The organism is Flavobacterium sp. P1_E4, from assembly GCF_056405915.1.
In genome coordinates, this window is the sequence record NZ_JBFUBE010000001.1 from 57,672 (window position 1) to 173,014 (window position 115,343).

The 115,343-nt window shown below is 33.1% G+C and carries 103 protein-coding genes (1 of these 103 only partly in view); 57 read left to right on the top strand and 46 right to left on the bottom strand.

Translation table 11 applies throughout. The features are described 5' to 3' along the window. The 3 genes in view from AC1DY0_RS00295 to AC1DY0_RS00305 are tightly spaced (at most 39 nt apart) and all read left to right on the top strand, a layout consistent with a single transcriptional unit that may run on beyond the window. Positions 1 to 551: the 3' portion of an aldo/keto reductase gene (locus AC1DY0_RS00295; RefSeq protein ID WP_477186695.1), read on the top strand. It extends 436 nt beyond the left edge of the window; the window shows 551 of its 987 coding nt (coding positions 437-987); its start codon lies beyond the left edge, outside the window; its stop codon occupies positions 549 to 551. 16 nt (positions 552 to 567) lie between these two features. After that, positions 568 to 1,122 carry a hypothetical protein gene (locus AC1DY0_RS00300; protein ID WP_477186696.1) on the top strand — a complete coding sequence of 185 codons (555 nt, stop codon included), beginning with the start codon at positions 568 to 570 and terminating at the stop codon, positions 1,120 to 1,122. A 39-nt stretch (positions 1,123 to 1,161) separates the two neighbouring features. Next, the gene (locus tag AC1DY0_RS00305) at positions 1,162 to 1,605 is read left to right on the top strand and encodes a hypothetical protein (protein WP_477186697.1); all 444 of its coding nucleotides are present in this window, start codon (positions 1,162 to 1,164) and stop codon (positions 1,603 to 1,605) included. Positions 1,606 to 1,690: 85 nt separating this feature from the next. Here AC1DY0_RS00305 and AC1DY0_RS00310 read toward each other — a convergent pair whose 3' ends face one another. Beyond that, positions 1,691 to 2,101 carry an OsmC family peroxiredoxin gene (locus AC1DY0_RS00310; protein WP_477186698.1) on the bottom strand — a complete coding sequence of 137 codons (411 nt, stop codon included), beginning with the start codon at positions 2,099 to 2,101 and terminating at the stop codon, positions 1,691 to 1,693. A gap of 213 nt (positions 2,102 to 2,314) precedes the next feature. On the opposite strand from AC1DY0_RS00310, the gene AC1DY0_RS00315 reads away from it, so the two are divergent. The 6 genes from AC1DY0_RS00315 (at position 2,315) to AC1DY0_RS00340 (ending at position 7,477) form a co-directional block, all read left to right on the top strand. Next, a complete protein-coding gene (locus AC1DY0_RS00315) occupies positions 2,315 to 3,379 on the top strand; it encodes an AI-2E family transporter (protein ID WP_477186699.1) in 1,065 nt (354 codons plus the stop codon). Positions 3,380 to 3,451: 72 nt separating this feature from the next. Continuing rightward, positions 3,452 to 3,856 (top strand): hypothetical protein, encoded by a 405-nt coding sequence (locus AC1DY0_RS00320; protein ID WP_477186700.1) that lies wholly within the window; start codon positions 3,452 to 3,454, stop codon positions 3,854 to 3,856. A 283-nt stretch (positions 3,857 to 4,139) separates the two neighbouring features. Beyond that, positions 4,140 to 4,604, top strand: coding sequence for a hypothetical protein (locus AC1DY0_RS00325; RefSeq protein WP_477186701.1), 465 nt, complete (start codon positions 4,140 to 4,142; stop codon positions 4,602 to 4,604). A gap of 79 nt (positions 4,605 to 4,683) precedes the next feature. Further along, positions 4,684 to 6,096 (top strand): 23S rRNA (uracil(1939)-C(5))-methyltransferase RlmD, encoded by a 1,413-nt coding sequence (gene rlmD / locus AC1DY0_RS00330; RefSeq protein ID WP_477186702.1) that lies wholly within the window; start codon positions 4,684 to 4,686, stop codon positions 6,094 to 6,096. 39 nt (positions 6,097 to 6,135) lie between these two features. After that, positions 6,136 to 6,675, top strand: coding sequence for a DUF6452 family protein (locus AC1DY0_RS00335; RefSeq protein ID WP_477186703.1), 540 nt, complete (start codon positions 6,136 to 6,138; stop codon positions 6,673 to 6,675). After that, positions 6,647 to 7,477: a DUF6048 family protein gene (locus AC1DY0_RS00340; protein ID WP_477186704.1), complete on the top strand. Its 831-nt coding sequence runs from the start codon at positions 6,647 to 6,649 to the stop codon at positions 7,475 to 7,477. Before AC1DY0_RS00335 ends, AC1DY0_RS00340 begins: the two co-directional genes overlap by 29 nt. An 84-nt stretch (positions 7,478 to 7,561) precedes the next feature. Here the strand turns inward: AC1DY0_RS00340 and AC1DY0_RS00345 are convergent, their stop codons facing one another. Further along, complete coding sequence (locus AC1DY0_RS00345) at positions 7,562 to 7,798, bottom strand: hypothetical protein (protein WP_477186705.1); 237 nt, start codon at positions 7,796 to 7,798, stop codon at positions 7,562 to 7,564. Between the two features lie 416 nt (positions 7,799 to 8,214). Here AC1DY0_RS00345 and AC1DY0_RS00350 point away from each other — a divergent pair, with 416 nt between their 5' ends. Then, positions 8,215 to 8,652, top strand: a complete 438-nt coding sequence (locus tag AC1DY0_RS00350; RefSeq protein ID WP_477186706.1) for a hypothetical protein — start codon at positions 8,215 to 8,217, stop codon at positions 8,650 to 8,652. 5 nt (positions 8,653 to 8,657) lie between these two features. Further along, the gene (locus tag AC1DY0_RS00355; protein WP_477186707.1) at positions 8,658 to 8,978 is read left to right on the top strand and encodes a hypothetical protein; all 321 of its coding nucleotides are present in this window, start codon (positions 8,658 to 8,660) and stop codon (positions 8,976 to 8,978) included. A 78-nt stretch (positions 8,979 to 9,056) separates the two neighbouring features. On the opposite strand, the gene AC1DY0_RS00360 is transcribed toward AC1DY0_RS00355, so the two are convergent. After that, positions 9,057 to 10,226: a THUMP domain-containing class I SAM-dependent RNA methyltransferase gene (locus AC1DY0_RS00360; RefSeq protein ID WP_477186708.1), complete on the bottom strand. Its 1,170-nt coding sequence runs from the start codon at positions 10,224 to 10,226 to the stop codon at positions 9,057 to 9,059. Between the two features lie 122 nt (positions 10,227 to 10,348). Here AC1DY0_RS00360 and AC1DY0_RS00365 point away from each other — a divergent pair, with 122 nt between their 5' ends. The 14 genes from AC1DY0_RS00365 (at position 10,349) to AC1DY0_RS00430 (ending at position 19,959) form a co-directional block, all read left to right on the top strand. After that, on the top strand, positions 10,349 to 11,113 hold the full coding sequence (locus AC1DY0_RS00365) for a class I SAM-dependent methyltransferase (RefSeq protein ID WP_173503978.1): 765 nt from the start codon (positions 10,349 to 10,351) through the stop codon (positions 11,111 to 11,113). A 151-nt stretch (positions 11,114 to 11,264) separates the two neighbouring features. Further along, complete coding sequence (locus AC1DY0_RS00370) at positions 11,265 to 11,933, top strand: ZIP family metal transporter (protein ID WP_477186709.1); 669 nt, start codon at positions 11,265 to 11,267, stop codon at positions 11,931 to 11,933. Between the two features lie 341 nt (positions 11,934 to 12,274). Continuing rightward, on the top strand, positions 12,275 to 12,703 hold the full coding sequence (locus AC1DY0_RS00375) for a hypothetical protein (RefSeq protein ID WP_477186710.1): 429 nt from the start codon (positions 12,275 to 12,277) through the stop codon (positions 12,701 to 12,703). A gap of 189 nt (positions 12,704 to 12,892) precedes the next feature. After that, a complete protein-coding gene (gene murQ / locus AC1DY0_RS00380; RefSeq protein ID WP_477186711.1) occupies positions 12,893 to 13,708 on the top strand; it encodes an N-acetylmuramic acid 6-phosphate etherase in 816 nt (271 codons plus the stop codon). 57 nt (positions 13,709 to 13,765) lie between these two features. Beyond that, complete coding sequence (locus AC1DY0_RS00385; RefSeq protein ID WP_477186712.1) at positions 13,766 to 13,984, top strand: DUF6095 family protein; 219 nt, start codon at positions 13,766 to 13,768, stop codon at positions 13,982 to 13,984. 26 nt (positions 13,985 to 14,010) lie between these two features. Next, entirely contained in the window at positions 14,011 to 14,241 is a 231-nt protein-coding gene (locus AC1DY0_RS00390) for a hypothetical protein (RefSeq protein WP_477186713.1), read from the top strand. Continuing rightward, positions 14,226 to 14,540 carry a type II toxin-antitoxin system RelE/ParE family toxin gene (locus AC1DY0_RS00395; protein ID WP_477186714.1) on the top strand — a complete coding sequence of 105 codons (315 nt, stop codon included), beginning with the start codon at positions 14,226 to 14,228 and terminating at the stop codon, positions 14,538 to 14,540. Before AC1DY0_RS00390 ends, AC1DY0_RS00395 begins: the two co-directional genes overlap by 16 nt. After that, entirely contained in the window at positions 14,528 to 15,100 is a 573-nt protein-coding gene (locus AC1DY0_RS00400; RefSeq protein WP_477186715.1) for a pentapeptide repeat-containing protein, read from the top strand. The genes AC1DY0_RS00395 and AC1DY0_RS00400 overlap by 13 nt, the downstream gene beginning before the upstream one ends. 2 nt (positions 15,101 to 15,102) lie before the next feature. Next, positions 15,103 to 15,678 (top strand): DUF1572 domain-containing protein, encoded by a 576-nt coding sequence (locus tag AC1DY0_RS00405; protein ID WP_477186716.1) that lies wholly within the window; start codon positions 15,103 to 15,105, stop codon positions 15,676 to 15,678. Positions 15,679 to 15,906: 228 nt separating this feature from the next. Further along, positions 15,907 to 16,281 carry a DNA topoisomerase IV gene (locus AC1DY0_RS00410; protein ID WP_477186717.1) on the top strand — a complete coding sequence of 125 codons (375 nt, stop codon included), beginning with the start codon at positions 15,907 to 15,909 and terminating at the stop codon, positions 16,279 to 16,281. Between the two features lie 45 nt (positions 16,282 to 16,326). Continuing rightward, positions 16,327 to 17,097 (top strand): TerC family protein, encoded by a 771-nt coding sequence (locus tag AC1DY0_RS00415; protein WP_477186718.1) that lies wholly within the window; start codon positions 16,327 to 16,329, stop codon positions 17,095 to 17,097. Position 17,098: 1 nt separating this feature from the next. After that, a complete protein-coding gene (nrtS, locus tag AC1DY0_RS00420; RefSeq protein WP_477186719.1) occupies positions 17,099 to 17,329 on the top strand; it encodes a nitrate/nitrite transporter NrtS in 231 nt (76 codons plus the stop codon). Between the two features lie 42 nt (positions 17,330 to 17,371). After that, positions 17,372 to 19,291 carry a DUF294 nucleotidyltransferase-like domain-containing protein gene (locus AC1DY0_RS00425; protein ID WP_477186720.1) on the top strand — a complete coding sequence of 640 codons (1,920 nt, stop codon included), beginning with the start codon at positions 17,372 to 17,374 and terminating at the stop codon, positions 19,289 to 19,291. Next, positions 19,291 to 19,959 (top strand): 3'-5' exonuclease, encoded by a 669-nt coding sequence (locus AC1DY0_RS00430; RefSeq protein WP_477186721.1) that lies wholly within the window; start codon positions 19,291 to 19,293, stop codon positions 19,957 to 19,959. Before AC1DY0_RS00425 ends, AC1DY0_RS00430 begins: the two co-directional genes overlap by 1 nt. Positions 19,960 to 19,989: 30 nt before the next feature. On the opposite strand, the gene AC1DY0_RS00435 is transcribed toward AC1DY0_RS00430, so the two are convergent. From AC1DY0_RS00435 to AC1DY0_RS00480, 10 genes are all read right to left on the bottom strand, one after another. Then, entirely contained in the window at positions 19,990 to 22,713 is a 2,724-nt protein-coding gene (locus tag AC1DY0_RS00435) for a DNA gyrase/topoisomerase IV subunit A (RefSeq protein WP_477186722.1), read from the bottom strand. After that, positions 22,714 to 23,820, bottom strand: coding sequence for a PDDEXK nuclease domain-containing protein (locus tag AC1DY0_RS00440; RefSeq protein ID WP_477186723.1), 1,107 nt, complete (start codon positions 23,818 to 23,820; stop codon positions 22,714 to 22,716). Positions 23,821 to 23,832: 12 nt separating this feature from the next. Beyond that, a complete protein-coding gene (locus AC1DY0_RS00445) occupies positions 23,833 to 25,704 on the bottom strand; it encodes a DNA topoisomerase IV subunit B (protein ID WP_310003069.1) in 1,872 nt (623 codons plus the stop codon). Between the two features lie 173 nt (positions 25,705 to 25,877). Continuing rightward, positions 25,878 to 26,180, bottom strand: a complete 303-nt coding sequence (locus AC1DY0_RS00450; protein WP_477186724.1) for a DUF6787 family protein — start codon at positions 26,178 to 26,180, stop codon at positions 25,878 to 25,880. 107 nt (positions 26,181 to 26,287) lie between these two features. Next, complete coding sequence (locus AC1DY0_RS00455; protein WP_477186725.1) at positions 26,288 to 28,381, bottom strand: ATP-binding protein; 2,094 nt, start codon at positions 28,379 to 28,381, stop codon at positions 26,288 to 26,290. Positions 28,382 to 28,754: 373 nt separating this feature from the next. Then, the gene (locus tag AC1DY0_RS00460; RefSeq protein WP_477186726.1) at positions 28,755 to 29,186 is read right to left on the bottom strand and encodes a DUF6146 family protein; all 432 of its coding nucleotides are present in this window, start codon (positions 29,184 to 29,186) and stop codon (positions 28,755 to 28,757) included. 225 nt (positions 29,187 to 29,411) lie between these two features. Beyond that, on the bottom strand, positions 29,412 to 29,969 hold the full coding sequence (locus tag AC1DY0_RS00465; protein WP_477186727.1) for a DUF937 domain-containing protein: 558 nt from the start codon (positions 29,967 to 29,969) through the stop codon (positions 29,412 to 29,414). Between the two features lie 107 nt (positions 29,970 to 30,076). Next, positions 30,077 to 31,042: a D-2-hydroxyacid dehydrogenase gene (locus tag AC1DY0_RS00470; RefSeq protein ID WP_477186728.1), complete on the bottom strand. Its 966-nt coding sequence runs from the start codon at positions 31,040 to 31,042 to the stop codon at positions 30,077 to 30,079. A gap of 114 nt (positions 31,043 to 31,156) precedes the next feature. Next, on the bottom strand, positions 31,157 to 32,227 hold the full coding sequence (serC, locus tag AC1DY0_RS00475; RefSeq protein ID WP_477186729.1) for a 3-phosphoserine/phosphohydroxythreonine transaminase: 1,071 nt from the start codon (positions 32,225 to 32,227) through the stop codon (positions 31,157 to 31,159). A gap of 191 nt (positions 32,228 to 32,418) precedes the next feature. Next, positions 32,419 to 33,477 (bottom strand): acyl-CoA reductase, encoded by a 1,059-nt coding sequence (locus AC1DY0_RS00480; RefSeq protein WP_477186730.1) that lies wholly within the window; start codon positions 33,475 to 33,477, stop codon positions 32,419 to 32,421. A gap of 146 nt (positions 33,478 to 33,623) precedes the next feature. Between AC1DY0_RS00480 and AC1DY0_RS00485 the strand changes: the two genes are divergently transcribed. After that, entirely contained in the window at positions 33,624 to 33,974 is a 351-nt protein-coding gene (locus AC1DY0_RS00485) for a 4Fe-4S dicluster domain-containing protein (RefSeq protein ID WP_173503964.1), read from the top strand. Between the two features lie 159 nt (positions 33,975 to 34,133). Next, the gene (locus AC1DY0_RS00490; protein ID WP_477186731.1) at positions 34,134 to 35,297 is read left to right on the top strand and encodes a hypothetical protein; all 1,164 of its coding nucleotides are present in this window, start codon (positions 34,134 to 34,136) and stop codon (positions 35,295 to 35,297) included. On the opposite strand, the gene AC1DY0_RS00495 is transcribed toward AC1DY0_RS00490, so the two are convergent. Further along, positions 35,281 to 36,024 (bottom strand): class I SAM-dependent DNA methyltransferase, encoded by a 744-nt coding sequence (locus tag AC1DY0_RS00495; RefSeq protein WP_477186732.1) that lies wholly within the window; start codon positions 36,022 to 36,024, stop codon positions 35,281 to 35,283. The two genes, AC1DY0_RS00490 and AC1DY0_RS00495, sit on opposite strands and share 17 nt — an antisense overlap. Positions 36,025 to 36,118: 94 nt before the next feature. Beyond that, positions 36,119 to 38,986 (bottom strand): TonB-dependent receptor, encoded by a 2,868-nt coding sequence (locus AC1DY0_RS00500; protein WP_477186733.1) that lies wholly within the window; start codon positions 38,984 to 38,986, stop codon positions 36,119 to 36,121. A gap of 501 nt (positions 38,987 to 39,487) precedes the next feature. Here AC1DY0_RS00500 and ychF point away from each other — a divergent pair. Together ychF and AC1DY0_RS00510 are read left to right on the top strand one after the other, a co-directional pair. Continuing rightward, positions 39,488 to 40,582, top strand: a complete 1,095-nt coding sequence (ychF, locus tag AC1DY0_RS00505) for a redox-regulated ATPase YchF (RefSeq protein WP_477186734.1) — start codon at positions 39,488 to 39,490, stop codon at positions 40,580 to 40,582. Between the two features lie 113 nt (positions 40,583 to 40,695). Next, positions 40,696 to 41,217 (top strand): NADPH-dependent FMN reductase, encoded by a 522-nt coding sequence (locus AC1DY0_RS00510; RefSeq protein ID WP_477186735.1) that lies wholly within the window; start codon positions 40,696 to 40,698, stop codon positions 41,215 to 41,217. A gap of 226 nt (positions 41,218 to 41,443) precedes the next feature. Here AC1DY0_RS00510 and AC1DY0_RS00515 read toward each other — a convergent pair whose 3' ends face one another. After that, positions 41,444 to 41,758 (bottom strand): hypothetical protein, encoded by a 315-nt coding sequence (locus tag AC1DY0_RS00515; RefSeq protein ID WP_477186736.1) that lies wholly within the window; start codon positions 41,756 to 41,758, stop codon positions 41,444 to 41,446. A gap of 129 nt (positions 41,759 to 41,887) precedes the next feature. Between AC1DY0_RS00515 and AC1DY0_RS00520 the strand changes: the two genes are divergently transcribed. The 9 genes from AC1DY0_RS00520 to AC1DY0_RS00560 all read left to right on the top strand — a co-directional run bounded on the left by AC1DY0_RS00520 (position 41,888) and on the right by AC1DY0_RS00560 (position 53,942). After that, positions 41,888 to 42,580, top strand: coding sequence for an ABC transporter ATP-binding protein (locus AC1DY0_RS00520; RefSeq protein ID WP_477186737.1), 693 nt, complete (start codon positions 41,888 to 41,890; stop codon positions 42,578 to 42,580). 1 nt (position 42,581) lies between these two features. Continuing rightward, on the top strand, positions 42,582 to 44,279 hold the full coding sequence (locus AC1DY0_RS00525) for a DUF8201 family protein (protein ID WP_477186738.1): 1,698 nt from the start codon (positions 42,582 to 42,584) through the stop codon (positions 44,277 to 44,279). A gap of 4 nt (positions 44,280 to 44,283) precedes the next feature. Next, on the top strand, positions 44,284 to 45,048 hold the full coding sequence (locus tag AC1DY0_RS00530) for a TIGR02757 family protein (protein WP_477186739.1): 765 nt from the start codon (positions 44,284 to 44,286) through the stop codon (positions 45,046 to 45,048). Positions 45,049 to 45,292: 244 nt separating this feature from the next. Beyond that, a complete protein-coding gene (locus tag AC1DY0_RS00535) occupies positions 45,293 to 46,354 on the top strand; it encodes a HEAT repeat domain-containing protein (protein WP_477186740.1) in 1,062 nt (353 codons plus the stop codon). Next, entirely contained in the window at positions 46,354 to 47,778 is a 1,425-nt protein-coding gene (locus tag AC1DY0_RS00540; RefSeq protein ID WP_477186741.1) for a glycosyltransferase family 2 protein, read from the top strand. The genes AC1DY0_RS00535 and AC1DY0_RS00540 overlap by 1 nt, the downstream gene beginning before the upstream one ends. A gap of 28 nt (positions 47,779 to 47,806) precedes the next feature. Continuing rightward, positions 47,807 to 49,078, top strand: a complete 1,272-nt coding sequence (locus AC1DY0_RS00545; protein WP_477186742.1) for a YaiO family outer membrane beta-barrel protein — start codon at positions 47,807 to 47,809, stop codon at positions 49,076 to 49,078. Between the two features lie 286 nt (positions 49,079 to 49,364). Next, the gene (locus AC1DY0_RS00550; protein ID WP_477186743.1) at positions 49,365 to 51,527 is read left to right on the top strand and encodes a DUF4838 domain-containing protein; all 2,163 of its coding nucleotides are present in this window, start codon (positions 49,365 to 49,367) and stop codon (positions 51,525 to 51,527) included. Positions 51,528 to 51,977: 450 nt separating this feature from the next. Further along, complete coding sequence (locus AC1DY0_RS00555) at positions 51,978 to 52,400, top strand: response regulator transcription factor (RefSeq protein WP_477186744.1); 423 nt, start codon at positions 51,978 to 51,980, stop codon at positions 52,398 to 52,400. Between the two features lie 192 nt (positions 52,401 to 52,592). Then, the gene (locus tag AC1DY0_RS00560; protein WP_477186745.1) at positions 52,593 to 53,942 is read left to right on the top strand and encodes a DEAD/DEAH box helicase; all 1,350 of its coding nucleotides are present in this window, start codon (positions 52,593 to 52,595) and stop codon (positions 53,940 to 53,942) included. Positions 53,943 to 54,050: 108 nt separating this feature from the next. On the opposite strand, the gene AC1DY0_RS00565 is transcribed toward AC1DY0_RS00560, so the two are convergent. Then, positions 54,051 to 55,160 (bottom strand): lactonase family protein, encoded by a 1,110-nt coding sequence (locus AC1DY0_RS00565; RefSeq protein ID WP_477186746.1) that lies wholly within the window; start codon positions 55,158 to 55,160, stop codon positions 54,051 to 54,053. A gap of 179 nt (positions 55,161 to 55,339) precedes the next feature. Here AC1DY0_RS00565 and AC1DY0_RS00570 point away from each other — a divergent pair, with 179 nt between their 5' ends. From AC1DY0_RS00570 to AC1DY0_RS00585, 4 genes are read left to right on the top strand one after another with little or no spacing between them, the layout of a single operon-like run. Then, positions 55,340 to 57,268, top strand: coding sequence for a BatA domain-containing protein (locus tag AC1DY0_RS00570; protein ID WP_477186747.1), 1,929 nt, complete (start codon positions 55,340 to 55,342; stop codon positions 57,266 to 57,268). Between the two features lie 31 nt (positions 57,269 to 57,299). After that, entirely contained in the window at positions 57,300 to 58,553 is a 1,254-nt protein-coding gene (locus tag AC1DY0_RS00575; protein WP_477186748.1) for a dihydroorotase, read from the top strand. A 9-nt stretch (positions 58,554 to 58,562) separates the two neighbouring features. Next, positions 58,563 to 58,892: a hypothetical protein gene (locus AC1DY0_RS00580; RefSeq protein WP_116795682.1), complete on the top strand. Its 330-nt coding sequence runs from the start codon at positions 58,563 to 58,565 to the stop codon at positions 58,890 to 58,892. 29 nt (positions 58,893 to 58,921) lie between these two features. Beyond that, positions 58,922 to 59,569: an alpha/beta hydrolase gene (locus tag AC1DY0_RS00585; RefSeq protein WP_477186749.1), complete on the top strand. Its 648-nt coding sequence runs from the start codon at positions 58,922 to 58,924 to the stop codon at positions 59,567 to 59,569. 102 nt (positions 59,570 to 59,671) lie between these two features. Here the strand turns inward: AC1DY0_RS00585 and AC1DY0_RS00590 are convergent, their stop codons facing one another. Together AC1DY0_RS00590 and AC1DY0_RS00595 are read right to left on the bottom strand one after the other, a co-directional pair. Then, complete coding sequence (locus AC1DY0_RS00590) at positions 59,672 to 60,172, bottom strand: hypothetical protein (RefSeq protein WP_477186750.1); 501 nt, start codon at positions 60,170 to 60,172, stop codon at positions 59,672 to 59,674. Between the two features lie 7 nt (positions 60,173 to 60,179). Then, positions 60,180 to 60,944, bottom strand: coding sequence for an MBL fold metallo-hydrolase (locus AC1DY0_RS00595; protein ID WP_477186751.1), 765 nt, complete (start codon positions 60,942 to 60,944; stop codon positions 60,180 to 60,182). A gap of 99 nt (positions 60,945 to 61,043) precedes the next feature. On the opposite strand from AC1DY0_RS00595, the gene AC1DY0_RS00600 reads away from it, so the two are divergent. Further along, a complete protein-coding gene (locus AC1DY0_RS00600) occupies positions 61,044 to 62,504 on the top strand; it encodes a TonB-dependent receptor (RefSeq protein ID WP_477186752.1) in 1,461 nt (486 codons plus the stop codon). A 286-nt stretch (positions 62,505 to 62,790) separates the two neighbouring features. On the opposite strand, the gene bcp is transcribed toward AC1DY0_RS00600, so the two are convergent. Beyond that, entirely contained in the window at positions 62,791 to 63,243 is a 453-nt protein-coding gene (gene bcp, locus AC1DY0_RS00605; RefSeq protein ID WP_477186753.1) for a thioredoxin-dependent thiol peroxidase, read from the bottom strand. 150 nt (positions 63,244 to 63,393) lie between these two features. On the opposite strand from bcp, the gene AC1DY0_RS00610 reads away from it, so the two are divergent. Further along, positions 63,394 to 64,044: an endonuclease III domain-containing protein gene (locus tag AC1DY0_RS00610; protein WP_477186754.1), complete on the top strand. Its 651-nt coding sequence runs from the start codon at positions 63,394 to 63,396 to the stop codon at positions 64,042 to 64,044. Positions 64,045 to 64,150: 106 nt separating this feature from the next. On the opposite strand, the gene AC1DY0_RS00615 is transcribed toward AC1DY0_RS00610, so the two are convergent. The 9 genes from AC1DY0_RS00615 to AC1DY0_RS00655 all read right to left on the bottom strand — a co-directional run bounded on the left by AC1DY0_RS00615 (position 64,151) and on the right by AC1DY0_RS00655 (position 79,229). Further along, complete coding sequence (locus AC1DY0_RS00615) at positions 64,151 to 64,294, bottom strand: hypothetical protein (RefSeq protein WP_477186755.1); 144 nt, start codon at positions 64,292 to 64,294, stop codon at positions 64,151 to 64,153. Positions 64,295 to 64,346: 52 nt separating this feature from the next. Continuing rightward, complete coding sequence (locus AC1DY0_RS00620) at positions 64,347 to 64,931, bottom strand: RNA polymerase sigma factor (RefSeq protein ID WP_477186756.1); 585 nt, start codon at positions 64,929 to 64,931, stop codon at positions 64,347 to 64,349. Positions 64,932 to 65,323: 392 nt separating this feature from the next. Continuing rightward, positions 65,324 to 66,079, bottom strand: coding sequence for a glycoside hydrolase family 16 protein (locus tag AC1DY0_RS00625; protein WP_477186757.1), 756 nt, complete (start codon positions 66,077 to 66,079; stop codon positions 65,324 to 65,326). 6 nt (positions 66,080 to 66,085) lie between these two features. After that, complete coding sequence (bglX, locus tag AC1DY0_RS00630) at positions 66,086 to 68,320, bottom strand: beta-glucosidase BglX (protein ID WP_477186977.1); 2,235 nt, start codon at positions 68,318 to 68,320, stop codon at positions 66,086 to 66,088. Positions 68,321 to 68,447: 127 nt separating this feature from the next. Next, positions 68,448 to 70,094, bottom strand: a complete 1,647-nt coding sequence (locus tag AC1DY0_RS00635; protein ID WP_477186758.1) for a glycoside hydrolase family 16 protein — start codon at positions 70,092 to 70,094, stop codon at positions 68,448 to 68,450. A gap of 12 nt (positions 70,095 to 70,106) precedes the next feature. Beyond that, positions 70,107 to 71,726, bottom strand: coding sequence for a carbohydrate binding domain-containing protein (locus tag AC1DY0_RS00640; protein ID WP_477186759.1), 1,620 nt, complete (start codon positions 71,724 to 71,726; stop codon positions 70,107 to 70,109). A 12-nt stretch (positions 71,727 to 71,738) separates the two neighbouring features. Continuing rightward, a complete protein-coding gene (locus AC1DY0_RS00645) occupies positions 71,739 to 73,217 on the bottom strand; it encodes a RagB/SusD family nutrient uptake outer membrane protein (protein ID WP_477186760.1) in 1,479 nt (492 codons plus the stop codon). A gap of 11 nt (positions 73,218 to 73,228) precedes the next feature. Further along, on the bottom strand, positions 73,229 to 76,300 hold the full coding sequence (locus tag AC1DY0_RS00650) for a SusC/RagA family TonB-linked outer membrane protein (RefSeq protein ID WP_477186761.1): 3,072 nt from the start codon (positions 76,298 to 76,300) through the stop codon (positions 73,229 to 73,231). Between the two features lie 244 nt (positions 76,301 to 76,544). Continuing rightward, entirely contained in the window at positions 76,545 to 79,229 is a 2,685-nt protein-coding gene (locus AC1DY0_RS00655) for a triple tyrosine motif-containing protein (RefSeq protein WP_477186762.1), read from the bottom strand. A 312-nt stretch (positions 79,230 to 79,541) separates the two neighbouring features. Between AC1DY0_RS00655 and uvrA the strand changes: the two genes are divergently transcribed. After that, positions 79,542 to 82,337: an excinuclease ABC subunit UvrA gene (uvrA, locus tag AC1DY0_RS00660; protein ID WP_477186763.1), complete on the top strand. Its 2,796-nt coding sequence runs from the start codon at positions 79,542 to 79,544 to the stop codon at positions 82,335 to 82,337. A 228-nt stretch (positions 82,338 to 82,565) separates the two neighbouring features. Here uvrA and AC1DY0_RS00665 read toward each other — a convergent pair whose 3' ends face one another. The 6 genes from AC1DY0_RS00665 to AC1DY0_RS00690 all read right to left on the bottom strand — a co-directional run bounded on the left by AC1DY0_RS00665 (position 82,566) and on the right by AC1DY0_RS00690 (position 90,716). After that, positions 82,566 to 82,862, bottom strand: a complete 297-nt coding sequence (locus AC1DY0_RS00665; RefSeq protein WP_326399375.1) for a hypothetical protein — start codon at positions 82,860 to 82,862, stop codon at positions 82,566 to 82,568. Positions 82,863 to 83,133: 271 nt separating this feature from the next. Next, positions 83,134 to 84,816, bottom strand: a complete 1,683-nt coding sequence (locus AC1DY0_RS00670; RefSeq protein ID WP_477186764.1) for a mechanosensitive ion channel family protein — start codon at positions 84,814 to 84,816, stop codon at positions 83,134 to 83,136. A gap of 146 nt (positions 84,817 to 84,962) precedes the next feature. Continuing rightward, on the bottom strand, positions 84,963 to 86,432 hold the full coding sequence (locus AC1DY0_RS00675; RefSeq protein WP_477186765.1) for an oligosaccharide flippase family protein: 1,470 nt from the start codon (positions 86,430 to 86,432) through the stop codon (positions 84,963 to 84,965). Between the two features lie 63 nt (positions 86,433 to 86,495). After that, a complete protein-coding gene (locus tag AC1DY0_RS00680) occupies positions 86,496 to 87,788 on the bottom strand; it encodes a glycosyltransferase family 4 protein (RefSeq protein WP_477186766.1) in 1,293 nt (430 codons plus the stop codon). Between the two features lie 60 nt (positions 87,789 to 87,848). Further along, positions 87,849 to 90,269 carry a YfhO family protein gene (locus tag AC1DY0_RS00685; protein WP_477186767.1) on the bottom strand — a complete coding sequence of 807 codons (2,421 nt, stop codon included), beginning with the start codon at positions 90,267 to 90,269 and terminating at the stop codon, positions 87,849 to 87,851. A 165-nt stretch (positions 90,270 to 90,434) separates the two neighbouring features. Then, entirely contained in the window at positions 90,435 to 90,716 is a 282-nt protein-coding gene (locus AC1DY0_RS00690; protein WP_477186768.1) for a DUF4834 family protein, read from the bottom strand. A gap of 376 nt (positions 90,717 to 91,092) precedes the next feature. On the opposite strand from AC1DY0_RS00690, the gene AC1DY0_RS00695 reads away from it, so the two are divergent. Next, positions 91,093 to 93,021: a DEAD/DEAH box helicase gene (locus tag AC1DY0_RS00695; RefSeq protein ID WP_477186769.1), complete on the top strand. Its 1,929-nt coding sequence runs from the start codon at positions 91,093 to 91,095 to the stop codon at positions 93,019 to 93,021. Positions 93,022 to 93,221: 200 nt separating this feature from the next. Then, a complete protein-coding gene (locus tag AC1DY0_RS00700; RefSeq protein WP_477186770.1) occupies positions 93,222 to 93,989 on the top strand; it encodes a carboxypeptidase-like regulatory domain-containing protein in 768 nt (255 codons plus the stop codon). Positions 93,990 to 94,272: 283 nt separating this feature from the next. On the opposite strand, the gene AC1DY0_RS00705 is transcribed toward AC1DY0_RS00700, so the two are convergent. Together AC1DY0_RS00705 and AC1DY0_RS00710 are read right to left on the bottom strand one after the other, a co-directional pair. After that, the gene (locus tag AC1DY0_RS00705; RefSeq protein ID WP_477186771.1) at positions 94,273 to 94,455 is read right to left on the bottom strand and encodes a hypothetical protein; all 183 of its coding nucleotides are present in this window, start codon (positions 94,453 to 94,455) and stop codon (positions 94,273 to 94,275) included. Between the two features lie 623 nt (positions 94,456 to 95,078). After that, positions 95,079 to 95,744 (bottom strand): TrmH family RNA methyltransferase, encoded by a 666-nt coding sequence (locus tag AC1DY0_RS00710; RefSeq protein WP_477186772.1) that lies wholly within the window; start codon positions 95,742 to 95,744, stop codon positions 95,079 to 95,081. Between the two features lie 63 nt (positions 95,745 to 95,807). On the opposite strand from AC1DY0_RS00710, the gene AC1DY0_RS00715 reads away from it, so the two are divergent. Further along, the gene (locus AC1DY0_RS00715) at positions 95,808 to 96,500 is read left to right on the top strand and encodes an SIR2 family NAD-dependent protein deacylase (protein WP_477186773.1); all 693 of its coding nucleotides are present in this window, start codon (positions 95,808 to 95,810) and stop codon (positions 96,498 to 96,500) included. Here AC1DY0_RS00715 and AC1DY0_RS00720 read toward each other — a convergent pair. Further along, positions 96,490 to 97,452, bottom strand: a complete 963-nt coding sequence (locus tag AC1DY0_RS00720; protein WP_477186774.1) for an ion channel — start codon at positions 97,450 to 97,452, stop codon at positions 96,490 to 96,492. The genes AC1DY0_RS00715 and AC1DY0_RS00720 overlap by 11 nt on opposite strands. A gap of 194 nt (positions 97,453 to 97,646) precedes the next feature. Between AC1DY0_RS00720 and AC1DY0_RS00725 the strand changes: the two genes are divergently transcribed. The 5 genes from AC1DY0_RS00725 (at position 97,647) to AC1DY0_RS00745 (ending at position 103,425) form a co-directional block, all read left to right on the top strand. Continuing rightward, on the top strand, positions 97,647 to 99,560 hold the full coding sequence (locus AC1DY0_RS00725) for an SPFH domain-containing protein (protein WP_477186775.1): 1,914 nt from the start codon (positions 97,647 to 97,649) through the stop codon (positions 99,558 to 99,560). 386 nt (positions 99,561 to 99,946) lie between these two features. Then, a complete protein-coding gene (locus AC1DY0_RS00730) occupies positions 99,947 to 100,552 on the top strand; it encodes a hypothetical protein (protein WP_477186776.1) in 606 nt (201 codons plus the stop codon). A gap of 168 nt (positions 100,553 to 100,720) precedes the next feature. Next, positions 100,721 to 101,974, top strand: a complete 1,254-nt coding sequence (gene pepT, locus AC1DY0_RS00735; RefSeq protein ID WP_477186777.1) for a peptidase T — start codon at positions 100,721 to 100,723, stop codon at positions 101,972 to 101,974. Positions 101,975 to 102,011: 37 nt separating this feature from the next. After that, positions 102,012 to 102,575, top strand: coding sequence for a YdeI/OmpD-associated family protein (locus tag AC1DY0_RS00740; RefSeq protein WP_477186778.1), 564 nt, complete (start codon positions 102,012 to 102,014; stop codon positions 102,573 to 102,575). A 271-nt stretch (positions 102,576 to 102,846) separates the two neighbouring features. Beyond that, positions 102,847 to 103,425 (top strand): hypothetical protein, encoded by a 579-nt coding sequence (locus AC1DY0_RS00745; RefSeq protein ID WP_477186779.1) that lies wholly within the window; start codon positions 102,847 to 102,849, stop codon positions 103,423 to 103,425. 79 nt (positions 103,426 to 103,504) lie between these two features. Here the strand turns inward: AC1DY0_RS00745 and yajC are convergent, their stop codons facing one another. The 3 genes from yajC to AC1DY0_RS00760 all read right to left on the bottom strand — a co-directional run bounded on the left by yajC (position 103,505) and on the right by AC1DY0_RS00760 (position 106,088). Then, positions 103,505 to 103,780, bottom strand: a complete 276-nt coding sequence (yajC, locus tag AC1DY0_RS00750) for a preprotein translocase subunit YajC (RefSeq protein ID WP_111409251.1) — start codon at positions 103,778 to 103,780, stop codon at positions 103,505 to 103,507. A gap of 67 nt (positions 103,781 to 103,847) precedes the next feature. Continuing rightward, the gene (nusB, locus tag AC1DY0_RS00755; RefSeq protein WP_477186978.1) at positions 103,848 to 104,759 is read right to left on the bottom strand and encodes a transcription antitermination factor NusB; all 912 of its coding nucleotides are present in this window, start codon (positions 104,757 to 104,759) and stop codon (positions 103,848 to 103,850) included. Between the two features lie 222 nt (positions 104,760 to 104,981). After that, a complete protein-coding gene (locus AC1DY0_RS00760) occupies positions 104,982 to 106,088 on the bottom strand; it encodes a Glu/Leu/Phe/Val family dehydrogenase (protein ID WP_477186780.1) in 1,107 nt (368 codons plus the stop codon). Between the two features lie 200 nt (positions 106,089 to 106,288). Between AC1DY0_RS00760 and AC1DY0_RS00765 the strand changes: the two genes are divergently transcribed. The 3 genes from AC1DY0_RS00765 to AC1DY0_RS00775 all read left to right on the top strand — a co-directional run bounded on the left by AC1DY0_RS00765 (position 106,289) and on the right by AC1DY0_RS00775 (position 109,002). Further along, on the top strand, positions 106,289 to 108,049 hold the full coding sequence (locus AC1DY0_RS00765; RefSeq protein WP_477186781.1) for an ABC transporter ATP-binding protein: 1,761 nt from the start codon (positions 106,289 to 106,291) through the stop codon (positions 108,047 to 108,049). A gap of 67 nt (positions 108,050 to 108,116) precedes the next feature. Further along, positions 108,117 to 108,497, top strand: a complete 381-nt coding sequence (locus tag AC1DY0_RS00770; protein ID WP_111409254.1) for a PUR family DNA/RNA-binding protein — start codon at positions 108,117 to 108,119, stop codon at positions 108,495 to 108,497. A gap of 184 nt (positions 108,498 to 108,681) precedes the next feature. Continuing rightward, complete coding sequence (locus tag AC1DY0_RS00775) at positions 108,682 to 109,002, top strand: panthothenate synthetase (protein WP_477186782.1); 321 nt, start codon at positions 108,682 to 108,684, stop codon at positions 109,000 to 109,002. Positions 109,003 to 109,108: 106 nt separating this feature from the next. Here the strand turns inward: AC1DY0_RS00775 and AC1DY0_RS00780 are convergent, their stop codons facing one another. The 3 genes from AC1DY0_RS00780 to AC1DY0_RS00790 all read right to left on the bottom strand — a co-directional run bounded on the left by AC1DY0_RS00780 (position 109,109) and on the right by AC1DY0_RS00790 (position 111,915). Next, the gene (locus tag AC1DY0_RS00780; RefSeq protein WP_477186783.1) at positions 109,109 to 110,227 is read right to left on the bottom strand and encodes a GTP cyclohydrolase; all 1,119 of its coding nucleotides are present in this window, start codon (positions 110,225 to 110,227) and stop codon (positions 109,109 to 109,111) included. Positions 110,228 to 110,251: 24 nt separating this feature from the next. Beyond that, entirely contained in the window at positions 110,252 to 111,202 is a 951-nt protein-coding gene (locus tag AC1DY0_RS00785) for a transporter (RefSeq protein ID WP_477186784.1), read from the bottom strand. 131 nt (positions 111,203 to 111,333) lie between these two features. Then, positions 111,334 to 111,915, bottom strand: coding sequence for a non-canonical purine NTP diphosphatase (locus AC1DY0_RS00790; RefSeq protein WP_477186785.1), 582 nt, complete (start codon positions 111,913 to 111,915; stop codon positions 111,334 to 111,336). A gap of 262 nt (positions 111,916 to 112,177) precedes the next feature. Here AC1DY0_RS00790 and AC1DY0_RS00795 point away from each other — a divergent pair, with 262 nt between their 5' ends. After that, on the top strand, positions 112,178 to 112,612 hold the full coding sequence (locus tag AC1DY0_RS00795; protein ID WP_477186786.1) for a lipocalin family protein: 435 nt from the start codon (positions 112,178 to 112,180) through the stop codon (positions 112,610 to 112,612). A gap of 371 nt (positions 112,613 to 112,983) precedes the next feature. On the opposite strand, the gene AC1DY0_RS00800 is transcribed toward AC1DY0_RS00795, so the two are convergent. Together AC1DY0_RS00800 and AC1DY0_RS00805 are read right to left on the bottom strand one after the other, a co-directional pair. Next, a complete protein-coding gene (locus AC1DY0_RS00800; RefSeq protein ID WP_477186787.1) occupies positions 112,984 to 114,492 on the bottom strand; it encodes an FMN-binding glutamate synthase family protein in 1,509 nt (502 codons plus the stop codon). A 55-nt stretch (positions 114,493 to 114,547) separates the two neighbouring features. Further along, positions 114,548 to 115,336: an NYN domain-containing protein gene (locus AC1DY0_RS00805; RefSeq protein ID WP_477186788.1), complete on the bottom strand. Its 789-nt coding sequence runs from the start codon at positions 115,334 to 115,336 to the stop codon at positions 114,548 to 114,550. Between the last annotated feature and the right edge of the window lie 7 nt (positions 115,337 to 115,343).

Genomic DNA, 115,343 nt, shown 5'->3' on the forward strand with positions numbered 1-115,343 from the left:
AGATTTTGAATTTGGGTGTTAGTGTAGAAAAAGTTGAAGAAGCCCTAAAAGCTATTGAATACTCTAACGTAACCACAATTCAGATTATATTTAATCTTTTCCGTCAACGCCCTTCAGAATTATTTTTCAAAGAAGCTCAGAAAAAAGACATTGGGATTATTGCAAGAGTACCACTGGCGAGTGGATTATTGACTGGTTTATTTGATTCTAAAACGACTTTTGGAGAACAGGACCACAGGAATTTCAATCGTGAGGGTGCCGCTTTTGACAAAGGAGAAACGTTCTCTGGAATTAATTATGAGTTGGGTTTAAAAGCCGTAGACGCCTTAAAAGCACTTTTTCCTGAAGCTACTAATTTGGCTCCTATTGCCCTGCAATGGATTTTGAGTTTTAACGAAATCAGCTGTATAATACCGGGAGCATCAAAGGAAAGCCATGTTTTGTCTAATCTGTCACTGTATGATTTACCGAAACTGTCTCAAGAGAAAATTTCTGCAATGAATGCCATTTACGAGCAATATATCAAACCACAAGTTCATCAACTTTGGTAATCTAAACAAATAGTCTATGAGAGAATGTATCAAACGAAATATAAATGGTAAAACTGTATTATCGTTGTTTATACTTTGTAACATAGTTTATGCTATTATGCTTATTGATACCATTCCCGAAGTAATGCAATTCTCAGGAGGAATGAAAATATTTGATATGATGCCAACCGGTTATGATTCTCAGTATGTAAACAAACTTTTTACTGCTTTGGGAACTGCTGGTCGAGATACATATTTATATCATCAACTTCCATTAGACTTGATTTATCCCGCTCTTTTTGGACTTAGCTCCTGTTTGGTACTCGCTTATTTTCTAAACAAATTAGGAAAGCTCGACGGTTCATTATTTTATTTGTGCTTACTGCCATTATTTTCTGGTTCCTTTGATTATGCCGAAAACATTGGAATTATATGTATGTTGAAAAGCTATCCAAATATTAATGAATTGCAAATCCAAATCACAAGCATCTTTACGGTTTTAAAGAGTGTATTAACTTCTCTTTATTTCATTATTCTTATCATTACTTTATTGGCACTAGCCAAGAACAATTTATTTATTAGAAAGGTTTAAAACCTAGAACATTAATTCTAATTTTCTAAAAAAAATAAAATGTTCAATAAAGCAAATTTCAAAGAGTGGTTTGATCGCTATAAATATTCTGAATTGGCAGCTTCAAGCGCCGCGTTGCTAGCTTCCCAATTCAGTAGAATTTTTAGTGGATTAATCACGGCTTATATAATTACGTTTGCCGAATATTTTGCTTTTTATGGTGTCATGGCTTACAGATCCTATAAAGCATTAGCTACCAAGAAAAAACTAAACAACCAAAACGTTACTTTAAAAGAAATCGCTTTCTTAATTCGGAATTTCTTTCTCGAATTTGGTTATCCTGCAGTTTTGGATTTCTTTTTTATTCGTCCGTTTTGCATGTATTGGATGCCAATACTGACTGGAAATTATTTCATTGGAATTATTCTCGGAAAAATTACTGCAGATAGTCTTTTCTACTTTTTATCCATTGTTAATTATGAATGGATAAAAAAGAAAGAATAGCTCATACATAAAATCATGTAATTACCTTAAACAAAAAAGGTTCGATTTAATAATAAACCGAACCTTTTTTTATTTTATAAAAACACTAAACCAAAGCGGCAGTAGTCGAAATTTCAGTATTGAATAGTTTTGAAATCGGGCAATTCTTTTCCGCTTTTGTAACTAATTCTTGAAACGTTTCATTTGAAATACCGCTTATTTTAGCATTAACCGTTAAGTGAGAACTGATAATAGTTCCGTCTACTAAATTGATGTCACATCTCGTTTCTATACTTTCAATTACTGCACTTGTTTCACTAATAAAAGCTGTAAGTTGCATCGTAAAACAACCCGCATGCGCCGCCGCAACAAGTTCTTCTGGATTAGTGCCTACACCTTCGGCAAATCTAGATTTGAATGAATATTGGGTATTTTGTAAAGTTGTACTTTGTGTTGTTAATTTTCCAGCTCCTTCCATTAAGGAACCATTCCAAACTGCGGTTGCATTTCTTTTCATAATAATAGTCGTTTTTTAGTTTACTCAAATTTAGTTTTTAAATGAAAAACTGATTTTAGAAACAGATATATTTAACGAAAATTTAATAATGATTAACAACTAACAATCCTGTCTCCAAAATATTTTGTATCTTGTAAGTCAGTTGATTATGTGATTTTTGGTTATATAAATTTAACGGAAGAAGAAACGGTAACAGTTAAAACACAGTCTGATATGATACCTATTCCATCTGATTTTTCTAAAAAAACTACTGCTCTCGAAGTTTTTCAGTATCTGTTCATTGGATTGGTAATATTGTATTTTGGGAGATCTCTATTCATTCCGTTAAGTTTTGCCCTGCTTATCAGTTTTATACTTTATCCCGTTTGCAGATGGATGGAAAAAAAAGGAGTGCATCGAAACATAGCGATTGGACTTTCCTTAATATCTGTAGTGCTTGTATTTGCTGTTATCTTATATCTACTTTTCGCTCAAATAGTTGAATTTTCTAATGAATGGGAAAACTTAGAAAAAAAGTTAGAGGAAACCTTGAATCAATGGAGTGCATTTTTAACGAATCAGTTTGGGATAAATGAAGAAAAACAGTTGAGCTATATCAAAAATACTTTAAACAACTCCAGTTCCCAGTTTTTTTTACTGCTCAAAAATACTCTCTATTCTTTCTCTGAATCATTATTTAATCTTTTAATAATTCCCATCTTCTCGGCGTTGATATTATTTTACCGTCAATTATTGGTTCAGGCATTGTACCATATTTTCCCTAAGGATAAAAAAGAAATGATTCATGAGATTATTGTTGAAACCATTAATGAGTATTACAAATTCATAAAAGGAATGCTCGTGGTTTATTTAATTGTTGGTCTTTTGAATAGTATTGGTCTCGCCCTTATTGGTATTCCCTACCCATTCCTTTTTGGGTTTACAGCTTCCATACTTACCTTCATACCTTATGTTGGTATCATGGTTTCGTCGCTCTTACCCATTACGGTGGCTTGGATTACGTTTAATTCCATTTGGTATCCTATTGGAGTCATCACAGTCTTTTCGGTGGTTCAAGTACTGGAAGCTTACATCATATTTCCATATGCTGTAGGAAGCCGTTTGAAAATCAATGCACTCGCAATTCTTGTCATGGTTCTTGCTGGTGGCATATTATGGGGAGCTTCCGGAATGATTTTATTTATTCCGTTTATAAGTATTCTAAAACTTTTGGCTGACCGAACAAAAAGTCTGAAATCTTTATCACTTTTATTGAGTGATGGGAAATCAAAAAAATAGCAAATTAAAATCTATCTTTTTAATTGACGCAACCTTTCATTTATATAATCATCTAGTTATTAAACAACCTTTATGAAAAATATAAAATTTTTATTTATTGCACTTGCTATTTCCTTCTTCAGTTGCAATAACGATGATGATTCTTCGCAAGAAAACGAAAATCAAAATCTTTCAAAAATGTATACTGAAATTATTTCGGCTTCCATGGTCAATAGTACTCCATGCACTAACCCTTCAGAATGGTCTTTTAAAGCCATTGGTTCAAAATCATGTGGCGGTTCTGCTGGTTTTATTGCCTACTCGTTGAAAATTAATGTTACTGAATTTCTTAAAAAAGTAGAGGATTACACCAAAGCAGAAGATGCTTATAATAAAAAATGGGGAATCGTTTCAACCTGCGATATAATATTGCCTCCAACAAGAGTAGACTGCGTTAATGGAAAGCCTACATTGATGTACTCTGATCTAGAAAATTAAGAATTAGCGAGAAACTAATTTATTTTTCAGAATTAAACCTCTTGATAATTTTCAATCCCAAATCTCTCTATACCTCCCCTGCCCCCGATTATAGTGAAAAACCCGGAGTTCTGGAAGCATTTAACACTTGCCAGGAAAGAGCGACCAACGGAAGCTCCTTTCCTGGCTTAGTGTTATTGCATCCAGAACGAGGATTTGAAGTGGAAAGCGGGATTAGGCCTTAATAATAAATGAATTACACTTTATTTCGCTAACTTACGTTCTTATTGAAACTTATATTATTATGAAAAAAGTAATTATAATATGCTGTCTATTATCGTTTATTGGCTGCAAAACTAAAAACGTAAATGGAAAAAAAATGGGTAAAAGTGTTGAACCGACGGAAATGAACACAGTCGATGGATCTCAAAAAAACAAAGCTTACGAGTTAGGAAAAAGGGTTTTAATGACCTGTAACGACATTAAATTCAAGCCTTTTACGCAAAGTGAAGCCACTGATAAGGTTATTGCCAAATCTACACCCGAGAACATCAAACAAATCTGTGTGAAATACAGCCTAAAATATGGTCTTTTCAAAGATCTTGAATTTGTGGAAATGATTCCAAACAAGACCGATAATACAAATGTATTCCGATTTAAGGCACTTTTTGAGTATGCAAAAGCAAACAAGGAAATGCGAGTAACGATGAACTCAGAAAATAAAGCTTCTGCAATATCGACTAAAGACTGGAAGGATGAATTTGAGTAAATGCTACCTTGATTGAGTATTTATTAAAAAAAAATAGAATTAAAATCCAAAAATAAATCCAAAGCCTTATTTTTGCGCTATGGCAAAGAAAAATACAGACAAAGTTGTCTTTCATCAAATAAAAGTCCTTGATGCTGGTGCAAAAGGCGTTTCGGTGGCAAAAGCTCCCGATGGAAAAGTAGTTTTTATCCCAAATGTTGTTCCTGGGGATGTCGTTGATGTGCAAACTTTCAAGAAGCGTAAGGCTTACTATGAAGGAAAAGCGATTCATTTTCATGAATTATCGGAGCATCGTGTAGACCCAATTTGCGAACACTTCGGTGTTTGTGGTGGCTGCAAATGGCAAAATATGAACTACAACCAACAGTTGTTCTTCAAACAAAATGAAGTAAAAAATCATTTGCAACGCATTGGCAAAATTGAACTTCCTGAATTCGAACCGATTTTAGGTTCTGAAAAAAAGTTTTTCTATAGAAATAAAATGGAATTTTCGTTTTCGAACAGCCGTTGGTTGACCGAAGAAGAAATTGGAAGCGAAGAAGATTTGGGTAACCGAAATGCGCTTGGTTTCCATATTCCAAAAATGTGGGACAAAATCCTGGACATCAACAAATGTCATTTGCAGGAAGATCCTTCGAATGCAATTCGTAATGAAGTACGCGCCTTTGCTAATGAGCATGGTTTGACTTTCTTTAATCCTAGAGCCCATGAAGGTTTGCTAAGAACTTTGATGCTGAGAACGGCTTCCACTGGAGAAATCATGGTTTTGATTCAGTTTTTTGAAAATGACAAAACCAACCGAGAATTGATCCTTGATCATCTTTACGAAAAATTCCCTCAGATTACTTCCTTACAATATGTGGTTAATAATAAAGCGAACGACACTTTATACGATACCGACATAAAATTATACAAAGGAAGAGATTACATCCTTGAAGAAATGGAAGGATTAAAATTTAGTATTAATGCTAAATCTTTTTATCAAACCAACTCGGATCAAGCTTACGAATTATATAAAATAACCCGCGATTTTGCAGGACTTACTGGCAATGAAATCGTTTATGATTTATATACCGGAACTGGAACTATTGCGCAATTTGTATCCAAAAAAGCTAAAAAAGTTATTGGTGTAGAAAGTGTTCCAGATGCTATTAAAGATGCAAAAGCTAATGCTGTACGCAATGAAATCACTAATTGTGAGTTCTTTGTGGGAGACATGAAAGTTGTTTTTAATGATGCTTTCATCGCTCAGCACGGTCATCCCGAAGTTATTATCACAGACCCCCCAAGAGATGGTATGCACAAAGATGTAATTGAACAAATCATGAAAATTGCTCCTGAAAAAGTGGTTTATGTAAGTTGTAACTCTGCTACACAAGCTAGAGATTTGGCTTTAATGGACGAAAAATACAAAGTAACAAGAGTTCGTCCAGTGGATATGTTTCCACAAACGCATCATGTTGAAAATGTTGTACTTTTGGAAAGACGATAAGCCTCAACCCCTAACCCCTAAAGGGGAAGAAGAAAAAATATGAAAAAAATAATTGCGTTTTTAATGATTCTTGGTTTCGCTTCTTCCAGTTGCGAACCAGATGATATTTGCGACCCAACTACGCCTACGACCCCAAGAATGCTTATTCAGTTTTACGACATTTCGAATCCTTCTGTTTTAAAAAACGTGACGAATTTGAAAGTGATTGGCGAAGGAATGACAGAAGGAGTTGTTTTGAATCCAAATGGAGTTGATGACGATAAGTATAAAACTAGTGGAAACAATATATTGCTCCCATTGAATACAGATGCCGATATTGTAAAATATCAATTTATTTTAAATTACGGGAACAAAAATCCTCTCTTGGTGAATACTGACAATTTAGAATTTAAATATACCAGGGAAAGTATTTATGTATCTAGAGCCTGTGGTTTTAAAACCATTTTTAATTTGGTCCCATCAAACCCTTTCACGTTATCTGATGCAACACCTGCTGACGAAATGTGGATTCAATATGTAATAGTCGCACAAAATAACATAACATCCGAAAATGAAACAATTATTAAAATATTCTTTTAGTATTTGCTTTTTGTTGTCACTGTTATTTGTACAGGCACAAGAAAAAACGACTACCACAACTACAGAGCAAGATGTAAAAATAACGGAAACTAAAAATGTTAAACCAACAAAAAAGAATCCAGAAAAAGATCTAAATGCCGTAACAACAGACACCCTGAAACCCAAAACAGACCGTTATGGTTTAATTGTTGGTGCCGATATAAACAAAATTGCAAGGTCTATTTATGATTCTAATTACAATGGGATTGCATTTACAGCAGATTATCGATTGACCAAAAAATATTATTTGTATGGCGAAATAGGTAGTGAAGAAGTCACTGTCGAAGATCCATTATTGAGCACTACAACCAAAGGTACTTATCTTAAAGTAGGTTTTGATTACAATGCCTACACTAATTGGTTAGATATGGAAAACCTTATCACACTAGGTGTACGTTATGGTTTTAGTACTTTTAATGAACAATTAAACAATTACCTCATCTATAACCCACACCCTTATTTTGGACAATCTGAGTTGATTGATTCGGGAAAAAAATACGATGGATTAACAGCTAGTTGGGCTGAAGTCGCTGCTGGAGTAAACGTAAAAGTATTCAACAATATTTATGTTGGCTTTAGTTTACAATTAAAAGTATTGGTAACAAATTCTGAGCCTGGAAACTTTGAAAACCTTTATATCCCAGGATTCAACAGAACTTATGATGGTAATTTTGGTGCAGGTTTTAACTATACCGTTTCCTATTTTATCCCTATTTACAAAAAGAAAGTTGTGCCTGTAAAAACAGCACCTAAGAAGAAATAAGCTTTAAATTTAATTTAATAAAAAAAGGAGTAAAACTGAATATATAGATTCAATTTTACTCCTTTTGTTTTTAATCTAAGGCGATTATCCTATTTCTTTAATCCCTTTTACAAACAACCAAGACATGAATAATTTTTCACCGTCTTTAGTTTTCGCTGCTTGGAATTTTGGAGACAAAAGTGTTCCTGCTACAAAAGCTGTCATCGGAATCCAAAACCCAGAAAGATTAGTATACTGTTCTACCAAATAACGAAATGATATAAACAATATTGCAAAGCAACCTAGATTATATAGAAATGCTCTTACTTGTAATTTTGTCATTTTATTGTGTTTAATTATTTTTTTCAAAATTAATTGAAAATCTAGATAATTCTTAGAAATAACCACTATTTATTTCGTCTCACAAATAAATCTTTAGAATAGACATCAAACCATTAAAGTTTATGAAAAATTGGTCTAAACATAATTTATAAATATTTTATGTGCTATTTTTACTGTTATTTTATATATTTTACTAAATAGTTATTTTACATTATTCCATAAAATTCAAATTAATGAACAAATTACTTAATCGTCACTCGTAATCTAAAACAGTAAACAAGCTACATTCGATAAAATATATAAATCAAGAAATTAATGCTATTCTAAATTGGCCTAAACACCAATGAAATTATATGACTCAAGTGATAGTAAACAAGTGAAGCAACTACATCTGATCGAAAAACAAAAATCTACGTATGAAAACAAAAATTATAGTCTTTATCTCTTGTCTACTTATTTCGCTGAGTAGTTGTGTTTCTGTAAAATTGGTTCCGGATTATAGTGAAGCAATAGAAAACCAAATTATTGAAACCCAAAAACAAAATGAAAAACTGTATATAGAATTATTAGAACAACCCGAAGACAAGAGAACATACGCCAGTGTTTCCAAAGAATATTTAGAAGTCGAAAGCAACATCAATTCAATATTATTTCAATATCAAGCCCGTGAAAAAAAAGAAGATTTCCTTAAAATGGGCCAACTTTTAAAAAATAATTTCATGCAGTACAAAAAGGAGCACAAAGATAAAAAAACACTCAATGATGGCGAGATAAATCTATACATAGCCTATACCAATGGCTTTTGGCAACCTTTATTAACCGCAGAAAAAGCATTAAAAAATATTAAAAACTAACTATCATGAACTTTGACATCAACGAAATTTTGGCAGATATGCTTAACGCAATGAAAGGCACCATTAAAGACGACTGGAATGTCGTGAAAAAATCAGCCAATAATTTTATTCAAAGCAAAAAAGATCGATTAGAACTGCTTACAAACATGAGATTAATTGGAGCCATTGATGATGATTTTTTTGAAAAAAGGCTAGCCGATGAAAAAGAAATATTAACCTCAGAATTACATTCTATAGCGATAGTCAACAAAGTAATGGCACAGAATGCAGCCAATGCCGCTTTTAAAGTTCTTGAAAACGTTATAACTACAGCAATAATAATCTAGAAACAACTCATAAAAAAATCCCGATAATTACTAAATTTAAATAGCAATTATCGGGATTATATTTTTATTCAATACTAATTATTCAGCATCAGGAACAGTCTGAAACTTTGTTCTCTTACTTCCTTCATACATTTCGTATTTCACCAAACGAGCCTCTAAACTCGCATTAAAAAGTTTAATTTTACGAGAAGGTTTCAATCCTACATATTTCAATGCCTCAAGGTTTGCAGTAATAAACCATGCATTCGTTCCTGGATAATTCTTCTTCAAGGTATCACCAATATTTTTATAGAATTCTTCCATGTGAATATCCAATCGCTCATCATAAGGCGGATTGAACACAATATGCAATTTCCCTTCAGAAGTTTTTTCCGTATCAAAGAAGTTCTTTTCTTCAATCTTTATATATTCATCCAGATTGGCATTTTTGATGTTGTCTTTGGCTTTTTGAACTGCAGACGGTGCTTTATCATACCCTTTTATGGTGTAATGAAATTCACGAACACGTTTCAATAAACTATCTTGAATGCTATCAAACAAATCATTGTCCCAATCGTTCCATTTTTCAAAAGCAAATTCTTTACGATTGATATTTGCAGGAATATTACAAGCAATCATCGCTGCTTCAGCCAAAAATGTTCCAGAACCACACATTGGATCCAAGAAATCAGTTTGTCCGTCCCAACCCGAAAGCAACAAAATACCAGCTGCCAAAACTTCATTTATAGGAGCAATGTTTGTCGCCGTTCTGTAACCACGTTGATGCAATGAATTCCCAGAGGTATCTAATGCAACCGAAACTTGGTCTTTATCAATATGTATATTTATTCTTAAATCAGGAAAAGCTTTATCAATACTTGGGCGTTGACCCGTTCTTTCACGAAACTGATCCACAATAGCATCTTTACATTTTTGAGACACGAACTCAGAATGGTTAAAATACTCAGAATGCACAGTTGCATCAATTACAAAAGTTTGGTTTGCATTTATGTATTTAGACCAATTCGTCCCGCGTATTCCTTTATATAACGATTGTTCATCTCTCGCTTTAAAAAAATAAATTGGCTTTAAGATCTTCAAAGCTGTACGCAAAGACAAATTCGCTTTGTACATAAAACCTTTATCACCCTTAAAGCTCACCATTCTCACCCCTTGCTCCACATCCTGTGCGCCCAACATTGTTAGCTCTTTTGCTAATATTTCTTCAAAACCAAAAAAGGTTTTGGCAATCATCTTAAAATTCTCCATCTGTCTTTATAAATTCCAATATTAAAATTACGTATTCCAAACATCCTAAACGGTTTGAAATAGTATATTTTCTGCAAAAATACACTAAATTTGCGGGACTTAAATTAATTGAAAAAGAATAAATGTCCGATTCTACAAATAACAAAACACAAATTACCAATTCTAATCCAGAAAATTGGTTTGCCTCTTGGTTCGACAGTCCTTATTATCATATACTTTACAAAGAAAGAAATTATAGAGAAGCGCAATTGTTTATGGACAATCTAACGCATTACCTCAATCTTCCCGAGAAAGCCAAAGTGCTTGACTTAGCTTGCGGTAAAGGTCGTCATGCCATCTATTTAAACCAATTAGGATTCAACGTTATCGGTGCCGATTTATCTGAAAACAGTATATTGGAAGCACAAAAAAACAGCAATGAAACCTTGCATTTTCAGGTTCATGATATGCGGGAAGTATTTGAAGATAAATTTGATGCTATTTTCAATCTGTTCACCAGTTTTGGTTATTTCGAAAACGATGAGGACAACCTTACTACCCTAAAAGCTATAAAAGAAAGTTTATCTGAATATGGTTTTGCAGTGATTGATTTTATGAATGTCACCAATGTGCTCAACAATTTGGTTCCAGAAGAAGTAAAACATGTTGATGGAATCGATTTCCAAATCAAACGCTACCTAAAAGACGGGCATATTTTCAAAGAAATTGATTTTGAAGACCAAGGTCACAAGTATCATTTTACTGAAAAAGTAAAAGCCCTTACATTAAAAGATTTTGAAGAAATGATGGAAGAAGCAGGTATCTTTTTATTGGATATTTTCGGGGATTATAAGCTAAAAAAATTCCACAAAACAGAAAGCGAAAGATTAATTATGATTTTTAAATAGTTAATTTTGTTTATTCATCGAATCGTTTAATTGTTGAATCGTTAGGATGCTAAACTGCTTAATTGGTATATTATATCTTGCGATTAAAACGATTAAAATAAAACAAATTAACGATTAAACAATTAAACAAATAAACGGTTAAACAAAAAACATGAATTACCTATTACCATTACTGTCTGTACTTCTTGGTTATTTCATAGCTTTATTTCTAAAGCCAAAAAACAAAACCAACCTTAAACTATTACTGGCGTTTAGTGGTTCGTTCTTGCTTTCGCTTACCGTAATGCACCTATTGCCAGAAGTGTATGAAAGTAAAAACCATAACATTGGACTTTTTATAATGTTGGGTATTTTATTTCAAATCATATTGGAGTTTTTCTCCAAAGGAGCTGAGCACGGTCACGTACATGGTCATACCAAAATGTACCAAATCCCTTGGTTATTATTCATCAGTCTCTGTATTCATGCATTTTTAGAAGGATTTCCTGTAAGTCACCATAATGATTTAGCGATAGGAATAGCGATTCATCATTTACCAATTGCTATTATCTTGACTTCCTTTTTCGTTAGTTCCAGTCTAAATAGAAACGCCATCTTTTTATTTATGGTAACTTTTGCAATCATGACACCGCTGGGAACCATTGTTTCAGACTTTATACCACAATTAAACGAATATTATTCTGAGATTACAGCTGTCGTAATAGGAATCCTATTTCATATTTCATCGACTATTATTTTTGAAAGCAGCGAAGGACACAAATTCAATATAGCCAAAGTGTCCATGATTGTTATTGGTATTTTACTGGCATATTTAATATAGAAAAAATACAATCTCACCAAAAAACTTTTTCCAATTGTTTTTCATTGTTTGCATCTATAAAAAAGCGATTAGACTACCTTTATTAGTTAAATTCCGGTTTAGTACAATATTATTCTGATGGATATATTTTATGAATAATCAACCATTTAGACTCAATCACTTAAATTAACTTCTATATAATTCAAATAATTTGCATTATTAAAAATATTACCATTAATTTGCCAAAAATACATTCTTGAGAAGTTTTCTGTCTTTATGAGATTGACGCCAAATTATTAATAAATTTACAGAAGAAACAATGAGAAAAAATTACTTAAAGACCTTAATAAACATCTGTTTACATGTTTAATTTTTTTAGAAGAAGGCCTAAAGAATATACCAAAATTGAAAATCATATTTTTGGTATAATTACTGAGTTACTGAAAATAAGTGCAACCGATATCAATTGTGATGAATTAGGTGGAAAGTATTATTTAAGTAACGAAGAACAACATTTTAGAGTAACAATATTCAGTAATGATTCTGTTATCAGAATGACCAATACACGTGATTCTGTTGCCGAGAAATACGACAAAGTTTTTGTTGAAAATGTTTTAAGGGCTGTCAAAGAAGAGAAACATCGCAGAATGGAATTAGTTTGCGATTCGATTACGAATAGTATAGAAAAGATGGCAGAACGTTTACATCACACTCTTATCATATCAAATGAGGAAGAGGAAAACGAAAAAGAAAAAGAAGCAGAAGAAGACACTTTTCTAAAAAGCGTTTAAAAATAAAAATGAGGGTTTAACTTTTAAATTAAAGTTAAACCCTTTTTCAATTGTAAGCAATGACAGGCTTAGAATTAAATGGACATAAATGATTATTTTATTCCTATTTTTTCGTTTTACACAGAATAGTAAGTTTTAAAATTCCCTAACTTTACCAAGTATATAAGTTGTCAATTTTAAAACAGAACAATGAACTTCACAAAGACCACTGAACAATCTTCCAAATACGAACATTTAGAAAAAATGTCGGTTCAAGAATTACTTACCAATATCAATAACGAAGACAAAACTGTTCCTCAAGCAGTTGAAAAAGCCTTACCACAAATAGAGACTTTAGTCAGCGAAATTGTTGCCAAAATGAAATTGGGCGGACGATTATTCTACATTGGAGCCGGAACTTCCGGACGTTTGGGAATCTTGGATGCCTCAGAATGTCCTCCAACTTTTGGAGTTCCTTTTGATTTGGTAGTTGGTATTATTGCCGGTGGAGATACTGCCATCCGCAAAGCCGTAGAAAACGCCGAAGACAACGCTACCCAAGCCTGGGAAGATTTAAAAGCTTTTGACGTAAACGAGAATGATGTGGTTGTAGGTATTGCAGCTTCTGGAACAACTCCTTATGTTATTGGAGGTTTACAGGCCTGTAATACTAAAAATATAAGCACTGGAAGTATTTCCTGCAATGCGGGAAGTCCGCTTTCGCAAACGGCAAAATTTCCGATTGAAGTTATCGTGGGGCCAGAATTTGTAACCGGTAGTTCAAGAATGAAAGCCGGAACTGCCCAAAAATTAGTTCTGAATATGATTACCACGGCCACCATGATTCAGCTTGGAAAAGTGAAAGGAAACAAAATGGTCGATATGCAATTAAGCAATAGCAAACTTGTAGATCGTGGTGTAAAAATGATTATGGGAGAAATTCCTGTAACTTATGAAGAAGGCTCTGAATTGCTAAAAACTCATGGAAGCGTGAGAAAAGCAGTTGATTATTATAATGCCAAGTAAGTAGATTTCAGATATTTAGGTCACACCAATTATAATTAAACAATTAAACTAGTCTAAATGGCAAACAAAGAATTATTAGCTAAGGGAATAAAATATTTAACTGGTGCATTACCACTAATGTTCATTGGCCCAACCGTTATTTACAATGCATTTATGAACCAGCATACGAATTGGCATTATTTGGTTTTGGCCATAGGAATCATTGCTTGTCTAGCATCAATGTATTTAATGTTTTTAGGTTTAAAAATAATAATGAAAGGCATATTTAACGACTAATTTGTATCTTTACAAAAATTGCAATTATGGATATTCAAGCGGAAATAAATTGGATTCATCAAGAAATTGACAAAGTAAAAGACCCAACTTTTATTGAAAAGATGAAACATCTTTTACAGTCAATCAATACCCCTTCTGAGACAACAGTTGCTGAATACAATATTGATATCGAAAATGCATTAGAAAATATTAAAAAAGGAAATTTCCATACTGAGGAAGAAGCAAAAGCAATTTCAAAAAAATGGGGAAGAAAATAATCTGGTCTAATGATGCATTGGAACAACTAGAAGATATTCATTTTTACATCTTTTTCGAAAGTAAATCGATTCATATTGCGGACAAAGTAATTGATATAATCTTTGAAAGCACCGAAATTCTAAAATCTCAACCCGAAATTTTCAAACTTGACACTCAAAAAATTAATAATGACGGGAGTTTTAGAGTTTATTACATTTATGACTATAGTATTTCTTATCGAATTATAGATAGTTCTATTCAAATCCTCCGTGTGAGACATAATGCACGTAAATCAAAAAAACTCCCATGGAAGACCTAATACACATTCAAAAAACATTTGAAAAAGTAACCTATATCGGTAAGAAGATTAACAATCGTGAATTTGAGGATTGTGTTTTTAAGAACTGCGATTTCTCAAATAGCGATTTTTCGAACAATAGTTTTATGGATTGTGAATTCATAGAATGTAATTTATCGATGACTCAACTGGGAGGTTCTAGCCTGAAGACGGTAAACTTCAAGAACTGCAAACTAATGGGGATTCAATTTCAATCGTGTCAGGATTTTTTGTTCAATGTGCAATTTCAAGATTGTATTTTGGACTATAGTTCTTTTGCTAATAAAAAAATGCCCAAAACCAAATTCAATTCGTGTACGATGAAAGAAGTTACTTTTATCGGAACTAATTTGACCCAATCAGTTTTTGGAAATTGTAATTTGGACAATGCTATTTTTAACGACACTATTTTAGCTGGTGTAGATTTTACAACGGCTTATAACTATAAAATTGACCCTGAATTCAACCCGATGAAAAAAGCAAAGTTTTCAAGTCAGGGAATCGCTGGGCTTTTAGATAAATATGACATAAAAATTGAGTAATCATGAATGCAACCACCTCCTATCTTGAAAGCGTAAAAAAGCAATTTCTCTACTATAAAATGTTGGGAGAAAAAGCGATGGATCAATTGGAACCTGAACAACTTTTCGTGTCTGTAAACGAAGACACCAACAGTATTGCCGTAATTGTAAAACACCTTTCGGGGAATATGCTGTCGCGCTGGACAGATTTCCTAACTACCGATGGTGAAAAGGAAACTAGGAATCGGGATGGTGAATTTGAAAATAACCTACAGACAAAAGATCAAGTATTAGCTCTTTGGAATGAAGGTTGGGATTGTTTTTTAGGAGCTTTGGACAGTTTACAGCCTGAACAACTTTCGGAGATTATTTATATTCGAAACGAAGGGCATACTGTTATTGAAGCCATCAACAGACAATTGGCGCATTATCCATATCACATTGGCCAAATTGTTTTTTATGCCAAACAACTTAAAAATAGTGAATGGGAAAGTTTATCGATTCCTAAAAACAAATCGAATAGTTATAATGCAGATAAATTTGCACAGGAGAAAACAATTAAAAATTTTACGGAAGAAGAATTCAGAAGATTAAAATAAAGACAAAATTCAATGGCAATTGCAATGACAAAAAGCAATATCAATGTTAATGCCTAATACTTGCCCCAGATGGAAGTGAAAACCCCACAGTCTCGTTGACTTAAATTTTTTGTGTTTGCAAAGCGACTGAAAGAAGCTCTTGCAAACACTTAAAAATTTTGTCAACGAGACGAGGAGTTGTAACGGACAGCTGGATTAGGCCCAAATAAAAAAGATAAATACGAAGAAATGAAAAAAATAATACTACTCTCTCCTTTACTGCTGCTACTATCCTGCTACAATGTTGAACGTAACTGTGCCGACTTTAAAACTGGAAAATTTAAATTTGAATACGAGATTGACGGCGTTAAAAAAACAACGGTTTTTGAGCGCAATGACAGTATTGAAATTGAAACCTTTGAGGGGAAAACGGATACTTCAACCGTTCGTTGGGTGAATGATTGCGAATATGTTTTACAGAAAAAACACCCGAAAAACAAGGCTGAAGAGAAAGCGATTGACATGAAAATTTTGACAACTTCAAAAAATTCCTATACCTTTGAATTTGGAATGGTTGGTGTCGATTCTAAACAAAGAGGAACGGTTATTAAGATTGCAGAATAAAGATTGCAGATTTCAAAAACCCATAATTTAAACCCATAATAAAAAATGGAAGTATTTTTAAACCCAGATGCTTGGATTGCCTTATTAACATTGACTTTTCTAGAAATTGTTTTAGGTATAGACAATATCATTTTCATCTCTATTGCAACTGGAAAATTAGCTCCGGAAGACCGCAAAAAAGCAACAAAAATCGGAATGTTTTTGGCCATGTTCATGAGAATTGCTCTTTTATTTGGAATTAATTTTTTAACCAAAATGAAAAAGCCTTGGTTTACGATTGATTGGAGTTGGTTACATGCTGGAGTTACAGGACAAAGTATCATTTTATTATTGGGAGGATTATTTTTGATTTATAAAAGTACCAATGAAATTCGTGAGAAAGTTGATGAGAAAGGTCATGAAGAAAAAGAATTGGGACGAGCTGCCGCAAAATCTTTTCAGAGTGTCATTCTGCAAATTATAATGATAGACCTAGTTTTCTCATTTGACAGTATTCTAACAGCTGTAGGGATGACAAACGGTGTTGAAGGCGCTTTAGTCATTATGATTACGGCTGTGGTAATATCAGTTTTGATTATGATGCAATTTGCAGTTCCTGTTGGGAATTTTGTTAATAAACATCCATCGATACAAATTTTAGGATTGTCCTTTTTGATTTTGATAGGATTCATGCTATTGACTGAAAGTGCGCACTTAGCCAATGCTCTTGTTTTTGGCAGTCATGTGACTCCAGTACCAAAAGGGTATTTGTACTTTGCCATTTCGTTCTCGTTATTTGTAGAAATATTAAATATGAGAATGACCAAAAAGAAATAATATGCTTTCTAAAAACATAAAAAATGCTTTGATTATTGCTGTTGTAGTGGGGACTATTTTGAACACTATTAACAGTTACGACGTAATCTGGGAAGGTAATTTTACATTTAGAAATACTTTAAGAATAGTATTGACTTACATTACTCCGTTTTGTGTTTCCTTATATTCTTCCACATTAGCATCAAAATCATTCGAAAAAACAACCATTAAAAACACAGTTACCTCAAAGTAGCTGTTTTTTTTTATATAATAATTTTAGTTTCAAACAATACCAATGAAAAATACCATTTCACATAGAGTTGCCGATTTCCTAAAGAACTTCCCTCCTTTTACTTTTTTGAATCAAAAAGACATTGAAATTCTTTCGGAGCAAATATCCATTATCTACAAAGAAAAAGACAGCGTTATTTTTGCAGAAAATGAAGAAACCCATAGCTCATTTTATGTGGTTCACAAAGGAGCTGTCGCACTTAGAAAAGGTCTAAAAAATGACATTTTAGACATGTGTGATGAAGGAGATATTTTTGGATTGAGACCTCTTATTGCCAACGAAAACTATAAAATGGAAGCCCGAGCGTATGAAGAAAGTATCCTTTATGCCATTCCTATTTCTATATTTAGACCATACGCATTAGAAAATGAAGCTGTTGGTAACTTCTTAATACAAAGTTTTGCCTCTAATACTAACAATCCATATTCTAAAAGCCATAGAGGAAAGCTGTATGGCGAAACCTTGGCTGGTGATAGTTTGGAAACAGACACCAAATTACTGGATATTCATCCCGTAAAATATTCAAAAAAAATAGTTACTTGTTCCTCTATAACTACAGCAAAAGCTATAGCCGAAATTATGACTAAAAAAAATGTCGGAGCTGTACTTGTTGTCGAAGATAAACTTCCTATTGGTATTATCACCGATAAGGATTTAAGGAACAAAATTGTAACTGGTGAATATCCTATCACGACCTCGGCATCTTTAATAATGACGAGTCCCGTTATTACCTATCCCAAAAAACTCACCACTACACAAGCACAAATGGCAATGATGAAAAGCAACATCAGTCATATATGCCTTACAAAAGATGGTACACCAAACACGAAAGCTGTTGGTATTCTTTCCAAACACGATGTTATGGTTTCACTAGGAAACAATCCTGCTGTATTGATAAAAGCCGTAAAAAGAGCAAAAAAATATAAAGAAATTAAACCGATCCGCGCAAGTATTATGCAGTTGTTACAAGGCTATTTGGATCAAAACATTCCGATAACACTGACATCAAAAATCATTACCGAATTGAATGATGTGTGCATTCAACAAGTAATAGACATTTCATTAAAAAAAATGAGTACTCCACCTCCTGTAAAATTTGCATGGTTGGCAATGGGAAGTCAAGGACGAAGCGAACAATTATTACAAACCGACCAAGACAATGCCTTAGTCTATGAGGATGTACCTGAAGAACTAAAAGAAAAGACGAAAAAATATTTCCTAGAATTAGCAACTCATGTCAACAAAGGTTTATTTGAAATTGGATATGATTATTGTCCAGCCGAAATGATGGCATCCAATCCTAAGTGGTGTTTAAGTCTTGGGGAATGGAAAAAACTGGTTCATCATTGGATTACGAATACCGGAAAAGACGAAGTATTATTGTCTTTTATCTTTTTTGACTACAGCCTTTCTTATGGTGACAGCGAAGTCGCAAATAACTTATCCGACTATATTTTGGAAGATATAAAGGCAAACCCTGTATTTTATCTTCATTTGGTGAGTGGTGCTTTGCAAAGTCCATCTCCTACTGGGTTTTTCAGGGATTTTTTATTGGAACAAGACGGAGCAAACAAAGATTTTTTTGACATAAAAAGAAGAGCTTTAATGCCTTTGAGCGATGCCGCAAGAGTATTAATTTTGTCACATGCTGTAAAATCAATTAGTAATACGCCTGAACGTTTTGAAAAATTAGCAGAATTGGAACCACAAAATAGAGAATTGTATTTGGCTTGTTCTTATTCCTATAGAGCTCTCTTGAAATTCAGAACGAAACAAGGGCTTTTACATAACGATTCTGGTCAATATATCGCACTTGGAGACCTAACAAAACTTGAAAAAATAAAACTTAAGAGCACCTTTAAAACCATTAAAGAGATACAAGAAGTTATTTCCATACGCTTTAATCCTTCTAATATATTGTAATGATGAACTTTTTAAAAAGAAGCAAAGCAAGCATATTTGATTTTTTGAAGATTCCCGAAAAATCGATTGACGAAACACTTTCAAACACTGTTGAAAGTACTCGTTTTGTAGTTTTAGATACCGAAACCACAGGCTTTGATTATGACAATGACCGAATTCTTTGCATTGGGGCTATCACTTTGCAGAACGGCGTAATTTCAATTCCCGATAGTTTTGAAATTTATATTCACCAAGATCATTATGATAAAAAAAGCGCCCAAATTCATGGAATTTTAAAAGATTGGGTAATGGACAAACCATCGGAACTCGAAGCTTTGCAACAATTTTTGGCTTTTTTGGGAGATTCCATTATCATTGCTCATCACACAATCTTTGATGTAACTATGATCAATCGCGCTTTGGAACGAAATGGCCTTCCGCATTTGACTAACAAGACATTGGATACTGCGTTTCTTTATAAAAAAACGCTCATAATGTCCAATCTTTTGGAACGAAAGGAAAAATATGCACTCGATGATCTAGCAGATAAATTTGATATCTCCAAGAAAGATCGCCACACTGCAATGGGCGACGCTTATATAACAGCAATTGCTTTTCTGAAAATCGTAAAAAAATTAAAAGACCTAAAAGGAAAAACAGAATTTACCCTAAGAGATTTGTTTAAATAAAAAAAGCTCCAAAAAGGAGCTTTTTTTATTCTAGAACAAGACAACCTGTCCATCATCGTCCAATTGAACATCCGTGTCATCGGAATTATTTCCTCCTTGAACTTCAACTTCTTCAGGAACAATTTCCTCCGGAGCTTCATACGGTAAAGGCTCCAATAAATTTACTTGTTTCAATTTATCTGTTGTCAATTGATTACCGAGCGCCTTAAATCCTTTTACAGCTATAAATGACTCAATATCCACGGTCAAATTATCTTTTTGAACTCCTTTTACCTTAGTAAAAACTAATTCGGCTACAGGACGATAATCTGTTGCTACGATTTCCAATCTAGAATTGGCATGTTCTGTTATAAAACTTTCCTCTTTATTTTCGGTTTCCACCAAGAAACGCTTAATATAATAACGTTCTTTTTCACCATCATAATAAATTGCCGAAATTGGTTTTTTAGGTATCCATTTCTCCAGAACAATCATATCTTCATCAAAATGAGTAGACAATTCAGGCGTAATGACTTTTATTTTTCCAGTTTGCGAAATCACAAGAATTTTGTCACTTGGTCTAAATTCACCCAACAGCTCTCCTCTGGCATCAACATTCAATCGTTGAACGGTGTCGTCAAACCAAACTTTTCTTGGCAAGAGCGTTGAGATACCTTTCTCCTTTAACTCAATTTTCTTAATAGGATATTTAGAAACCAAATTCCCTTTGGAAGCACGGCCTTTAATAGCTAAAGAAGCAAAATCAATATCGAATTTCAACTTTTTGATACTTCCAACCTGACGTAATAAAATAGTAATTACCTCAGCTTCTCCATTAGGATTACAAGAAAAATACAAGGTTTGTGAACCATTTGTTTCATTTGTCAAATCGTAAGGTTTATCACGAGTAACTCCCGAAACATTAAATCGCTTGATATACGATGGTCCAGACTTACCATCACGATAAATCATATTGTAGATGGTACGTTTGTCACTTTTATCAAAAATGGCAACGTGAATAATATCTTTTCCAACGAAGGTTTTTGCATCAACTTTAGTAATCATCATTTTTCCATCACGCAAAAAGACAATTACATCATCAATATCGGAACAATCAGTAACATATTCATCTTTTTTCAAACTGGTACCAACGAAACCTTCTTCTCTGTTTACGTACAATTTGGTATTTCTTAAAACCACTTTTGTAGCTTCAATATCATCAAAAATGCGCAACTCAGTTTGGCGCTCTCTACCTTTTCCGTACTTCTCTTTTAATTTTGCAAAATATGCAATAGCAAAATCTACCAAATGCTCCAAGTGATGCTCTACTTCCTTCATTTCCTCTTCTAACTTGGCGATAAAATCATCCGCTTTGTCAGAATCAAAACGAGTAATACGAATCATTGGAATCTGAGTTAATCTATGCAAATCATCATCATGAATCTCTCTAACAAATGATTTCTTAAATGGCTCAAATCGGTCATACAAATAAACATATAATGATTCTCTGTCTCCATACAATTTGAAATCAATGTACATTTCTTCACGGATGAAAATCTTTTCCAAAGTAGAAAAATGCCATTTATTTTTTAATTCCTCTAATTGAATTTCCAACTCTTGTCGAAGCAAGTCAACTGTTCTGTTTGTTGAAATTTTCAACATATCAGAAACCCCAATAAACAAAGGTTTATTATCCTCGATTACACAACCCAATGGTGCTACCGAAGTTTCGCAAGCAGTAAAAGCAAACAAAGCATCGATAGTTTTATCCGGAGAAACTCCTGGAAAAAGATGAATTAATATCTCAACCTCAGCTGCAGTATTATCTTCGATTTTCTTGATTTTGATTTTACCTTTTTCATTGGCTTTCAAAATACTGTCAATCAAAGTCGTTGTATTTGTAGAAAACGGAATTTGCGTGATTACTAAAGTATTTTTGTCGAGTTGACCAATTTTGGCACGAACACGAACACGTCCACCACGCATTCCATCATTATAATTGGATACATCAGCTATTCCTTGTGTCAAGAAATCTGGATATAATGTAAATGGTTTTCCCTTCAGAATTTTAATAGACGAATCTATCAATTCATTAAAATTATGAGGCAAAACTTTTGTCGAAAGACCAACTGCAATTCCTTCTGCCCCAGAAGCCAATAATAATGGAAATTTTACGGGTAAGTTATTCGGTTCTGCACGACGACCGTCATAGGAAACACCCCAATCGGTAATTTTTGGAGAATACAAAACTTCCAAAGCAAATTTTGACAAACGCGCCTCGATATAACGAGAAGCCGCAGCTCCATCTCCCGTTAGGATATTACCCCAGTTTCCTTGGCAGTCAATCAATAATTCTTTCTGACCTATCTGTACCATCGCATCACCAATACTCTGATCTCCGTGAGGATGATATTGCATTGTGTGACCAACTACGTTGGCAACTTTATTGTAACGGCCATCATCCAACTCTTTCAAAGAGTGCATAATTCTTCTTTGCACCGGTTTGAAACCATCCTCAATCGCTGGAACGGCACGCTCAAGAATTACATAGGAAGCATAATCCAAAAACCAATCTTTGTACATTCCTGTAACTTTGGTAATGGTGTCATTTTCATCCTCTGTGTTTTCGTAAAAATGTTGCCCTTCAAAATGTTTGGCTTCGACATCAATAATTTCATCCGAATCAATATCATCTTGATTTTCATCAAAAGAATTGTCTTCAGAATTATTTTCTTCGTTTGCTGGAATTAGGTTATCGTCTTCTTCGTCTTTCATCTATTTTGATTCCGAAATTAATTGTATTAAATCTTCTCTGCTTGGCAGAATTGTTTTGTATTTACTGGCAAATATTTGCTCGTTATTTTCTGGTAAAGTATATTCTACAACCAAATCGCTTTTATTTTGGCAAAGCACAATACCTATGGTTTTATTTTCATCTTCCAAACGCATTACTCTGTCATAATAATTGACATACATTTGCATTTGCCCTAAATCTTGATGCTTTAATTCTCCTATTTTTAAATCAATAAGCACAAAACATTTCAATATTCGATTATAGAAAACCAAATCAATCCTGAAATGTTTATCATCGAAAGTAATTCTGTTTTGTCTAGCCACAAAAGTAAAACCGTGGCCTAATTCTAATAAAAAATGTTCTAGTTTATTAATGATTTCTTCCTCCAACTCCGTTTCAGAATACTGATGCAATTCTGGCAATCCCAGAAACTCCAAAATATAGGGATCTTTGATAAGATCTTTTGGTTTCTCTATAATCTGACCTTGTTCCGAAAGTTTTAAAATCCCTTCTTTATCTCGGCTCAAAGCCAATCTTGTATACAGTGCCGAATCATATTGGCGTTTTAATTCCCGAACACTCCAATTGTATTTTTCAGATTCTATTTCGTAGAAACGTCTTTCTTTTTCATCATCAATTCGAATTAAAAAAGTGTAATGAGACCAAGTCAACTTGAAAAATGAAAGTAGTGTTTGAGAATTAATTGCATTCGATTTCGCAGACAGTGTGTGCGAATTGTTATCAAGGAATTCCGCAGACACTGTCTGCGTTTTTTGAAAATTGGAAATCCGCAACACTGTCTCGGATTTTGAATAAATTAAATAAAATTTTCTAAATTGCTCTAAATTCCTCAATGAAAACCCTTTCCCAAACTCATTCGTCAATTGTTCGGAAAGCCCTTTTAATAATTGCTTTCCATATTCAGCTCTATCTTTTCCGTTTTGCTCTTCTTCTACAATCATTCTTCCTATTTCAAAATAGGTATAAACCATTGTTGAGTTTACGGTACGCAAAACCTGTTGTCGAGCATTTTGCAACAGCTCGGCTACTTGAGAAAATAAAGCTTTATTTTGAAGATTTCCTGACACTATTTTTCCAAATTATTTCACTTCTTCCAAAACATCCAACTCCACCTTCAAGTTCTTGATGATAAAATCTTGTCGATCTGGAGTGTTTTTACCCATATAGAAAGACAATAACTGTTCGATAGAAGTATGTTTATCCATCATAATAGGATCCAGACGAATCGTTTCTCCAATGAAATTCTTGAACTCATCCGGCGAAATCTCTCCCAATCCCTTAAATCGAGTAATCTCAGGTTTTGGTTTTAGTTTTTCTATAGCGTCTTTACGCTCTTCTTCCGAATAGCAGTAAATCGTTTCTTTTTTATTTCGAACTCTAAAAAGAGGTGTCTGCAAAATATACAAATGTCCCTCTTTAATTAATTCTGGGAAAAACTGAAGAAAAAAAGTAATCAACAACAAACGAATGTGCATACCGTCGACATCGGCATCGGTTGCGATTACGATATTGTTATAACGCAATTTTTCCAATCCATCCTCAATATCTAAAGCTGCCTGCAATAAATTGAATTCTTCATTTTCGTACACAATTTTTTTGCTCATTCCGTACGAATTCAAAGGCTTACCACGCAAACTAAAAACCGCTTGGGTATTTACATCACGAGATTTGGTAATTGACCCAGAAGCCGAATCCCCCTCGGTAATAAAAAGCGTGCTTTCTAAATTTCTAGGGTTTTTGGTATCAGGAAGATGCGCACGGCAATCTCTTAATTTTTTATTGTGCAAATTGGCTTTTTTTGCGCGGTCAGTTGCTAATTTTCGAATTCCCGATAATTCTTTTCGCTCGCGTTCAGCCTGAAGAATTTTACGCAATAAAGCTTCTGCTGTGGCTGGATTTTTATGTAAATAATTATCTAATTTAGTTTTAATAAAATCATTTATAAATGTACGAACTGAAACAGGTGGTGTTCCATCATCAGATCCCATATCCATCGAACCTAATTTGGTTTTGGTCTGAGATTCAAAAACAGGTTCCATCACTTTGATGCTTATTGCACTCACTATCGATTTACGGACATCTGACGCTTCGAAACTTTTATTGTAAAACTCACGAATAGTTTTTACAATTGCTTCTCTATAAGCTGCTAAATGCGTCCCTCCTTGCGTTGTATTCTGACCGTTAACAAAAGAGTGATATTCTTCGCTATATTGTGTCTTACTGTGTGTTAAAGCAATCTCAATATCATGTTCTTTCAAATGGATAATTGGATATTCTAAGTCTTCTTCGCTAATAGTTTCTTCCAATAAATCTCTAAGACCATTCTCCGAAATGTATTTTTCGCCATTGAATATAATCGTCAAACCATTGTTTAGATAACAATAATTTTTTACCATTTTGACAACATACTCCATACGGAATTTGTAGTTTTTGAAAATGGTTTCATCAGGTGTAAAAGTAACTTTGGTCCCTTTTCGCTTGGTGGTATCAATTATATCCTCTTCTAAAACTAAATTTCCTGCAGAAAACTCTGCCGCTTTTTGCTTGTCGTCACGAACAGATTCTACACGGAAATAATTAGATAAAGCATTAACTGCTTTTGTTCCCACACCATTCAAACCTACCGATTTTTGAAAAGCTTTGGAATCGTATTTTCCTCCTGTGTTCATTTTCGAAACTACATCAACAACTTTCCCCAACGGAATTCCACGTCCGTAATCACGAATTGAAACGGTTTTATCTTTGATAGTTACCTCAATAGTTTTCCCAGAGCCCATAACGAACTCATCGATACAGTTGTCGAGAACCTCTTTTAATAAAATATAAATACCATCATCTGGCGAAGACCCATCACCGAGTTTACCAATGTACATCCCTGGACGCATACGGATATGTTCTTTCCAGTCGAGAGAACGGATATTATCTTCGGTGTATTGATTTTGATCTGACATTTTGGAATTTTATCGAATTTAACTGCGTTCTGTTCAGTATTTACTTATCATAAATACCTCGAGTGTGCTAATGTAGTGTAATTCGATAAATTTTAAAAGAGGAATACTGCAAAGTTATCAAGAATGATATTGACAGCCAGTTTTAGATTTTAGATTCAGTTCGTTATAAAAAATTACTCTTTAAACAAAAATCCCAAACCCATTCCTTTGAGCATTTTTTTTTCAAAAGCCCAAAAGAATTTAAATTGACCAAAAAGAAAACCTATTGCTACCAATAAAACTTGATAAATAGGAAAAATCAATAATAAACGAATTGGAGTGTACCAGTGTCCTAATTCTTCCTTTCCGATACCTAACCACATACAAAAAGGTTTAGATAAATAAGCTGAAGCAGATCCGGTAATGGCAAAAACAACAAATATGACGGCTAATTGCCAATCGGATGTAAGTCCCCAACGTTGTTTCAATCCTTTCATTTTTAGTTTATTCCTTTTTGCAAATATAACAGGTTTTAATGGTTGAATTTATTCTTATTCCTTTTTTTGTTTGTATAATTTCAGCTATTAAAAATCATAATTAAAGGCTAAGAAACTTTCTTTTTTAAAATGACGTCTATTATTTCAAACAACCGTTCTCTGTTAATAGGTTTTGTTATGTAATCCGTAAATCCGGCCTTGAAAATTTTATCTTTATCTTCATTAGATGAAAATGCTGTTTGGGCAATCACAGGAAGATTGGGTCTTATTGGTGCGATTTTTTCAAGAGCTTCAAATCCATCCATCATAGGCATTTTGATATCCATTAATACCAAATCAATGTTAGGATTATTAAAGCAAATATCAACAGCTTCTTGACCATTTTCGGCGCGAATTATTCTATAATTTTTAGCTTTCATTATCTTTTGAAACAACAAGAAATTAATATTGTCGTCCTCAGCAATTAATATAGTTCCTTCTTCTTCACCTTTAGAAATACTAACTTCATTAACAGGCTGAACTTTAATTTTTTGTGATTTTACATATTCCAAAGGAATAGTAAAATAAAACTCCGATCCTTTTCCCAGTTTCGATTCTAATGAAATAGTTCCTCCAAGCATTTCGGCATAGGCTTTAGAAATAGCAAGACCTAAACCAAGTCCGCCAATTTTTATTGTATGATCTCCTCCCACTCTTCTAAAACGATCAAAGATATATTGCTGATTGTTTTCGTCAATCCCAAAACCAGTATCTTTTACTTTGAATACAATTTGATTATTTGGCTCGTCAATTTCATAACCAAATTCAACAGACCCCTGTTCAGTAAACTTTAATGCATTAGTAACGAGGTTTGTAATAATCTGTTTTAGTTTTACTTCATCCGTTTTTATGGGATATGGAGCTGGATTTTTATTCCCAATTAATTTGAAATCTATTTTTTTAGCTTTCTTATTTGTGATTTTAATACTGTCGTACAAATCTTTGACACAAGACTCCATATTTACGGCAGTATAATTAGGTTTTGTCTGATGAGATTCTATTTTTGACATTTCAATAAGATCATCAATAATCGCAATCAAATTTTTCCCACTTTTGTCAATAACGGATAAATATTCTTGTTGCTCTTCTTTTCCTACTTCAGTATTCATAAGTAGTTCATTAAATCCAACTATTGCATTAATTGGAGTTCTTATCTCATGTGATAAATTGGATAAAAAAGAAGATTTCAATTTGTCATTTTCTTCCGCTTTTAATTTTGCTTTTACCAATTTGCTTTTTTGTTTGGCATTTTCTTCAAAAAGACTTCCAATGTTTTTAAAATCACCTTCCGTATTTTTTAAAATTTCAATAGCGCCTTTATTCCCTGTTTCTAGTGCTTTGGTAATGGCATGTAATGGAATAGAAATCCATTTTTTGGTATAAATAAAGCTCAACAACAGCAAGATTAAAGAAATAAACAATATAAAATAAAGACTTTTTAAAATGGTTGCAATAAACTTCTCAAAAGGCCTTTCAAAATAAACACGTGCTACAAATTGATTTTTATAATCCTTCAAATCAGCTTTATATTGAAGAATGTAATTCTTAACTGCTTTATTATTTTGATTGTATAATATAGTTATTGTAGAATTGGTTATTTTCTCAATCTTTTGTTTGAAAGGAGTATCTATTCTTCTTGCTAAAATAAAATAACCTACTGGTTTTGATTTTATTACGTCATTTGATTTTGCAATGGCAATACCAAATACCTGAATTATTCCATCGGATGTTTTTAAATAAAAACGAGACTTCCCTGATTTATTTAAAGCAGTTAAAGCTTCTTTTGGGACAAAATCAACTTCTTTTATTTTAGTTGTATTGGTATGATTAATAATTTTATTATCCAAACCATAAACCCCAATATAATCAGATTTAAAGATACTTGGGTCAGAATACATTTTGTTATACCAACTGGAATCTTTTGTTTTAAGATAATCTACAAAATCACTTCTCTCCATTGAAGTAACAACTTGACTGAACACAAGTTGAGAAATTCTAGTTATTTCATTCTGAAATTGATTATTGTAATTATCTAAAATACTTTTCTTGATACTTGTTATATACAACAGTATGGTTAAAACCAATGCTATTGAAAAAACATTCATACCCACAACTAACAAGATTATTTTTGGTTTCGATTTTTTAACTTCTATTTTTTTCATAGGAAAAGAATATGTGCTTTTTATAAAAGCATCTGAATAGATAGCTTTAAATAAACAATACAAAGCTTTTTTTTCAATCTCTTTAATCAATTATCATGCCGTAATTTCAGAAACTATACATTAGATTTGATGTGCTCTTTTTTTTATCTAAAAAAGAAGTTTCAATAGCATTTGGGATTTTATTTTTTTGGCATCTGACGCCAACTGTTTTTTTTTAAAATTTAAGAGAAGAAAATCTACTATAAATATACCAAAAAATAAACACTTACTAATAAGGTGTTTACATAAAAAAAAACACTTACAAGCTTGTAAGTGTCTTTTTTAAAGATTTAAATAAATTTATTTCTCAATACTATTTTACAAATTTCATTTTCTATCTCGGTGGTACTCGCCCATATAATCTTTGATTGTATTTATTTTGAAAATAAATCATATAATTATAGATTAGGTAATTTACTTCATAACCATAATTAATAGTTGAATTATAATCGATGGTCATTTCATATAAATTAGGCGGATAAATTTGCGGTTGACGGACGCGGTTATTCCATTCCAAAACATAAAAATTATTTTTGTTTTCCAAATAGGATTGCGAATAATATCCCCTTGGAAAAGCTGTTGATTGTAACCAAAAATCAAAACCAGGTTCAATGATGATAACTTCATATTCGAGTTCCTCATTTACAATTTTTATAGTGTCATTACTTCCTGTTTTTGGCTTCTCTGCACTTACTACATTAGATTTAGAAGTACTACATCCTATAATTATCAAAAAAACAATCAATATGCAAATTAAATTTTTCATAATAATAGCTGTTTACGGATGTTATAAAAAAACAACTTGTATAACTACTCAAAGTTAAGAATTTTTAAGCTCATTAACTTCGTTTTAAAGCTAAATCCAGTATGAATATATAATTTTCGAATAAAATCTGACATCGATTTTACTTCTTGAATCTATCTATTCTGATGCAAAAAAAAACATTTACAAGTTTGCAAATGTCTTTCAAATATTAATCGAGATTTTGTTTTATTTCCCAAAAAGCTTTCCTAAAAAACCACCTATGCCACCGCTGCTTTTGGTCACAGCAATAGCATCATCCATATCCAATTTTCCATCAGCATTTTGATCCAAACCAAATTGAGTTCCATACTTTGAAATAGCATCCATTATTCCAGATGTTTGAGCGCCACCTCCAGAAATAGCCCCAATTAAATCCGTTATTTGGAAACTGTCATTTGGGTCATTGGCTTTATTTACTAATCCGCCTAGTATTTGAGGAATCATACTACCGGCTACTCCTGCAGCTTCATTACTACTCAAACCAAATTTTTCGCCCAAACTACCTGTAAGTTGTTGCGTAATTTGTTGAACAGCTGGATTCGATGGATCTTGAGCATTATTCCCTTGGAGTAATCCGGCAAGTTTCTCGACACCTCCTTCGGAAGCCATTTTTTTCAAGCTAGAAAATATAGAATTTCCTGCTTCACTCATTACCGCTTCATTATGTTCATTTGGAACCGCATTGTTGTTTACAACTGCTTCCTGTCCAAATTGTTGCACTAATTGTGTTAATTGCTCAAACATAGGTTTTTGATTAAAATTAAATATCAAATTTAATCAAAAAAAAAGTGGTAATTTATTAATTGAAGTTAATAAATCACCACTATACAATTTAATATCAACAAGTTGCCTTAACTAACTAATGATTTATTTAATAAACTAATAATTTGATGTGCAAGTTCAATACCAATTCTGTCTTGGGCTTCTTCAGTTGCGGCTCCAATATGAGGTGTTAATGAAATTTTCGGATTCATTAAAATAGTAATTTCGGGAGTAGGCTCACTTTCATAAACATCCAATCCAGCGAATAATACTTTACCGCTATCCAATGCTTTTACAAGTGCAACTTCATCAATAGCACCACCTCTTGCGCAATTAACAATCCCTACACCGTCTTTCATCATTTCCAATTCTTTTTCACCAATAACGTGCGTATCCTGAGCAGGTACATGCAATGAGATGAAATCAGATTCCTGAAATAAAGATTCCTGAGTTTGTGAAGCTAGTGATATAGAAATAGACTGACCATCAAAAAAAGAAACTTTAATATCTTTTTTGGGAATATGTGTATCACTATAAATCACTTTCATTCCAAGTCCTATTGCCATTTTTGCAGTAGCTTGACCTATACGCCCCATACCTATTATTCCAAGTGTTTTTCCTCTTAACTCAATACCATTCGCATAAGCCTTTTTCAAACCATCAAAATTGATATCTCCTTCTAGAGGCATATTTCTGTTGGAGTCGTGTAAAAATCGTACACCCGTAAATAAATGGGCGAAAACCAACTCAGCTACAGATTCTGATGAAGAAGCTGGAGTATTTATAATGTGAATTCCTTTGCTTTTGGCATATTCAACATCAATATTATCCATTCCTACACCACCACGACCAATAATTTTAAGACTCGGACAAGCGTCGATAATATCCTTACGAACCTTTGTGGCACTACGAACCAATATGACACTTATATTATTTTTGTTTACAAAATTGGCCACTTGTTCTTGAGCCACTTTTGTAGTAATAACTTCAAATCCAGCTTTCTCCAAAGCTACAATACCGCTTTTTGAAATTCCGTCGTTTGCTAATATCTTCATTTTGAGTTTATTTGACTAACCTTTAATCGTATTGATAATGGTTAACATAAATTATTATTTTAAAAGTCGATTCGCTACATTCATTCTTCAATGAAACAATTAGCGATTAAACAATTAAACTTTACTTTCTAAAGCTTTCATCACATCAACAAGAACTTGTACACTTTCCAAAGGAAGCGCGTTGTACATTGATGCTCTGTAACCTCCAACTGAACGGTGTCCTGGTAATCCTGAAATTCCAGCTTCTTTCCACATCTCATCAAATTTAGCAGCATGTGACTCATCATTCAATAAAAAGGTTGCATTCATATTAGAACGGTCTTCAACTGCTGCCGATCCTCTGAACAATGGATTCCTGTCGATTTCAGCATAAAGTAAAGCTGCTTTAGCATCATTTATTTTTTCGATAGCCTCAATTCCTCCTAGTTTTTTCAACCATTGCAAAGTCAATAAAGACGCATAAACAGGAAAAACCGGTGGTGTATTGTACATACTGTCTGCTTTGATATGTTTCTCATAATCCAACATACTTGGTATAACGCGTCCTGTTTTGCCAAGAACTTCTTCCTTGATAACGACCAAAGTTGTACCAGCAGGCCCCATATTTTTTTGTGCACCCGCGTAAATGATGTCGAATTTTGAAAAATCCAATTTTCTTGAAAAAATATCAGAACTCATATCACAAACAATAGGTAAGTCTGTTGATGGGAATTCCTTCATTTGAGTTCCAAAAATAGTATTGTTGCTAGTGCAGTGGAAATAATCTGCATCGGCAGGTATAGTGTATCCTTTTGGGATATGATTGTAATTTTGTTCTTTTGAAGAAGCCACAACAGTAGTTTCACCAAAAAATTTTGCTTCTTTTATTGCTCCAGAAGCCCAAGTTCCAGTGTCTAAATAAGCTGCTTTACCATTTTCTTTCATTAAATTGTAAGGAACCATCAAGAATTCCAAACTTGCTCCTCCTCCAAGGAATATGGCTTGATACCCTTTTCCTTTTAAATCCAAAAGTTCCAAAACTAAAGCTCTTGCTTCTTCCATTACGGCAACAAAATCTTTACTACGATGCGAAATTTCCAAAAGTGATAAACCAGAATCATTAAAATTTAAGATTGCTTGAGCTGATTTTTCAAAAACTTCTTGTGGTAAAATACAAGGTCCTGCGCTGTAGTTGTGTTTTTTCATGGTGTAGTTTGTAGTTTTTATTTGTTCAAATTAACTAAAGTAAGAAATTATAAATATTCCATAGCATTTATATGATTGCTAATCATGATAATTTCAAGCTTCAATTGGTGTTTAAATTTTCAAAATGCAAATTTCGGGAATAAGGGCTGAAAAACCGTTAAATTATTCGCAATAATATAAAAACATTAGATTCATATTATTGACAAAAACGATATAGTATCAACGTTATCTGCGTAATCCCATAAATTTGGTTTCTGTGTAGTTCCAAATTTAATACTGCTTTTCACAAGATCATTGCTCACAATACACTGAATTTGATCACTTTCGTTCTCCAATCGTTTTTGTAAATCATCAAGATTTTCATAGTACTCATAAAATACGCTTGTAATTGGCGAACCATAACTCGAATCTTCTTTTATTGTCAAGAATCCATTATCCAATAATTTGAAGTTACTCATCAAGAAAACCGCTTTGTTGTAGTCGTAATTATTGGCGTATTTCTCATAATGAATAACATCTTGGTATTCAAAAATCGCTTCAAAAAAAGAATCAAAGGAATATCCTTTTGGTACAAAGAGTTTAGAAACATTTCGACATCCTAAACCAAAATATCTAAAAATATCCTCGCCAAGAGCAGCTAATTCCTCTTTGGTTTCTTTACCATTCAAAACCGCGATTGAGTTTCTATTTTTTCTTATGATGGAAGGTTTGTCTTTAAAATAGTATTCAAAATAACGAGCTGTATTATTACTGCCGGTAGCAATTACTGCATCAAAACCCTCAAGCTTACCTTCTACGAATGTGATTTTGTTTTCAAATCCAGATTCAGAAGCGATAAGATAATTAGCCAAGAAAGGCAAAAGATGCTGGTCATTCGAAGAAGTTTTAACTAAAACATCATGCCCAGTAATCAAAACCGATAAGAAGTCATGAAATCCAACCAAAGGAATATTACCTGCCAATATCAAAGCTACTTTTTTTGGCGCTACCTTACTAAAATCGTAGGTAGAAAGCCATTTATCCAAATTATCTTCGGTTAATGCCTCTGCCCAAGATTGTATTGAAAAATATACTTGTTCTGGAGTATACCAACCATTATGTGATTGAGAAAGCTGAATTAAATCGATGAATTTTTCAAAAAATAAATCATTGCCAAATACAGATTCATTCTTTATACAATTCCCTTCTTTGAATTGTCCTAGGAAATTACCTAATTTAACAAATGTGTTTTTTTTTGTATCTAATGTCATAATGTTTGTTTATGAAAAGTTTTGATTGTAATTTTGCACAAAAATAAGCTTTTTATAAGCTTTAGGCAAAAGTTGGGTTCAGTATTCGTATTTCGTTTTATAGAACTTGTAGCTTTTGAACTTTCAACCTTAAAACTAAACATAAAATGGCAATTATAATAACCGATGAATGCATAAATTGTGGGGCGTGTGAACCAGAGTGCCCAAATACAGCTATATATGAGGGAGCAGATGATTGGAGATATAAAGATGGGACAAAACTAAAAGGTAAAGTGATTTTGCCAGATGGAACAGAAGTAGATTCTGATGAAGCACAAACGCCAATCTCTGATGAAATATATTACATCGTTCCGGGAAAATGTACAGAATGTAAAGGATTTCATGACGAGCCACAATGTGCTGCCGTATGTCCAGTAGACTGCTGTATACCAGATGACAATCATGTTGAATCTGAAGAGACTTTATTGAATAGACAAGCTTTCTTGCACAATGAATAAAGCTTATTCTTTTTAAATTTTATACAAACCTGTGTCTATACACAGGTTTTTTTATATGCTGATTTTTCTTATTTTAAAAAAAATAACATTTAATTGATTTTTTTTTATATTTTTAAAGTGAATATTTTTTACTGATTTATTTTTTACATTTTAAAAAATATGAAAAAATCCCTTATTTTACTTCAATTCTTTTTATGTTTTACTGTTTTTTCACAAACCAATGAAAGAACATTAATACTAATGGAAAAAGATTCTAATCTTCCAATAGAAGGTGCTATAGTTGTGGTTTTAAAAACAAAACAAGTTTTAATGTCAAACAGTGAAGGAAAAGTTGTTTTTGAACTAAAAGGAGGTTCAAATGTAAAAGTAACCCACTCGTCCTATTTACCGCTAGTTATAAAATGGACTTCTTTAAATCTACCGGAAAATGTTGTCTATTTAAATAGTAAACTAAATACACTTGATGATATTGTCGTAACAAAACTGCACCCTCAAGAAATAATCAAAGAATTAGTCAACAATTCAATTAAAAGGCTGAATGTACCCGCTAGACTGAAAGCCTATTCAAGAGAGTTTTTCAAATTAAACGGTAATTATGCTTATTTCAATGACGGTCTCATAAATTTCCAATTATACAAAGACCAGAAAAAAGTAAAATCGGTTTTATTAGTAGAACAAAATCGTTCTTTTGGTTTAGTTGATGATGAAATCAGCACGGATCTCTTAGGATACAATTTAAATGTATCGATGGAAAAGTATTATGTTTTTACGGTTTTAAGACCATTATTGGATGAGAAATCAAGAAAAAAATACAACTTCCTTGTAAAAGTATATCCTTTAAATCAAGAGTATAACGAAATAACTGCAATTCCTATGGAAGGCACAACTGAATTATTGGATGATTTTAAAATTATTTATGACGTTAAAAGAAAATTAATAATTGAGATAAATGCTGAAGTCTCTCCTATTACATTGGAAGGACTTAAAGAAGACACTTCAAAAGGAGCCAAAAACATAATTAGATCTGTATTTAAAACTAATTATAGAATAGATGCTGAAAATTATTATTTAATTAGCTCAAAAGAAGAAATTAATTACGAAGTCAATACAGGTAATGAAACAAAAAATATAGAAGTGCTTAATAACTTAGTAACAACCAATTTTAATATTCAAAATTACACCTATAAGGAAAGTGATGTTTTCAAAGACAAAACTCTTTTCAATATAAAAAATTCTATTTTAACAGATTACTGGAATGTTTCCGGATTGACTCCTACTGCCAAAGAATTAGAAATTATAAATAAAATTATAAAATCTTTCTAGCCATAATCACATAAGTATCATAAGCATAAGTTTTTCTGTCAATCGTTTTTATGATTTCAAAATTATTGAGATACAAAAATAGTTGTATTTCATTTAGTGTAAAAACCCGAACGGTAGAGAAATCATCCAATAGAATTTCCTTTTCATTATCTACAATCTTGTAATATTGTGCACTCCAATCCAACATAAAATTTTCCATTGGAGTGGTTTCCCAATGACTTTCTCGGATGTATTTTGTTCCTTCATAAGTAGCTTCATGAAGAATGGTTTGATTTTCTTTGACAAAAGGGATAAAACGATTGGCGTCAATAAAATCAAAAATTAAGACACCATTTTCATTTAAATTTTCAGAAACAGAATCAAAAGTATCAATTATATCTTCATTGTTAATCAAATAACTTGTAGAACGCCCCGTAATGATTATGGCATCAACAGGGCTTTCAAGAACAAAATTACGCATGTCACCTTGCATAAAAGTGCTGTTTTTATTTCTTTCCTGCGCAATATCAATCATACTTTGGCTATAATCAAGACCTAAATAATTCTGATTGTTTTCTTGAAATCGTTTAGCTAGATTCCCTGTCCCACTTCCTATTTCCAGTATGGAATTGCATTTGTTTTCTTGGATTAATTTATTATAAAACTCATATTCTTCGTCATAATCAATAAAGGTTTGATACATGGCATCAAAAATAGCAGCCATTTTTCCAGTATACAAATTTGCCATAATAGTAGTATTGTTGAGTATAAATTTAAGGAATTAAGTGAAATAAAAAAAGAGCCACCCGAAGATAGCTCTTTTGAATATTATGAATTCAAAATTAGAATTTATAGTTTAATGATAAATTAAAAATTGTTCCTAATTGACTGAAATGAGATCCATCATAAGTCGTGTTATCATAACGACCGTTGAAAGTAATTAAATTATATTGATTTTTTACTTGAGCTGGATCAGCTAAAAGAGCACTTCCCGTAGCATTTTCAGCTACAAATTTCCACTCTGGCAATACATTAAAAATATTATTTACATTCAATGCTAAAGTTAATTTATCTGTTGCTGAGAAATTAATTCCTAAATCAGTAACAATTTTAGGAATAAATTCTGTTTTTAAATCAGCATTTAAACCATCTTGATTGAAAGTCGTTTTACCAAAATAAGTATTGTTAAGAGAGAAACCAAATTTACCAATTTCATAGTTCGCACCCAAAATCCATTTTGTTTCTGGTCTTGAAGTAAACATTAATGATTCCAGCGTTTGACTAAAGCTGTTATTGGTAACTGGAGAGATTCTTTCATTTTCGAAAGTAATATTACCCGATAAATTGAATCCTAATTTTCCCGATCCAATTCCAATATTATTATAATTCATAACAACATCCAATCCTGAAGTTCTAGTATCGAAAGAGTTAGAAAACCAAGCAACTGATCCAAATTGAGTATCTTGTTTATCACCCAATACGATTCTGTCTTCTACTTTGATATTGTAATAATCAAGAGTGAAATTGAAATTTTTAAATGGTTTTGATCCTATCCCAACAGTAATATTTGTTGATTTTTCAGCATCCAATTGAGGTATACCTAATTGACGCGCTTGTGGAGAAATATTATTAATAATTCCACTTACTTGAATTCCTGCTCCAGGTACAAAAGAATATTGCGATTTTTGAGTGTAGATTTGGTGCAAAGTAGGAGCTCTAAATCCAGTTGAAACAGAACCTCTTAAAGTAACTTTGTCATCAAGAAATTTATATCTTGAACTTAATTTCCAAACAGTAGCATTTCCAAAATCACTATAATCTTCATAACGTGCGGTACCATTAATTAAGAAATCTTTGGTCACATCATAAGCTACATCCAAATAAGCGCCAAAATTGTAACGATTCCATTTTCCTGAATTTTCAGGACGGTTACCAGCAAATGAATCAGCTCCTAATCCATCCCAAGAGGCTTTATCTCCTTCTTGAACACCAAAAGTTTCTGTTCTAAACTCCGATCCAAAAGCTATACTGATATGATCCGAAAGTGTTTTTGAAATATCTATATTCCCAACGATATGGTTAAATGAAGTTCCTCCCGGTTTGAAGTAGATAGGGCTATTTTCTTGATACACATGCTCGCCAGTAGAAGGATCAACAATATCCGATCTATTTACAGAGTTTTGCACAGTATAAGTTTGGCTATTTCCTCCTGTAGTAACACTAACATCGCTCTTCCATCCATTCTTTGTAGTAGTAAAGCCCAAAGTAGCGTTATAATCATTTAAATCTCCTTCAAAAGTTGGAACATAACCTCTGTATGCTGCAGCAGAACCATTACTGAAAAAATCTTTGTAATAAGTTGGATAGGTAGTTCCAATTCCCCAATTTGGAATAGCTGAATTTTCAAAAGGATTTTTAATTGATCTCCAGTATGGAGTTCTGTAGTTGGCATATGAGTTTACTTTTTTATAGACATAAGCTGCATTATAATACAAATTTGTATTTTCGTTGATTTCGTTTCCACCATTGATTTCAAATTTAGCAGCTGCCGTTTCTGGAGAACCATTGATGTTTCCTGCGTCTGGTTTTTCTTTTAAAAAATCAACAACAGATTGTTTCCCAGTTGTATTTCCTTGGTTTATTGTAGCTAATTTTGCATTATAATCCGCAGATCCTTGATATGAGGCAAAAGTTGCTTCCTTTTCAGCTTCTGTCATTCCAGATATATCAGTACCACCCAGAGTATTGTCATCATTAACATAACTACCATATACATCAGGATTTACTTTCACAAAATCATTAAAATCACCATCAGCATCAACTTTTCCTGGTCTATTAGCTTGATTTACTTTAGAAAAATCGATCGTGTAATTTAGAAAACCTTTATCTCCTACTGTGGTTCCGTTGTTTACAGTAATACCAAGCATTTCTCCATCACCCTCGGCTGTAATACCAGTTCTTAAAGTTACTGAACCATCTGTGCTATTCTTTTTCAAGATAATATTCATTACCCCTGCAATTGCATCAGAACCATATTGAGCAGAAGCACCATCTCTTAAAATCTCAACTCTTTCGATAGCCTCTGTTGGAATACCTGATATATCTGCTCCTGTTTCTCCACGGCCTGGAGATGTTTGAACATAAAGTAGTGAACTTAAATTTTTACGTTTACCATTGATTAAGATTAATGTTCTACTAGGTCCCATATTTCTTATTTCGTAAGGATCCAGTAATGAAGTAGCATCATTAACTGGTGTATTTACAGTATTAAAGGACGGAATTCTGTATTGCAATGCCTTATCAAAAGTAGCTTGCCCGGTAGCTGCCAAATCTTTCGAGGACAACACATCAATTGGCAATGCACTTGTGGTGTTACTTCGAGGAGCAGTACGCGTTCCTGTAACAACAACTTCCTCTAGTTTTTGACCACCCTCTTCTTCTTCTAAATTAACATCTACAATCGCTGCTGAAGCTGATTTTGTAACTGTAACAAAGCCTATATAACTAAAAACTAATGTGGCTCCTTCATTTACATTTAGTTTGTAACTACCATTCATATCAGTCGAGATTCCATTTTTCGTTCCTTTTTCCTGAACATTAACTCCTGGAAGCGGAGTGCCCGTCTTGTCTTTTACGGTTCCTGAAACTTCTTTTTGGGCCATCATAAACGAGACATTTAACAAAAAGAATAATAACGCGATTTTTTTCATAATCATTAAGTTTGGTTGGTTATTGGTTTATTATTGGGGCTAATATAACATAATATTAACATAAAAAACATATAATGTTATATTTTATCTTAAAATTTAAAAATATTTATCAATACAGTAATTCTGAACAGTTATAACTATTAGAAAAAAAGCAATTGGTAATTATATAGGTTTAATTTATATTTTTCTTTTTTTTGATATGTTTATTTCATCGGGTAATTTTTAAAGAATTGTCAATATTACCTTTAAGAATCGTAGCGAGACTTTAAACAAGAGAAAGTACATTCTATTTTAATTAAAACCATTTAGCGTAACAAAATTGCTGCTTTTGGTGTTGTGACTAGATGAAAATTTTAGTGCTTGAAGTATTCTTGTGTGCTAAAGGTAAAAGGTAGGGGAATATTTGTGGAGTAATGTCTTTATATCTTATATTTGCAAACTTTAAAAAAGGAATTACTAAGGACAAGTAATAGACAACTGTTATTTGTAAACAAACATATCATGAAAGCAGGAATTGTAGGGTTACCGAATGTTGGAAAATCAACATTATTCAATTGTTTATCGAACGCAAAAGCGCAAAGTGCCAACTTTCCGTTTTGTACTATCGAACCTAATATTGGAGTTGTAAACGTTCCAGATCCAAGAATCAATAAATTGGAAGAACTAGTTAAGCCAGAGCGCGTTCAAATGGCTACTGTAGATATCGTAGATATTGCAGGTTTGGTAAAAGGTGCTAGTAAAGGTGAAGGTTTAGGAAACCAGTTTTTAGGAAACATCAGAGAGTGTAATGCTATTATTCACGTTTTGCGTTGTTTTGACAATGACAATATTGTTCACGTAGACGGAAATGTAAACCCTATTCGCGATAAAGAAACTATCGATATTGAATTGCAATTAAAAGACTTGGAAACTGTTGAAAAACGTTTAGAAAAAGTAAACCGTGCTGCAAAAACTGGAAATAAAGAAGCGCAGACTGAAAAAGCACTTTTAGACCGAATCAGAGAAAATTTATTACAGGCTAAATCGGCAAGAACAATTATTCCTCAAGGTAATGATGAAGAAGTTTTGATGGAGTCATTTCAGTTGATTACTGCAAAACCGGTGTTATATGTTTGTAATGTTGATGAAAGTTCAGCTGTAAACGGAAATAAATATGTAGATCAAGTTCGTGAATTAGTAAAAGATGAAGAGGCAGAAGTAATTATCCTTTCAGTAGGAGCAGAAGCTGACATCACCGAGTTAGAAAGCTATGAAGAGCGTCAGGTTTTCCTAGAAGATATGGGATTGACTGAGCCAGGAGCATCAGTTTTAATTCGTGCAGCTTACAAATTATTGAAACAGCAAACGTATTTTACGGCTGGTGTCAAAGAAGTTCGCGCTTGGACAATCAATATTGGATCAACTGCACCTCAAGCCGCAGGAGTTATCCATACTGATTTCGAAAAAGGATTCATCCGCGCCGAAGTGATTTCATATGAAGATTACGTTCAATACGGTTCAGAAGCAAAAGCCAAAGAAGCTGGGAAATTCAAAGTCGAAGGAAAAGAATATATTGTAAAAGATGGAGATGTAATGCACTTCAGATTCAACGTTTAGTCGTTAGAAAATAGAGAAAAGAATAAAGAAAATAGAGAGAAAACCTGCAAGAGTCATTTTGCAGGTTTTTTTATGTTCCAATTTTTATTACTTTTAAACAAAACTAATTTATTATGAAAATCATCGCCTTTGCCGGAAGTCCCAGTAAAAAATCCATTAATAAAAAATTAGCCACTTATGCAGCTGGTTTGTTTGAAAACACCCAAGTTGAAGTATTGGATTTAAACGATTATGAAATGCCTTTATTCAGTGTTGACAAAGAAGTAATAATTGGTCAGCACCCTTTGGCGAAAGCGTTTTTGGACAAAATAGCAACAGCCGATATTTTGGTGGTTTCACTAGCCRAAAACAACGGAAATTATAGCGCTGCTTTCAAAAACACTGTCGATTGGTGTTCTAGAATAAATGGAAAAATATTTCAGGATAAACCAATGCTATTGATGGCTACTTCGCCGGGGGCTAGAGGCGGAGCAACTGTTCTTGAAATAGCAAAAAATAATTTCCCCCGCTTCAACGCCGATATAAAAGCAATTTTTTCATTGCCGAGTTTCAATGATAATTTTGATGTTGATGCAAATGTGATTTCAAATCCAGAGTTAGACAATCAATTGAAAGAAATTGTTAGAAACTTTTAAATGGCAATGACAATATCTATGACAATTTTAAAAATTAAAATCTACAAAAACTGAGCTTGATTATTGCTGTTTTCCTTTTTTTGGATGATAACAAAAATGCAAAATACTAACTCTTTAGCCCCGATTGAAGTGGAAATCCTTATAAGCCGGTGTTCGGCTTATAAGATTGTAACAGAAAGCGGGAGGATGATGCCAAAAATGCCAAATGTTTCTGCTCCAAAAACAATTAATTCTTTCTATTTTCATTGCCATTACTTTTTATCAAGTAGGTATATATCCAAGTTAGAGTAAAAGAAGGAACAACATCAGTAAATGGTAATATTTCTTCAACAAAAGTTAAAACACCAGCGACCTTCCCTACTCTGCCTTCGTACATTTTGGTCATCAAAAAACCAGCAAGCGGTGCCCAAACTACATCCCCGAACTCTCCTATTCCAGGAATGGTAAAGGACAATAGACCGATAGCATCAAATAGAATTCCTAAAAGTAATTTTTTACTTTTTAGATTGTTATTTACTACAACTGCATTTTTACTTTCCATTTTTTTAAATTAAATTGATATAAATATACGAATCTAACCTTTATTTTTCAGATTTTATCCTGTAGAAAAATCGCTTTAATACGAAGGTTAATTACCAAATACTTTGTTTCTTTGTAAAAACAGTTTGAAATGATACACGCAAAAAATATACATAAATATTACGATCAACTTGAAGTATTAAAAGGAGTAGATTTACATATTAAAAAAGGCGAAATTGTTTCTATTGTTGGAGCATCTGGTGCGGGGAAAACAACACTATTACAAATTCTGGGAACATTGGACAAACCCAGTCCAACAAAAAAAGAATCCGAAAATCAAACTCCAGAAAATGCTACATCGCTTTTTATAAATAATGAAGATATTTTGAAAATGAATGACAAATCGTTATCCAAATTCAGAAATTTAAATTTAGGATTCATTTTTCAATTTCATCAATTACTACCAGAATTTACAGCTTTGGAAAATGTTTGCATACCTGCTTTTATTGCCAACAGATCAAAAACTGAAACCGAAAAAGAAGCCAAAAAATTATTGGAATATTTGGGTCTATCACACAGAATAGATCACAAACCCAATGAACTCTCTGGTGGAGAACAACAACGCGTTGCTGTAGCACGAGCACTAATCAACAAACCTGATGTTATTTTTGCAGATGAACCTTCAGGAAATCTGGATACTCACTCTGCCGAAAATTTACATCAGTTATTTTTTCAACTACGAGATGAATTTGGGCAAACTTTTGTGATTGTAACACATAATGAAGAATTAGCCAATATGGCTGATCGAAAATTGGTAATGACTGATGGACAAATAATGCTATAAAATGGTTTTGATTCTTTTAAGTTGGATTTATATCTTTTTTTCGACAATCAATCTTGGTTTTGTCACCGACAGAATCCTACGGTTAAAGAATCAAAATTTTGTTATTTATACTGTTTTAGGACTTTTTACTACCACTGTTTTTACTAGTATTTGGGCTATTTTTGGAAGAGTAAACTTTGAGTTTCATATAGTTCTTCTTATAGTTAACCTTGTTGTCTTTTCAAAATTTCAAAAAGAAATTCGGCTTCTTTATAAATTATTTTTCGAGGAAATACTTTCACTAACAACTCCATTAAAAATAGCATTAAGCATTATTGCTATTTTGATTTTAGCTCAATGTGCTTCTATTCCCTATGTTTTAGATAACGAATCATATTATATTCAGACAATAAAATGGATCAATGAATATGGTTTTGTAAAAGGTCTAGCCAACTTACATTTTTTTTTAGCCCAAACAAGTGGTTGGCACATTTTACAAAGCGCTTATAATTTTTCATTTTTATATGATAAATTCAATGACATCAGTGGTTTTTGTCTTTTACTTGGAAATATATTTTCAATTACAAAATTGAATGAATATTTCAAAAACAAGAATCGTGAATATCTGATAATCGGATTGCTCCCATTGGCAAACGTATTTTTCTTCCAATTTATAAGTTCACCTTCCCCAGATATTCCGATCTATATTTTTTCTTTTATTATCTTCTTTTATTTTTTGCAGAGTTTTAAAAAACTTGATGTTGAAAATTTTAACCTGATAGTGATTTTGGTTGTTTTTTCTTTGTTCATTAAAACAACTTCTTTTGCATTAATTTTTATTCCTATTATTTTATTAGCTAAAAATTTCAAAAAATTATTACCTAAGCTTTTTGAATCTGTCTTAGTTTCAATCATTATATTGGTCCTTTTTGTAATTAAGAACACTATCATTAGTGGCTTTCCATTTTTCCCAGTAATCAATTTTCATTTCTTCGAAACCGATTATAGAATTCCTGAAGCAATAGCAAAATTGTATTATAAAGAAACTAAACTATATGGTTATTTCTTGACAGATGAGCAATACAATAAGATGACTGCTTATGAATTACTCACTAGGTGGCTAACTTTACCAAAATTGCACGGTTTATTCAATAAATTAAGCATAATTCTCATTATTGCCAGTCCGATATTCATATATAAATATTTCCATAAGAAGGGAATATGGGCATTATACTTTATGATGTGCCTCCAGATAGCATTACTGTTTTTAACCTCTCCACAATATCGATTCTACATGAATTTTTTATTGTTTTTTTCTTTTTTCTTGATCGCTTTATTTCTTAGTAAAAAAAGGTTTATTCTTTTATCTCTTTATTTTTCGATTTTCATAACTGGATTTGCTTTATTAATTCCAATTAATTTAAATTATTTTACTAAAAATAAATTCGTTTTGTCAAGCAGTAATTTTTCGACAAAAAATATTATTTTTCCCTATAAAAACACAAAATTCAATACTACATTTGAATACCTTCAAAACGGTAATCTTCATTTTTATTCTCCCGTCGAGAATGATTTTTTTTGGAGTTCAGGAGATGGAAAACTTCCTTGTGTAAATAAAGACCAAATAGAATATTTCAATTACTATTACAAAGTAAAACCTCAAATGCGGACAACAAATTTGAAAGATGGTTTTTACGCCAAAAGCACTTCAAAAGAATAACAAAATGAATAAAGCCGAACTCAAATCTTTCCTAGACGAGAAAGTAATATTATACAACAATCAGGATTTCATCGATAGTGATCCTGTACAAATTCCGCATTTATTTACCCAAAAGGAAGATATAGAAATCGCTGGATTCTTGAGTGCAACTATTTCTTGGGGCAATCGAAAAATGATTATCAAGAATGCACATAAAATGATGGATATGATGGGTAATGCTCCTTACGACTTTGTAATGTCACATCAGGAAACCGACTTGGAGCGATTAGAAACTTTTGTGCATCGTACTTTCAATGGGCAAGATTTTGTAGGATTTATCAAAGGACTACAGCATATTTATCAAAATCATGGTGGATTGGAAACTATCTTTAGTCAAAACATAGAAGGAAACGATTTGCAAAATAGTATCCATAAATTCAAACAACTTTTTTTTGAAATTCCACACCTTAATAGAACGCAAAAACACATTTCAGACCCATTAAAAGGATCTGCAGCCAAGAGGATAAATATGTATTTAAGGTGGATGTGCAGACAAGACAACAAAGGTGTTGATTTAGGAATTTGGAAAAGCATCTCCCCTTCACTACTGTCTTGTCCTTTAGATGTACATTCTGGTAATGTAGCCAGAAAATTAGGTCTGCTTGCCCGAAAACAAAATGACGGAAAAGCATTAGCCGAATTAGATTTAAATTTAAGAAAACTAGACCCAATGGATCCCGTAAAATACGATTTTGCCTTATTTGGACTGGGCGTTTTCGAGGGGTTTTGAACAAGATACAAGAATCCTCACAATTCTTTTCACTTAGAATTATATTTTTAACTTCTAAAAGTTATTTTTTGGTTCACCATAAAATCGACTCATTTACAATTCATAACAAACTGTTTTACATTATTTTATTTTAAACATTTAGAATAATCATTATCTTTATGTATATTTTTTTTAAAACAAAAGAATACAACCCAGCATTGACATAGTTTTTTTTATAATCTTTTTCAAAACACACCTTTTATTAATGGATGTATTAATCTATTATTTTATCCACATTGCTCTTCTCATATTGACTTGTGGGCTTATTCTATTAATAGCCTTTTTGATTATCAATAGATTTATATACGATCAATTTAGACCAAAATTGGAAGCCACAAAAAGTGAAATTGACAATTTTTTAACTAATATGATTTTTTCTCCTTTTGAAAAAAAACTTTTCAAAGCAGAAATAGAACAATTCAAAAAAACAATTCCTTTTGAAAAAAATTGGTGCAAAAAATTAATTCTGAATGAAATTATTTTTTTAAAATCTAATTTAAAAGGTGATGTTACCAAAACTCTCCAATTTATATACGAACAATTTGGTTTGTTTGAATTCACCAAAAAACTTTTGAAAAGTAACCGTTTTTATCTAAAGTGTCTTGGAATGTATCAATTACAATCTTTAGAATATAAAAAAGGGCAGGAATACATTATGCCTCTATTAAACAGTAAAAACAGAAATATCAAGTCCAGTGCATTCCTAACCTTAATTTCATTAAATCCCAATGAATTAGAAACATTAATTAATTATAAAGATCCTGTTAGAATTGCCGGCGAAATAAATTTCATGGATATTTTGCATCATAAAAAAACAAAAATCCCCTCTAATTTGAGTCAATGGATTCATTCTGAAAATGTTTCAATTGTAAAACTTGGCATTAAATTAATGACATTCTATAATTTTACAAAAGAAAATGAAAGCATAATAAAATTATTAAAGCATAAAGATAGAGCAGTACGTTTTGAAGCGATTACTGCTGTTAAATTTCTGTTTATTGCCGAAGCAGAACATGCTTTAATTGAACAATTTGAGCAAGAAGACACTCAAAATAAAATGGAAATTTTTACTACACTATCTCAAATTGGAACAACTGAATCAGAGATTTTTATTGCAGATTTACTAGAAAAAAAAACGAATGAAAGCATCAAACTAGATGCTGTTTATTGTCTTTTCAAAATAAACCCAAACTACTTTGATTCCCATTTTATAGATAATACCGACGTACAAAAAATGGTAAAACACGTTAAAACCCCCAATCTCTAATGGAACAGGATGTATCAATTTACTCTCATTTTATAGGTGTTTTTTCCATAATCTATATTCTCTTCTATTGCACCTTGGCAATATTATCCTATTATGCCATAAAAAAACATTTAAACACAAAAAATTTCATACCAAACAATGTTATACTAAAATCAAATTATATTCCTGGCGTTTCTGTAGTAGCACCTGCATTTAATGAAGGGGCAACCGTTGTCTTTAATGTCAAATCATTACTTTCTCTGACCTATCCAAAATACGAAGTCGTATTGGTAAACGATGGTAGCACGGATGATACCCTCCAAAAACTAATTGATGAATTTGAACTAATAAAAGTCGATTTCTATTATCAGGAAAAAATTAAAACAAGCACTGTAAGAGGCCATTATAAATCCACCAACCCTCTATATTCAAAATTACTGGTTGTTGACAAAGAGAATGGTAAAAGTAAAGCTGATGCGTCCAATGCAGGGATAAACTCCACCAAGTACCCTTTGTTTTTATGTACCGACGTAGATTGTATTCTGAAAAATGACACCATCATAAAACTGGCCAAACCTTTTATAGAAAGCAAAACAAAAGTTATTGCTACAGGAGCTGGCATCCGAATTTCAAATTCTTGTGAAGTAAAAGATGGATTTCTTTTGAAAATTCATTTTCCAAAAGGATGGTATCCTAGATTTCAAGAATTGGAATACGTTCGCGCCTTTCTTTTTGGCAKAATGGCTTGGAGCCAAATCAATGGTTTGTTATTAGTTTCGGGAGGATTAGGCATGTTTGACAAAGAAATTGCTGTTGCGGCAGGAGGCTATTGGCATAAATCACTAGGGGAAGATATGGAACTCATTACCCGAATGAGGAAATATATGTATGATAACAAATTACCTTTTTTAATTAAATACATTCCTGAATCACTTTGCTGGACAGAAGTACCAGCCACAAAAGAAGTTCTGATTCGTCAACGAGTACGTTGGGCTAGAGGATTAATTCAAACTTTATATTTGCACAGGAACATTTTTTTTAATCCAAAATATGGAAAAACTGGATTTCTTATATTTCCTTATTTCTTTTTCTTTGAATTTCTGATTCCAATTCTAGAATTAACTGGGGTGATTGTCTTAATCATTAGCTTTTTCATTTTGAACATGGATTATAATAATTTGATCTACCTGTCCTTAATTATATATCTATTTTATCTCATTATAACATTTATCTCGATATTGTTGGACGACATTATTTATAAAAATTATGCCAATACCAAGGAAATCATAATACTTGTTCTGATGGCAATGATTGAACCTTTCTGCTACCATCCTGTAAATGTGTATGCCTCATTAAAAGGGTATTATCATTTTTTTAGACAAAAAGAACAAAGCTGGGGGAACATGCAACGGCAAGGATTTAATACTTCACCAAAACAAGATTAGATTTCATAATTCAAAATTTTTAAAAGGCATGAAATATAAAAACTACACCAAGATCCTCTTTATTCTTTTTCTTGTATTGGGAATGGCGAAGAATAATGCTGTTTGGTCCCAAAAAATCGATGTCGATAGTCTTTTGAATGTTGCCATAAAAGAAGTAAACAAAGACAAAAACTACGAATCGGCATTGAAGAAAACCCATTTGGGAATAAAATTGGCTCCAGATTATTTGGATTTTTATTTATTGACTGGACGAATTTATCAATTGACAAATGTAAAAGACAGTGCCCGATATTATTACAAATATGTCATCGATAAAAACCCTGTTTATGAAGACGCTTTCACCTATCTCATCAATATGGATATCGAAGAGAAAAACTATTCCGATGCCGAAATTATTGTTGATAAAGCTATTGAAGCACATCCCGGGAATAAAGATTTTCGACACAAAAAAATTACGATTTATGAACTGCAGGGAGAAAAGGAAAAAAGTGAGGCTTATCTAAAAGAAATGCAGACCATGTATCCCAAAGATTCTGATTTTAAATTGCATTATTTCATTGAGGACACTCGAAATAAATCGGATCGAATTGGTGTCAATTACAATTTCACCACCTTTGACCGATCTGGTTATGGACCTTGGCATTATGGAAGTTTACAATACATTAGGCAACGAAATTGGGGATCGGCCATTGCCAGAATTAATTATTCTAATCGATATGCAGATGGACAAAGCGTAACCAATGGTATTCAATACGAAGCCGAAAGTTATCTTTTTACAAGTAAAAATAGTTATTCCTACATTGGAGCTGGTTATAGCAACGACCCTGTCTTTCCAAAATTAAGACTTGGATATTCTTTTTTCCATAATTTCAACAAAGGTTGGGAAGGAGATTTGGGTGTTCGATACATTGATACCGAAGACACCAACTTTGCCACCGCAGTTCTTGGAATTGGAAAATATTTGGGTTCCTATTGGCTCAATCTAAGATCCTACTTTCAATTTGACAACAGTACTGTTTATCCTGCTTTCACACTAACAAGCCGTTATTATTTCAACACTCGGTTTGACTACTTGACATTAATTGCAGGTTACGGAACCTCGCCAGATGAGCGAACTACTCTTGGGCAAATAGAGCAACGTTTATCACTTGATTCCTTTAGGATTGGAGGCGGTTATTATCGATTGTTTGGTGAGCATTACGTAACAGGATTACAATTATCTGTGAACAATCAAGAATATGCTCCCGGCTTGAAACAAATCGAAACCGAAATTGCTTTGATGTTTCAATATCAATTTTAAAAACAGTATTTTAATAAGGGCATGACCCTACGTAAAAACTCCGGGTCGGGCTTTCCATTCCCGCTTTTTTTCTTTTCAATTGCCACGGGTTTAAACCCGTGGCAATTGAAAAGAAAAAAGAGCTCCACTGTAATCCCTCACGCGAGTGAATGCTAATAAATAAAATTAGCGCAAATCAGATATCTTATCTAGAATAATTAAGATGAACTAAATAATAAATAAATTGCGAACCAAATACTTTTATCTAGCCATTACTTTTTTATTATTCTTTTTCAACAGCAAAATTATGGCACAAAACTCCTTTAATTTAGCAAACACGAAAGGTCAAGAAGTTATTATACTTGTCACAAATGATGGTGCCAAAAATGCTGCAACAATTTTAAAAACATATTTGGACCAGGCTTTTGAAATTCCTTTTTTCATACAAGTTGACAATCCAAAAAGTAATCATAACTCAAAAATAATTCTGGAAATTACTTTCGATAAAAACGCGGTTCAAGAAAATACTTTTGTCATCAAAAGTGACGAGAAGAACATTTATCTGATTGGTTCGAATGAGAAAACTTTGCGTTATGCCGTTTACACTTTACTGGAAATTTGGGGATTTAGAAAATACACAGCAAAAGACAGTTTCATTCCAAAGTTGAAACAAGTATCCTTTCCTAAAAATTCAAATCAAGCCTACAAACCTTCATTTGAATACCGTGCCTTATTTTATCCCGATTGTTATGATGAAGATTTCAGGGATTGGCACAAACTGGACTGGCATATCAATGATTTCGGAATTTGGGGACATTCGTTTTATAAATTATTGAATGCCAAAACCTATTTCAAAACCAATCCCGAGTTTTTTGCTTACTACGAAGGACAGCGAAACACTGAATCGTTATGCATGTCCAACGACACTGTGGTCGAAATTATAACAAAGAAAATGAGTGAAATAATTACTCGAAATCCAAATGCAAGCTTTTTCTCGGTGAGCCAAAATGACGATGCCGTTTATTGCGAATGCGACAGATGCAAAACCCTGAACGAAAAACACGGAGGCCCGCAAGGTTCCTTTTATTATTTTCTGAATAAAATAGCAGCTCAATTTCCAAAGACAAGAATCACGACATTAGCTTATCTCCACACCTATAGAGCTCCAGTAAATCTAAAAATTGAACCCAACATCTACACTCTTTTTTGCCCAATACAATTGAATCGCGGAAAAGCAATTACTGAAGCACCAAACAATGCTGCCTTTTTGGATATTCTAAAAAATTGGAGCACAACTGCCCAACACTTGTATTTATGGGATTATACGATAGAATTCACCAATTATCTTTCACCTTTTCCTAATTTTCAAACCTTTGCAAAGAATTACAAACTTTTCGAGCAAAATCAGGTGAAAGGTCTTTTTGTACAAGGATATGCCGATGTACCTGGAGATTTATATGAATTAAGACAATATCTTTTGGCCAAAATCATTTGGAATACCCAAATCGATATCGAAGAAGTCACCAATGATTTTCTAAATGGCTTTTACGGAAAGGCTGCACCATTTGTTAAAAAATACATTAATTTGTTAACTCTATATCAAGAAAAAGCAAATCGATATCTAGACATTTATACGGACCCAATTCAAAACAGGAATACTTTTCTCAGTCCCGAGGCTATGGATCAATACGATAAAATCATAAGCCAAGCCGAAAACGCTGTCAATGACAATCCAACTTTGACAAAACGAATTCTAAAATTGAGACTGGCTCTGGAATATGTATATTTTGAGCAAGCTAAATTTTACGGGAAAGACAAGCACGGAATGTTTGCGGGCAAAAATAAAGATGATCAAGGAAAACAACTTAGAGAAAGAGTGCTAAGCTTTACAAAAAATTGTAATGCCTTTGGAATTTATGAGCTCAGTGAAGGTGGCTTATCACCAGACCGATATTATGAAGAATGGCTAGCTATAGAAAAAAACACCTGTAACCATTTGGGAGAAAAATACAAAGTTCGTTTTTTGACTCCTCCAGCCGATGAAAACACGGGTAAAGGAAGTTATGGACTGGTTGACGGTGTTCGCGGATACAAAAATCCTGCTATCAACTGGATTGGTTGGTACGGCACTAATCCCGAAATTGAAATCACGACCCAAAAATTAAATTTCAACACTATCCGAATCAATTCCTTAAATGATCAAAGACATTGGATTTTTACACCCAAAAAAATCAGTGTCTATGGACTTAAAAAAGACAAATGGCAACTTATCACCCAATTGGAAAGCGATAAATTAACGGAGGATTCCGAAACAACCATAAAATCTTGGGAATTTAAATCGAATAACTTCAGCAGATATGACGTTCTAAAAATTGAAGTCGAAAATCTTAATGAATTGCCTATTTGGAGAAAACGAAAAAACAAAAAACCAATGGTAATGATTGATGAAATTGAGTTGAATAATAAATAATACTAACCTAAATTCTATCATACTTTTTTTCTTTTTAGCTGATGGCAAAATAGCCAAATGCTACCCCTTAGCCCCGATTAAAGTGAAAATCCTCTCGTTTTTTTCGGGAGATTGTAACGGAAAGCGGGACGATAATAACAAAAATGCCTAATCTTTCTGCACCAAATTAACATTCTACAATTCTTCTTAGTTTACACACATTTACATATTTTCAATGATGCTTCTTCAATCATTGGGCACTTCTTTACTCTAACTTAATCATTAACAGATATATAAAATTGGGAACAATTTAAGACTCTTTATCAAAACTTTAAGAGGTTTAAAAACAGTAAATAAATGTTTGGCATAGTTGTTGTAAATATACAACAAATGCATTTCAACGGATTTATTTGCATTTTATGGATTTTTAAAATCTATAAACTCCTAAGGGAACGATTAAAAGATAAAAACATGAACAATTCAGATTTAAAAATATTGATTGCAGAGGATGATATATTGATGATTAAAATCCTTGAATTCATTCTTAAAAAAGAAGGATATCAGGTAACATCATGTAAAGATGGTTTGAGTGCTATAGAGAAAATTCCCGTACTCATACCAGACTTGATTATTACTGATATTATGCTTCCTTTTCGTTCTGGACTTGAAATAATAGGATATTCTAAGGAAACCTTTGAAAACATTCCTGTTATTGTGGTTTCATCATTAGGTGAAGAAGAAGGGACAGTCATTGAGGCTTTTAATTTGGGAGCTGATGATTTTGTATCTAAGCCTTTTAATCCAAATGAATTATTGCTTAGAGTAAAACGTTTATTTGCAAAAAAGAATTACAGCATAAAACCAAAAGAAGTGGAAGTGAGCATTAGTGCTTAAAACCATTTGTTTTGTTTGTTTACCTAAACCTCTGATTATTATTTCCCCAAGTAATTTTTCAGAGGTTTTATCATTATAGACATTTACTCCTATTCAAAATGCAACAGTCCATTCCAAAATAAAGCCAAAGTTAGCTTGACCTTTCTTTCCTTAGTTTCAAAAAACCTATCTTTGCACAAAATTAAAACAATAATGAGCACTTTCGAACAATTCAATCTCCCTAAATCTGTACAAAAAGCAATAACCGATTTAGGTTTTACATCCCCAACTCCTATTCAGGAAAAAACTTTTTCTGTGATAATGTCTGGCCGTGATATGATGGGAATTGCGCAAACAGGTACTGGTAAAACATTTGCCTATTTATTGCCTTTATTAAAATTATACAAATTTACGCCAGGACATACTCCAAAAATAGTAATCCTTGTTCCAACTCGTGAACTAGTAGTTCAGGTTGTGGAAGAAGTCGAAAAATTGACAAAATACATGTCGGTTCGTACTATTGGAATTTTTGGTGGGGTAAATATTAATACTCAAAAAACCTTGGTTTATCAAGGATGCGATATACTTGTGGGAACTCCTGGTAGAGTTATGGATTTAACGTTGGATAATGTAATCCGCTTTGAGGAAATGCAAAAACTGGTTATCGATGAGTTTGACGAAATGTTGAATTTAGGATTCCGTACTCAGTTGACTTCAATTTTGGCTATGATGCCAAAAAAACGTCAAAACATATTATTCTCGGCAACAATGACCGATGAAGTAGATGCAATTTTGAATGACTATTTTGATTATCCTGAAGAAGTTACTCTATCTGCATCAGGAACACCACTTGAAAACATTACACAAATCACATATCAAGTCCCTAATTTCAATACCAAAATCAATCTTTTAAAACACTTATTAGAAACCAATGAAGACATGAGTCGTGTATTGGTTTTTGTGAATAACAAAAAGATTTCTGATATGGTTCATCAACGTGTCGAGGAAGATTTTGAAGGTCAGTTTGGTGTAATCCACTCCAATAAATCTCAAAATTACCGTTTAAGCACAATGGCTGAATTTCAAGAAGGAAATCTTCGTGGATTGATCACTACCGATATTATGGCGAGAGGTTTGGATATTTCAAACATTACCCATGTAATCAACTTCGAGATGCCGGAATTACCAGAATTGTACATGCACCGTATTGGTAGAACGGGTCGTGCCGATGCCACAGGAACTGCTATAAGTTTAATCACGCCTCGAGAAGAAGAATCAAAAGTAGCTATCGAAATTTTGATGAATACAGAATTGGAAGTGGAAATTTTTCCTGAAGAAGTGGAAGTATCTTTAAAATTAATCGAGCCAGAAAAAGACAGACAGCCTATAAAGTTTTTGATGAAAAAACAAAAACTAGAAGGTGATGGCGCTTTTCAAGAGAAAAGTAAAAAGAATAAAAAAGTTAATCTAGGGGGACCTGGTGTAACTAAGAAGAAAACACATGGTTCTGTAAATAGAAATATGCTTAAAAACCAAGCCAAAAAACGTAAGGATAAAAAATAAGTAAGCAGAATTAAGTATTAAGTTAACCAAATAGCCCATAGTTAAAACTATGGGCTATTTGGTTTTATATAAAAAACGATAACTGAATACTTAATACTGAACACTTTTTTACTTTGCAAACACCAAACAAACAGGAGAACACAAATCAAATCTTTTCTTTGTATCGGTCAAAGTTCCTTTTCTTTTATTAATCTTAAAAATTATAATATCATTAGTATACTGATGCGCTACCAAAAGAAACTTGCCAGTTGGATCAATAGCAAAATTTCTTGGACCTTTACCCAAAGTACTGACTTGCCCTTTTGATTTTAGTTTTCCTTTTCCTGAAATTTTAAAAATCGAAATTGTATTTGCATCTCCTCTGTTTGATGCATATAAAAATTTTCCGTTTGGAGAAACATGAATATCAGCTGAGCTAAAAGTTCCTTTATAATCTTTAGCTAAAATAGTTGTTTCATTAATTTGTGTTAGCTTACCGTCTGCATAACTAAAAGTTGTCAATGAACCATCCAATTCTTGCAATAGGTAAACATATTTTCCTTTTTTGCTAAATGTCAAATGTCTTGGTCCACTCCCCGCTTTTACCGAAACACTGTCTTTTAATGTTAAAACATCAGAAGTAGCAGTTGGATTATAATTATATATATACACTTTATCGGTCCCCAAATCATTACTCAAAACATATTTTTTATCCGGTGAAAAATAAACCATATGAACGTGTGGCTTTTCTTGTCTTTCGGCATTCACACCTTTACCGTAATGTTGAATAACTTGTTTAGCTTCAGTCAAACTACCGTCCTCGTTTTTACCAAAAACAGAAATATTTCCACCTGAATAATTCGCAACTATAACATTTTTGTCATCATTGATAAGATAACATGGGTCGGCTCCTTTGGAACTTACTGTATTTATTGAACTAGGTTTCCCGCTTACTGCATCGAATGCAAAAGAACTTACGGTACTTGCTCCTCCATTTTCATTTACGGCATAAATAAATTTTTCATCCTTGGAAAGCGATAAATAACTTGGATTAACGATACTATCTGATGATTTTTTTAATCTTATTTGAGCATTATTTGTATCAAATTCATACACATAAATACCTCTGCTATAACATGGATTGGTATAGGTACCTACAAGAAGATTGACTTTGTTTTTTTGAGCCAACATTGGGGCTAGAGAAAAAATTAATAAAAGAAATAGGTAGACTTTTTTCATATTTATAGTTTTCAGAATAGCTAAAATACTTATTTTCTTTCAGAATTCCCCTATTTCCTTTCTATTTTGAAAAATAATAACAACATCATGAGAAACTGTCAACAAATTTGTATTTTTGACTCACAAAATCTTACGAACTTCATTGTTATAAAATCCTGTGAAGCAAACAAAAACTTAGAATGCATTTTAAACAACCCGAAATTCTATACTTTCTATTCCTGTTTATTGTTCCAATTTTGGTGCATTTATTTCAATTAAGACGTTTCAAAAAAGAATATTTCACTAATGTTCGTTTCCTAAAAGCACTTTCTATTCAAACCCGAAAAAGTTCCAAAATCAAAAAATGGTTGCTTTTGGCCTGTAGAATACTTTTATTGACCTGTATTATCCTTGCCTTTGCCCAACCATTTTTCGAATCCAAAGACAGTAAAAATGCAAGCAATGAAATGTACATTGTCTTGGACAATTCCTTTAGTATGCAGGCCAAAGGAAAAAAAGGGGAATTATTAAAACGTGCCATTCAGGAATTGTTAGAAGAAACTCCAGAAAACGCAAATTTTTCTTTATTAACCAATAGCAACAATTATTGGAATACGGATATCAAAACCATTAGAAGTGAATTACAAAACTTGAAATACAGTGCGATTCCTTTTCAATTGGACAATATTATAGCTAAAATAAAAGCACATAAATCGGCTTTCAAGAAAGATATTGTAATCATCACCGATGCCGTGGGACTGGATCAAAATCAATTAAAAAACATTGACACTGATAACGTTCCCTATTTTATCGTATCAAAGGCAGAGCAAAAAAATAATGTGGCTATTGACAGTGTTTTTATTCGCCAAACGCTTGATGATTTTTACGAATTAAGTATAAACACCACAAATTACAGTACCAATTTTAAACCCGTTCCTGTGGCTTTGTACAATCAAAACAAACTGATTGCCAAAACCATCATTAATTTTAAAAACAAAAAGGAAACTATAAATTTCACTATTCCAAAACAGCCTTTTCATGGTTATGTTTCTATAGAGGACAATGATCTAACCTACGACAATAAATTGTTTTTCAGCATTTCAAAAATCAAAAAGATAAACATCATCAGCATCGGAGTACCCGAAAAAAACAATTTCCTAGCCCGAATTTATACCGATGATGAATTCAATTATAGTTCTTTTACGTTAAGCACTTTGGATTACAACAGTATCGACAAACAAGATGCCATCGTTTTGAATGAACTGGACGAAATCCCACAAGCCTTGCAAACTACTTTAAAAGCGTTTGTGAACAAAGGTGGGAATCTGATTGTAATTCCATCTGAAACGGCTTCGATACCCAATTTAAATACTTTATTGAATCAGTTTGGCTCAACTCAATTCCAATCATTGGAATCAAATGAAAAACTGATTACCAAAATCAACTTCAGTCATCCGTTATTTGCTGGCGTTTTTGAAAACAAAATCAATAATTTTCAATATCCAAAAACCAAAAAGGAATTTACAATTTCCAGCACAAGTCCTGCGGTTTTAAATTTTGAGGATCAATCGCCGTTTTTAATTGGGCTTCGAAATGCAGTTTCATCAGTTTATGTTTTTTCTGCACCTATAAATGCTTCAAATTCTAATTTTCAACAGTCGCCTTTGATTGTTCCTGTCTTTTACAAAATGGCTTTATGCAAGCTAAATAATGGTATAAATGCCAACACTATTGGTAATAACAGCTCCTATATTGTTTCTGTTCTTTTATCCAAAGATGAAATTCTGACTGTAAAAAATTCAGAAGAACAATTTATCCCAGTGCAACAACTGCTGAATAACAAAGTGCAATTATTCTTTAATGATTACCCAGAAAAAGCAGGTAATTACACCATATATGATTCTAAAAAACCAATAGAAAACATCAGCTTTAATTACCCAAGAACCGAAAGCAATCTGGATCAAGTCAACGAAAACATATTATCCGATTATAAAACAAGTGATTCCATTTCAACCATTTTTGATACGCTACAAACCAACCGAAGCGACAATCAAATTTGGAAATGGTTTATTATCTTTGCACTACTCTTCCTAGCATTGGAAATGGCAATTATCAAATTTGTGAAATAACAATCCGGTTTCTAAAAATTATAAAAACAACATGAAAATAATCATCCGAGAAGCAAAAATTATCGATTCGAAAAGTCCCTTTCACAATCAGACTATAGATCTTTTAATTGTAGATGGTTTTATAAAAAAAATAGGGACGGCACTTCCAAATACCGATGATTCCGAAGAACTAAAGCTAGACAATCTTCACCTTTCACAAGGATGGTTTGACAGTAGTATTTCCCTTGGTGAGCCTGGATTTGAAGATAGGGAAACTATCGCAAACGGACTAGATGTTGCTGCCAAAAGCGGTTTTACTGCCATTGCTTTGCAACCCAACTCCTATCCTATTATTGACAATCAAGCCCCAGTAAATTTTGTAAAAAACAAAGCCAATGGTTTTGCCACACAACTCTTTCCAATTGGAGCTTTAACCAAAGAAAGCGAAGGCAAAGACATGGCCGAATTATATGACATGAAAAATTCTGGTGCTGTTGCCTTTGGTGATTACACGAAAAGTTTAGACAATGCCAATTTGCTAAAAATAGCTTTGCAATACGTACAGGATTTTGATGGATTGGTTATCGCCTTTGCACAGGATGACAAAATAAAAGGGAACGGCGTCGCTAATGAAGGTGTTGTTTCTACTCGATTAGGACTGAAAGGCATTCCTGACTTGGCTGAAGAATTACAGATTGCACGAAACTTATTTTTATTGGAATACACAGGAGGCAAAATGCATATCCCAACCATTTCTTCAGCAAAATCGGTTCAATTAATTAAAGACGCTAAAGCAAAAGGTCTAAATGTTACTTGTAGCGTAGCCGTTCATCATTTGGTATTGACCGATGAAAAACTGGAAGGATTTGACACCCGTTACAAAGTCACTCCGCCATTAAAAACTGAAAGTGATAGGCAAACATTGATTAATGGAATTCTAGACGGAACTATCGATATAATCACATCAGATCACAATCCAATAGACATTGAACACAAAAAAATGGAGTTTGATATGGCCAAAAACGGAACTATTGGTTTAGAAAGTGCTTTTGGAGCTTTGATGACTGTACTTCCATTAGAAACCATAATCGAAAAATTTACCTCTGGAAAAGCGATTTTTAGCATTCCAAATCATAGCATCAGCGAAGGTGAAATTGCTAATATTACTTTATTCAACCCAGAAGGCATAAGCATATTCACAAAAGAAAACATACTTTCAAAATCCAAGAATTCAGCATTTCTAGGTACTTCTCTAAAAGGGAAGGCTTATGGAATTTTGAATCAAGGAAAATTAATCTTAGGATAACCAAATAGCATGAACAACAATATTGAAGCTGGAAAAACAGCAGCCATTACCAGTTATATTTTAGGAATTGGCGTATTTATAGCCATGTCAATGAATAGTGGTGAAGACAAAAATGAATTTGCTTCTTTCCATATTCGTCAGGGACTAGGACTTACACTTACTTTTATTTCTTTGGGATTAATCATTAGCAATTTTGACAGCCTGATGATTTCTGCACCTATGTGGATTTTTGTTTCTGTTTTGTGGACCTATGGTATTTTCAGTGCCATAAAAGGCGAAACAAAACCAGTTCCGTTACTTGGAGAGTTCTTTCAGAAATGGCTTAAAAGCATATCATAAATTAAATTCTGAATACCAAAATATAAAAAATGAATCTATCCTTAGAATATAAAATAAGAGAACCAAAAGTCATTCTCGACAAAAATCCATTATTATTATTGCTTCACGGATATGGCAGTAACGAAGCAGATTTATTTTCATTTGCAAGCGAATTGCAAAACGAATATTATATTATCTCCGCCCGTGCTCCTTACGATTTGCAATATGGAAGTTATGCTTGGTATGCTATTAATTTTGATGCTGATCAAAATAAATTCTCCGATAACGATCAAGCTCGAATTTCTAGAGATGTAATTGCTAATTTTATTGATGAATTGGTTGCCAATTATCCTATTGATGCCAATGATGCTAACCTAATTGGTTTTAGTCAGGGTTCAATTTTGAGTTATGCAGTGGCGCTTTCATATCCAGAAAAAGTGAATAAAGTGGTAGCGATGAGCGGTTATATCAATTTAGAAATCGTAGCCGAAGATTACTTAAAAAATAACCTAAGCAAACTAAAAATATTTGCATCCCACGGAACAGTAGATCAGGTAATCCCTGTAGATTGGGCTAGAAAAACACCTGCACTTTTAGAGAAATTAAATGTTGCTGTAACCTATAAAGAATATCCTGTAGGCCATGGAGTTGCTCCACAAAACTTTTTTGATTTTAAGAATTGGCTTGTTGAAAATTAGTAATCTGTTCTGTAGAAATTTATAAAAAAGTGGTCAGTTTTTTAGTAGTCAGCTATTAACTGAATACTAAAAAACTGACCACTAAACACTTAATACTGACTTTTACTTTTGATATAAAAAAGACTGATTTACTTCAAAAGAAACGCTTTCGTCATCGTTGATAAAATATTTCAACAATACTTCGCCCCAATATTCTCCGTCGCTGTAATCAGCGATTATCCAACGGTGGTTCAACACTTTTACTTTATTAATTGAAAACTTAGTAGCTCCCAATTGTTCCTGTCCTGTGTAAGGATTCCCTTTTGGATTAGCATTCAAATCCAATAACTGTCCCGTCACGTAAGGAATTAAGGTCTCAAAATTTCTAATTTTATCCGACTTAGCCGATTCGAAATAATTTTGGGCATTTTCATTTTTTTCCAATGAAAAATAATTGGCATCTGATAGTTTATTGGTAACAGACTGTAGACTATCTTTTAATTTGGTAGTCGTTTTTGTGTATTTTTCTTGCTCAAAAGTCACCTCTTTACTTAAATACATATAGGTATAAATATTAAAAACTAAAGACAAAATTAAAGCGTAAAGGAGTAATGATTTTTTCATTTGTTGATTAAATTGTAATTTCTAAATTATCGTAAGCCAGGAAAACATTTTCTGGCAATCTTTTTTGAACGACTTCGTGAAAACCGAGCATGTGACTGATATGTGTAAGATATGCTTTTTCGGGTTTCAGCAAAGCTATAAAATCGAGGGCTTCCTGCAAATTAAAATGTGTATTATGAGGTTCTTCGCGCAAAGCATTTACCACCAATACTTTAAGACCTCTCAATTTATCTATTTCGGCCTCTTCAATGGTCTTCACATCCGTTAAATAGGCAAAATCATCAATTCTAAACCCAAAAACCTGGAGATTTCCGTGCATTACAGTTATTGGAATAGCCATCTTGTTACCTATCGGAAAAGGAACTTCGTTAAATATTTCAATAGTCTTTACCGAGGGAGATCCAGGATATTTATTTTCAGTTTCAAAAATGTAGTCGAATCGCTTTTCAATATTGGCAAGTACTCGTTTATGGGCATAAATCGGAATCTCTCCCTGCTTATAATTGAAGGGGCGAATATCGTCCAAACCAGCCGTATGATCGGCATGTTCGTGCGTAAATAAGATACCATCTATTTTTCTGCAATTGGACGCCAACATTTGTTGCCTGAAATCAGGTCCGCAATCGATAACGTACGAATGACCTTCCCACGTGATCCAAGCCGAAACTCGGAGCCTTTTATCCTTAAAATCAGTGCTTTTACAAACTTCATGATCACTCCCTATAATTGGAATTCCTTGAGACGTACCTGTACCTAAAAAATATACCTTCAATTGTCTTTCTTTTTTTTACAAAAATAGGATTAATTCTCTTTCATTAGAAGCCGAATTAGTTAACTTTGTAACATAATCGCCGAATTTAAATAAAAAAAAATGGAAGCCAAAATAAAACTAAAAGGGGACAAAGTTATTGAGCAAATTCCTTCTTTAAAGGATAAAGCACTTCGTATCAATTTAAATGAAAATATATACGGAACTTTTGCTGAAATTGGGGCTGGTCAAGAAACAGTGAGACATTTTTTTAGATCAGGTGGATCATCGGGAACAATCGCAAAAGCAATGTCTGCCTATGATAAAGACTTTAGTGATGCAGTTTATGGAATTGAAGAAGACGGTCGATATGTAACCGAAAGCCGCCTTAAAAAGATGCTTACCTTTGAAGGTGAACTAATTGAAGAGAGACTAAGCAGAACAAAACATCCTAATAAAATGTTTTTCAGTTATGCCAATACAGTTGCCACAATAGATTTTGCAAAACAATTTAAAGGTCACGGTTGGGTTGGAATCAGATACCAATTGGATCCTAATGAAGATTATAACGAAATTATTATCCATATCCGTTTCAAAGAAACCGATTCTAGATTACAACAAGAAACTTTAGGCGTATTGGGAGTTAATTTAATTTATGGTGCTTTCTATAAATACAATGACCCTAAAAAATTACTGCGTTACTTATATGATCACTTAGACAAAGACCAACTGGAAATTGACACCATCAATTTCTCAGGTCCCCGTTTTGCTGATGTAGACAATCGATTGATGAGTTTACAATTGGTAAAAAATGGAATGACCGATGCGGTAATGTTCAATCCTGAAGGAAAAAATGTATTGCCTGCAGCCATTTTGTACAAGAAAAACATACTTGCTTTCAGAGGAAGTTTCCGTCCGGTTACCAAGGTAAATATGGATATGTACAAACAGTCTCTAAAAATGTTTTTGGAAGAAAACAAAGTAGAGAAAGAAAACACATTGGTAATTTTCGAAATTACATTATCTAATTTACGTTCCGATGGTGAAATTGACGAAAGAGACTTTATGGATCGTGCCGAATTGCTTTGCTCTTTGGGACAAACCGTAATGATATCCAATTTCCAGGAATACTATAAAGTTGTCGAATATTTTTCTAATTATACCAAAGCCAGAATGGGTCTTGCAATGGGAGTTAACAACTTAGTCGATATATTTGACGAGAAATATTACCGTCATTTGAGCGGAGGAATATTGGAAGCCTTTGGAAAATTATTCTATCGCGACATGAAGGTTTTCTTGTACCCAATGATGGGCGAAGAAGGAGAAATCATAACTTCCAAAAACTTAAAAGTTCATCCTAGAATGAAAGAATTATACAAATTCTTTAAATTCAACGGAAAAGTAGTTGACATTGAGGATTACAATCCTGAAATATTAGAGGTATTCTCTCGTGAAGTATTGAAAATGATCGGTGCAGGAAAACCAGGTTGGGAAGAAATGTTACCACCAGGAGTTCCAGAAATCATTAAAGAAAAACATCTTTTTGGATATCATCCCAATTCGCTTCTGGAAGCGAGTAATTAAAATTACATTATTCAAAACAGAAAAATCCAAGAAAGACAAATTGTTCTTCTTGGATTTTTTTTGTTTTAAAAGAGAATTTTCCAAAGCTCGTTTGGGCGTGCCACCATTAGAAAAAGGGGGCAACTCATAGTAACGCTTATTCGCCCCCTTTCCCTAATGCTGTCGTGCTGTCCACGTTACAAGGTAACTTGCTCCCATCACTCACGCGGTAGCAAGAACTTCAGATAAAACGACACCTTTTGATATTTATAAATAATAACCAAAGAAAGCATTTCAAAAAACATTTTTATTTCAATATTTGATCAGCGTGGACTTTAGTTTTCACCTCCGAAATTACTTCGTCAATGATTCCATTTTCGTCAATTACAAAGGTTGTTCTGTGAATTCCGTCATATTCTCTTCCCATAAACTTTTTTGGTCCCCAAACTCCAAAGGCATTGATTACAGACTTATCCTCGTCTGCCAATAACGGAAAAGGTAGTTCGTATTTATCCCTGAACTTGGCTTGTGCTTTTGCACTATCGGCACTTACACCCAAAAGTTCATAATTATTGGCTTTAAAACGCTCGAAATTATCTCTTAAATCACAAGCCTCAGTTGTGCAACCCGGAGTAGAAGCTTTTGGATAAAAGAAAACCACTAACTTTTTGCCCACATAATCGGCTAGTTGATGTGATTTCCCATCTTGGTCTACTCCTGAAAATTTTGGTGCTTGATCCCCTTTTTTTAATGTAGTCATATTTTTAGATACTAAATTACTAAGTGGCTAAGGTACTAAGTTTTGAAAAAAATAGCATTCATAATTCTATTCAAAAACTAAATAATACTATTTTTACATTCAGTAAAAAATTTAGAAACTTAGATTCTTAGTAACTCAGCAACTCAAAAAATGACCAAACAGGAACGCATAACATTTGTTATAAATACGTTGAATGAACTATACCCTACTATCCCAATTCCGCTAGACCATAAAGACCCTTATACATTATTGATTGCAGTTTTGCTTTCAGCCCAATGCACGGATGTCCGCGTGAATCAAATCACACCATTACTTTTTGCCAAAGCAGACAATCCATATGATATGATTAAAATGTCGGTGGAAGAAATTAAGGAAATCATTCGCCCTTGTGGTTTATCACCTATGAAATCGAAAGGAATTCATGGTTTGTCGCAAATTTTGATTGAGAAACACAATGGGCAAGTACCACAAAGTTTCGAATATCTGGAAGAATTACCCGCAGTAGGACATAAAACAGCCAGTGTGGTGATGTCTCAAGCTTTTGGAGTTCCGGCGTTTCCGGTTGATACACACATCCACAGATTGATGTATCGATGGAATTTGACAAATGGCAAAAATGTAGTTCAAACCGAAAAAGATGCCAAACGTATTTTCCCAGAAGAATTATGGAACGACTTACACCTTCAGATTATTTGGTACGGACGAGAGTATTCTCCAGCAAGAGGATGGAATTTGGAGAAAGACATTATCACTAAAACTGTAGGTCGAAAATCAGTTTTGAGTGAATTTACCAAAAAGTAATTTGGCCATAAATAATAAATTTCACTAATCTCATAAAGAAATTAGTGAAACTTGTTATTCAAGCCAACATTGCGAAACTTGAATTATCTTCTTATCATGAAGCTGATTAATTGACTATAATTTCAAAAACCTTACCCTCTATTTTCACTATTTTTAATGCTTTAGAGTAATTTAATAATAAAGACACCACTTCTTTATCCGGTTTCATTTTTTTAGAAATTTTCAATGCTTTAGAGTAATTCTTTTCCATATGAAGTATAAATTTTATTTTATACTACAACGGGAGAATTATCTATTTATTATCAATTTGTCAAAACAATTTGATGTTTGTCAATAATTTTTCGCAAATTCATTATAGCATATCGCATTCTGCCCAAGGCTGTATTGATACTCACTCCAGTTGTTTCAGAAATTTCCTTGAAACTCATATCTTGATACATACGCATCATCAAAACTTCTTTTTGATCTAAGGGAAGCTCTTCAACTAATCTACGAATATCAACCTCAACTTGATCGGCAATAATTTGGTTTTCAACTGTAAGGGAATCATCAGACATTATAGAAAAAATAGAAAATTCTTCAGTTTCTCTGAAGAGTGGCATTTTTTTTGATTTTCTATAAAAATCAATTATTAAATTGTGTGCAATCCTCATTACCCAAGGTAAAAACTTACCTTCTTCGTTATATGATTGAGTTTTCAAAGTTTTAATAACTTTGATGAAAGTATCTTGAAAGATATCATTTGAAACCTCTCTATCGGCTACTTTAGAATAGATGAATCCATAAATTTTAGATTCATGTCTTTTGATTAATACAGCCAAGGAGTTTTCGTCACCAGCCATATAATCCTTTACTAATAAAGCATCAGATTGTTGTAAATTTGCCATAGCAATTTCTTTTTAGATTTGTTAGTTTTCGGGGAATCTTCTAAAAAGTAGTTCTATGCGATAGGCTTATGGAGGTTATTTAGGTTAATTATTTGTCAAATTTAACAAATAATTATCAAAAGTAGCAAGAAAAAAAATGATAAATGTTATTTTTTTCATTTTAAAACACTTCTTGCAAGGCAATCACAATCTAAATACAAAAACAATAAATATCTGTAATACATCATTATAGGCTCTATATTCAGAAAACATAGAATAAAAAAGGATAAGAATACATTATCTTATCAATATAAAGGAGCAGAAGATTATACCTACAAGGTCTTAGTGACCTTGCAGGATGGAATGCTTTATTTAAGTTAAAATAGTAAAATTTTAAACTCCTATTTTATGTTTTACTGATAAACTTTAATATAATCGACAATAAATTCTTGTGGAAATACTGTGTCATCAACAGCTGGTCCACCAAAATTACCACCAATTGCCATATTAACCAAAAAATAAAAAGGTTTATTAAAAGGCCACGTATCTTCATTTTTGACTGTTGGCTGGAAAGTATAAACCAAATCTTTATCTACAAAAAAATCGATTTTGTCTTTAGTCCATTCTATTGCATAGAGATGAAAACCTTCTTCAATATTGTGTATCGCCGTTTTCTTGGTATTAATGGAATTTCCGTGACTGTCTTGCGTATGCAAAGTTGTAAAAACCGTGTGAGGTTCTCGACCTATGTATTCCAAAATATCAATTTCACCACATTTTGGCCAACCCACTTCTTTAAAATTAGAGCCTAGCATCCAGAAAGCAGGCCACAAACCATGACCCAAAGGTAATTTGGCTCTAGCTTCAAGACGCCCATATTGAAATTCTTTTTTACTTTTGGTATTGATTCGGGTAGACGTATATTTATCACCATCCTTTTTGGCGGTAATAATTAAATTTCCCTTTTCTATTCTATGATTTTGATCGGTGTACAACTGTCGCTCATTATTTCCCCAACCACAATTGGGACAACCATCACCAATTTCGATATTCCAAACTTTATCATTTAAAGTTTCACCGTCGAAATTCTCTTCCCAAACCAATTTACGTTTGGTTTGTTGTCCAAATACAGTCCCGCATAATAGCAAGATTACCATTAATTTATTCATATTATTTTATTTTACAAATTGAAAATCGCCTTTTAATGTCTCTACAGAATTCCCTCCTACAAAGACTTTAAAATCCCCTGCTTCGGCTTCCCATTTAGAATTTGCAGTAAAAAACTCGATAGTTTTTTCATTAATAACAAAAGTCACTTTCTTAACTTCATCTGGTTGTAATTCAATCATTTCAAACCCTTTCAATTCCAAAACTGGTCGAGTGACACTTCCTATTAAATCTCTGATATACAATTGAACTACTTCCTTTCCAACTACTTTACCTGTGTTTTTTATTGAAACTGAAACTTCTATTTTACCATCTTTTGAAAAATATTGAGATGATAATTTCAAATCTGAATATTCAAATTTCGAATAACTCAAACCAAAGCCAAAAGGATATAATGGTGTATTTTTCTCATCGATATAATGAGACCAAAAAACGCTTTCAGGCTCATTCATCACTGGCCTTCCAGTATTTTTATGATTGTAATAAATAGGTATTTGAGCTACGTTTCTAGGAAAAGTCATAGGTAATTTTCCACTTGGATTGTAATCTCCATAAAGGACTTGGGCAATAGCATTCCCACTTTGGGTCCCTAATTGCCAAGCTTCAACAATAGCAGGAATATGTTCTTCTGCCCAAGGAATTATTAAAGGACGTCCATTATTCAAAACCAAGACAATATTAGGATTCACTTTATATACAGCTTCTAACAATTCTTGTTGAACGCCTGGTAAACCCAAATCAGTTCTGCTTCTACCCTCACCGGATTGTAAACCATATTCTCCTAAAACCATTATAACAACATCTGCATTTTTGGCGACAATCAAAGCTTCCTCAAACCCAGATTTATCGGTTGTATTTATTTTGGTTTCGAATATAAATTTTGGCGATCCCAAAACAACATCAGCACCTTTAGCATATGTCAACTGATTCCCTTTATAGGCTTGTAATCCTTCTAAAACAGAAACTGCAGTATTATCATCGGCAGCAATTCTCCAACTCCCAAGCGGACTTGTTTTATCATTTGCCAACGCACCAATCAAAGCTAATTTTTGCCCCGACTTTTTTAAGGGCAATAACTCATTACTATTTTTCAACAACACAATCGATTTTTTGGCCATATCCAAAACTTCCTTTTGGAATTCTGGTTTTCCAACAGTAGCCAACTCTCTTGCTTCATCACAGTATTTATATGGGTTTTCAAATAAACCCAATTCAAATTTAACTCTTAATATTCTTCGAACTGCATCATCAACAGTAGTTTCTTTTACTTTTCCTTCTCTAACCAATTGAGCCAAATAATCTACATAAGCGCTGGATTCCATATCCATATCCGAACCTGCATTTATAGCTAATTCAGCTGCTTGTTTTTCATCTTTAGCATATCCATGAGCTTTCATTTCGCCTATTGAACCCCAATCAGAAACCACAAAACCTTGAAACTTCCAATCTCCTTTTAGAATTTGTCTTTGCAGGTATTTATTTCCTGTAGCAGGAATTCCGTCGAGTTCGTTAAAGGAATTCATAAATGTTCGAACTCCAGCATCCAAAGCAGCTTTAAAAGGAGGAAAAACAACATTCTGCAAGGTAGATTCTCCAACATCCACAGTATTATAATCTCTACCTGATTCAGCAAAAGCATAAGCTGCAAAATGTTTGGCGCAAGCCAAAATATTTTTATTGGAACTTAAATCGCCCTGAAAGCCTTTGACACGGGCTTCGGCTATACGGCTTCCTAAATAAGTATCTTCCCCTGCTCCTTCCATCACACGTCCCCAACGCGCATCACGGGACACATCTACCATAGGGGCAAACGTCCAGTTTATTCCTACTGATGAAGCTTCATCCGCAGCCATCTCAGCAGATTTTCGAATAGCATCCAAATCCCAACTGGCCGATTCTGCAAGCGGTATTGGGCTAATGGTTTTATATCCATGAATGACATCAAAACCAAAAAGAAGTGGAATCCCCAATCGGGTTTGTTCAACAGCAATTTTCTGCAAGGCTCTTACATCTTTTACCCCTTTTACATTTAGCATAGAACCTACCAACCCTTTTTTGAGATCTTCATATTTCTTGGCTGCCAATCCTTCTTTTGGAGTTGGACCTGTTACATCCCAAAAACCATTGTATTGGTTAAGCTGCCCAACTTTTTCTTCAAGAGTCATTTTCTTCAAAAGTGTTTCTACTTTTTTATCCAAAGAAATGGTGTTTTTAGAATTTACTTGAGCTTGAACTACCCCCATACCTAAGAATCCAACAGCTAAAAGCAAATAGGATTTTCTAATTATTTGTATCATAACTTACAATTTAAAAAAATAAGAAGATTGAATAGTACCCAATCTTCTTATTCCCAATTACTAATTCAAAAATTTATTGAAATACTTTCACATAATCAACCTCCATAGAAGATTCTGTAAAAGCAGGATCGATAGCTCCACCTAGAGAACCTCCCATAGCCACATTCAAAATCATAAAGAAATTATTGCGAAATGGTAATGTAGTATCCGAATTGTCAAAAGTGAAGTACAAAGCTCCATCTAGATAGAATCGAATCGTTTTAGGTGACCAGATGGTTTTATAGATATGAAACTCTGAAGCAGCATTTGCAATAACAGTTGTTTTAAATGGTGCATCTCCACCTGAATGACCTGGATAATGCAAAGCCGATTGAGTCTGCAATGGTTTTGCTCCAACAAATTCCATGAAATCAATTTCTCCAATAGCTGGCCAACTTCCAGCTCCAGCACCAAGTGACCAAAAAGCGGGCCAAGTTCCAGCACCCGTTGGCATTTTGGCTCTCATCTCAATTTTACCATACTTGAAATCATACAATCCTTGAGTTTTGATTCTGGCAGAAGAATATTCTGCCCCTCCAGAAGCTTCTTTAATAGCAGTGATTATAAGGCTCCCTCCAAGAACTTTTGCATTTTTGGCAAGATTAGTATAATTCTGTTTTTCACTATTACCCCATCCACTGGCACCAAGATCATAAGTCCATTTTGCAGGATCAGGAGCGCCATCAGTATTGAATTCATCAGACCAAACCAAGTTGGTATAGTCAGTAGTATCCTCAGCAGCTGGAACAGAAGTTGTAAACGTTTGATACCAAGCCAGTGCAGTATTATTGGCTTGAACAAATCGCACTACCATTCTATTTTCGGTAAGTGACATAATCTCATATTGCGTTGCACCAGCATAATAACCCATAAAACCTCCATCAGAAAAGTTCATCACTGTTCCTGTCGTTTCTTTTGCAGCATCGGGGTTTTGAGAAACAAAGGAGGTTGAAGGGCTTAAAGCTACTATCTTAGTTCCAGCAGTATTGTAAGGAAGACAAGCATCGTCTCCTCCATTAGTTCCACCAGCAACACTCTTGTATGAGTTATGGAAAAAAGTGTTTCCTTTATTATCCTGTTTAAATTCTATTTTACCATCTACTAATGCAAAAGTATAATCGCCATCGTAGAAACAAGTGGCCGATTTTTCAAATGGAGCTGCTTGATACCATAATGGAAAATAATTCTCGCCTGCATTATTACTATTTGGTCCTACACCAAGATGTCCTTTTTCGGCAGCAGCCAAATACCATTTTTTCCCAGTAGCAGTCCCACCTGTAAGCATTTGTGTTGATTTTTCATCGCTAAAATTGCTTAGCACCGTTACATCTACAGTAGTATTGGTAGTAATACCACCTTTACCAGAAGCAATTACAGTAACAGTATAAGTATTTACTCCAACAGTTGTAAAAGCATGTTCTGTCACGCCTCCAGGGGAATTCTGAGTAATTCCATCTCCATAAACATATTTATATGAAATCGCATTATCAGCTGTAGCAGTAAACTTTACTTTTCCAGAACCGTCCCCGTTTGGAGCATCTGCTGTTTTTCCAACAATATCTACCGTAATCTGGAGATTTGAAGGAGCGTCTAATGACCCAAAAGAAAAATTATCCTCTTGGCAGTTGACCATTAATAGTAAACTAAAAAGGGCCGCTATATTTATAAGTATTTTTTTCATGTTCCGTAATTTTTAGTTGGATTGTTTAATATCATCAAAGTAATAGACCGAACCTGTTCCATTTACTCCGAAATCTGGAAATAATATCACTCTATCATACAAATTAGCTGTATTGAAAGCAGCAGAACTGGTAAGATCAAAAGTTAAAACTTCCCATGCATTGGCAACTGTTGAAGTCGCCTCTACTTCTACAAAAACAGTTGGATTCCCATTCCCATCTTTTGGAGAGGTTGAAACTTCCATTTTGTATAATATTTTAGCTCCCGCTTTTGGAGACCAAACAGAAACTTTTACAGTTGTCCCTTTTGAAAAATCAACCGAAGAATCCAAATTCAAACTAGCACCAGCCCATACTTGAGCACCTGATGGCTTTTCGATTTTAATTACTTTATCAGATATATTTATTCCTGATTTTTCAGGATTAGCAATTACAGCTGCAGGAATTGGTCCAAAATTTGCATCACCAAAACCACTCCAAGTGTAAGTCAATGTAGCAGATTCAGAATCAATAGGTAACTGGATCAATTGTGAAGGCGCTTTATAGAAATAAATATTATCTATAAAAACAGTCCCAGCTCCCGAAGGACTTCCAACAAACTTAAACTGTTTTAAATCATTTAACGGTAAACCTTGGCTTGTAAAATCAGATAGTGGAATGTCAAAACTATTCCATTGATTTGGCACCAATGCTTTTCTAACAAACCTTTCATCTGCTGGTTTTACTCCATTTGGAAGCGGATAGATGTCGATTGACATATTATCAGCAGACCAAATATCAATATGAAGAGTTTCCATAGCTGAAGCGTCTACAGAGGAACCAATATCAATTCCTTGATAACTTAGTTTTATATAATTAAGCATTTTATCTCCATTCAAATCAAACTCAGCATAAGTGCCTGATTGTCCCCAATTTGGATTAAAATTAGTACCAGCAATATTTGTATATTTTGAACTATAAATTGAAATCACATCACCTGCCTGTCTATTAGGTTGTATTGGAGCCGATGCACTAGGTTTACTAACCAAAGTAACCGTAAAATCCTCTGTATATTCAGTAGTTTTAATTGCAGCACTTTTGGAAACCACTCGGATTTTATAAACTCCTGCCTCTTGATAAACATAAGAAACAGATTCTCCATTATTTACAGAAATAGGATCTGGTTTACCCTCTTCTCCAAAATAAACATCATAGAATAAAGCAAAATCAGCTGTTGCTGTCACTGTAACTTTTTTGGACACTGTCAGATCATTTGTAATAACCACTACTAAATTTTCTGGTGATTTAAAAGAAACCACTACTTCTTGGGTTACTTCTGTTCTTTTTCCATTTAAAGTAGTACCCACTATTTTAGACTGATATACTCCTTCTTTATAAACATGAGAGACAGTTTCTCCTGGATTTACAAATGCAGGTTCTGTTGTATCATCTCCAAAGTATATTTCATATTGAGTAACACCTTCCCCTTTTGGTAAAAAAGTTACTTTACCTGTATTATCCTGCGTAACCGTAGTTAATGCAGAGATATTAGTTGGAGCTGCAGCAGCATCCAAATCAACCGAACTATTGTCATCAGTACAACCAAAAGTGATTGCAAGAACAAAAAGACTTATAATAAAATGTATTTTTCTCATAATAATAGTTTTTTAATATCCAGGATTTTGACTCCAATTACCGTTTGAAAATTGAATTTCCTGTAAAGGAATTGGGAATAATTCATTTTTGCCTGCTGTGAATCCACTGATAGCTCCTGCCGCTTTCCCTGTACGGACTAAATCGAAGAAACGGAAACCTTCTCCAACAAATTCAACTCTTCTTTCTTTCCAAATTGCATCTGTTAAAGCAGTTCCAACCGAAGATATTCTATGATTAGTATCTCCAAAAGCACGATCTCTCACTTGATTCAAATAGCCTAAAGCTTCAGTATCGTTTATACCCCCTCTATTCAAAGCTTCAGCAGCCATTAATAATACATCAGCATAACGTATAGACCTGTAATTATTTGGATTGGTTAAATTCAAATCACCTTGGGCATCAGAACTTCTTTTTCTTGGCAAGTATTTTTGATTAAAATATCCCGTATCTTCATTTCCTTTACCATAAGTAGCATTATTAGCAGCTGCCCAAGCAGCAATGTCTAGCAGAGAAGCATCTAATCTTGTATCTCCCACTTCAAAAGCATTATAGGTCTCTTTAGTTGGTACATTAAAACTAAAACCAGAAGTGTATTTTGGTCCTTCATAGCCTCTTATTCCGCTAAATCCTACTGCTACATTACCGTCAACACATTGCAAACAAGTAAAACTACCTCCTTTTACATCTGTATATTGTACTTCGAAAATAGATTCGGATCCATTTTCTCCTGCCATTTCAAAAATAGAAGCGTAGTCAGAAACCAAAGAATATTTTGAAGAAGTAATTACCTGTCTCAAAACTGCAGCAGCTTCTGGAAATTTATTATCATACAGATAAGCTTTTCCTAACAATGCAAGAGCAGCTCCTTTGGTAGCTCTTCCAGTTTGTGATGCTGTAGGTGATAAATTGTCGGCAGCATAAATTAAATCGGCTTCGATTGATGCATACACTTCCGCAGCTGAAGAACGAGGTATTGAAGTTTCATCCCCTGGAGCAAATCTTTTATCCCCTTTCATTGGAATTCCACCAAACCATTTTACCAATTCAAAATGATAATAGGCTCTAAGAAAACGAGCTTCACCAATAATTTGGTTTTTCCCTTCAAAATCGGTTTTATCTTTAAACTCCAAAATGTAATTTGTTCTTTGAACACCAGCAAACATCCAATCCCAAATATTCTTAAGATTATCATTTACCTGAGTATGCGTCATGTCGTCAATTTGCTGAAAACCGGGTACATCTGTGGCACTTTCTCCACCTGCTAAGGTATTATCAGAGGCTATTTCCCCTAACAAAACATTCACATAAGAAGACTGTAGCAGATCATATGCAGCCACTAATGCATTTTCGTAATCTGTCTTCGAATTAAAATAATTCTCTGAATCAATTGAGTATTTCGGCTCACGATTTACAAACTCATCGGAGCACGATATAGTGGTAAGAGAGAAGATACCAATACTTGCAATTGCAATATATATATACTTTTTCATAATAATGAATATTAAAAATTAATGTTTAATCCTAGCATATAGGTTCTTGGGATTGGATAAAAACCATAATCAATACCAGCACCTATCGGAGAATGAGAAACTTGGTCTTGATTTAAAGGACCATTAGACTGTCCAGGATCATAACCTTTGTATTTTGTAAAAGTGTATAAATTATTAATACCTGTATATACTCTAAATTTTGTTATCCCTATTTTTTCTACAACTTTAGAGCTTAATGAATACCCCAATTGTATGTTTTGAATTCTAAAATAAGAAGCATCTTCAACAAAATGATCAGAAAAAACATTGTTAGAAGTTGCATCGGTAGTTACTCTAGGAGTAGAATTAGTAGATCCCGCACCCGTCCAACGATCTAAATAATAGTCATTATGATTTACATCTGTTAATGTTCTTTCATAATTACGAACCATATCATTACCTACAGAAGCATAAGTATAGACTGCAAAATCAAGATTTTTATAATTCATTTGTAAATTAAAGCCCATAGTTAAATCTGGAATTGGGTTCCCCAAATCTGTTCTGTCTTTAGTATCAATAACCCCATCCCCATTTATATCTACATAACGTAAATCACCGGGTGCAGAACTTGCTCCTAAAGCTTTTTGCGAAGGATGTGCATCTATTTCGGCTTGGTTTTGAAAAATTCCATCCGTTTTGTAACCATAAAAATATCCGATTGGTTTTCCTTCTTCCATTCTTGCAATTTTAGGTTGTCCAACTCCAAAATCACCTTGCTCATAATAACCAGTTCCATTATTAACTTCCAATACTTCATTTTTAATGTAAGCTATATTATATGCTAAAGCCATTGTGAAATTTTCGGATAATTTAGTGTTATAATCTATTGCAAATTCAACTCCTGAATTCCGAACAGATCCTGCATTAATTGTCGGCGCACTTGCACCAGGAGCACCCACACCTAATATTCCGGAAACAGGTATATTTGGTATCAAAAGATCTTTTCTGGTGTCGCTAAAAAAATCGGTTACAATAGAAACTTTATTATCAAATAATTTCAAATCAAAACCAACATCAAGTTTTTGAGATTCTTCCCATTTCAAATCGGGATTAGGAATTTGTCCTCCTGCAATACCCGTTGCCAAAGTATTATCAAAAACATAGGTTGCTTCTCCAGATAATGAACCAACATATCCATTAGGCGGGATTTGATCATTTCCTAATGTTCCAAAACTTCCTCTAATCTTTAAAAAATTAAAAGTGTCTGATTTCTCAAAAAAGCCCTCTTCAGAGACAACCCAACCTGCAGTAAAAGAAGGGAAATATCCAACTTTATTACCTGGTCCAAATTTTGTGGAAGAATCACGACGCAACATTCCAGAGAACAAATACTTACCGTTATAATCATATTGTATTCTTCCAAAATAAGAAAGTCTGCGTTCATCATAATTATAAGCACCATTCGTTAAAGTACTTGAAATTCCTTTTGTCAAAGAAATATCCGCAAACTCCCAAGAATTATTAGGAACATCATAACCAGTAGCAAATAACCCTTTTCCCCAAGATTTAAAGACCGTATTTCCAAGAACTGCTGTTAAATTATGTTTCTCAGCAATTTTCTTAGTATAGGTTGCATAAATATCAAATGAATAATCATTATCGTTAATTGCATTTTGAGAAACAGAACTACGATTTACATCAAAAACTTTTCCTCCATAACTTACTTTTTTGGCAAAAGTTTTTCCATCACTATTTGATGTATTAAAACCTAAAGAGCCTGATAGTACAAGTCCCTCAAAAAGCTTGTAATCCAAACCTAAATTCCCATTTATTTTTTTCAAATTGTAATCATTATAAGTATTATCTATCTGAGCTAATGGGTTGATTATTTCGTTTCCTAAACCTGTTGTATTGGGAAACAAAGTAAAATTTCCGTTTTCTTCATAAGGTTTAATAGTTGGAGGTGCATTCAAGGCATTAAATAAAACTGACCCTAATGCATTTTCGGATAATGATTTTCTATTAATATAAGTATAGATTACATTAGTTTTTAATTTCAAACGATCCGTAAGGTCTGCTCCCAAAGATATTCTTGCAGTATTTCTTTCAAATCCGGATTTATCTCCACCTACAATTCCCTCTTGATTTAAATGAGAAGCACTTAAAGCATAAGATATTTTATCCGATCCACCCGAAACAGACAAGTCATGACTAATAATTGGTGCAGCAGAAAAAACTTCATCTTGCCAATTGGTACCTTTCCCTAAATTGGAAACATTTGGATAAGGAAGCGGTTTACCACCATTTGCATAGCTTTCATTTAATAATAAAGCATATTCGGTAGCGTCCAAAGTTGGTAACTTTCTAGATACTTCCTGGATCCCCGTATAGGTATTGAAAGAAAATTTAGTTTTAGAATTTCTCTTACCTGTTTTTGTAGTTACAAGTATGATCCCGTTGGCTCCGATGGTTCCATAAATAGCCGCTTGTGCATCTTTAAGTACTGTCATAGACTCAACATCATTTGGATTAAGCAAAGACAAATCTCCAATATAACCGTCAATAATAACAGCTGGTCCATTTTGACCATTTGTACCTACACCTCTAATACGAATATCCAATGCCGCCCCTGGAGATCCCGATTGTGTAGTAACATTTACACCTGCCACAGTACCTTGGAGTGCTTGCTCAATTTTTATTGGTTTTAAAGCATCCAATGTTTTGCTGCTTACTACGGAAACAGCCCCTGTTACATTCTTCTTTTTAATACTTCCATAACCAATGACAACTACCTCACTCAAATTTTTGGCTTCGTCTTCTAATAAGATTACTACATTCGATTCATCTGTGGTTAATTTATAATCTCTCGTTTTGTATCCTACATAAGAAAACACAAGAGTTCCTCCTGGCGTAATCCCTTTTAATAAAAATTTACCATCAAAATCAGTTGCAACCGAATTCCCTGAATTCTTATCTAAGACATTTACTCCCGATAAAGGTAAACCAGTACCTCGCTCTTTTACTATTCCTGCTACATCCTTCTTTTGGGCAAAACCAAAGGCTGAAAAAAGCAAAAAGATAATTAATAAATAATTTGACTTCATAATTTATAAGTTTTAGTTAGTGAGTTACAAACTTATCAGGAAACGTTAAGGATTCCTTAAAAACAACCACAACAAAAAACATACAATTCAAAAAAAATTGAATTTAATTATGAATATCTCATAAAAATACTTGTGAATAAAGAGAAATCTACAGTCTCATTTTCACAACAAGACATAAAAAAACCACAACTATCACGTTAATGTTGTGGTAATGTATAGGTGATTTTTTTAAAAGGAGGCCGACCTATACCTCCATGATATACTCGACAAGACCTTGCTCATGTGACAAATCCATCTTTTTACGCAAACGATACCTTTTTATTTCTACACTTCTTACCGAGATGTTAAATAAAGGAGCCACTTCTTTTGACGAAAGATTCAATCTAAGGTATGCACAGAGTCGCAAATCGTTTGGAGTCAAGGTAGGATGTGCCTGTTTTATTCTCTTCAAAAAGTCTTTATCTGCATTATCAAAAGCTTCTTTGAATACACTCCAGGAATCTTCTTCAGTAATATTCTTATTGATTGTACTAATTACCGATTTGACATCGCTTGCACCACTTTCTGTTGTCTTTTTCAAATCTTCTTTTATGAAAGCTAGTAACTCGTTCTTACTATTTAAACTCATCGTCGAGACTGCCAATTCCCTATTTTTGGAATCGACATCTTGAGAAAGTTGTTCATTTCTCAATTTCATCAACTGTTTTTCATTTTCCAACTCTTGAATTTCTAATAATAAATTATTTTCCTCAATCAACTTTTCTCTTTGCTTGCGATAATAATTCAAATATGCCTTATTTATAAAATGGGCCAAAATCAAAAATAGAATGATATAAATCAAAACCGCTAAATTCGTATTGTACCAAGGTTTTAAAACCGTAAAACTGTAAACAGCGGTATTTTGAAGTGTAGCATTCGCAAATTTGGCTCTTACTTTGAATGTATAATCTCCTGGTGGTAGATTTTTAAAACTGACTGTCGTCTTGGAACTCCAATCACTCCAATTCTCTTGAAAACCTTCTAATAAATATTGGTATTCAGCATTAATGTATTTATTATATTCGGGAACGGTATAAGCAAAAGTGATGTTATTATTATCGTATTTAAAGCATCCCTCTTCATTTATAGCACTATTGACGATGTTTTCATTTAATTTATTGGCAGCAACATTCGTTATTGAAACCACATAACTTTTGAAACTCAAATCATTTATATTCATCGTATAAAAACCATCCATAGTTCCAATGAGATATTCTGAATTTGATATTTGAGTAATATTTTCAAAACCCAACATCGAATTAGTTAACGAAGCGGGAATTGGAATTACATTTTTTTTAAGCTGATTGCTCAATTTACTCAGTGAAAAATAATGAATGTAATTTTTGGAAAACAACCAAAACTTGTTAGAATTATCCACAATCAATTTTCCAGAAGTATATTCGTCCTTTTCAAAAACCGAACTCAATAAATTATCTTTATCAAATTGTTTTGTTTGAGGGTTTAACTTAAAAATCCCCTCTTTATAAGCATAATAAATCGCATTATTGAATTGTATCAAACTTGCATTTTTTCCTTTTTTTGGAGAAGAATAAGGAACAAACGGGCTAGCTTTTTGCAATTTACTATCCACTTGAAATCTGAAAATTCCCTGATTCTCATGACTAACATACACTTCCAAGTCATTCGTGATTGCAAAATATCGGGAAGAATAGTCAAATCCTTTTATTTTATTTCTAAAGACCCACTGATTATTTACTTTTTCCAGTATCGAAACCCCATAATAATTCCCTTGTAGTAAAAGATTTTCATGATGAGGAACTTTTTCAAATTTCCAAGTTCCCGACTGTAAAAAAATACTTTTAGCAAATGCATTTTCTATCACAAAAGTCCCTGAATCGTGTCCACAAAACAAAGTGCCTTGATATTCAAACAAAGACCAAACCTGTCCTTTGGTACCAGCAATAAACTTAAAATCCTCTTTGGCATTATAATTTTTGTAAAATAATCCCTGATTGGTTCCTACATATAATTTCCCATTATATAATTTAGAAGTATATACAGTACCCAAAACCCCTGTATCATCTGTAAAACTTTTAATTGGAGACTGCAAATTGATACAATTGATACCATTATCGAGCCCAACCCAAAGATTGTTATCCACATCTTCAAATAAAGATAATGCGGTATTATTACTCAAACCTTTACTTTGAGAAATATGGTATCTCAATTTACCCTCTTTGTTTAAAATAAAAACACCATTAGAAACCGTCCCAACTGCATAACTCCCATCCGAAAGTATCAAACTACTGTAGACACTACTCGTTTCTATTTGAGAATCAGCTTCAGTAACAAATTTTGACACCGTTGAACCAACTAACTTATAGAACCCATTTAATTGAGTTTGAATGAGCAGTCCTTCATTTATGGCAAAAACATTTATAATCCTATTGCTTTTCAAAATTGGATTATTTGAAACCAAATGCGCTTTCCCACTTTGCAATTCAAACAATCCTTCGTTTATGGTTTGAAAATAGATAGATGTATTGGTACCATATGATTTAGTGATAATACTACCAGGAGCAATTATCTTGAATACATTTGTTTTTGTATCATAAATATAAATGCGATTCAAGGATTGGAAAATCACCCATTGGTCGTAATTTAAAACATTCCAAAACTGCTCGTCATTAAGAATCTTATTTTTTATGGTTTTGCTAAGTGAAGTGTACTTCAATCGACCATTGGATTGTCGTGTCCAAAAACCAAATTCCATATAACAACCTGTATAAATTCGATCATTAATTACTTTTACAGATCGAATAATGGTTTCATTTGGTGAAGGATACAATTGCCAATTTGAACCATTAAATTCCAAAAGACCCTCGTTATTAGCGAAAAAAATATACTGATTTTGGGATTGTGAAATCATCCAATTTTGATTCCCTGCACTATATAAATTTGGAGGGTATTTAATAATTGGGGGAAGCTCTTGAGAAAAAACTATAGAGACTATAAAAAATAACAGGAAAGCAAATTTTGTTTTCAAATGAAATGTGGTATTTAGATTAGAGGCTACTAATAAAAAAGAATACATAATAAAAAATAATAATTCGGCACTAACTAGATTATTATCAAATACAAATCACAAAACAAAAATAGACTAAAAAACCAATTTTTGATTATAATTCTTTGAGCATTCTCACATCAAAATTGAGTACTTTTGTGGAAATTCATTTTTAGTATGTCAATTGATATTTCCAAACTCGATCCAAAGAAAAACATCATCATAAAAGGTGCACAGGTACATAATTTAAAAAATGTAGATGTCGCTATTCCCAGAAACAAACTTGTAGTAATCACAGGACTTTCAGGTTCTGGAAAATCCAGTTTGGCTTTCGATACTTTGTATGCCGAAGGTCAACGCCGTTATGTCGAAAGTTTATCATCATATGCTAGACAATTCTTAGGAAGATTGGACAAACCAAAAGTGGAATACATCAAAGGAATTGCCCCTGCTATTGCCATAGAACAAAAGGTAAACACCACCAATGCCCGTTCAACCGTAGGAACTTCAACCGAAATATACGATTACATCAAATTATTATTTGCCAGAATTGGAAGAACATATTCCCCAATTTCAGGGCAAGAAGTCAAAAAAAACACCGTTACTGATGTAGTTACCGAAGTTAAAAACTTTGAACTGGACAGCAAATGGCTACTCCTTGCCCCTATTCATCTTGAAGAAGGAAGACAATTAGAAGATAAACTAAAAGTCTTATTGCAACAAGGATTCGCTAGGATTTTGGTAAATAATGAAATGGTCCGCTTGGATGATTTCACCACTGCAGAACAACATACTTTAGACCATAAAGATATTCTACTCATAATTGACAGAATCGTGGTCAAAGATGAAGAAGAGTTTTACAATCGACTATCTGATGCCGTGCAAACAGCTTTTTTTGAAGGGAAAGGAATTTGCTTTTTGCAGGAATTAAATTCGGATAAAAGATTTTTATTTTCCAATAATTTTGAATTGGATGGTATTGCTTTTTTAGAACCTAATGTTCATTTATTCAGTTTCAACAATCCATATGGAGCTTGTCCTGTTTGTGAGGGCTACGGAAACATAATAGGAATTGATGCCGAATTGGTCGTTCCAAACACTTCGCTTTCTATATTTGAGAATGCAATTTTTCCATGGAGAGGTGAAAGTATGGGCTGGTTTCGGGACGAGTTGGTAAACCATGCCTATAAATTTGATTTCCCCATCCACAAACCTTTCTTCCAACTAACAGAAGAGCAAAAAGACTTGATTTGGACTGGAAATAAATATTTCCAAGGACTAAATGGCTTTTTTAAAGAACTCGAAGAGAAAAATTATAAAATTCAAAACAGAGTAATGCTTTCTCGTTATAGAGGTAAAACCAAATGTCATGTCTGCAAAGGTAAACGTTTGAGAATAGAAGCTTCATATGTAAAAATCAACGGCAAAACGGTTTCCGATTTAGTGGATTTACCAATCAAACATTTGGTTGATTTTTTTAAGAACATTAATTTGGACGAATATGAAAAACAAATTGCCAAACGATTATTAATTGAAATCAATAATAGGTTGTCTTTTTTAACAGAAGTTGGTTTGAATTATTTGACTTTAAACAGAAATTCATCCACACTTTCAGGAGGAGAATCCCAACGTATTAATTTGGCGACTTCATTAGGCAGCAGTCTTGTTGGTTCCATGTACATTCTGGATGAGCCAAGTATTGGTTTACATCCTAAAGATACGGAACGCTTAATTAAAGTTTTATTGTCATTACGTGATCTTGGTAATACCGTAATCGTTGTGGAGCATGATGAAGACATCATGAAAGCTGCCGATATGATTATCGATATTGGCCCAGAAGCAGGAACCTTGGGAGGAAATCTAGTCGCACAAGGCACTTATGACGAAATCCTCAAATCAAGCTCTTTAACCGCTAAATATTTGAACGGAGATCTTGAAATCACAGTTCCAAAAAAGAGAAGGCCTTATAAAAACTTTATTGAAATAAAAGGAGCAAGAGAAAACAATCTGCAAAATATTGATGTTACTTTCCCTCTTGATGTTTTAACGGTGATTACAGGGGTTTCTGGTAGCGGAAAAAGTACACTTGTCAAAAAAATTCTTTTCCCTGCCATGCAGAAAAAGCTGGATAACGCAGGGGAAAAAGCAGGTCAATTTAGTGAACTTTCCGGTTCTTTTTCACAAATAAAACACATTGAATACGTTGATCAAAACCCTATTGGTAGAAGTTCTCGTTCTAATCCGGTAACATACATCAAAGCCTATGATGATATTCGGGAATTGTATGCCAAAGAAAAGCTTTCCAAAGTAAGAGGTTATCAAGCGAAGCATTTCTCATTTAATGTCGATGGTGGAAGATGTGAAACCTGTAAAGGTGAAGGATCCATAAATGTAGAAATGGTTTTCATGGCCGATGTTCAATTGCCTTGTGAAACCTGCAACGGAAAACGTTTCAAAAAAGAAGTTTTAGAAGTAGCTTTTGATGGTAAAAATATTCATGACATTCTAACGATGACCATCGATGACTCCATCATTTTCTTTGAAAAAAACAAGCAAACAAAAATCATTCAAAAATTACAACCTCTGCAAGATGTAGGTTTGGGATATGTACAACTTGGACAATCCTCATCAACACTTTCTGGCGGGGAAGCTCAACGTATAAAACTAGCTTCCTTTTTGGTTAAAGGAACCATCAAGGAAAAAGCCCTTTTTGTTTTTGATGAACCTACAACAGGATTACATTTTCATGATATCAAAAAACTAATGGCTTCTTTTGATGCATTAATAGAAAAAGGGCATTCTATACTTGTAATAGAGCACAATCTTGACTTAATAAAATGTGCTGATTGGGTTATTGACCTAGGGCCTGAAGGAGGCGAAAATGGAGGCTTATTACTCGCCGTAGGTACTCCTGAAGAGATAGTGAAAAACAAAAAATCAATTACGGCAAAATATTTAAAAGAAAAACTATAATAGTATCTGCCTACTTTTATTTAACAAAAAAGCCACGCACAATTAATAATTTGTGGTGACTTTTTATGCATTATACCTGAAGAAGTGTTAGTTATTTTTAATCAACCCAAAATCTAAAAGCAACTTAATATTTTGCCACAGATTTACAGTTTTTTCACTAATTCAACACTTTTATTTTAAAAACGAAGATCTTCATATTAATCTATTAGAGATTCTAAAAAAACATGATTAACCTAAATAGCACTTTTCTTCAAAAATTTTTCCTTCCTCATCAATTGCTATCAATACTTTCTTGTCCTTGGAAGTAACTTGTGTTAAATACAACCAAGGTAAAGACCACATTCCTAGTGTTGCACAGCAAATTAAAAAATTGAGACTATGATTTATTTTTTTGCCTTCTTTATATAAAATGGTAAAAGGCAATTTGTCATTACGCTCCACAACTACAAATCCATTTTGAATCTTATTCGAAATAATTTTTGTAAATAGATTTAACTTATCTTGATTAATAAAATGATTTTTCATCTTTTGTGTATTAATTTAAATTAAGTATTTAGACAAATATTTAAGAATAATACAAATTTAAGCCACATATAAGAACTCTACAATACCCACTTTTGGTGATATTTAAAAAAATATTTTATAAATCGTTAATTATTAGATAGTTACAAAACGAATATTTTTGAAAGTGCAAAAATACTCGTTGAACTAAATCCTAACAAAAAATAAACAATATTTTACGCACAAAATATTTTAAAAAAAACATTATTTTAACAAGCTTATAATTACTAAAAAATCATTTATCAACTTTTACGTTAAATGAAGGAGTCTTATATTCCTTATTCAGGTAATTATCTGGAATAGTTGTTTTATTTCCGTCACGATGAGAATTGTAATGTGGTGACATAATTTCTAGACCAGCTTCATTAAAACAGTCCTGAATATTTTGATGCAATTTTGAATAAATAGCAGGCTGTTGATTGGGGTGTTTGGTGTAAGCGTTAATTTCATACGCAACGTAAAAATCGTCCAAACTGGTTTGTAATACAAATGGAGTTGGACTCTTTTCAAGTAAATCGGTTCTTAAAGCAGCCTCAATAAGTGCTTTGTGCACACTATTCCAAGGAGTGTCGTACCCAATAGTAATTTTGGTATGAATTAATAATCCGCTGGAATCTTCATTAGTATTTGCAGAGTAATTAATCGAAGAGCTTGATAAAACGGTAGCATTTGGAATTGTAATATCTTCTTGTTTTGGAGTCCGAACACGTGTCACCAAAGATGTTTTTTCAATAACAGTTCCACTTACATCACCTATTTTTATAAAATCACCTATTTTAAAAGGGCGCATATAAGTTATTACCAATCCAGCTATCATATTAGCAATCGCATTGGAAGACCCTAATGAAAACAAAACTCCTACGAATACAGAAACACCTTGAAATATTGGTGAGTTGGACCCCGGTAAATAAGGAAAGATAATAACTAACATAAAAGCATAAATCAAAACTTTTATGATATTAAAAGTAGGTTTAGCCCAATCACTGTAAAAACCTTCAATTTTAATTTGCCCCTTCTGAATCTCATCAACAAAAAACTTGATTGCTTTCAATAGATACTGAAACAAAATTACGATTACCAAAATGGAGATTAAATTGGGCAAGAAATCAAGAAAACCCATCAATGCCGCTTTGGCTGGAGAAAAAATCCATTTTAAAAGAGTAGTTGCATAGGCTTCTGTTTCTGGAAAAACACTGAAAATTGCAGGTAACGAAATATAAAATGTAAAAATTAAAACGACAATACGAGCCAGTGATACAATCTTTAAAACAAAATCCAAATGCCTTTCGGGTGAAAAAATATAAGATTCCTTAACTTTTAATCCTGAAAAATATCTTTCCTTTCTTTTGGTTAGAAAAATTCGAAACCATTTAAACAGTTTATTGATTGCAAATACAATTACAACTATTAAGCTAATCAATAATAATACGAGTCCAATCCTTTTTAGCCAACTCTCAACATCATTATTTTTTTTTTGAAAAAGTACCGTCTTTTGTATAATGGCAAGGTTTTTTTGAGCCAAGGCAAAATTACTGGTCCCAATGGTTTTTCCATCAAGATCCGTAACCGACATAACAACAAAATCGCTATTATAAACAATATCAACTCCAAAGTCAGATTTGTTAAGCTTCAATGAATCTTTCTTAAAAAAGGGATCTTTATAAAGTAATACTATTCTACTGGTAATGGCATTGGCTCTGTTCTCAGCATTAAACGACCCAATTTTATTGTAGACAAAAAATAAAGTGTCTCTAAAAGGAGTTACGGGAAAGCCTTTTAAACTAATAACATTTTGATGAGATACAGGAATTTCATTTTTATTACTGTCTGAGTTTGCATTGCTTTCCTTCGGTTGTGAAAACATCAATATTGAACATCCAAAAAACAAATACAGCAGTGTAGTTTTAAAATTCATCATAGTCAAAAAGTTTTCTATTAATTCATAAAAAAGTTTCTAGTATTATTACAATATTAGAAACTATACTTACAAATATAAAAAAACTAAGCGACAAAATTTTAAATATATCTAACAGAGAAGCTTATAGATTTATCCTGCAATTGAAACTATCTATTTCTCTTGATTTTCAAAAGGACTTTATCTAAAGTCTGATTAATCTCAGGTGAAACAACAAATTTATAATTAATAAATACATAGACAATAGTTACCAAGATTGATTTTAATCCAATAGCAATAAGTGGATTTATTGGAAACTTCCAAAAATAAAACAATAAAAACACAACAAAAGTTATTCCAAGAGAATGCAACGTTTGTTTAGTAAATGGATACAAATGCATACGTTTCACAACAAAAAGTAATTTTGCCAAACTATAACATGTGATTGATAATAAAGTAGCAAATGCCGAGCCAATAATTCCAAATAATGGAATAAAAATCATATTTAATACCACAGTCAAAACGACTAACCCAACTCCCAAAAACAATACTGCTCGATAATATTTTGAATTAAAAATAATTGCATTGTTATTTCCCAATATCAAATCAAAATATTTAGATAAACCAATCATGAATACTACAGTAATTCCGCCACTATAATCTTTTGGCACTAATTCGTATAGCTGATTGATATTAACAAAAATACAAAGCATCACAAAGCCACCAACAATCTGTAAATTAATGGAGGTTTTTTTATACAAATTATTTAACTCATCGTGTTTGTTCTCGTGCATCAATTTTGCAGTAATAGGATACACTATCTGATGCATAGCACGACTTGGAACTGAAATAACTAAAGCAATATAAGTAGCTACAGAATAATAAGCAATGTTTTCAATCTTCATATACTGATTCAACATTATTTTATCGCCATCCAACAATAAATTGGCTACACTACCCGACAAAATAATATAAAAAGTGTAAACCAAGATATCCTTTACATTTTCAGGTATAACAAATTGAAAAACAGGTCTTTTTATATAAAAAGCATAAAACATAGTAACAATCAAGGCTAATAAATAAATACCTGCTGTAACATAAACAAACTGCACTACTGTTATCCAATTATAATATACACCGATTAAAGTAATCAATGAAAATAAACGCAAGCCTACTTCCTTTATGAAATTTCCAAAAACAGAATGCATATGAACTCTTGCCCACGCATAAAATATCTCAAAATAAGCCATACACAAAGCAGTGAATGGAATCAATAAAATAAATGTTTTAACGACAGGATTTTTCTTTGAAACAAAAGCTAAGATATCGTCAAAGAAAAAGAAACCTATTATCGCTAATGGAATGCACATCAGTAACGGGAATAAAACCGTGAAAGACAAAAACTGGGAACGTTCTTTCTCTGTCTGGTATTGCGCATAAAATTTCACCAATGTGTTTTGCATCCCGATTGCAAACAAGGGCATAATAACATTTGCAGCTGAAAGAATATAATTAGTTAAAGCATAGTAAGTGGCACCCAAAAAAATTGGATACAAATACAAAGTATTAATTGCTCCAACTCCAAAACCGATATAAGTTATTATGGTATTTTTTAATGACTGATTTAATACTATGCCCATTAATAAGATTTTAAAGTTTAAGGTTTGAAAGTTTAAGGTTTGAAAGTTTAAAGTTTGAACACCTTAAATCTTTGAATTAATCAATTGCACCAATTCCTTGGTCAAATTCTTTCTGGAATATTTTTGCAAACCTACACCATAGGATTGTAATTTTCCCTCCAAAAACTGATTATAATAAGAAACGATCGTGTTTTTTAATTTTTCTTTCTCGGTATACTCAAAAAACACCCCTGTATTTGTTCCTAAAATTATCTCGGCAAAATCAGAATCTTTTGGACCAATGGCAATAATTGGTCTATTGGAAACCATATATTCGAATAGTTTGCCAGGAATAATACTTTTCGTTTCTTCCGAATTTATCTCAATAAGTAACAAAACTTGAGAATTTCTTTGATGTGTCACTGCTTCAGTATGGGAGACATATCCAAGATTATTCAGATAAAGATCCAAATTAAACTGTGAAATAGTATCCAATACTTCTTGACTAACAGCTCCAATTAATTTTAGTTCCAAATGCGATTTAAAATCTGGAATTTCCTTTAATAGCTCAGTTAAAGATTCCCATAGTATAATTGGATTTCTTTCGGAAAGAAAAGAACCTATATGAGCTAAGCTAAATTTGGAATCCAAAACATTTTTTGCCACTGGCTCAGTATCATAGCCATTGGTAATGACTGTAATTGGCTTATTAGTTATTGCCTCAAATTCGGTTTTCGTCGTTTTACTAGTGACAATAATAGCATCAGCCGTATTCAAAACTCTATATTCTAGTGCTTTGTGTTTTCTTGCCGCCCTAGTCGATAATCGCAATGATTTATGATACCCGATAGTCGTCCAAGGATCTCGAAAATCGGCAAACCAAGTAATTTTCATTTTTTGCTTTAAAACCAGTCCAATCAAATGCAAACTATGTGGCGGCCCAGAAGTAATTATGGTATCTATATTATTTTCGGCAATGTATTTCTCCAAATAAGTAACTGATGGCTTTACCCAATAAACCCGAGCATCTGGAATAAATAAGTTGCCACGAATCCACAATAATGTCTTATCAAGAAAAGTTTGCTTCTTCTGGTTTGGAATAATACCCGAACTAATCTTTTTAGTTTTATTTTTAGAAAAAAAAGAAGCCAATTGGTATGGTTCAAAAATTTTATGCTTCAAAATAATTGCTTTCTCCGAAACTTCTTTTTCTAAATTCGTATCAACTATTGGATAAGTTGGATTCTCAGGAATATAAACAATTGGCTGAATATCAAAATCCGGTAAATATTTCACAAATTTAAGCCAACGCTGAACACCTGGTCCTCCTGCAGGTGGCCAATAATAAGTTATAATGAGAATTTTTTTTGTATCCAAAATGATAGGATTTATATTAAATAATTAAATCAAGAATCAATTCCGACAATAATCAGGAAGTTAATTCAAGTTCTTAAATCCATTCTTTTTCTCGAAGTACAATCCGCCAACTAAAAGAAATAACATTCCAATACAACTAACAAGTGTAATTGCACTTCCTGTTTTCACCACTTGAGGCTCAAATTTGAACTCTATAGTATGTTTTCCTGCTGGAACCATTATCGCTCTCAAAGTATAATCAGCCCTCATGATTGAAGTCTCTTTACCATCTATTAAAGCTTTCCAACCTTTTTCATAATACATCTCAGAGAAAACCGCTAAACCTTCTTTAGTATTGTTCGAAGTGTATTTTAAATCATTTGGTAAATATGAATCCATGGTTATTGTTGCCGAACTGTCTTTGGCGAAAGCCTTATTTTTAATATCCGAAAACTCATTTACGTTGATAACAGCCACTTTTTTAGAATTCAATTTATCCAAAGCTTTCATCTCTTCATCTGAATTTTTAACGAAATTAACTTGATCTACAAACCAAGCATTTCCATTAGCATCTGGATTGATAATTGGTCGTTCCTTACCTTCTTTATCTGCTTGAATAACATACTTAACATTCAACATATTCAATATCTCCAAATTATTTTTGGCAATTTGATAATCAAATAATTGTTGCATTCTCTGAGGTTTCACTGCACTGTACCCTCCTATCGCCTTATGAAAATAAGATGTTCTTGCTTGCATCAATCCCTGAATATCAAACACACGATAATTTGTTGGATCTTTTAGAATTTCAGTATCCGTTGGTGTTTCCTGAAAAGGCACTTCTACTTCTCTGGCACTTATAAAATCTTTGTTGGATACATAATTTTTATCGACAAAAAACAAATCGGATACCATAAATAAACCAACTAAAATAATCGCAGTGTTTTGGGCAATCCTATTTTTGAAAAACAACCATAATGTTCCAGCCGAAATCAGAATAAAAAATCCCGAACGCAATAAGTCGGCACTGTATAATGATTTACGATCCGCTTTAAGTGCATCAACAAAACTCGGACCATAACTTTCGATTAAATAACTGTCACTGGCTCCCGAAAAGCTGAATAAACTTTTAGACAAAAACAAAACTATAATCAGTCCTAAACCTATGGCTCCCGATTGCAATAAAGGTTTTAGTTGTTTTTCTTTTTCCAATTTAAAAAAGGACTGCAAGCCCATAATAGCCAACACAGGAAAACACAATTCTAGGATAACCTGAATAGACGATACCGCTCTAAACTTATTGTACATAGGAATATGGTCGATACAAAAATCGGTCAAAGCTGGGAAATTTTTTCCCCAAGAGAGAATTAAGGTCAAGAATGCTCCGCCAAGAAATACATATTTAATTTTTCTTTCGTCAGTAAATAAAGCCAAAATTCCCAAAAAGAAAACCACTGCACCTATATATGCAGGTGCCGATACAATAGGCTGATCTCCCCAGTAGGTCGGCATAGCGGTCACAAAATCGGTGGCCTGGGCTTCCGGTACACCTTGCGAAATCATAAATTCAAACATACTGCTGTCTGTCCCTACCTTTTCGCTATTGGAACCTCCAAACAATCGAGGTGCAATAAGATTAAAACTTTCAGCAATTCCATAACTATATTCTGTAATATAATCACGAGTCATTCCCATATCGGTAACTTTTTTGGAACCATCGGGATTGAAGCTTAAATCGCTTTTTCCACGAGTACTAAAATTTGCATATTCTACTGTTGCCAATAAATTAGTTGCATTAGCACCAATGGCAATAATTCCGGCACCAATAAGTATTCCTAGTGAATACAATAAAGATTTATATTCTTTTGATTTAATCCCCTCATAAATAAAATACCCCGAAAGAATCAACAATAATATCAATAAATAAAAGGTCATTTGAAAGTGATTGGCATTAACCTCCAAAGCAACTGCAAACATCGTGAGCAAACCACCCAAAACATATTTCCGTTGAAAAACCATTACAAAACCGGCCACAACCATTGGCATATAAGCAATCGCATGGGCTTTGGCATTATGTCCAACTCCGAGAATAATAATTAAATAGGTAGAAAAACCAAAAGCTAAGGCACCAAAAAAGGCTTTTAGTGGATCTGCTTTCAGTACCAACATCAAAACGTAAAAACTAAGAAAATATAGAAATAGATAATCTGCCGGACGCGGTAAAAACCGCAATACATCATCGATAGCACCAACATAATCGTGAGGATATTTAGCTCCTAATTGATAAGTAGGCATTCCTCCGAAAGCAGAGTTTGTCCAATAAGGTTCTTCATGATGTGTCGCTCTAAAATCATTTTGTTCTTTGGCCATCCCCGTGTATTGGGCAATATCCGATTGAAAAATTTGTTTTCCTTGCAAAACAGGAAAGAAATAAAGTGTAGAAACGAGAACAAAACCAAGTATGGCTAATGCGTGCGGAAAGAACTTTTGAAGTTGCTTCATTATAAGGGTTTAAATTTTAAAGTTTAGATTTTAAAGTCTAATATTACGACAAAAAAAATCTAAATACTCGATATGGTTTTGGGTTATTTATTTTTATGACTTGAAATTTCCTATTTATATAAGTCACTATAGGAATTTTGCCTTCCACTTTGGGAATTTCGCTTTTTAATCAATCTCTTCATAATCTACGTAATCCCCAACTTTTTTAGTTTCACGAGGATTCTTACTATTGGCAGTATCGATTATAATTTCATCATTGTTGGGTGTTTTCTTCCAAGTCGTTTGTTGAGCGCGTTGCTGCTGTTCTTGAAAACTTTGTCCCGCTTTTTCCACTACCTTTTTCACTACTAAAGGCAAAAATAATCGAGCCAAAAATTTAAAAATATAATAGAAAGCTATCATATAGAATACCATTTCTATAAAACCCGAAAAAGAGGCTGTTTGCATAATCAAATAATTTATTTGGCAAAATTAATAAATCAATATTGAAACTTCGGAGCAATTTGCAAATATCATTCTTAAATAAATGATAAAATAATGACAAAATTGACCAAAAAAAGAGTAAAATACATTTCCAACGACTCAAATCCATTTTCATTTAAATTCTATACAACTTAAAAACAGTTTTTACGATATATTTTTTAACAAAAACTCTTAAATCGCGACATAATTTCACAGCGAAAAAGTAATTCAAAATTTTGAAAAGTAAATTTAAAAACATAATATTCTGATTATCAAAAGCTAATAAAAACCTAATTCTTAAAATAGCATTAGTTTATATGGATTATAAAGAGTAATTTTGCACCCTATTTTAAAAATATATATGAATAAATTTGAACAATTAGGATTGAGTGAATCGTTACTGAAGGCGATTTTAGATCTAGGATTTGAGAATCCGACCGAAGTACAGGAGAAAGCGATTCCCCTATTATTGGAAAAAGACACAGATTTAGTTGCGTTGGCTCAGACAGGGACAGGGAAAACGGCAGCATTTGGTTTTCCAGTTATTCAGAAAATTGATGCCAACAACAGAAATACGCAAGCATTGATTTTATCTCCAACACGTGAATTGTGTTTGCAGATTACCAACGAACTTAAAAACTACTCTAAATACGAAAAAGGTATTAACGTGGTAGCAGTTTACGGTGGGGCTAGCATTACAGAACAAGCGAGAGACATTAAAAGAGGAGCACAAATTATAGTAGCGACTCCTGGTAGAATGCAAGATATGATTAACAGAGGATTGGTAAACATCTCTCAGATTAACTATTGCATCCTTGACGAAGCAGACGAAATGTTGAACATGGGTTTCTACGAAGATATCGTAAACATCCTTTCTACTACACCTGACGAAAAAAGCACATGGTTGTTTTCTGCAACTATGCCTGCTGAAGTGGCACGAATTGGAAAACAATTCATGACCGAACCTATTGAAATTACAGTTGGTACCAAAAACTCTGGTTCAGCTACCGTATCACACGAATTTTACTTAGTAAATGCTCGTGACCGTTACGAAGCTTTGAAACGTTTAGCTGATGCTAATCCAGACATTTTCTCAGTAGTTTTCTGTAGAACAAAACGTGACACACAAGCTGTTGCAGAGAAATTAATCGAAGACGGATACAGCGCAGCTGCATTGCACGGAGATTTATCTCAAGCGCAACGTGACGGTGTAATGAAATCTTTTAGAGGAAGACAAATCCAAATGCTTGTTGCGACTGACGTTGCTGCTCGTGGAATTGACGTTGATAATGTAACTCACGTAGTAAACTATCAATTACCTGACGAAATCGAAACTTACAATCACCGTTCAGGTCGTACTGGTCGTGCTGGTAAATTAGGCACGTCTATCGTAATTGTTACTAAAAGTGAATTACGCAAGATTTCTTCTATCGAAAGAATCATCAAGCAAAAATTCGAAGAAAAAACAATCCCTTCTGGAATTGAAATCTGCGAAATCCAATTGTTACACTTAGCTAATAAAATTAAAGATACTGAAGTTGATCACGAAATTGACAACTACTTACCAGCTATCAATAATGTATTGGAAGGTTTATCAAAAGAAGAATTAATCAAGAAAATGGTATCAGTAGAATTTAACCGTTTTATTGCTTACTACAAGAAAAACAGAGACATCTCTAATCAATCTTCAGGTTCTGAAAGACGTGACCGTGACGATAGAGACGGAGCTCCAAGAGAAAATAACAATGGTGGTGCTACAAGATATTTTGTAAACATCGGTTCAAGAGACAATTTCGATTGGATGTCATTAAAAGATTACTTGAAAGAAACATTAGACTTAGGTCGTGACGATGTATTCAAAGTAGATGTAAAAGAAGGTTTCTCTTTCTTCAACACAGATCCAGAACATACTGATAAAGTAATGGAAATCTTGAACAACGTACAATTAGAAGGACGTCGTATCAATGTTGAAATCTCTAAAAATGACGGTGGTGGAAGACGTGACCATAACGGAAGAAATTCTGGTGGTGGATTTGGTGGTGGAAGAAGTTCTGCTCCAAGAAGAGAAGGAAGTTTTGCTCCAAGAAGAGAAGGATCAGGCGGATTTAGAAGCGACAGAGGTTCTGCTCCTAGAGAAGGTGGTTTCGGACCAAGAAGTTCATCTGCTCCAAGAAGAGAAGGTGGTTTTTCATCTGACAGAGCTTCGAGAGAAGGTTCTTCAGAAAGAGCCCCAAGACGTTCTGAAAGCTTTGGTGATTCACCAAGACCAAGAAGACCAAGAAGAGACTAATACAATTAGTAATTCAAATATAAATCTCCCGAACATTCGGGAGATTTTTTTTTACCATACATTGGCATTAACGAAAACCTCATTAAAAAAAGGCTTATTAAGCTTAACAATATTTGCAGTTTGTTAATTTTCTTATAATTATAAGGGAACAACAAAATATTTAATCACGTTTTACTACTTTTAAAGTTTTAAATCAGTTTATGAAATATTTTGTACTTTTTTTATTTTTAGTTACCTCCATAAGTTCAGTAGCACAAACCACTGAGATTCCAACAAAAATCTCCGGTACTATTATCACCGACAACACAGGTACCCCTTTAGCCGGCGTAAATATCATCAACATTAATCAGGTTACAGGAACCACTACAGACAACAAAGGTTATTTTGAATTGGCTGTTACCCAAAGTGACACCCTACACATAACCCTTCTTGGTTATGAATCCTTGCGTGTTCGTGTTACCAATGACTGGATCAAAAACAAAAAAACTACCATCCAACTTACCCAAAAAGCAATTCCGCTACACGAAGTTGTGATAAGTCCATATTATCTAACTGGTTATCTTGAAATCGATTCAAAATTAATCCCTATAAAAGAAGACTACCGCTATAGCATTTCCGGCTTAGGTCAAGGTTATGAAGCTGGGCAATACGCACCAGAAGCTTTTGGAAAAGTATTGGGCTCCATATTCAACCCCGCCGATATGCTTTATAATTTCTTCGGAAAAAGGCCCCAGCAGCTCAAAAAACTTAGGGAAATGCGAAAGGATGACACAGTGAGAAACCTTTTGGAAACCAAATACGACAGAGAAACTATTTCATTACTACTGGGTGTTTCCCAAGATGAAATTGCCGAGATATTGACTCGATGTAGTTACTCCGAAGCTTTTATCAAATCTGCCAATGACCTTCAAATCATGGACGCCATAAGCGGCTGTTATGAACAGTACAAAATCTTGAAGAAAAAATAACAAGTAGTAGTCCAAAAAGTATTTGGGCGTGCCGCCATAAAGAAAAGGGACCAACTCATCGCAACGGTGAGTCGCTCCCTTTTCTTTATAGTGTCGAGCTATCCGCGCTACTTCGGTAGCTAGCTTCAAATGAAATTCACTGAACTCCTATAAAAATAAATATATGGTGAAGTAATCCCTCACGCAGACGTAAACAAATAACTTTAGCAAAAAATATTTCTTCATTGAAAACTAATGCAATATTATTTTAAAGCACTTTACAACGTATTTAGCAACATTCAAATCAATATTTTTTGTGTTGTTGCTCCGTGTGATTTTGATTACCATTAATCATCGTGTCTCCCTCACTTAACCCGTTTGACATTCCAACCATAAAAGCAGTAATAATTAGAATAAATTTTCTTTTAACCCAAAGAATTGGCCATTTAGATTTCTCCAAACGCATTTTATTATTATGTTTATACATTTTGTAAATGATAAATGATTATACATTTGTTTTATCATCTTATGCATTGAATTGCATAAATATCTAGAAAATTAGTTTTCTAGGATATGTATAAACTTTCATATGGGTTTCCGGAAGTAATCATCTCATTTATAAAGATAGATTGAGATGTAATCGATTTTACTCCTTGATAAAGCAGTGTTCTAATTTTTAAAAGAACTCGAATTTGAAAACTATAAATATCTTGAAATTCGAAGTATGCAAAAAGGATTGAAAAGGAAATGCTTTTAGGTGAATTCACCTGACCAAATACATATAGATCAGAATCGTTATTAATCGATTCGCTTCTGAGAATTACATTCGAGAATTGATAATAATCTACTGAATTTGATTGTGAATATAAAGTACAATCATTAACCGTAAGGCCAAAAACCAGAAAGAGAGAAATCAGATATTTAAAATATTTTTCCAATCTATTTAATTAGAATTATCAATCTTGATAAAATTTGAAAATTTTGTCACTAAGTATTTTTTTAAACGAAAATACAAATAAAACTTACAATTCCACCAAGCCTTAATCTTAAAATTTTAATGACAATACTAAAACATACTTCTAACTAAAACATCACTTTGAGTTTTGAAATTTATATTTTGGGATTCTCCTCATAATATCTCTCTTCAATCCTTTTAATATCCTTGATAGATTTCTTAGCCCAATCCAACCTCTTATCCAAAATTTCTTCTTCAGTCAATTCCCAAGCAACATCCGAATTACGTAAACGATTAGTCAGATTCTGAATAATAATCGCCGCCGAAACCGAAATATTCAAACTCTCTGTAAAACCCACCATCGGAATTTTAAGAAAACCATCCGCTCTGTTAAGGATCTCTTCCGACAATCCATCTCTTTCTGTACCAAAAAACAACGCACTGGGTTTAGAAATATCAAAATCCTCCAACAAACAATCATTCTCGTGTGGTGTAGTTGCAATAATCTGATATCCATTATCTTTCAAAGTGTCGATACAATTCGTAACGCTGTCGTAAGTCGAAATATCAACCCATTTTTGAGCTCCCATCGCAATTTCCTTATCGATTCTTTTACCATAACGTTCCTCGATAACATGTAATTCCTGAATACCAAAAACCTCACAACTGCGCATCACCGCACTAGCATTATGCATTTGAAAAACATCTTCAACAGCAATTGTAAAATGTTTTGTTCTATTTTTTAAGACTTTCAAAAAATTTTCTTTCCTGTTATCTGTTATAATATTTTCAAGAAAATTGAGGTAATCCAAATCAATCATTGCTCGTGTTTTTTTTGGCAAAAATACTAAAAAAGAGTAGTTTTATGTTCTAATGTTTTACAGATGAAAAAGAAATTAGTAGTTCTTACCGGAGCCGGAATTAGCGCCGAAAGCGGTATCAAAACCTTTCGTGACAGTGATGGATTATGGGAAGGCCATAATGTAATGGATGTGGCCACTCCCGAAGGTTGGCACAAAAACCCCGCATTGGTACTTGATTTTTATAATCAAAGACGACAACAATTAAAAGAAGTACAACCTAATTTAGGACATCGAATTTTAGCAGAATTAGAAAATGATTTTGACGTTTACATCATTACCCAAAATGTGGATGATTTACACGAACGAGCCGGTAGTACGAATATAACCCATTTGCATGGCCAATTATTAAAAGTACGAAGTTCCAAAAACGAAAACTACATCTTAGATTGGCAAGACGATTTAAATTTTGGAGATGTGGATCAACAAGGAAATCAACTTCGTCCACATATTGTTTGGTTTGGTGAACAAGTCCCAGCACTAGAAGAAGCAATAACAATAACAGAACAAGCCGACTATTTTGCAGTTATTGGCACTTCATTACAGGTTTATCCAGCAGCAGGTTTAATTGATTTTACTCCAAAAAAAACTCCTATTTATTATATCGATCCAAAACCCATAAAAATCCCTAATCTTAGAAATCCTCTCGAAGTAATTCAAAATATAGCTTCTGAAGGGGTAAGGATTTTAAAAGAAAAATTACAAACTAATCTATAGCTACTTTATCAAACGAATTTAACAATCCCAAGTCCAGAATAGTACTTTGATGATTTTCACTTTGTGAATACATTGATTTAAATTTTACTCCATAAACCACTTCTTCAAAAACATAAGAAGTTCGAGTGGCAACCGTAGTACTAAACATATCATCAAATGTTTTGATAATCACAATAATTTCACCCGAAATCGATTCATAATCCGAAGCTACCAATCCATATAAAGGACTTTCACTAGTTATTGGATGAACTAATGTCCAGCTCAGTGCCAGCGAATTTATTTTTTGATATTCTAAATCCAAAGTGTAAAATTTATTCGTCATAACTCCATTCTCCTCAATCTTCATTCCAAGAGTTACATTGACTTCGGCATCAATATAATTAGTATTTTTATAAGGAGCGAGCCTAAACATTAATGCTTTTCCATCGTTAAAAGGAGCAATGATGGCATGGTGTGAAAATTTCAAGAAAATAGAAGGCTTACTGAATCTCCCAAAAAACAAACCCGTGGCAATTGCAAAACTCAATAATCCCATTAATGCTTCGGCAGAAGATAAGGCACTCGTATAAAAACCCGTTGGACTAATATGCCCATACCCTACTGTCGTAAACGTTTGGGCACTAAAAAAATAGGCCTGCCCAAATTGCACCAATGCATTATCGGTCGTTTGAATCCCGTTGAGATGTTCAATCCCAATTCCAAAATACAGCAAAGCAAATACAAAATTAATCGCAATATAAAACAACAAAAGAATCGAAAGGAATTTCCAAGAAGACATATCCAACATAGTATGATACCAACTGATTCTATCTAGTAACCCAATGCCTTTTTTAGCAGCATTTGCAGAACCATCCTTATTGATAAAACGACCACCATAACTGGATGCATTGGATCCAAATCCCGTATTGACCAAAGATTTTGCTTTTAAATTTAATCGATTAAATAATGCCATATATCAATTCCTTATTAACTGCAAATTAGACAATAAATTCTACTTAACAATAACATAAATTCATATTTGATTTCGATAAAAACCTAAAGAAATGCATTCAAAATTTAATATCCAAAAAGTTAGAAAATAATTTCAAACAAGAATCAGATTGCAAGAAAAATAAATTATGTTTGTAATCTAAACCCTAACTAACTATGTCATTTTTTCTTACCAACTGGTGGATATTCTTAATTGTTTTATCCGTTCTTTTTTACAAATTTGTTTTACGCGTATTCTTTGGAATGGTTATCGTTCCAGAAAATAAAATCGGATTAGTAACCAAAAAATTCGTCCTTTTTGGTGCAGATAAATCATTGCCGGACGGCAGAATAATCGCTACCAAAGGAGAAGCAGGTTATCAGGCCAAAACACTTGCTCCTGGATTGTATTGGGCTATGTGGCCTTGGCAATTTGCCATAGATATGGCTTCGTTCACTATTATCCCAGAAGGAAATATCGGTTTGCTATTGAGTAAAGACGGGGCTGAAATTCCAACAGGACGTATTCTTGCCCAAAAAGTAAACTCAGACAATTTTCAAGATGCAACAATGTTTCTTGACAATGGCGGACAAAAAGGAAGACAATCAGCCTTTGTAACTACAGGATCTTATCGTATCAACACTCATTTATTCGAAGTAGTTATTTCTCCTCAAGTTGTCATTTCGGAAAACATGGTCGGAATTGTTACAGCCATGGATGGAGAGCCAATCCCTATTGGACAAATAGCCGGTAAATTTGTAGATGGCCACAATAACTTTCAGGATTTTGATCAATTCTTAAAAAATGGAGGAAATAGAGGTTTGCAACCACAAGTTATGCTTGCCGGTTCCTATTACATCAACTCATGGGCTGTTCAAATTGAACAAACTCCTATGACCGATGTCCCTATTGGATATGTTGGAGTTGTAATTTCATATATTGGTGAAGACGGACAAGATGTAACAGGAGATACCTTCAAACACGGAAACATAGTTTCAAAAGGGCAACGCGGTGTTTGGATGGAACCTTTCGGACCAGGAAAATATGCTCTAAACAAATACACTACCAAATTAGAACCAGTACCAACCACAAACTTGGTATTGAATTGGGCGGATGCCAGAAGTGAATCTCACAACTTGGATCAAAACCTTTCTACCATTACTGTTCGTTCCAAAGATGGTTTTCCTTTCAATCTTGATGTATCACAAATCATTCATGTTCCCGCCAATGAAGCTCCAAAAGTTATTGCTCGTTTTGGAAGCATGAATAATTTAGTTTCCCAAGTTTTGGAACCTACCATTGGAAATTATTTTAGAAACTCGGCTCAAGAAAGTGATGTGATTTCATTTCTTTCTACCAGAAAAGAGCGTCAAGAATCGGCTAAAAATCACATCAAAGTAGTTTTGGACGAATATAACGTGAATGCTGTTGACACTTTAATTGGAGATATTGTTCCACCAGAATCGCTAATGAAAACATTGACTGATAGAAAAATTGCCGAGGAGGAGCAAAAAACATATCAGACTCAAAAGATGGCGCAAGAACAGCGTCAAGGAATGGAAAAAGAAACCGCAATTGCGGATATGCAAAAAGAAATCGTAAAAGCTTCACAAAGTGTTGAGATCGCACAACGAACTGCCGATGCCACGGTTAAAAAAGCTGAAGGAGATGCTACGAGCTTAAAACTCAATGTAAATGCCGAAGCTGAAGCTACTAAAATGCGTGCCAATGCTGAAGCTGAAGCCACAAAAGCAAGAGCAGGTGCACAAGCCGAAGCAACTAAACTTACTGCTAGTGCCGAAGCCGAAAGAATCTCTAAAACGGGTCTTGCTGAAGCCGAGAAAATCATGGCCATTGGTAAATCTACAGCCGAGGCTTATCAACTTCAAGTTTCTGCAATGGGTGGAGACAACTTTACAAAATACAAAATCACGGAAGAAATTGGTAAAGGAAAAATAAAAGTCATTCCAGATGTTCTTATTTCTGGTAGCAATGGTACAGACGGATCCATGAGTGGATTATTGGGCCTAAAACTAATGGAAATGATGGATACAGATAAAAGTAAAGGAAATACTAAAAAAGGAGAATAAATCTAAATTACATATCTTAATAAAATCTGCCGTAATTGGCAGATTTTATTTTTTACAAAAGCTTTTATCCTATAAATAATCCTCAATAAATTACTTGATAAGACATTTAAAATTACAAAAGACACCTTTTAACAAAAAAATAAAATATTTTTTACCCAAAAAGTTAAAAAAATGAAAAAAAAGTTATATTTGTCTTTCCTAAACTAATCCAAAATTTAACCAAACACCACAAAATCATGAATTTAAAATTCCCTTTAGTCATTGTTCTTTTGACATTTTCTCAAAGTTTTTTTGCACAAGAATCCAAAAATGAAACTGTAAGTGCTGAAAGTTCTTCAACAATTACTGCTAAAACAGAAGCTGCCCCAATAGATTTTAAAAAACAAATGCAAGATTTAAAAGATCAGGAAAAAGCATATTTAGCAAAAGTCGAAGCAGAAAAAAAGGCAGCAGCCGAAGCAAAAGCAGCAGGAGAAAAAGTAGCTAAAGCAAAAGCCGAAGCCGATAAAAAAGCAGCCGAAGACGCAAAAATAGCAGCAGCCAAAGAAGAAGCCATTGCTGCTAAAGCCAAAGCTGAAGCAGATAAAAAATCTACTACTGAAGCGAAAGAAGCAGCAAGAATAGCTGCCATAGAGGCTAAAGCAAAAGCAGAAGCTGACGCAAAAGCAGCCAAAGAAGAAGCAATTGCCGCTAAAGCAAAGGCTGAAGCAGATGCAAAAGCGGCCAAAGAAGCTGAAAAATTATCTAATGAAAAAATAGCTGCTTACCAAAAAGAAGCCGAAAAAGCTAAAGATGCTCAAGAAAAGCTATATAAAGATGTTGAAAAGCTGAAAAAAGAAAAAGAAGAAGCTGATCAAAAATTAGCCGAGTCTGCAAAATTAGCATTGCAAAAATCGACTCTATTAGAAGAACAGATTGCAAAAGCTGAAGCTGAAGCAGCAAAAAAAGCAGCCGCAGATGCTAAAATAGCGGCAGAAAAAGCATCAAAATAAAACCAAACCTCTCAAAATAAACCAAACCAATCTTAACTTTTAACCAATTTTAAATGAAAAAATCCGTTTTACGACGGATTTTTTTTATTTAAACACATCACAACAAGACCATTTAAAACCAACATTCTCTTTTTTAAAAATGTTTATCTTTGTCCAAAAACAAATACCATGCAAAATATTATTGATCGCTTTGTAAGTTATGTAACTATCGACACCGAGTCAGACGCAAGTTCAAATACAACACCAAGTACAGCCAAACAGTGGGATCTAGCCAATAAACTGGTAGAAGAATTAAAAACCATTGGACTACAAGATGTCACCATCGACGACAAAGCCTATATTATGGCAACACTTCCAAGCAATGTGGATCACGAAGTACCTACAATTGGATTTATTTCACATTTTGACACTACTCCAGATTTTACAGGAGCCAATGTAAAACCTCAAATTTTCCCTAATTATGACGGTAAAGACATTATCCTGAATGCTGAACAAAATATCATCCTCTCTCCTTCTTATTTCAAAGATTTATTGCAATATAAAGGACAAACACTTATCACTACTGACGGAACAACATTATTAGGAGCCGATGACAAAGCAGGAATTACCGAAATCGTAACCGCAATGGAATTCCTAATCAACAATCCTGAAATCAAACACGGAAAAATCAGAATTGCATTTACACCCGATGAAGAAATTGGTCGTGGAGCTCATCATTTTGACGTGGAAAAATTTGATGCAGAATGGGCTTACACCATGGACGGAAGCCAAGTTGGCGAATTGGAATATGAAAATTTTAATGCAGCTGGTGCCAAAATCATCTTCAAAGGAAAAAGTGTTCACCCTGGTTATGCCAAAGGAAAAATGATCAATTCCATGCTCATTGCCAATGATTTTATCAATGAACTACCTAAAGACGAAACCCCACAAGAAACTAAAGGTTACGAAGGTTTTTTCCATGTGCATCATTTATCTGGGAGCATCGAAGAAACTGTATTAGAATTAATCATTCGTGACCATAACAAATTAAAATTTGAAAAACGCAAAGACTTAATTGCCAAAATCACTAAAAAATTCAACAAAAGATTTGCTAAACAATTTGGCGAAGATATAGTTATTACTGAAGTCAAAGATCAATATTACAATATGAAAGAAAAGGTACTTCCTGTTAAACATATTGTCTTTATTGCCGAAAAAGCAATGAGGGAACTTGGTATTAAACCGCTCATAAAACCGATTAGAGGAGGAACTGACGGATGTCAATTATCTTATAAAGGATTGCCTTGTCCAAATATTTTTGCAGGAGGACATAATTTTCACGGAAAATACGAATATGTTCCAGTAGAAAGTATGCAAAAAGCGGTTAATGTAATTGTAAAAATAGCTGAATTGACAGCCAATGGAGCCTATCTAAAAAAATAAACAACATCTCAAAAACGATAAAAACCTTCTTTTTTCTATGACGAATAACGATCAATGGGAAACCGAATTAGAGCTTTTAAAAACAATTATAGCCAAAACCGAATTGGTAGAAACCAACAAATGGGGCGGTTGCGTGTATGTATACAACAATAGAAATGTAATTGGAGTTGGAGGTTTCAAAAATTTCTTTACCCTTTGGTTTTTTAATGGTGTATTTTTAAAAGATGAAAATAAATATTTAATCAATGCTAATGAAGGAGTTACCAAATCATTGAGACAATGGCGTTTTACAGCCAAAGAAGAAATTAATGAAAAAGAAATTCTGGCATACATTCAGGAAGCTATAGATAATGAAAAACAGGAAAAAATAATCAAGCCTGAAAAAACAAAAAGCGAAGTTATAATTCCAAAGTTATTGCAGAATGAACTGAATTCAGATAGCGATTTGAAAGAAGCCTTCCTGAAATTCAGCTCCTATAAACAAAAAGAATTTATAGAATATTTAGAAACTGCAAAACGCGAAGAAACAAAACTATCCAGAATTGAAAAGATAAAACCGATGATTATAAACAATATTGGTTTAAATGATAAATACAGATAGTTAAGTAAGCTTAAAATTTTAAATAAAAAATCCCAAATTCCATCGTATCGGAATTTGGGATTTTTTTATTCAACTGAATATTTTTTTTATTTCTAAAACACACAGTTAACTCTTTAAAAATCAGCAAAATATTAACATTTACACTTAAAAATATTCGTTATATTTGTTAATACAAAACCGACAATTAGTTAATATCTAATAATTTGCAAGAACATGCCTCCACGTTCTTGAATGCCAGAAAAGCAATTAATAACCCATTAATAATAACATTATGATAGAAAAAAAAGACGAAAAAATAATTCCAGAAAAAGTAGTCAGTCCTGATACGGTAAAAGATGAAAAGCCAGAAATTATTAAGCCTGCCGTTGCAAAACCGAGAACAACAAGATCAACAGTTGCTAGAGCTACAACTACAAAACCAGCAGCTGCAAAAACAGTTACCTCTAAATCAACTGTTGCGAGTACTACAACAAAACCAACGGCCACAAAATCCGCTGTTACTCGAACCACAACAAGATCCAGCAGAGCCAAAGTTACTGCACCAGCAACTGGAATTGTAAAAAGTGATATTAAAGCCCCTACTGCGGTAGAAATTAAACCTGAAAAAAAAGCAGTAATTTCCAAAGAGGAAAAAAAAGAAAAAAAGAAAAAGAAAAACAAATCAAAAATGAAAGAAAAAGAGAAAGAAAAAGAGAAAAAAGCCAAGGCTAAAGAAAAAGCTAAGAAAAAAGCAAAAAAAGCTAAGAAAGCAAAAAAAGACAAAGCAAAAAAAGCAAAGCTTAARGCTAAAATCAAGGAGAAAAAAGCTAAGGCTAAAGCAAAAAAGACCAAAAAAAATAAGAAAAAATAATACTCCTTTACAAATAAAAAAATCCCAAATTCCAATTAGAAAATCGGAATTTGGGATTTTAAATTTTATACTTTCTTTACTATTCTTTTTTATTCAAAGTTGCGCTTAATTCCATAGAAATTGAAGAACGCTCCATTTTTAATTTTCCAGCCATTGTTTCAATAACTACAGTAGAGTCAGCTATTTCTGATATCTTTCCGTGAATACCACTTTTGGTAATAATTTTATCTCCAACTTTCAAAGCGCTTTCAAATTCTCTTTCGTTTTTAGCACGTTTTTGTTGTGGTCTGATCATAAAAAAATAAATCACCACAAACATTAATAGAAATGGTAAAAACTGTTGTAATTGTCCCATAATTTAAAATTTAGTTTTTGTTAATTGTTTATATTTCGTTGCAAAATTTGGAATTAAATCTTGATTATTACATCAAACCTCTTCCAATTTTTACAATTCTTTTCTTTGCTTCAAGCTCTTTTACCAAATTATCCAATATTCCATTGATAAAAATACTACTCTTTGGAGTTGAATATTCTTTGGCCAATTCCAAATACTCATTCAAAGTTACTTTTACCGGAATAGAAGGGAATTTCAAGAACTCACATATAGCCATTTTAAGAATGATGGTATCAATTTCGGCAATACGTTCACTGTCCCAATTTGGTGTTTTATCAACATATTCTTTGGCAAGCTCCGTTTCGTTTAGAACTGTTTTTCTAAACAAATCTTTCACATAAGCCTTATCTTCATTGTCCTTGTATAATTTTGGAACTCTGAAATTATCGTCCTCACCTTGTTTTATTGCCTTTAGCTGTTTAATAATATGAGTGTTTACCAAAGGAATATCATCAATCCAAGTCAATTTATCATCTTCCAAATAATCATATAATTTATCGTTTGGTACAATTACATCTGCAAATATATCTACGATAAACTCTTTATCTTCCTCAAAAGTGTTTACCTCATTACTCATGTATTTGGCATACAAATCACTTTCTTTTATAGCATTTAAAAGAAGAATAATATAATCATCATTTAAAGTCCAATTGTTAATTGAACGATTTTCTAGAGCTATGCTAAGTGAATTATTTTCGGCAAGAATTTTAAAAATACTGTTTTTGATGAATTTCTCGTTTGGATTACGTTCTTCTTTTGTAGCTAAATGTTTTTGGCTCGACAGATGTAAAAAAACAGTTTCCTTTTTACATATTTCGATCAGTGAAGAAAGCATGATAAGGTATAAATCTTGAATGGCGTCAATACTATAAAAAAGAAATTTTTCTTCTTTTTCTAGATTATCAGAACCGTTTTGATGCATCGCATAAATGGATTGCATGACTTTAACGCGGATGTGTCTTCTATTTACCACCTTGTAAGAACTTTTTAAAATTAGTCTGCAAAATTAAGGATTTCATCTCTCAAAAGAAAATTTATGGTTACTTTATTTAATATAGTTTTCAGTCACAGTCCCAATATTCAACCGAACTAAAAATAAAAGCCTCAGTTTTCAGACTCAAATCGAGACTGTAAACTGAGACTAAATACTGTAAACTGTAAACTATTTTTTACTTTTTTCTATCTTTCTTAAATCGATACGATTTTGTGCAATAGTCAAAGCAGCTTGATGAGTCGTTATTCCATTTGCAACAGCGTAATCAAAAATTTCTAATGTAGTATTGTAGATATTTTCGGTTTTACGCATAATTTCGGCTTTATCATAATGAGCCAACTCAGCATAAACATTGATAATTCCACCAGCATTAATCAAGAAATCAGGAGCATAAAGAATTCCTCTTTCTTGCAAAATCAATCCATGTGTATTTTCATTAGCCAATTGATTATTAGCAGCACCAGCAATCACTTTTGCTTTAATCTTATTTACTGTAGCATCATTAATTGTTGCTCCCATGGCACAAGGTGCATAAATATCAACATCAGCACTATATAAATCGTCTCCAGTAAATATTTGAGCATTGTATTTAGTAGCTACTTCATATAATTTTTCTTCGTTGATATCAGCAATAAAAACTTGAGCCCCCTCTTTAGTTAAATACTCAACCAAAGTTTCACCTACGTGTCCAATTCCTTGAACCAATATTTTTTTACCTTCTAATTTTTCTGATCCAAATTGTTGTTTTGCAGCCGCTTTCATTCCCATATAAACTCCAAAAGCAGTAACTGGAGAAGGATTACCAGCTCCACCTCTTTCTTCAGAAATTCCGGTAACGTAAGGAGTCACATCTCTTACTAAATCCATGTCTGAAGTTTCCATTCCAACATCTTCAGCCGTAATATATCTTCCACTTAGAGAGTGCACAAATTCTCCAAATTTACGCATCAATTCAGGAGTTTTCTGAGTTTTGGCATCACCCATAATAACTGCTTTTCCACCACCAATATTCAAACCTGTGATAGCCGCTTTATAAGTCATCCCTCTGGATAGACGCAAAACATCATTCAAAGCTTCCCATTCATTGGCATAATTAAACATACGAGTACCTCCTAATGCAGGCCCCATAACCGAATTATGAATACCAATAATTGCTTTTAATCCTGTATCTTTGTCGTTACAAAAAACAATTTGCTCGTGATCATTAAAAGACAATTGTCCAAAAACTGGATCCATTTTTTGAAGTTCTTTCCCAGTGGTAACAGTAGCATCCATAGTACTATTTTTTTAGTTAAAAATTACGAATTTATCAAAAAGACAAACCAAACATACATAAAAAATAAACATACAGCATTAAATTTATTTAAAAATAAATATCCATCAATAATTTAGAACAACTGATTTTTTAATCCAATTGTTAAAATTTAGACATTAAATAAAAAACGAAAACAATTCAATAGCGAATCTCTTATAACATGAAAGAATTACGATATTTAAACAAATATTTCATTAAGTACAAATACAGCTTTTCACTTGGTATTATTATCACCATAATCGCACAAATATTTTCTTTATTTACACCAAAATTAATTAGCAAGTCATTTAATGAAATTGAAGCTTTCGCCAAAACTAAATCTGTAGACACCAGCGTAATAAGTCAAGAATTAATTTCGAATATCTTATTAATTATTGCAACAACAATAATAGCAGGTTTCCTAACTTTCCTGATGCGACAAACTTTGATTGTAATGTCTCGTCACATCGAATTTGATTTAAAAAATGAAGTTTTTCGTCAATACGAAAATCTCTCCCAAAATTTTTACAAGCAAAACAGAACAGGAGATTTAATGAATCGCATAAGCGAAGACGTTTCCAAAGTAAGAATGTATGTTGGTCCCGCTGTTATGTACACCATAAACACTTTTATCCGTTTTGCTATTGTAATTGGTTATATGTATAATGTGTCACCAAGATTGACTTTATATACCATACTACCGTTACCTATATTATCCTATTGCATCTTCAAATTAAGTTCCGAAATCAATAAAAGATCGACAACTTTCCAACAGTATTTATCCAAAGTTTCCAGTTACACACAAGAAGTTTTTTCAGGAATACGAGTTATAAAAGCCTATTCATTAGAAGATCAGCATCAATCCAACATTAACGATTTGGCCAATGAAAGTAAAAGTAAAAGTTTAAGTTTAGCCAAAGTCCAATCTCTTTTCGGCCCTTTAATGATTGCCTTGATTGGCGTCAGTAACTTAATAGTAATATATTTTGGAGGTTTGATGTACATTCATGGAACAATCAAAAGTATCGGTACCATTGCCGAATTTATTTTATACGTCAACATGCTAACTTGGCCTGTAGCTTCCTTAGGATGGGTTTCGTCAATGGTTCAAGAAGCCGAAGCGTCACAAAAAAGATTGAATGAATTTTTGAAAATCGAACCAGAGATTCAGAATACAAACATTCATAGATCAAAAATTGAAGGCAGTATCACGTTTGACAATGTGAGTTTCACCTATAATGACACTCAAATAAAAGCACTTCAGAATGTAAGCTTCACTGTTCATAAAGGAGAAACTTTGGCAATTTTAGGGAAAACCGGTTCTGGAAAATCTACCGTTTTGGCCTTACTCTCCCGATTATACGATGTAACTAGTGGGCAAATTTTGATAGACAATCATGAGATTAGTCAACTCAATTTGTTTGATTTACGCAACAGCATCGGAGTAGTTCCCCAAGATGCCTTTTTATTTTCAGACACCATCAAAAACAACATCAAGTTTGGAAAAGAAGACGCAACCGATCAAGAAGTTGAAGCAGTAGCAAAAAGTGCCGTCGTGCATGACAATATTATCGGTTTTAACAAAGGATATGACACGATATTGGGCGAAAGAGGAATTACACTTTCGGGTGGGCAAAAACAACGCGTTTCTATCGCTAGAGCCATTATAAAAAATCCAGAAATTTTACTTTTTGACGATTGCCTCTCTGCTGTTGACACAGAGACCGAAGAGGCCATTTTGAACAATCTATATCAAATATGCAAGAACAAAACTACCATAATAGTAAGTCATAGGGTTTCTTCTGCAAAAAATGCTGATAAAATTATCATTCTTGAAGATGGAAAGATAATTGAACAAGGCACTCATAATCAATTAATAAACCAAGACGGGTATTATGCAGCACTTTATTTAAAGCAACTTTCGGAAAAAGAATTGCTTTAATTGTTGTATAATACATATATTTTTATGATTTTTGATTGCTATTAAATAAAAAAATGACGATAAGATTATGAGAGAAAATGATATGTTAGAAAAAGAAGAAATATTCTCAAAAGTTTTAAGAGCTGGCAGAAGAACCTATTTCTTTGATGTAAGAGCTACCAAAGCTGACGATTATTATATTACAATTACCGAAAGCAAAAAATTCACGGAAGAAGACGGTTCTTTTCATTTCAAAAAACATAAAATCTATTTATACAAAGAAGATTTTACCGCTTTTTCAGAAATTCTAGAGGACATGACATCTTACGTTTTGAACCACAAAGGCGAAGAGGTAATTTCAGAAAGACACCAAAAAGATTTCAAAAAAGAATATGCTTTAGATAAAACTGATGAAGACATTGTTCCAAATACATCTAGTTTTACTGATATCGAATTTGACGATATTTAATCAAAAGAAAAAACATTAAAAAAAAGCCCAAAATCACATGATTTTTGGGCTTTTTTTTATGCCTTAAAACAAGAAAACATTTTAACTAAAATTCAAATAAAAACACTGATTATCAATCGCTTATACATATTTTAAATGCTATTATTTTGTACCTTTAGAAGTATTAACTTTAAATCTAGTCACAATGAAAATGTTAATTAATGTTATCTTTCCTATTGAGCCTTTCAATTCAATGGTTAGAAATGGTACAGCTGGTGAAATCATTGGTCGCGTTATTGATGATATCAAACCCGAAAGCATTTATTTTTCTGAACAAGAAGGAAACAGAGGTGCTGTTATGATTGTTGATATTCCGGAATCCTCAGCTATTCCTGCCATTTGCGAACCTTGGTTTTTAAATTTTGAAGCACATTGTGAAATCAGAATTGCTATGACACCCGATGATTTAATGAAAGCTAACCTCAACAAACTAGCTGAAAAATGGAGTGATGTTCATGCCATCTAAAGAAAATTTGACATTAAATTAAAAAACCTCTCCATACAAACTGAAGAGGTTTCTTTTTTTAAACGAAAATTATATTCTAAAAACTTAAAGCAAAAAATGAATTGCTTTACAGTGATTTTCTAAACGTTTTTCTACGACAATGAATCACAGGATTAAAGTTTTTCCAAATCAATTGAATAGCGATATTATCAGCTAACTCAGGAGTTCTATAACAATTCTGAACACCATTTTCAGTAAAAGTTTTATGATATTCACTAAAAATAACTGCCGTTACACCTTTATTTTGATAGTCTGGATGCACTCCAATAAGATAAAACAGAACGTCTTTACTATTGCGTTTGGCCTTTAATAAATGTAAAAAACCAAAAGGAAATAATTTTCCATTGGCTTTTTGAAGTGCTTTAGAAAAACTAGGCATAACAATAGCAAAAGCTACCAGATTTCCATCCTTATCCTCAACATACTTTATATATTCGGGATTAATGAAACTGATATATTTTTTCTTAAAATATTCTTTTTGAACATCCGAAATAGCTACGAATGAAGACAATTTAGCATATGACTCATTAAACAAATCAAACATCTTATCAACATAAGGCATTACGGCTTTGGTCGATTTAAAGTTGATTGGTTTCAATTGGTAGCGTTTTTTCACCAACTCATTTATTTTTTCAAAAAATTCTGGTTTAGCATTCGCAAAAGGGAATTTATTTTCGACATATTCTTTTTCGGTTACGTAACCTAATTTTTCAAAATGGTCGGCGTAATATGGATGATTGTACCAAGTTATCATCGTTCCCAATTCGTCAAAACCTTCGGTTAAAACACCTACTTTGTCCAAATTAGAAAATCCCATTGGACCTTCTACATATTCCAGGTTATTCTTTTGTCCCAGTTCATATACTTTTTCAAGTAAAGCCTTAGTTACTTCAATATCATCAATAACATCAAACCAACCAAAACGAACTTTCTTTTTCTGTTGATGATTAACCTCATCCCAATTGATAATTGTTGCTATTCTACCTACGATTTGATTGTTTTTGTAAGCAACATAAAAATTGGCTTCGGCGCTATTAAAAGCTGGATTTTTGGTTTTATCAAATGTTTCCAGTTCGTCAGCAATTATGGGTGGGACCCAATACGGATTGTCTTTGTATAATGTAAAAGGAAATTTTATAAATTCGATTAACTCGTTTTTAGTTTTGGCTTCTTGAATGATAATCATTGTAGTATTTATGGTAAGTTGCTATTACTTCTTTGTTTTTTTAAAGCTTTTTTTACTTTTAGTCTTTTTGGCCATTTTTTCAGCAGCTTCTTCTTCTTTCGTCAAAAGATGAACTTCCTTATATCGCCCATCATAACGCCATGATATTCCAACACCTCCATAAAGAACCGAAGGAGTATTCTTAAAATTTGTACTTATGGAAGCATCAACCTGCATGTTTCTGTTAATCAAATAAGCGGCTCCACCTCGAACAATGGCATCACTATAGAAATCGCTTTTTATACCTTGATTTTCTACAAAAGCAGACCATTTTTGATTAATTCCTTTGGTTAAGGTTAAAATGTAACTCAAACTAGGATAATCGGTAGCTATATAATTATAAATGATATTGGTAACAAAAACCCAAGAACCATCACCTAAATGGTTTTGTAAAATCAAAGCCGCTTTTGGAGAAATGGCTGATTCTGGAGAAAAATAAAAGGGATTATCAGCGCCTGTAAAATTGGCTCCGGCAAAAACGGCGACAGCAGGAATTACTTGATGCCAATCGAATTTATGATTTGCTTTCCAGCTGTATATATTGGCTTCTTTTTTATATCCTTTATTTGGATCATAAATCAAATATTTAGCTCCTAAAACAGATTGCTTAAAATCAGCTCTATCATCAACTTGCATAGGATACGTAAACGTTTCATTTACATATTGAACGTCAGCAATAAATTCCAAATTCTCGAGGAATGCACCATATCTCAATTCAAAATCAATTCCAAAACCATTAGCATCATACTTAGACAAACTATGACTTTCTTGAATACCAAACACACCTGTTTCTACTTGTATAACCGTTTTCCCGACTGCAAAAGCCGACATGGATTCTCCAGGTCTGTTCGAATTAATTTCATCTGTGTGTTGCCCATAATCAATTGTTGGGATTAAAAAAAGGGAAGCAAAAAATAATGTTTTGATATTGAACATGCTGAATTATTTGAGTGAAAAGCTATAACGCATTTCAAATGTACTATATTTTATTGTAACAATCATTTGGTTAAAAATTTCTTAGAATATTTAAAAAAGAGTCATCTGCTTTATTCAATATTCAAAAAAATTTATTTGGGATTCTGATTCAAAAAAGCAATTAACTCTCGGGTGGCTTTCCCTCTATGGCTTATGGTATTTTTAGTTTCTAACGAAAGCTGGGCAAACGTTTCCTGATAACCATCAGGTCTAAAAATAGGGTCATAACCAAAGCCTTGATTGCCATTTTTATTCAAAGTGATAGCTCCTTTGGCAATTCCCGTAAAAAGATACTGCTCCCCTTTTAGATTTAAAGTAATTACGGTTTTGAATTGAGCATTCCTGTTCGATGATTTTTCTAACTTTACAAGCAATTTATCCATATTGTCTTCTGCCGATTTTTGTTCTCCTGCATACCGAGCAGAATAAACTCCTGGCTCTCCATTCAAAATCTCAACTTCAAGTCCGGTATCATCAGCAAAACAATCATAACCATATTTTTCTGTTACGTAATTGGCTTTCATAATAGCATTCCCTTCAATCGTATCGGCAGTTTCAGGAATATCTTCATTACAACCTATACTTTCAAGGCTAATTATTTCAATACTTTCAGGAAGCATACTTTGTATTTCGTAAATTTTATTGGTGTTGTTGGTAGCGAAGACAATTTTCATTAGAATTTCATTAGATTTAAATTTATAAAGTAAAAATACGGTGTTTTAAAATAGTTTTTATTATTATTTTCATTTCTAAAAAATTAAGATTTTTTTTGTAATAATTTGATGCTTAATTATATGTGAACAGAATAACCGATATTGAAATATTAAGTTTATTTTAATAGTATTTATATGTAAGTAATTTTAACATAAAATATTTTTTTATGTCTATTTTTACTGTTAATATTGTGTTTTAATAACCAAAAAATTACAAAATAAAATGAAAAAATTAAGTATTTTATTCCTTTCAGTTTTGACTTTAGGAATGGCTGTTGTTTCTTGTAGTAAAGATGATGATAATGAATCTTCTGCTTCTATTGAGGGAAAATGGAATGTAAGCAAAATGAGCATAGCAAGTCCTGGTATGCCTACTCAAGAGATAGACAACCCTGAAAATGCACCAGGCTGTAATAAAAATTATTTAGAAATTAAAACAGGAGGTGTTGCTGTCGAAGGTACTTACGAAGGTACAGCTTGTACGCTTTCTACAGAAACTGGAACATGGTCTAAAGATGGAAATAAAGTTACTTTTAAATTCGGATCAGATACTGAAGTTTTTGATGTGGTTAGTGTAACGAGTTCAAGTATGACTCTAGGAATTACTTACACAGAATCTGGAATTACTATAACTGCAAATACAATTTTCACAAGATAATAATTTTACAATATTGATAAAAAAAGCCAACAGCAATGTTGGCTTTTTTTTATTATGCTTTTTAAGACCAAATCCATTTCGGAAAAAAGTATCTTATCAGTTTTATAAATAAAATTAGATTTAAACAGTTAAAAAAGCGAAGTTAAAATACAGTTAAAAAGCTGTTTTACATTGACTTATGCGTAATATAATTGTAAATTTGAATGTGGTTCTGATTAATTACTTGAGCATATAATATCACAAATATTCAATATTAGAAAAAGTATTCTCAATAGTCAGCTATACCGAATTTAAGTATAAGTTAGATAATGATAAATCAGAACTTACAAAGGGGAGGGTGGTACATACACCCTCCTTTTTTGTGCAATATTCTAATGTCTAGTTACATTCGTTAAATTATCTGGGAAATAATGATCCGCAAGGTTGGAGAACTCATCACCACGCATAAAGATATTGATATCCACTTCAGCATAACTGTTTTTGCCAGCTGCGGCCAATAATTCATTTGCGGCATGTAAAGTATTTTTATGGAAATGAAAAACTCTTTCGGATTTATCGGTTACGACCAATCCTTTCATAAGCATTTTGTTTTGAGTAGCCACTCCGGTTGGACATTCATTATTATTGCAACGCAAGGCTTGAATACAACCCAAAGAAAACATAAATCCACGAGCCGAATTACACATATCGGCACCTAAAGCTATCGCTCTCAATATCGAATATCCCGAGATAATTTTACCGCTGCTAATCACTCTGATTTTGTCTCGAATACCCAATCGAACCAATGTTTTGCTTACAAAAATCAAAGCTGGTTCAAAAGGCATCCCCACTCCATCGGCAAATTCCAATGGCGCAGCTCCTGTTCCGCCTTCGGCACCATCTACGGTGATGAAATCAGGATAACAATTTTGATGAATCATTTCGTTGCAAAGATTTTCAAAATCGGCGGTATCACCTATGCACAATTTGAATCCGATAGGTTTCCCGTTTGATAGCTGACGCAAATGAGCAATAAACTCCACCAGTCCTTTATAATCAGAAAAAGCACTGTGGCTAGGTGGTGATAGAATGGTGGTATTGGGTTCTACTCCTCTAATTTTCGCAATTTGTGGTGTGTTTTTTTGAGCAGGAAGTACTCCTCCGTGACCTGGTTTTGCACCTTGTGACAATTTGATTTCAATCATTTTTACAGCAGGAAGATTCGCCTTTTCAGCAAATTTATCGGCATCAAAATGTCCTTCACTGTTGCGACAACCAAAATAACCCGTTCCTATTTGCCAAGTAATGTCGGCTCCTTGTTGATGGAATTCAGTTAAACCACCTTCACCGGTATTGTGATAAAAATTTCCTTTATGAGCTCCTTTGTTGAGAGCTACAATTGCATTCTCGCTTAATGACCCAAAACTCATTGCCGATATATTGAATAACGAAGCTGAATAGGGTTGTGTGCAAGCTGGACCTCCAACAACAACTCTTGGCAATTCGTGATTTACCACAGCTGGAAACATAGAATGCTTAATCCCTTCGTAGCTGGATTGATTTAATATTAATTGAGTTCCAAATGGAGAAGTCGAATCAATATTCTTGGCTCTTTCATACACTAATGAACGCTGGTTTCTTGAAAACGGTTTTCCGTCGGTGGTGCGCTCAATGAAGTATTGCTGAATTTCGGGAGCAATTTTTTCGAACGCATAGCGAAAATAGCCTAAAACAGGAAAATTTCTGAGAATGGCGTGTTTCTGCTGAATGGTATTGAAATATCCAACAATTATTAAAATAACCATTACTATCGAAAACACAAATCCTGTTTTCAGAAAATAATTAAAAAGCAGAGAAATTCCAAGTAGTATTAAACCTAGTGCTAACAATTGTTTTCTCATTATTGAAAGAGTTTAAAAGTTAATAATTATTGATTCCTTTATTTTTGCATTCCGATTATGTAAAGCGTAATCTTACATAAACGTGTTTGATTCCTTTTTTATCTGAATCCCTTTCGTCTATTTCCAGAATATCGGTTAAAGATTTAAGTAGTGGAGTGAGTTTGCTGAAACCGTAACTTCTGGGATCAAACTCAGGCTTTTTCTTTACGATTAGATTTCCAACATCGCCTAAGAAAGCCCAACCGTCATCGTCTCCAATGGCATCTATGGTATCTTCTATCAGCTCGATGGTTTTATTGTCGATTTTAATGGCAGTCTCTTTTTCGGGAGTTTTCTTGGTTTCTTTGTTATCTGCTGCAGGAGTTGAAGCTGTTGGCTTTGGTTTTTTCTTTTTGGTGGCTCCTTCCAAAACCTCAATAAAAATGAATCGGTCACAGGAAACAATAAAAGGATTAGGTGTTTTTTTCTCGCCCATACCAATAACTTTCATTCCCGACTCTCGCAATCGAATAGCCAGTCTGGTAAAATCGCTGTCACTGGAAACAATACAAAAACCATCCACTTTATCAGAATACAGCAAATCCATCGCATCGATAATCAAGGCCGAATCGGAAGAATTTTTTCCTACTGTGTAACTGTATTGCTGAATAGGTGTAATGGCGTGTTCTAGTAAAACCGATTTCCAACCGTTTGCATTGGGCTTTGTCCAATCGGCATAAATACGTTTGGTTGTTGGAGTTCCGTATTTGGCAATTTCCTCCATCATTCCTTTTACATTGCTGTAGGGAACATTGTCGGCATCAATTAGCACGGCTAGTTTTAGTTCTTTTGTATTTTGAGACATCTTTTCA

Excerpts from the sequence above, each read along its gene's own strand:
- AC1DY0_RS00405 (WP_477186716.1), top strand. The coding sequence starts at position 15,103 with ATGAATGCAACCACCTCCTATCTTGAAAGCGTAAAAAAGCAATTTCTC.
- AC1DY0_RS00610 (WP_477186754.1), top strand. The coding sequence starts at position 63,394 with ATGACCAAACAGGAACGCATAACATTTGTTATAAATACGTTGAATGAA.
- AC1DY0_RS00310 (WP_477186698.1), bottom strand. The coding sequence starts at position 2,101 with ATGAAAAGAAATGCAACCGCAGTTTGGAATGGTTCCTTAATGGAAGGA.
- AC1DY0_RS00635 (WP_477186758.1), bottom strand. The coding sequence starts at position 70,094 with ATGAAAAAAATACTTATAAATATAGCGGCCCTTTTTAGTTTACTATTA.
- AC1DY0_RS00390 (WP_477186713.1), top strand. The coding sequence starts at position 14,011 with ATGGATATTCAAGCGGAAATAAATTGGATTCATCAAGAAATTGACAAA.
- AC1DY0_RS00725 (WP_477186775.1), top strand. The coding sequence starts at position 97,647 with ATGTCATTTTTTCTTACCAACTGGTGGATATTCTTAATTGTTTTATCC.
- rlmD (WP_477186702.1), top strand. The coding sequence starts at position 4,684 with ATGGCAAAGAAAAATACAGACAAAGTTGTCTTTCATCAAATAAAAGTC.
- AC1DY0_RS00665 (WP_326399375.1), bottom strand. The coding sequence starts at position 82,862 with ATGAAAAATCATTTTATTAATCAAGATAAGTTAAATCTATTTACAAAA.
- AC1DY0_RS00650 (WP_477186761.1), bottom strand. The coding sequence starts at position 76,300 with ATGAAGTCAAATTATTTATTAATTATCTTTTTGCTTTTTTCAGCCTTT.
- AC1DY0_RS00360 (WP_477186708.1), bottom strand. The coding sequence starts at position 10,226 with ATGGAGAATTTTAAGATGATTGCCAAAACCTTTTTTGGTTTTGAAGAA.
- yajC (WP_111409251.1), bottom strand. The coding sequence starts at position 103,780 with ATGGGACAATTACAACAGTTTTTACCATTTCTATTAATGTTTGTGGTG.
- AC1DY0_RS00645 (WP_477186760.1), bottom strand. The coding sequence starts at position 73,217 with ATGAAAAAGTATATATATATTGCAATTGCAAGTATTGGTATCTTCTCT.
- AC1DY0_RS00500 (WP_477186733.1), bottom strand. The coding sequence starts at position 38,986 with ATGAAAAAAATCGCGTTATTATTCTTTTTGTTAAATGTCTCGTTTATG.
- AC1DY0_RS00435 (WP_477186722.1), bottom strand. The coding sequence starts at position 22,713 with ATGAAAGACGAAGAAGACGATAACCTAATTCCAGCAAACGAAGAAAAT.
- AC1DY0_RS00470 (WP_477186728.1), bottom strand. The coding sequence starts at position 31,042 with ATGAAGATATTAGCAAACGACGGAATTTCAAAAAGCGGTATTGTAGCT.
- AC1DY0_RS00740 (WP_477186778.1), top strand. The coding sequence starts at position 102,012 with ATGACGAATAACGATCAATGGGAAACCGAATTAGAGCTTTTAAAAACA.
- AC1DY0_RS00315 (WP_477186699.1), top strand. The coding sequence starts at position 2,315 with ATGATACCTATTCCATCTGATTTTTCTAAAAAAACTACTGCTCTCGAA.
- AC1DY0_RS00300 (WP_477186696.1), top strand. The coding sequence starts at position 568 with ATGAGAGAATGTATCAAACGAAATATAAATGGTAAAACTGTATTATCG.
- AC1DY0_RS00305 (WP_477186697.1), top strand. The coding sequence starts at position 1,162 with ATGTTCAATAAAGCAAATTTCAAAGAGTGGTTTGATCGCTATAAATAT.
- AC1DY0_RS00720 (WP_477186774.1), bottom strand. The coding sequence starts at position 97,452 with ATGGCATTATTTAATCGATTAAATTTAAAAGCAAAATCTTTGGTCAAT.
- AC1DY0_RS00790 (WP_477186785.1), bottom strand. The coding sequence starts at position 111,915 with ATGAAAATTGTCTTCGCTACCAACAACACCAATAAAATTTACGAAATA.
- AC1DY0_RS00710 (WP_477186772.1), bottom strand. The coding sequence starts at position 95,744 with ATGATTGATTTGGATTACCTCAATTTTCTTGAAAATATTATAACAGAT.
- AC1DY0_RS00520 (WP_477186737.1), top strand. The coding sequence starts at position 41,888 with ATGATACACGCAAAAAATATACATAAATATTACGATCAACTTGAAGTA.
- AC1DY0_RS00770 (WP_111409254.1), top strand. The coding sequence starts at position 108,117 with ATGAGAGAAAATGATATGTTAGAAAAAGAAGAAATATTCTCAAAAGTT.
- AC1DY0_RS00705 (WP_477186771.1), bottom strand. The coding sequence starts at position 94,455 with ATGTATAAACATAATAATAAAATGCGTTTGGAGAAATCTAAATGGCCA.
- AC1DY0_RS00570 (WP_477186747.1), top strand. The coding sequence starts at position 55,340 with ATGCATTTTAAACAACCCGAAATTCTATACTTTCTATTCCTGTTTATT.
- AC1DY0_RS00400 (WP_477186715.1), top strand. The coding sequence starts at position 14,528 with ATGGAAGACCTAATACACATTCAAAAAACATTTGAAAAAGTAACCTAT.
- murQ (WP_477186711.1), top strand. The coding sequence starts at position 12,893 with ATGAACTTCACAAAGACCACTGAACAATCTTCCAAATACGAACATTTA.
- AC1DY0_RS00715 (WP_477186773.1), top strand. The coding sequence starts at position 95,808 with ATGAAAAAGAAATTAGTAGTTCTTACCGGAGCCGGAATTAGCGCCGAA.
- AC1DY0_RS00350 (WP_477186706.1), top strand. The coding sequence starts at position 8,215 with ATGAAAACAAAAATTATAGTCTTTATCTCTTGTCTACTTATTTCGCTG.
- AC1DY0_RS00325 (WP_477186701.1), top strand. The coding sequence starts at position 4,140 with ATGAAAAAAGTAATTATAATATGCTGTCTATTATCGTTTATTGGCTGC.
- serC (WP_477186729.1), bottom strand. The coding sequence starts at position 32,227 with ATGAAAAAACACAACTACAGCGCAGGACCTTGTATTTTACCACAAGAA.
- AC1DY0_RS00460 (WP_477186726.1), bottom strand. The coding sequence starts at position 29,186 with ATGAAAAATTTAATTTGCATATTGATTGTTTTTTTGATAATTATAGGA.
- AC1DY0_RS00320 (WP_477186700.1), top strand. The coding sequence starts at position 3,452 with ATGAAAAATATAAAATTTTTATTTATTGCACTTGCTATTTCCTTCTTC.
- AC1DY0_RS00580 (WP_116795682.1), top strand. The coding sequence starts at position 58,563 with ATGAACAACAATATTGAAGCTGGAAAAACAGCAGCCATTACCAGTTAT.
- AC1DY0_RS00685 (WP_477186767.1), bottom strand. The coding sequence starts at position 90,269 with ATGAAGCAACTTCAAAAGTTCTTTCCGCACGCATTAGCCATACTTGGT.
- AC1DY0_RS00485 (WP_173503964.1), top strand. The coding sequence starts at position 33,624 with ATGGCAATTATAATAACCGATGAATGCATAAATTGTGGGGCGTGTGAA.
- AC1DY0_RS00565 (WP_477186746.1), bottom strand. The coding sequence starts at position 55,160 with ATGAAAAAAGTCTACCTATTTCTTTTATTAATTTTTTCTCTAGCCCCA.
- AC1DY0_RS00385 (WP_477186712.1), top strand. The coding sequence starts at position 13,766 with ATGGCAAACAAAGAATTATTAGCTAAGGGAATAAAATATTTAACTGGT.
- AC1DY0_RS00535 (WP_477186740.1), top strand. The coding sequence starts at position 45,293 with ATGGATGTATTAATCTATTATTTTATCCACATTGCTCTTCTCATATTG.
- AC1DY0_RS00785 (WP_477186784.1), bottom strand. The coding sequence starts at position 111,202 with ATGTTCAATATCAAAACATTATTTTTTGCTTCCCTTTTTTTAATCCCA.
- AC1DY0_RS00600 (WP_477186752.1), top strand. The coding sequence starts at position 61,044 with ATGGAAGCCAAAATAAAACTAAAAGGGGACAAAGTTATTGAGCAAATT.
- AC1DY0_RS00410 (WP_477186717.1), top strand. The coding sequence starts at position 15,907 with ATGAAAAAAATAATACTACTCTCTCCTTTACTGCTGCTACTATCCTGC.
- AC1DY0_RS00675 (WP_477186765.1), bottom strand. The coding sequence starts at position 86,432 with ATGGGCATAGTATTAAATCAGTCATTAAAAAATACCATAATAACTTAT.
- AC1DY0_RS00395 (WP_477186714.1), top strand. The coding sequence starts at position 14,226 with ATGGGGAAGAAAATAATCTGGTCTAATGATGCATTGGAACAACTAGAA.
- AC1DY0_RS00800 (WP_477186787.1), bottom strand. The coding sequence starts at position 114,492 with ATGAGAAAACAATTGTTAGCACTAGGTTTAATACTACTTGGAATTTCT.
- AC1DY0_RS00795 (WP_477186786.1), top strand. The coding sequence starts at position 112,178 with ATGAAAAAATTAAGTATTTTATTCCTTTCAGTTTTGACTTTAGGAATG.
- AC1DY0_RS00655 (WP_477186762.1), bottom strand. The coding sequence starts at position 79,229 with ATGATTTCACAATCCCAAAATCAGTATATTTTTTTCGCTAATAACGAG.
- AC1DY0_RS00370 (WP_477186709.1), top strand. The coding sequence starts at position 11,265 with ATGAATTACCTATTACCATTACTGTCTGTACTTCTTGGTTATTTCATA.
- AC1DY0_RS00335 (WP_477186703.1), top strand. The coding sequence starts at position 6,136 with ATGAAAAAAATAATTGCGTTTTTAATGATTCTTGGTTTCGCTTCTTCC.
- AC1DY0_RS00585 (WP_477186749.1), top strand. The coding sequence starts at position 58,922 with ATGAATCTATCCTTAGAATATAAAATAAGAGAACCAAAAGTCATTCTC.
- AC1DY0_RS00575 (WP_477186748.1), top strand. The coding sequence starts at position 57,300 with ATGAAAATAATCATCCGAGAAGCAAAAATTATCGATTCGAAAAGTCCC.
- AC1DY0_RS00550 (WP_477186743.1), top strand. The coding sequence starts at position 49,365 with ATGGCACAAAACTCCTTTAATTTAGCAAACACGAAAGGTCAAGAAGTT.
- AC1DY0_RS00775 (WP_477186782.1), top strand. The coding sequence starts at position 108,682 with ATGAAAATGTTAATTAATGTTATCTTTCCTATTGAGCCTTTCAATTCA.
- nusB (WP_477186978.1), bottom strand. The coding sequence starts at position 104,759 with ATGCAATCCATTTATGCGATGCATCAAAACGGTTCTGATAATCTAGAA.
- AC1DY0_RS00765 (WP_477186781.1), top strand. The coding sequence starts at position 106,289 with ATGAAAGAATTACGATATTTAAACAAATATTTCATTAAGTACAAATAC.
- AC1DY0_RS00690 (WP_477186768.1), bottom strand. The coding sequence starts at position 90,716 with ATGCAAACAGCCTCTTTTTCGGGTTTTATAGAAATGGTATTCTATATG.
- AC1DY0_RS00525 (WP_477186738.1), top strand. The coding sequence starts at position 42,582 with ATGGTTTTGATTCTTTTAAGTTGGATTTATATCTTTTTTTCGACAATC.
- ychF (WP_477186734.1), top strand. The coding sequence starts at position 39,488 with ATGAAAGCAGGAATTGTAGGGTTACCGAATGTTGGAAAATCAACATTA.
- AC1DY0_RS00530 (WP_477186739.1), top strand. The coding sequence starts at position 44,284 with ATGAATAAAGCCGAACTCAAATCTTTCCTAGACGAGAAAGTAATATTA.
- AC1DY0_RS00425 (WP_477186720.1), top strand. The coding sequence starts at position 17,372 with ATGAAAAATACCATTTCACATAGAGTTGCCGATTTCCTAAAGAACTTC.
- AC1DY0_RS00700 (WP_477186770.1), top strand. The coding sequence starts at position 93,222 with ATGAAATATTTTGTACTTTTTTTATTTTTAGTTACCTCCATAAGTTCA.
- AC1DY0_RS00465 (WP_477186727.1), bottom strand. The coding sequence starts at position 29,969 with ATGTTTGAGCAATTAACACAATTAGTGCAACAATTTGGACAGGAAGCA.
- AC1DY0_RS00365 (WP_173503978.1), top strand. The coding sequence starts at position 10,349 with ATGTCCGATTCTACAAATAACAAAACACAAATTACCAATTCTAATCCA.
- AC1DY0_RS00760 (WP_477186780.1), bottom strand. The coding sequence starts at position 106,088 with ATGGATGCTACTGTTACCACTGGGAAAGAACTTCAAAAAATGGATCCA.
- AC1DY0_RS00490 (WP_477186731.1), top strand. The coding sequence starts at position 34,134 with ATGAAAAAATCCCTTATTTTACTTCAATTCTTTTTATGTTTTACTGTT.
- AC1DY0_RS00615 (WP_477186755.1), bottom strand. The coding sequence starts at position 64,294 with ATGGAAAAGAATTACTCTAAAGCATTGAAAATTTCTAAAAAAATGAAA.
- AC1DY0_RS00555 (WP_477186744.1), top strand. The coding sequence starts at position 51,978 with ATGAACAATTCAGATTTAAAAATATTGATTGCAGAGGATGATATATTG.
- AC1DY0_RS00625 (WP_477186757.1), bottom strand. The coding sequence starts at position 66,079 with ATGAATAAATTAATGGTAATCTTGCTATTATGCGGGACTGTATTTGGA.
- AC1DY0_RS00670 (WP_477186764.1), bottom strand. The coding sequence starts at position 84,816 with ATGATGAATTTTAAAACTACACTGCTGTATTTGTTTTTTGGATGTTCA.
- AC1DY0_RS00430 (WP_477186721.1), top strand. The coding sequence starts at position 19,291 with ATGATGAACTTTTTAAAAAGAAGCAAAGCAAGCATATTTGATTTTTTG.
- AC1DY0_RS00515 (WP_477186736.1), bottom strand. The coding sequence starts at position 41,758 with ATGGAAAGTAAAAATGCAGTTGTAGTAAATAACAATCTAAAAAGTAAA.
- AC1DY0_RS00495 (WP_477186732.1), bottom strand. The coding sequence starts at position 36,024 with ATGGCAAATTTGTATACTGGAAAAATGGCTGCTATTTTTGATGCCATG.
- AC1DY0_RS00340 (WP_477186704.1), top strand. The coding sequence starts at position 6,647 with ATGAAACAATTATTAAAATATTCTTTTAGTATTTGCTTTTTGTTGTCA.
- AC1DY0_RS00590 (WP_477186750.1), bottom strand. The coding sequence starts at position 60,172 with ATGAAAAAATCATTACTCCTTTACGCTTTAATTTTGTCTTTAGTTTTT.
- bcp (WP_477186753.1), bottom strand. The coding sequence starts at position 63,243 with ATGACTACATTAAAAAAAGGGGATCAAGCACCAAAATTTTCAGGAGTA.
- nrtS (WP_477186719.1), top strand. The coding sequence starts at position 17,099 with ATGCTTTCTAAAAACATAAAAAATGCTTTGATTATTGCTGTTGTAGTG.
- AC1DY0_RS00375 (WP_477186710.1), top strand. The coding sequence starts at position 12,275 with ATGTTTAATTTTTTTAGAAGAAGGCCTAAAGAATATACCAAAATTGAA.
- pepT (WP_477186777.1), top strand. The coding sequence starts at position 100,721 with ATGCAAAATATTATTGATCGCTTTGTAAGTTATGTAACTATCGACACC.
- AC1DY0_RS00355 (WP_477186707.1), top strand. The coding sequence starts at position 8,658 with ATGAACTTTGACATCAACGAAATTTTGGCAGATATGCTTAACGCAATG.
- AC1DY0_RS00730 (WP_477186776.1), top strand. The coding sequence starts at position 99,947 with ATGCAAGATTTAAAAGATCAGGAAAAAGCATATTTAGCAAAAGTCGAA.
- AC1DY0_RS00640 (WP_477186759.1), bottom strand. The coding sequence starts at position 71,726 with ATGAGAAAAATACATTTTATTATAAGTCTTTTTGTTCTTGCAATCACT.
- bglX (WP_477186977.1), bottom strand. The coding sequence starts at position 68,320 with ATGGGGGTAGTTCAAGCTCAAGTAAATTCTAAAAACACCATTTCTTTG.
- AC1DY0_RS00560 (WP_477186745.1), top strand. The coding sequence starts at position 52,593 with ATGAGCACTTTCGAACAATTCAATCTCCCTAAATCTGTACAAAAAGCA.
- AC1DY0_RS00545 (WP_477186742.1), top strand. The coding sequence starts at position 47,807 with ATGAAATATAAAAACTACACCAAGATCCTCTTTATTCTTTTTCTTGTA.
- AC1DY0_RS00805 (WP_477186788.1), bottom strand. The coding sequence starts at position 115,336 with ATGTCTCAAAATACAAAAGAACTAAAACTAGCCGTGCTAATTGATGCC.
- AC1DY0_RS00695 (WP_477186769.1), top strand. The coding sequence starts at position 91,093 with ATGAATAAATTTGAACAATTAGGATTGAGTGAATCGTTACTGAAGGCG.
- AC1DY0_RS00345 (WP_477186705.1), bottom strand. The coding sequence starts at position 7,798 with ATGACAAAATTACAAGTAAGAGCATTTCTATATAATCTAGGTTGCTTT.
- AC1DY0_RS00780 (WP_477186783.1), bottom strand. The coding sequence starts at position 110,227 with ATGATTATCATTCAAGAAGCCAAAACTAAAAACGAGTTAATCGAATTT.
- AC1DY0_RS00455 (WP_477186725.1), bottom strand. The coding sequence starts at position 28,381 with ATGAAAAAAATAGAAGTTAAAAAATCGAAACCAAAAATAATCTTGTTA.
- uvrA (WP_477186763.1), top strand. The coding sequence starts at position 79,542 with ATGTCAATTGATATTTCCAAACTCGATCCAAAGAAAAACATCATCATA.
- AC1DY0_RS00415 (WP_477186718.1), top strand. The coding sequence starts at position 16,327 with ATGGAAGTATTTTTAAACCCAGATGCTTGGATTGCCTTATTAACATTG.
- AC1DY0_RS00445 (WP_310003069.1), bottom strand. The coding sequence starts at position 25,704 with ATGTCAGATCAAAATCAATACACCGAAGATAATATCCGTTCTCTCGAC.
- AC1DY0_RS00480 (WP_477186730.1), bottom strand. The coding sequence starts at position 33,477 with ATGACATTAGATACAAAAAAAAACACATTTGTTAAATTAGGTAATTTC.
- AC1DY0_RS00620 (WP_477186756.1), bottom strand. The coding sequence starts at position 64,931 with ATGGCAAATTTACAACAATCTGATGCTTTATTAGTAAAGGATTATATG.
- AC1DY0_RS00450 (WP_477186724.1), bottom strand. The coding sequence starts at position 26,180 with ATGAAAGGATTGAAACAACGTTGGGGACTTACATCCGATTGGCAATTA.